Raw genomic sequence first — 112,465 nt, 5'->3', positions numbered from 1 at the left:
GTGATGTACCGGGCCATCCTCAGCTCCCCGTGACGGCCGCGACGACCTCGCCCCAGATGCGCAGCGCGTCGTCGACCTGCTCGGCGGTGACCACCAGCGGCGGGACCATCCGGACCACGTTCATGTACGGCCCGCACGTGAGCAGCAGCAGGCCGTTCTTGGCCGCGGTCTGCTGCGCCGCCGCGGCGGTCGCCGGGTCCGGCTCGCCGTCGGCCGTCGTGAACTCCGAGCCGACCAGCAGCCCGAGCCCGCGCACCTCGCCGATCGCCGGCGTCTTGTCCGCGATCAGCCGCGCGCCGTCGAGCAGCTGCTGCCCGCGCTCCGCGGCGTTCTCGACGAGGTTCTCCTGCTGGATCACCTCGAGCGTCGCGATCGCGGCGGCGCACGAAACGGCGTTGCCGCCGTACGTCCCGCCCTGCGAGCCCGGGAACGCCTTCGCCATCAGCTCCTGCGAAGCGGCGATGCCGGACAGCGGGAAGCCGCTGGCCAGGCCCTTCGCGATGAGGACGATGTCGGGGGAGACGTCGAAGTGGTCGTGCCCCCAGAACTTCCCGGTGCGGCCGAAGCCGGTCTGGATCTCGTCGACGACCAGCAGGATCCCGTGCCGGTCGGCGCGCTCGCGCAGCCCGGCCATGAACTCGGTGTTCGCCGGGACGTAGCCGCCTTCGCCGAGCACCGGCTCGACGAACATCGCGGCGGTTTCGTTCGGCGCGCTGACCGTCTGGAACAGGTAGTCCAGCTCGCGCAGCGCGAACTTCGTCGCGGTCTGCTCGTCCCAGCCGTAGTGGTAGGCGTACGGGAACGGCGCCACGTGCACGCCGGACATCAGCGGGCCGATGCCGGCGCTGAACCGCGTCCCGGACGTCGTCATCGACGCCGCCGCGACGGTCCGGCCGTGGAAGCCGCCCTGGAAGACGACGACGTTCGGGCGCTTAGTCGCCTGCCGCGCGAGCCGCAGTGCGGCCTCGACGGCCTCGCTCCCGGAGTTCGCGAAGAACAGCGAGTCGAGGCCGCTCGGCAGGACGTCGCCGAGGCGCTTCGTGAGCTCGAGCAGCGGCTGGTGCATCACCGTCGTGTACTGCCCGTGGACGAGCTTGCCGATCTGCTCCTGCGCCGCCCGCACGACGTGCGGGTGACAGTGCCCGGTGCTCGTGACGCCGATGCCGGCGGTGAAGTCGAGGTGGCGTTTGCCGTCGACGTCGTAGAGGTAAACCCCTTCACCGTGGTCGACCACGACGGGCGTTGCCTGCTTGAGCAGCGGAGATAGCTGGGCCATGGCAGCGTGCTCCTTGGTCGGTTGAGCGGGTTGTCGATTGTTGACAATATCCATAGCATGGCCCTCGGGACAACACGTGAGGAGCAGTCGGGATGAGCGCGAGCACCGAGTCCGGCGTCGTCGACGCGGTCGGCAAGGAACTGTTCATCGGTGGCAAGTGGGTCACCGCCGAGGCCGGGAAGACCTTCCCGGTCCTGGACCCGGCGACCGGCAAGGAGCTGTGCCAGGTCGCCGACGCCTCCCCGGCGGACGGCGTCGCCGCCCTGGACGCCGCCGTCGCCGCGCAGGCGGATTTCGCGAAGATGGCGCCCCGCGAACGCGGCGAGATCCTGCGCCGGGCGTACGAGCTGCTGATGGCGCGCCAGGACGAGCTCGCCCTGCTCATGACGCTCGAGATGGGCAAGCCGCTGGCGGAGTCGAAGGGTGAGATCGCCTACGCCGCCGAGTTCTTCCGCTGGTTCGCCGAGGAGGCCGTCCGGATCGAGGGCGGTTACGCGACCGCGCCCAACGGCTCGGGCCGCTTCCTCATCACCAAGCAGCCGGTCGGCCCGACGATCCTGATCACGCCGTGGAACTTCCCGATGGCGATGGGCACCCGCAAGATCGGCCCGGCGATCGCCGCGGGCTGCACCTCGGTGATCAAACCGGCCGCGCAGACGCCGTTGTCGATGCTCGCGCTGGCCGGCATCCTCGCCGAGGCCGGGCTGCCGGAAGGCGTGCTCAACGTCGTCACGACCAGCGACTCCGGCGGCGTGATGGAACCCCTGATCCGCGACGGCCGCGCCCGCAAGCTGTCCTTCACCGGCTCCACCGGCGTCGGCCGCAAGCTCCTCGAACAGTGCGCCGACAAGGTGCTGCGGACGTCGATGGAGCTGGGTGGCAACGCGCCGTTCCTGGTCTTCGAGGACGCTGACATGGACGCCGCCATCGAGGGCGCGATGCTCGCGAAGATGCGCAACATCGGCGAGGCGTGCACCGCGGCGAACCGGTTCTACGTGCAGCGCGGCGTGGTCGAGGAGTTCTCGCGGCGGCTGACCGAGCGGATGCAGGCCCTGCCGATGGGCCGCGGCACCGAGAAGGACGTCGTCGTCGGCCCGCTGATCGACGAGGCCGCCGTCACCAAGGTGACCGAGCTGGTCAAGGACGCCACCGACCGCGGCGCGAAGGTGCTCACCGGAGGTGCCGGCGTCGACGGCCCGGGCCACTTCTACCAGGCCACGGTGCTCACGGACGTCCCGCAGGAAGCACGCCTGACGCACGAGGAGATCTTCGGGCCGGTCGCGCCGATCACGGCGTTCGACACCGAGGAAGAAGCGGTGGCGAAGGCCAACGACACCGAGTTCGGCCTGGTCTCCTACGTCTACACCAGCGATCTCAAGCGGGCGCTGCGCGTCTCCGAAGCTCTCGAAGCCGGCATGATCGGCCTGAACCAGGGCATCGTGTCGAACCCGGCCGCGCCGTTCGGCGGGATCAAGGAGTCCGGGCTCGGCCGCGAGGGCGGCTCTTTCGGCATCGACGAGTTCCTCGAGACCAAGTACATCGCGGTGGCCCTGTGACCTCCTACCGCATCGCGAGCATCCCCGGCGACGGCATCGGCGTCGACGTCACGATCGAGGCCCGCAAGGTCCTCGACGCGGCGTCGGCGAAGTTCGGTTTCTCCCTGGAGTGGACCGAGTTCGACTGGAGCTGCGAGCGCTACGCCCAGCTCGGGTCGATGATGCCGGACGACGGCGTCGCGCAGCTCTCGGCGTTCGACGGGATTCTGCTCGGCGCGGTCGGCTTCCCCGGCGTCCCGGACCACGTTTCCCTGTGGGGCCTGCTGATCCCGCTGCGGCGCGCGTTCTCCCAGTACGTCAACCTGCGTCCGGTGCGGCTGCTGCCGGGCACGACGTCGGTGCTGTCCGGGCGCAAGGCCGAAGAGCTGGAGCTGGTGATCGTCCGGGAGAACTCCGAAGGGGAGTACTCCGCGATCGGCGGGCGGCACAACGCCGGAAGGCCGGACGAGTTCGTGCTGCAGGAGTCGGTGTTCACCCGCGTCGGCGTCGAACGGATCATTCGTTACGCCTTCGAACTCGCGCGAACGCGGTCTTCGCGCGTCTGCTCGGCGACGAAGTCGAACGGGCTCATCCACTCGATGCCGTTCTGGGACGAGATCTTCGCCGAGGTCGCGGCCGAGTACCCGGACGTCCACAGTGAACAGATGCACGTGGATGCCTTGGCGGCGCGCATGGTCCAGGCGCCGGACCGGCTCGACGTCATCGTCGGGTCGAACCTCTTCGGCGACATCCTGAGCGACCTCGCGGCCGCGATCACCGGCGGCCTCGGCATGGCACCGTCCGGCAACATCAACCCATCGGGTGAATCTCCGTCGATGTTCGAAGCGGTCCACGGGAGCGCTCCGGACATCGCCGGCCAGGGCATCGCCAACCCCGTGGCACAGATCCTGGCGGCCGCGATGTTGGTCGAACACCTGGGCGAAACCGTTGCCGCGCAAGCGATCCGCGCCGCGGTGGACCGGGTGCTCGACGAGGGCCGGGTGCGCACGCCGGACCTCGGTGGCAGCGATACCACAGAACGGCTCGGCACGGCAGTGGCCGAAGCGCTGGGCTGATTTTTTGTCGGTGCTCCCCGGCACGGTGGTCGCAAGTCCACCGAGGGGGAGGAGACACCGATGTGTCAGCAGTGCGAAGACCCGGACAGATCCGGGTACCTGGAACGGCTGCGCGAGGGCGTGGCCGACCGGGGCTGGCTCGTGCAGGGCGTGGAAGGCGCCGGGCCGTACCCGCCGTGGGCCTACACGGTCGGGCTCAGCGGGTACGGCCTGCCCGAGCTGGTCGCCACCGGGCTGTCCTTGCGGACGGCCGCGAACCTGCTCAATGACATGGCGAGCCATTCGCTGCACGCTTCACCACCCGAACCCGGCGAACGGATCCCGCTGCGCGGCGGCCCGCTGATCGAGGTCGTCCCGCTCGCGGAGCCGTCGGCGCACCTCGTGTTCGCGGTCGCGTTGTACGGCCCGGAAATCCGTGCGCTGCAACTGGTCCACGCGGACGACCAGGGCCGCTGGCCGTGGTCACCCGAGTTCCGCGACGGCCACGGTGGCCAGCCGGTCCTGGGGGTGCGCCATGTCCGCTGACTGCCGGTGCGCAGTGCCGGTCGGCTGCTTCCCGATACCCGTGCCGTCCGTCCAGGTGCGCGTGTCGTCGTTCCGGGCACCCGAGCCGCCCGTCCGGGAACGCGTGCCGACCCCGCAACCACGCGTGTCGGCTCGTCGATCACGGGTGCCGACTCTGCGGTCACGCGCGTCGGTGCTCCGATCACGGGCGTTGACGGCGCGGGCAAAGGGAAGCCGTGTGCTCGGCCGGGCGGCGTGCGTGCTCGGCCGGGCGTCAGGGCACCGGTGGCGCGTGTCCGTCCACGAGGCTGGTGCCCGGCGCGAGACGCTGCACCGCGTCCTCCATGTGGGCGTCCAAGAGGGCCAGCGCCGTCTCCTCGTCGCCCTCTCGGAGCGCGTGGATGAGCTTCGTGTGCTCGTCCACGCGTTCCTCGACCCGCTGGTAGGTGCCCTGCAGCGCGGTCAGGCACATCCGGGTCTCGATGAGCAGGGTCCGGGCCATGCGGACGAGCCGTTTGCTGCCGGAGGCGTTGATGAGGGCCTCGTGGAACTTCAGGTCCGCCGTCGAAAGCGCGCTCGGGTCGTCGTCGCTTGCGGCCGCCGCCATCTCGACGACGGTCCGCTCGAGCACCTCGGCGATCCGGTCGCGTTCCCCTCCCCGGATGGCGCGCAGCATCGCGGCGCGTTCGATCGCCGAGCGGGCTGCGTAGATGTCGTAGACGTCGCCGGGCTCGAGGTCGATCACGAACAGGCCGCGGTGCCGTTCGCTGCGCAGCAGTCCCTCGGACACCAGATGCTGCATGGCTTCCCGGAGCGGCCCCCGTGACACCTGGAACCGGGCGGCCAGCTCGGTCTCGCCGAGCTGGGTGCCCGGCGGCAGGGCGCCGGTCATGATCGCGTCACGCAGCTGGCGCGCGATGACCGCGGCCGTCGACTCGCGGCTGACCGGTTCGATCTCGGGCAGCATGCCCGGCGGCAGAGCCATGTCAGGCGCCCCCGTCCGGCAGGTGCCGGAACAACGCGCCGAGCGAGCGGACGAGGCGGTGCCGCCCGGTCAGGCGCAGGCCCTCCCAGACGGTGACCTGGTTGGCGGTCAGCACGGGCTTCTTCAGCGCGGCTTCGACGGCGTTGATTTCCTGGAGCGTCCGCATCGCGGTGTCCGGCACCAGCACGGCGTCGGCGTCCGGGTGGTCGTTGCCCACGGCGAGCCGGACGACGGCCTCCGAGGTCATCGCGCCGACCTCGGCCGCGGTGACGATGTCGGCGCTGGCCATCGAGACGACCTCGATGCCGCCGGCCTTGAGGAAGTCGGCGAACAGCCGGGCGATGTCGTCCGGGTAGCTCGCGGCGACGGCGACCCGCTTGACGTCGAGAGCGCGCGCGGCGTGCACGAACGCGAAGGAGGTACTCGAAGCCGGCACGCCGGCGACGGCTCTCAGCCGGTCGATCTGGTCCTGGGCGCCGTCCCAGCCGTAGACGAAGCTGCCGCTGGTGCAGGCCCAGATGACCGCGTCGGGCTCGTGCTTCTTGAGCAGGGAGGCGCCCTCGGCGAGGCGGCTCTCGCTGCCGAGGTCCAGCAGTTCGGCGACCGCGTGCTTGTCGGTGCCGTAGATGTGCTCGACCGCGAGGCGGATGTCGCCTTCGTCGGCGGCCATCCCGCCGAGCAGCTGCTCGGCGAGCGGGTAGTCGTCTTCCGCCGCGTGGTCGGGGTAGATGAAGCCGATGGTGGTCACGGAACCTCCGGAGGGGACGCAAATTGTCGACAATCCTAGAGGGATGGTCAAGGAAAACTTTCACGACACGTCACGAAGCCACTTCCCGGGTCCGACGATGGGCAGGTTCATGCGGCGAAGGCACGCCCACATGGTCAGCTGGTTGGCCGTGAGCACCGGTTTTCCGAGGGCGGTTTCCAGTGGCTCGATCAGGTCGTAGGTCGGGAGGTTGGTGCAGCTGACGAAGATCGCTTCGGCCTCACCGTGGTCGGCGGCGAGGATGCGCTCGGCGATGGTCCGGTAGCTGACCTTCCAGATCCCGCCACCCAGCCCGAGGTGGTCACTCGCGACGGTCTTGACGTTCAGCTCGCCGAGGAAGTCGTGCAACGCCCGGGTCAGGTCGGCGTCGTACGGCGTGAGCACCGAGACGCGGTGCAGGTCGAGCTGGTGCAGCACCTCGGCCAGCGCGCCCGAGGTGGTGACGGCGTCCGGCGCGCCGGCGTCGCAGATCGCCTTGGTCAGCGAGCGCTCGTAGTCGACGCCGTTGACGAAGCTGCCCGATGTGCAGAGGTAGGCGACGACCTCCGGCTCGACGTGCAGCACGTCGCGGGTGGCGCTGGCCAGGTGGTGGCTGTCGCTCACGAGGCGCGCCATCTCCATGCTGACCGGCACCGGCTCATACGGCGTGCGGGCGAGGTGCAGCGACACCTCCATCGGCACCCACCGCCAGAGCTCGCGTTCGAGGGCGAGGTCGAAGGGGGCGATCACCCCGATGCCGCGTTGCGCCAGCGGGCCTTCGAACGCCAGGAAGTCGAAATCCAAGGCTCAGCCTCCGGAATACGTCTGAACTTGATGACACGTCCGGTGCTCCGGGGGTCGTTCCTCGGATTGTTGACAATCATACGAGCCGCTTTTACCGTGTCAACGTGATCGCCTCGGAAAACCGGGAAACTCCCGTCCTGGCCGTGCTCTGCGGCGAGCACCGTCCACCGGACATGCGTGCTGTCGAGTCCGGGGCGGTCGTGCGTTACACGGATGCGGCGGGGTTGCCCGAAGCGCTGTCCGGAGCTGACGCGCTCTTCGTCTACGACTTCCTCTCCACCGCCGTGCCCGGCGCCTGGTACGCGGCCGACCGGCTGCGCTGGCTGCACATCGCCAGCGCCGGCGTCGACCCGGTGCTGTTCCCGGGGCTCGTGGAGAGCGACGTGGTCCTGACCAACTCGCGGGGAGTCTTCGACGACGCCATCGCGGAGTACGTGCTGGGCGTCGTGCTCGCGTTCGCCAAGGACTTCGCGCGCTCGCACGACCTGCAGCGCGAGGGTCGCTGGCAGCATCGCGAGAGCGAGCGGATCGCCGGGCGCACGGCGGTGGTCGTCGGTACCGGGCCGATCGGGCGGGCCATCGCCCGGCTGCTGCGCGCGGCCGGGATGCGCGTGAGCGGCGCCGGGCGCCGCGCCCGCACCGGCGACTCCGACTTCGGCGTCGTGCACGATTCCGCGCAGCTCGCCGAGTACCTGCCCGAGGCCGACTACGTCGTCGCCGTCGCGCCGCTGACCGAGAACACCAAGGGCATGTTCGACGCGCGCGCGTTCGCCGCGATGAAGCCGTCGGCCCGGTTCGTGAACGTCGGGCGGGGTGAGCTGGTGGTCACGTCCGACCTGGTCGCAGCTCTGGCCGACGGCGGCATAGCCGGAGCTGCACTCGACGTGTTCGACACCGAACCGCTGCCGCCCGAGAGCCCGCTGTGGAGCATGCCGGACGTGCTGGTCTCGCCGCACATGTCCGGGGACTTCATCGGCTGGCGGAACACGCTGGTCGAGGTGTTCACCGAGAACTTCCGCCGCTGGCGCGCTGGGGAGCCGCTGCGCAATGTCGTCGACAAGACGCTCGGCTACGTGCCGTCGGGGAACCAGGGAGCCGGATGAACGACAGGATGCTGACCGCCAGCGAGCTCGTCGCCGCCTACGCGACCGGTGAGCTCTCACCGATCGAGGCGACGCAGAACGCGCTGCAGGCCATCGAGGCGAGGGACGGCGAGTGCAACGCCTACACCCTCGTCGATGCCGACGGGGCGCTGGAACAGGCCAAGGCGTCCGAGATCCGCTGGCGGGACGGCAACCCGATCGGCCTGCTCGACGGGGTGCCGTCCTCGATCAAGGACATGTTCCTGACCCAGGGCTGGCCGACCGTCCGGGGTTCGAAGAGCATCGACCCGAACCAGCCGTGGGACGTCGACAGCCCGGTCGCGGCGCGGATGCGCGAGGCCGGTCTCGTCCTGCTGGGCAAGACGACCACGCCGGAGATCGCCTGGAAGGGCGTCACCGACAGCCCGCTGCAGGGCATCACGCGCAACCCGGTCGACCCGTCCAAGACGTCCGGTGGTTCGAGCGGCGGCAGCGCGGCGGCAGTGGCGGCGGGGATGGGCGAGCTGTCCGTCGGGACCGACGGTGGTGGCTCGGTGCGGATCCCGGCGTCGTTCTGCGGGATCGTCGGGCTCAAGCCGACCCATGGCCGCATCCCGCTGTACCCGGCGAGCCCGTTCGGGCCGCTGTCGCACGCCGGCCCGATGGCGCGGTCGGTGGACGACACCGCGCTGCTGATGGACGTCCTGTCGATCCCCGACCACCGCGATCCGGCCGCGCTGGCACCGCCGGTGGCGTCGTTCCGCGAGGCGGTCCGGCGGGACGTGCGCGGCCTCATCGCCGCGTTCTCCCCGACGCTCGGGTACGTCGACGTCGACCCGGAGGTGGCCGCGATCGTCGCAGCAGCGGTGCGCGCGCTCGGTGACGCGGGACTGCACATCGAAGAGACCGACCCCGGGTTCGCCGACCCGAAGTCGGCTTTCGACGTCCTGTGGTCGTCCGGTGCGGCGAAGCTGCTCGACAGCTTTCCGCCGGGTTCCGAGGACCGGACCGACCCGGGCCTGCGCAAGGTCTGGGAGCTGGGCAGGACGTGGTCGGCGAGCGACTACCTCGACGCGACCGCCGAGCGCGCCGCGCTGGGCATCCTGATGGGCGAGTTCCACACGCGCTACGACGTGCTGATCACGCCGACCGTCCCGATCCCCGCGTTCGAGGCGGGCCACAACGTGCCGCCGGGCAGCGGGCTGAGCGAGTGGCCGGAGTGGACGCCGTTCACCTACCCGTTCAACATGACCCAGCAGCCCGCGATCAGCGTGCCGGCCGGGAAGACGTCGGCGGGGCTGCCGGTCGGCCTGCAGATCGTCGGGCCGCGGCATTCGGACGATCTCGTGCTGGCCGTGGCGAAGCTGCTGGAGGAAGTGCGGCCCTGGGCTGCCGCCTGACCACTTAAGGGTGAAACCCCGGCCGCGGCCGGGAAAGCTGTGCCACTGTCGGCCGGGTGAACGCTCAAGGCTGGCGGTACGAACGAGCTATTCCGACCGTCGACGTCGCCGGAGAACCGACCCGGGTGGTGGTCGGGCTGATCGAGCAGGGTGACCGGCTGGCCGCGGCCTTGAGAGTCGACGACGGCCCGGCCGCGCTGGTCCCGTTGGAGACGGGCGGCGAGCTGCTGAAGGCCCTGCGCGAAACGCTCGAGAGCTGGTGGCGCCTGGAGGGGCACCGCGACCTGACCCCGGAGCCCCGCGCGGGGCGGTAGCGCCCCCGCACGTGCGGACCCGCCGTCAGCCGATGCCGAGTTCGGTGAACCTGCGACGTCCCGGTCCGGTGATCTGCAGCGCTCGGCCGCCCGGGCGGCGGCGTACCCAGCCGTCGTCGAGGAAGGCCGTGAACAGCGCGGCTCCCAGGGCTCCGGCGAGGTGGATGGTGCCGTGCGACCGTACGCCGGGCCGCGCGTCCGGCAGCGCGGAGATGCAGAGGGCGGTCAGCAGCGGATGGTCGAAGGTGCGGACCGTGCCGGATTCGCCCGGGGCGCCGAGCTGCCCGCCCACGTGGCCGTAGCAGGCCCGGGCCCGCAGCAACGGCCCGGACGGCGGGTCGGGCTGCAGCCGCTCCGGCAACCGCGGCGGAGCGAGGGCGGTTAGGGCTTCGACGAGCTGCGCGACCTCCGGACCTGCGAGCCGGTGCAGCCGTTGCCGGCCTGCTTCCGTGGCCTGCACGAGCCCGGCGTCGCGGAGCCGGCGCAGGTGCGATCCCGGCTATCGTCGCCAGGGCGCGGGGGTGCGCGTCGCCGTCCATCAGCTGCAGGAGCATCGCGGCCCGCGCCGGTTCGCCGGTCGCCTGGGCGACCGAGGCGATGTCGGGTTTGCCGGGCATGGTGCCGACCCTGGCCCGGGACCGTTCGCTCCGGATCGAGGTTGTCTTGTGGCACGCTGCGGCCATGACGACCGAGTTCGCCACGCCGATCGGTGACCGCTACTTCGCGGACTACGTTCCCGGCGCGACCTACGACTGCGGGAGTGTCGAGGTGACCGAGGCCGAGATCCTCGAGTTCGCCCGGCGGTACGACCCGCAGAGCTTCCACGTCGACCCGGCCGTCGCGGCCGCCGGCCCGTTCGGCGGGCTGATCGCGAGCGGCTGGCACACGGCGAGCCTGATGATGCAGCTCTACGCGGCGCACTACCTGTCCACTGTGGCCAGTCTGGGCAGCCCCGGGGTGGACGAGCTGCGCTGGCCGAGTCCCGTCCGGCCGGGTGCGGTGCTGCGGTTGCGCGCGACCGTGACCGAGGCCCGGATCTCGCGCTCGAAACCGGACCGGGGCGTGCTGCGCACCCACGTCGAATTCGTCGACGACGGCGACGCCGTGGTGTTCACGGCGAGCCTGGTGAACCTCCTCCTGGTGCGACCGGCGTCCGCCTGACCAAGCCGCGGATCTGCGGGCTGCACAACACGAGCGCGGTCGTGACGACGATCAGCACCGCGCCGCCGATCAGGGTCGGCTCACGGCCGACGTGCTCGGCCAGCGGGCCCGCGCTGATCTGGCCGAGCGGCAGGGCGAGGAACGAGCCGAGCATGTCGTAGGAGTAGACGCGGGCCAGCTTGTGCGGCGGGATGTTCTCCTGCAGCGACACGTCCCACGCGACGGAGAACTGCTCGATCGCGATGCCGCCGAGGAACATCGCCAGCAGCAGCGGCGCCAGGTACGGCGTCACGCCCAGCGCGATCATCGGGAGCGCGTCGACCATGACCAGCGCGACGCCGAGGACCAGCATCCGCCGGGGACGCCAGTGCGCCGCGATTACGCCGCCGAGCAGCGCGCCGGCGGTCTGGACCGCCAAGGCGAGACCCCAGCCGGTGCGGCCGAAGGTGTCGTCGGCGACCAGTGGGCCGATCACCACGATCGCGCCCGAGTTGACCGCGTTGACGAGCATGAACTGCAGTACCACCAGCCACACCCAGGACCGGGCGCGGAACTCGCGCCAGCCCTCGGCGAGCTCGGCTAGGGGGCGGCTGCCGGGGATGCGGTCCCCGCCCGGGAGCTGGATGCGGTGGTAGGACAGCGCGGCGGCGACGAACAGCAGCGCGTTGCCGGCGAGGGCTCAGCCGGAACCGGCGACGGCGACCAGGATCCCGGCGAGACTGGCGCCGGCGATCCGGCCGACGTTCGACAGCAGCCGGACCAGGGCGTTCGCCTGGGTGAGGAGCGTGGTGGGCACGGTCAACGGCGTGAGGGACGCGGCCGCGGGCAGCGAGATGGCCGAGACGGCGCCGTTGACCAGGCTGAGGCCGACCAGTAGCGGCACCGACGCGAATCCACAGAGGACACTCGCGGCGATGGTGGCCTGGGTCAGCGCGGCGGCGGTCTCGGTGCCCTGCAGGATCACCGACCGCGGCAGCCGGTCGGCGAGCATGCCGCCGAACAGCACCAGCAGGATGTTGGCGATCGAACGCGCCCCGACGACGATCCCGAGGTCGACGGCCGAGCCGGTCAGGTCGACCACGGCGAAGGCGAGCGCGAAGGGCGCGACAGCGTTGGCGAAGTCGGCGAAGGTCCGGCCGGTGACGAGGGCGCGGAACCGGTGCTCCCGCAGCGGAGCGAGCAACGGCAGGCTCATCGCGATTCCTTCGCCGGCGGTTCGGCCGGGGCTGGCGGTGGGCTCATCGTGACTTCTCTGCCAGGCAAGGCTTCTCCGCCGGTGGCCGGTTCGGGGCTGAAGTCAAGTTCGCCATCCACAGGCAGGGAGTTGTCCACAGATTCCCGCGTCACCCGATTTCCCAGGCAGGCGGCGGTAGGCTGGGTTCGGGGTCGCCCCCCGGGACGGGTGGGGGCTGCCGTTCGGGGTGGGGTGGGGACCGTGGTCACGGGGTTTCTCCCGGCTTCAGCTCGAACAGCGCCATGCTTACGCTGACCCGGACTGTGCCCGGGGTTCGCGGGGGCTGGGCTGCGGTGTGGAGTTCGTGGCTGAGTTCCTTTGCTCGGGCCAGGAGGTCGGACCACACCTCGGGGGTCACCCACAGTTCCGCGTCCGACAGGGATGCCGGGCGGCCCGTCGCGCGTGACTCCGCTCGGCGGAGCAGTTCGCTCGCTATCGCCCTTGTCAGCATCTGTTCCTCGACGGGGTCGCGGGACGTCAGGCGGCGGCCGGAGTCCGGGTCGTGGCGGTAGCGCTTGGCCCGGCCGCCGCGGATGCGGACCTCTTCCGCGACGTCCAGCAGGCCCGCGTCGTGCAGGCGGCGGAAGTGGTAGCTGATGTTCGCCTGGGTTTCGCCCAGCTCGCGGGCGGCCTCCGCCGCGCTCATCGCCGTGCCCGTCAGCAGCGAGAGGATCCGCATGCGCAACGGGTGGGCCAGCACCCGGAGGTCGTCTAAGGACATGGTCCGAGTCTCGGGGACAGCGCCGCGACTGTCAAAGAGTTATTTGGGGGTTTCGCTCGCCGGGAAGATCGGTGCAGTGGTCGGACGTCTGTGCTGTGCTGGATGCATGCGTACGACGATCTTGGGCCGCAGCGGTCTGGAGGTCTCGAAGATCGCCTTCGGGACCTGGCAGCTCGGCGGCGACTGGGGTGCCTTCGACGAGGACACTGCGATCGCGGCGATCCACCACGCCCGCGCGCTCGGCGTGACCTTCTTCGACACCGCGCAGGCGTACGGCCGCGGGCGGTCCGAGGTGCTGCTCGGGCGGGCGCTGCGGAATGAGCAAGACGTCGTCGTCGCCACCAAGGGCGGGATCAATCCGCGTGCCGAACGGCCGCGCGACTCCCGGCGCGCATGGCTGACCCGGGGACTCGACGAGAGCCTGCGCAACCTCGGCCGTGAGCACATCGACGTCTACCAGGTGCACTGGCCCGACCCGGACACCCCGGCGGCCGAGGTCGCCGGGCTGATGCAGGAGTTCGTCGACGCCGGCAAGGTCCGGCACGTCGGCGTGTCCAACTACAGCGCCGCGCAGCTCGCCGCGTTCGACGAGACGCGGCCGGTCGAGACGCTGCAGCCGCCGTACCACCTCTTTCGCCGCGGCATCGAGACCGACCCGCTGCCCTACGCCCGCGCGCACGACATCGGCGTGTTCGTCTACAGCCCGCTCGGCAGCGGCCTGCTCACCGGCGCGTTCACCCCGGACAGCACCTTCGAAAGCACGGACTGGCGGTCGAGGTCGAGCGCATTCCAGGGGGACAACCTGCGCCGCAACCTGAAGATCGTCGACGAGCTCCAGGCCTTCGCCGCGCAACGGGACATCAGCGTCAGCCAGCTCGCCATCGCCTGGACGCTCGCGCGGCCTGGCGTGCACGCCGCCATCGTCGGCGCACGCCGGCCGCAGCACATCGAGGCGAGTCTCGCCGCGGCCGACATCACGCTGACGTCGGACGACCTGGCCGAGATCGACCGCATCACCGCCGACGCCGTCCAGATCGCCGGGGCTGCACCGGAGGGCGTCGCCTAGTCCACTTCGGACGGACCTACTTGACGGCGGCTTCCAGCTCCACCAGCGCGGTGTCGAGGTGCGTCAGGATCCGCTGCAGGTGCGGGACGCTGCGGCGGCAGCCGGTGATGCCGAAGTCGAGGTTGTCGCCGTTGCTGGTGAGCGTGATGTTCACGGCCTGGCCGTCGAGCAGGACCGACGCGGGGTAGATGCCGTCGAGCTGCGCGCCGTTCCAGTACATCTGCTTGCGGGGGCCGGGCACGTTCGAGATCACCAGGTTGAACGGCGGCCGCGTGTTGTTCACGACGCCGGGTATGGGCGAAACGCCCAATTGTGCGACGTTGATCCCGGACAGCAGCAGCGTCTGCAACGGCGTCAGCTCCGAGAACAGCCGCTTGCCGTTGCGCATCGACTGGTGGATCGCGCCCAGCCGCTTGCCCGCGTCCGGCAGGTCGGTGGCCAGGTTGCACAGCAGCGCGCCGATGTTGTTGCCCGTCGCCTCGCCCGGATCGGTCTTGCGGCGCAGCGAAACCGGCACCATCGCGATCATCGGCGCGTCCGGCAGCGCGCGCTGCTCGATGAGGTAGTCCCGCAGCGCGCCCGAGCACATCGCGAGCACGACGTCGTTGCGCGACACCCCGGCCGCGTTGGCCACCTGCCGCACGCGGTCGAGCGACCACGACTGCGCCGCGAACCGGCGCGCGCCGCCGATCGGGACGTTGAACATCGTCCGCGGCGCCTGGCCCGGCAGGGTCACGGTGTGCTCGCTGAACGCCTCTCGCGCCACCTTCACCGCGGCCGGCGCGAGGCTCGCGATCTGGTTGACCGTCTTGCCGGCGCTGTCCAGGAACGACCGCGGGCTCTTCGCGCGGCCTTCGCCCGGTTTGCGCCGGGAGCCCCACCAGGGCGGGCAGTCCATGTCCGACGGGTCGTCGGACAGCGTGCCCTGCAGGTGGCGCAGCGCCGAGACGCCGTCCATCAGCGCGTGGTGGACCTTCGTGTAGACGGCGAACCGGCCATCGGCCAGGCCTTCGACGAGGTGGATCTCCCACAGCGGCCGGTGCCGGTCGAGCAGGGTGCCGTGCCAGCGGCCGGCGAGCTCCAGCAGTTCGCGGATGCGGCCCGGCTGCGGCAGCGCGGAGTGCCGGAAGTGGTAGTCGAGCTCGAGCTCGGCGTCGGTCGACCAGGCGACGTGCCCCAGCGTGTTCACCGGACGTGCCGGGCGGCGGCGGAAGATCGGCCGCATGTTGTCCGAATCGAGCAGGTTGCGGCGGAGGCCGCTCAGGTAGTCCGGGCCGGCGCCGTCCGGTTTCTTGAACAGCTGCAGGCCGCCGACGTGCATCGGGTGCTCGCGCGACTCCACCAGGAGGAACATCGAGTCGGTCACCGGCATCATCGGCATCGGGTACCACCTTCCGCGCGCGGAGCGTCGCTGCCCCGGTGGGCCGACTCTACGCGTTCGGGTGCCACCGGTGGATCACGTTCTACATTGGCGAGTATGACCGTCCGCAGCGCCGGGGAAACGTCCCTGCCACAGATGGCCGAAGTCGTGGTGATCGGCGGCGGGGTGATCGGGGTGAGCTGCGCGTTCCGGTTGGCCGAGGCCGGAGTCGACGTCCTGCTCCTGGAGCGCGACGGCCTGGGCGAGGGCTCGACGGCGAAGGCCGCGGGCGGCATCCGGTCGTCGTTCACCATGCCCGTGAACGTGGAGCTCGGGCTGCGCGGACTCGCGGAATACAGCGCTTTCCGGGAGCGGTTCGGCACCGAGATCGACTTCCGGCGCGACGGGTACCTCTACCTGATCACCAACCCGGCGGACGTGCCCGCAATCGGACATTGCGCGGAGCTGCAGCGCGCGCACGGCGTCCGGAGCTACCTGCTCGACCCCGCGGAGGTGCGGGACGTCCTCCCGCTGCTCGCGCTGGAGGGTGTCGTCGCGGCGCTGTGGTCGCCGGACGATGCGAAGGCCACGCCGGACGCGGTCGTGCAGGGGTATGCCAGAGCTGCACGCGCCCGCGGCGCGCAGCTCCGGACCGGGGTCGAGGTCACCGGGATCGAGCGGGACGGCGACGCTCTTACCGGCGTGCGCACGACGGCGGGGTTCGTCCGGACCGGCGCCGTCGTGTGCGCGGCAGGCGCCTGGTCGGGCCGGGTCGGGGAGCTGGCCGGGCTGGAGCTGCCGGTACGTCCCTTTCGGCGGCAGGTCGTGTTCACCGGCCCGGTGCCCGGGCTGCCGGAGTCGGTTCCGCTGACCATCGAGATGCCGTCGGCGTTCTACTTCCACCGCGAAGGTGCAGGTCTGGCGATGTCCTTTTGCGAGGACGACGGCTTCCCGGGCTTCGGCACGCACTACGAGGCGGGCGAGTGGCTGCCGCGGCTGGCCGAGCTGGCCGGGCGGCGGGTCCCGGCCGTGCTGGACGCCGGGATCCGCACGGCGTGGGCCGGGTTGTACGAGATGACGCCGGACCGCAACCAGATCGTCGGGGAAAGCGTCCTCCTGTCGCGGTTCTTCTACGCGACCGGCTTCTCCGGCCACGGCTTCCAGATGGGGCCGGCCACCGGGGAGCTGATCCGGGACCTCTACCTGGGGCGGCCGACGTCGGTGGACATCGCCGAGCTGGACGTCCGCCGGTTCGAGACGGCCGGTAGCGCACCGGCGGAGCACCACATCGTCTAGGGGTTGATTGCCAGATCGTTCAACGATCTGGCAGTATCCGGGTCGTGGCTGTGAGTGGTGCGCGGGAGCTGGCGGACGCGCTGAAGGCGCTGGGAACGGAGATCGCCTTCGGCCTGCCGGGGGTGCACAACCTGCCCTTGTGGGAGGCGTTCGCCGAGGTCGGCATCAAGCTCGTCGGGGTCCGCCACGAACAGACCGCCGGCTACGCCGCCGACGGGTACGCCCGCGCCACCGGGAAGCTCGGCGTCGCGCTGGTCACCACGGGGCCCGGCGCCGCCAACACGCTCGGCGCGGTCGGCGAGGCCATGGCGTCCGCCGCTCCGGTGCTGGTCATCGCCACCGACATCCCCTCGACGCTGCGGCGCCCCGGTGTCGTGCGCGGGGTGCTGCACGAGACGTCGGACCAGCAGGCGATGTTCGCGCCGATCACGAAGGGCGGCTTCACCGTCCGCGCGGCCGACCAGATCGGGACGACCGTGCACCGCGCGGCGCGGCTCGCGCTGCAGCCCCAGAGCGGCCCGGTGTACCTCGGCGTGCCGACCGACTACCTGCGCGAGTCCGTGCCGCACCGGCGGCCGCCGGCGCCGCACCGCAAGCCCGAGAGCGACGTCCCCGACCTCGCGCGCGCCGAGGCGCTCCTGTCCGACGCGCAACGTCCGCTGATCTGGGCCGGCGGCGGCGCGCTGCGCTCGGGCGCGGGCGAAGCGATCGGGGCGCTCGCCGAAAAGCTCGCCGCGCCGGTGATCACCACGTTCGCCGCCCGCGGCCTGCTGCCGCTCGACCACCCGTGCCTGGCGCCGAACCCGGTGCACACGCCGGAGGTCGGCGAGCTGTGGGACGAGGCCGACGTCGTGCTCGCCATCGGCACCGACTTCGACGGCCTGATGACGCAGAACTGGCTGATGCCCCAGCCGCCCCAGCTCATCGCGATCAACGTCGACGCCGACGACGCCGCCAAGAACTACCCGCCGGACCTGACGCTGGTCGGGGACGCGCGCGCGATCGTCGAGCGGCTGCTGCCGAAGCAGCGGGACGGCCTCGACGACATCACCCTGCGGCTGGCCGGCATCGGCCGCCGGGTCCGCCAGCGGATCCGCGAGGAGGAGCCGCAGGCCTTCGACCTGCTGTCCACTTTGGACGAAGTATTGCCGACGGACGCGGTGCTGGTGTCCGACATGTGCGTCGCCGGTTACTGGGTCGGCGGCTTCCATCGGGTGCGGGCGCCGCGCAAGCTCGCCTACCCGATGGGCTGGGGCACCCTCGGTTACGGCTTCCCGGCGTCGCTCGGCGCCGCCGCGGCCGGCACCGGCCGGGCCATCTGCATCACCGGGGACGGCGGTTTCCTCTACGCCTGCGGTGATCTCGCGACGCTCGCGCAGGAACAGCTGCCGGTCACGGTGGTCGTGGTCGACGACGGTGGTTACGGCATGCTGCGCTACGACCAGGAGCGCGAGGGCCTGCCGCGCCGCGGGGTCGACTGGGACAGCCCGGATTTCGTCGGCTTGGCCCGGTCGTTCGGGGTGCACGCCGACCGCGTGTCCGGGTTCGGGCGCGCGTTCCGGCGGCTGCTCGGCGAGTTCGTCGAGTCGGACGAGCCGAACGTGCTCGTCGTGAAGGCCAAGCTGAAGCCGCCGCTGAACACTTCGCCGCGGTGGTACCGCAAGTGAAGGTCGGTGTCGACATCGGTGGCACGTTCACCGACCTCTGCGCGGTGGACGGCACCGGGATCGTCGCCGTCGGCAAGGTGCTGACCACGCACGACGAACCGGCCCGCGCGGTCGAGGCGGGCCTGGCCGCGCTGTTCGCGGACGCCGGGATCGCTGCGCGCGACGTCGAGCAGGTCGTGCACGGGACGACCCTGGTGACCAACGCGCTGATCGAGCGCAAGGGCTCGCGCACCGCGCTGCTCGCGACCGCCGGGTTCCGCGACGTCCTCGAAATGCGCCGCGAGCACCGGTACGAGCTGTACGACCTGGCCATCGAGCTGCCCGAGCCGCTGGTGCCGCGGCACCTGCGCTTCGACGTCCCGGAACGGATCCTCGCCGACGGTTCCGTCCACATCGGACTCGACGAGGAGTACGTGGCGCGGCTCGGGCGCGAGCTGGCGGCCCGCGGGATCGGCGCGGTCGCGATCTGCTTCCTGCACGCGTTCACCAACCCGGCCCACGAACGGCGCGCGGCCGAGGTGCTCGCCGAGGTCGCGCCCGGCCTGCGGGTCGCGCTGTCCTCGGAGGTCGTGCCCGAGATCCGTGAGTTCGAGCGCGCGTCGACCACGGTCGCGAACGTCTACGTCCAGGACCTCACCGAGCGCTACCTGCGCGACCTCGAACACCGGTTGCGACGCCTCGGTGTCGGCGGCGCGCCACACATCATGCTGTCCAACGGCGGACTGGCCACTGTGGACACCGCGGCCCGGTACCCCATCCGCATCCTCGAATCCGGCCCGGCCGGCGGCGCGATCGCCGCCGCGTCGCTGGGGCCCGCGGACCTGCTGGCCTTCGACATGGGTGGCACCACGGCGAAACTCTGCCTGATCGCCGACGGCGCGCCGCTCGTGACGCACCAGTTCGAAGTGGACCGGAAGTACCGGCTGCTGCCCGGGTCCGGGCTGCCGGTGCAGGTTCCGGTCATCGACATGATCGAGATCGGCGTCGGCGGCGGGTCGATCGCCCGGATCGACGCGCTGGGGCTGCTGACCGTCGGCCCCGACTCGGCCGGGTCCGAACCCGGGCCCGCGTGTTACGGCCGCGGTGGCACCGAGCCCACGGTCACCGACGCCGACTTGGTGCTCGGCTACCTCGACCCGGCGTACTTTCTCGGCGGCGGCATGACGCTCGACGCCGCAGCGGCGCGTGCAGCGATAGGCCGCATCGCCGAAAAGCTGGGCGTCAGCGTCGAAGAAGCCGCGTGGGGCATCCACACGAGCGTCAACGAGGACATGGCGAACGCCGCGCGCGTGCACGCCGTCGAGCGTGGGCAGGATCCCGCGAAGCTGCCGATGTACACCTTCGGCGGCGCGGGCCCGGTGCACGGCGCCGGGGTCGCCCGCGCGCTCGGGGCGCCGTCGATCGTCGCACCGCCGGCCGCCGGGGTGCTCAGCGCGGCCGGGTTCCTCACCGCGCCGCTGGCGTTCGACTTCGTGCGCTCGGCCCGCGCGGCCGTGCGAGACCTGTCGTGGGAGCAAGTCGACGCGCTGTTCGCGGAGATGGAGGCCGAAGGCACGGCGCTGCTCGCGAAGTCCGGTGTGGACGACGTGACGCATCGGCGGATCGCCGAGATGCGCTATTCCGGGCAGGGGTACGAGATCCGCGTGCCGGTGCACGGCGGCAGCTGGCCGGACACCCTGATCGACGAGTTCACGGCGACCTACCGCGCGCTCTACCGGCGCTCCGGGCCCGAAGTCGGCGTCGAAGTGCTGAACTGGCGGGTCGTCTCCAGCGGCCCGGTTCCGGACGTCACTCTCCGGCTGGCCTCGACCGAGCCAGCGGGAAATGCCCGCAAGGGCAGCCGTAAGGCCTACTTCCCGACGGCGGATGGATTTGTCGACACGGATGTGTTCGACCGGTACCGGCTCGAGTCCGGTGACCGCGTCGACGGTCCGGCCATTGTGGAGGAACGCGAGTCCACAGTGGTCGTCCCGCCCGGTGCCTGCTGCGTCGTCCGAGGTGACGCGGGCCTGGAGGTGACGGTGTGACCATCGATCCCATCCTCGTCGGGCTGTTCGCCAACCGGTTGCACTCCATCCTCGCCGAGCAGCAGAACGCGCTCGTCAACACGGCCTTTTCCGCGGTGGTCCGCGAATCGCTCGACCTGGCGTGCGCGGTGTTCGACTCCCGCGGCGAGATGATCGGGCAGTCCGTCGGCGGCACCCCCGGCCACATCAACGCGATGGCGACCGGCATGCACCACTTCGTCGCCGCGTACCCGCCCGAGCAGCTAGAACCCGGCGATGTGCTGCTCACCAACGACCCGTGGCAGACCGCCGGGCAGATCAACGACATCACCGTGGCGACACCGGTTTTCCTGCGCGGCCGGCTGGTCGCGTGGTTCGCTTCGTGCTGCCACGCGCCGGACATCGGCGGCCGGCTCGTGTCCGCCGAGGCGCACGAAGTCTTCGAAGAAGGCCTGCGCCTGCCGATCCTCAAGTTCCTCCGCGCGGGTGAGGTCAACGCCGATCTGGAACGGCTGATCCGCGCCAACGTCCGCACGCCGGAAGAGACCGTCGGCGACCTATACGCGCAGGTCACCGGCAACGAGGTCGGCGCCGCGAGCCTGCTCCGGCTGCTCGACGAGTTCGGCCTGACCAGCCTCGACGACGTCGCCGCCGAGATCATGAACCGCTCCGAAATGGCCCTGCGGGACGCGCTGCGGGAACTGCCCGACGGGACGTACACCAACAAGATCGTCACCGACGGCTTCGACGACGAAGAGATCGTCCTGTGCGTGACGGCCACCGTGGCCGGAGACGAGATCCACCTCGACTTCGCGGGTTCGTCGCCGCAGAGCCGGCGCGGGATCAACGTCGTGCTCAACTACACGCGGGCGTACGCGTCGTTCGCCGTCAAGGCGGCGATCTCGCCGGAGGTGCCGCACAACGCCGGGTCGTTCCGGCCAGTGCACGTGTCCGCGCCCGAGGGGTCGGTGCTGAACTGCCTGCCGCCGGCGCCGGTCGCGTCGCGGCACCTGATCGGGCACTTCCTGCCGTCGCTGCTGATCGGCGCGCTGCCCGGCACCGCGATCGCGCCGAGCGCGGACGCACTGTGGATGACGATCTGGCGTGGCCCGGGGTTCATGCTCAACGTCTTCCAGACCGGTGGCATGGGCGCGCGGGCGGACAAGGACGGCTTGAACACCACGGGTTTCCCGAGTGGTCTCCGCTCGACGCCCACCGAGGTCATCGAGACGATGGCGCCGCTCGTGCAGCGTTCTCGTGAACTGCGCGTGGATTCCGGCGGCGCGGGACGGCGGCGCGGCGGCCTCGGACAGGTGACCACGACGGTGGCGCACGACGTGGATTCCTGGAGTGTCAACGGGAACGTCGACCGCGTGCGGGCGGCGGCGTCCGGTGTGGACGGTGGCGGCGCGGGCTCACCCGGACGGTTCGGTTTGCACGGCGGAGCCGACCTGGTGGCGAAGAGCCGCGTTACCCTCGCTGCGGAGTCCGTTGTGGACGTCATGCTTCCCGGCGGTGGCGGTTACGGGCCGCCGCGCGAACGGCCGGTGGCGGCGGTGCTCGCCGACGTCGTCGAGGGGTACGTCTCGGCGGAGGCGGCGCGCGAGGTTTACGGCGTCGAAGTGCGGTACCTCGGGGAACCGGACACACTCGTCCGGATGCCGGAGGACTACGCGGTGGACGAAGAGCAGACAGCACGACTGAGAGCGGGTAAGTGATGGGTCGGTTGGCCGGCAAGGTGGCGGTCGTCTTCGGTGGCGCGCGGGGGATCGGCCTCGCCACGGTGAAGGAGTTCCTCGCAGAGGGCGCGACGGTGTTCGCCTCCGACATCCGCGAGCCCGCCGAGAAGCTCGACGGCTACCGGCACGAGATCGTCGACGCCACCGACGAGAAGCAGGTCGGCGCCTTCGTCGACGGTGTCCTCGCCGAGGCCGGGCGGATCGATGTGCTGTTCAACAACGTCGGCATCCACCTCGGCAAGCCGCTGGCCGACACGACGCTGGCCGAGTTCGACCACATCTTCGCGCTCAACGTGCGGGCCGCGTTCCTCGGCACCCGCGCCGTGCTGCCGCACATGATCGAGCGCAAGGCGGGCAGCATCGTCACGACGTCGTCCAACGGCGGCGTGATGGGCCGCCCCGGAGACCCGGTGTACAACGCCACCAAGCACGCGCTGGTCGGGCTGACGAAGTCGATCGCCGTCGCCCACGCGCACCAGGGCATCCGCGCCAACACGGTGAACCCGGGCGCGATCGACACCGACATGCTGCGCAGCACGCTCAACTCGCCCGAGGAGTTCGAGACCAAGCAGCACCAGCTCGTCGCGAGCACCCCGGCCGCCCGCGTCGGCGAGGCGTGGGAGGTCGCGAAGGCCGTGGTGTTCCTGGCCAGTGACGAATCGAGGTTCGTCAACGGGGTCGTGCTGCCGATCGACGGCGCGAAGGCCGCGGGTGCGATGCCGGGCAACCGCTACAGCCTCGACTTCGAACTCGGCGTCAGGTAGCGGTGCCGGGATGTCCACTGTGGACGCCTCGGGGCTGGAGCGCGAGCGGCACCTGCTCGAGCGCAGCGGCACGGCCGAGCGGGTCGCGGCTATCCTGCGCCAGTACATCACCGACGGTGTTTTCGCCCCCGGTGAACGGCTTTCCGAGCCGGTGATCAGCTCGGCGCTGGGCGTTTCGCGCAACACGCTGCGCGAGTCGTTCCAGCTGCTGGCCCACGAACGGCTGGCCGTGCACGAGCTGAACCGTGGTGTGTTCGTGCGCGAACTGACCACCGAGGACATCGAGGACCTCTACGTCGTGCGCCGGGCCACCGAATGCGGGGCCCTGCGCCGCGCGGCCGAGTTGTCCACTGTGGACCTTTCGGCGGCCGAGGCGGCGCTGCGGGACGGCCGCGCGGCGGCGCAGACGTCCGACTGGCCGGCCGTCGGCACCGCGAGCATCCACTTCCACCAGGCGCTGGCCGACCTCGCCGGCAGCGAGCGGATCTCCGCCACGATGCGCCAGGTGCTCGCCGAGACCCGGTTGTTCTTCGTGCTCAACGAGAACACCCGGGAGTTCTACGAGCCGTTCCTGGAGTGCCACGAACAGATCCTGCGCGACCTGAGGCGCGGTCGGTTCGACGTCGCGGAGGCGGCGCTGGACCGCTATCTCCGCGACGCCGAAGCCCTGCTCATCGACCTCAGTGAGTGAGGCCTATCCGGCGAACGAAAAGCTGTCGTCGCCGGTCATCACCTTGGCGGTTCCGGACACCACCGCAAGGCGGCTGACGCCCTGGTTGCGGACCAGCTCCGGTGAGTTCGTGGCGGCGTCGACGACGGTGAACGACTGGCCGTCGACGAGCTTTCCCTGGGGGTTCGCGACGTAGAAGTTCTTGGTGCCGCTCCAGCGCTCGCCCTTGTTGTTCCGCGCGTAGAGGTAGAAGGTGCTGCTGCCGATGCGCGGTACCGGCACGCCGATCGTGCGGCTTTCGTACTTGGGCACCTTGTACCAGCCCCAGGACTCCGATCCCTTGTCGTGGACCCAGCACACCGCGAAGTAGAGTGCCTTCCGGTCCTTGTTGTGGACGGTCAGGCCGCACTCCACGCATTGCTGGAGCCATTTGTACAGTCGGTACCCGCCTCCGACGACGTGCGCGGCGGTGAATGGGTCGATCATCGTTTTCCTCTGCGGTAACTCATGGTGCTACCTGGCGCGGAAAGCGGCCCCGGGGTGTCCCGTGCCCCGTCCGGGAGTCGTTTGCCGACTTTGTCCCGTTACACGCGTGAGGAAACGTTCTCGAGCGGAAACGCCGTCCCCGGCCGGAGGGGCCGGGGACGGCGGGTGGTGCGTGAATTCCTTTTCTCAGCAGGTGATCGTGGCGTTCGCCCAGTCGGCGTGGTCGTTGGTGTTGCCGTCGCCGGCGTCGTTCACCGACAGTTCCAGCACCTGGACGCCGGACAGCTGCGCCGACAGGGGCTGGGCCTGGTCACCCGGGTGCATGACACCGGTGGCGGCCAGCTCCTTGCCGTCGCCGAGCAGGCGGAATCCCACGCTGCCACCGGAGTTCTCGTCGTCCAAGCCGACCAGTGCGCTGACCGACGTGCAGCCCGCGCCCACGTAGATCTGGACGCTCGACGGGGCGTGGGCCCCGATCCCGTCGTCGTACGCGGTGCCGGCGATGGTGATCCGGTGGCCGTCACCCGCGTCGGCCTCGCCGTTGCTCGTGCCGCGTTCGACCGGGCCCCAGCCGTTGTCCGACGACATCCACGGCGCCTTCGACAGCGCGGTCGTGCCCGACGGCGGCCGTGAGACCAGCGGCGACGTGCCTTCCGACGTCAGTTCGCGCTTGCCCCACAGCGTCAGGTAGCTCGCCTTCGCGGTGAGCGTGACGTGGTCGCCAGACGGGGAAACCGGCTTGAACGTGACCTGCTTCTGCCAGCTCTTGCCCGGCAGGACGACCGGCGCCGTGAACGAGCCGGGGCCGTCCAGCTTCCAGCCCGCGGGCGCCGTGACGGTGGTCCGGACGTCCGCGATCGGCGTGCTGCCGTCGTTGGTCACCTTGAGCGTCGTCGTCAGCGGGCGGTCGGCGGGCACGTAGTCCGGGCTCGGCAGGGCGAGCGTCGTCATCGGCGCGGCCGCCGGGTGCGTCGCCGGCCAGACGCGGAACACGGCCGAACCGTGGGACGGGACGGCTGCCCGGAGCGTTCCGGCGGTCTCGGTTTCGGTGCCGCTCCAGAGGTCGCGGACGCGGTAGTCGCGCCCCTTGAGGCCGAGGTCCTTCGCCGTCGTGCTCATCGCCGCGGTCGCCGAGCCGCGGTTGAACAGCACGACCGCGGCCGAGCCGTCGGACATCGGCTTGGTCCAGACCTCGGTGTCGCCGTCGTCGCGGATCTTGTGGCCCTGGGTGCCCGCCCAGTCCTGGTCGAGCGCGATGACGTCCTTGTTCTCCAGGATCTTCTTGTTCGCCGCGGACATCGCGGGCAGGTCGTTGCCGGCCAGCAGCGGCGCGTTCAGCAGCGCCCAGAGCGAGAAGTGCGAGCGGTACTCGGCGTCGGTCATGCCGCCGTTGCCGACCTCGAGCATGTCCGGGTCGTTCCAGCCGCCGGGACCGGAGTACTTCTCCAGGCCGACCTGCTGGTCGAGGATGCCGGTCATGCTGCCCCAGTTGTCGCTGATGTCGCCGGTGGTGCGCCAGAGCTGCGCGCCGGCGTCGCGGCCCCAGGTCCAGGGCTGGTTCTCGCCCCATTCGCAGAGCGCGTAGATCATCGGGCGGCCGGTCTTCTTGATCGCGTCGCCCATCTTCGTGTAGCGCTCGATCGCCGGGCGGCCCTGGTTGTTGCAGTTGTCGTACTTGAGGTAGTCGACGCCCCAGTCGGCGAACGACTGCGCGTCCGCCTCCTCGTGGTCGAGCGCGCCGGGCATGGTCTTCTGGCAGGTCTGCGTGCCCGCGCTGGTGTAGATGCCGAGCTTGAGGCCGAGCCCGTGGACGTAGTCGGCGAGCGCCTTGATGCCGTGCGGGAACTTCTCGTGGTTGGGCTCGAGCTTGCCGTCGGCCGTGCGGTTCTGTTCGGCCCAGCAGTCGTCGATGTTGACGTACTGGTAGCCCGCGTCCTTCATGCCGGAGGACACCAGCGCGTCTGCTGCGCCGCGGATCAGGTCTTCGTTGATGTCGCAGCCGAACTTGTTCCAGCTGTTCCAGCCCATCGGCGGACGGTCGCCGACCCGCTGGGCGGCGAAGTACTGGGGTTCCGCGGCCGCGGCCTGAGTGATCGTGACCATCGAGGTGCAGACGGCCAGCACGGCCGCCATCCCGACAAGACAACGCATCGTTCCCTCCCGGAGTGCGCAACTCTGCACAAACTCACTCAACAATCAACACGATGGGAGTGATCGCCGTCTACGTCCGTTAGTAGGAAATCCTTTCCCGGGGTTGCGCGAGGTAGAAAGGGAGCCGGACGCCGAGCCCGACGAGGAGCCGTTGATGCCCCCTGCCCCTGACGGATTCCGGCCGCTGGACGGGATCAAGGTCGTCGACCTCTCCCGCATCCTCGCCGGGCCTTACTGCACGCAGTACCTCGGCGAGATGGGCGCCGACGTGGTGAAGGTCGAGCCGCCGGGCCACGGTGACGACACCCGCGGCTGGGGGCCGCCGTTCGTCGGCGACGAGGCCGTCTACTACCTGGCGGCGAACCGGAACAAGCGCGGGATCGTGCTCGACCTGAAGAGCGAGCGGGGCCGTGACGCGCTGCGCCGGCTCGTCGCGGGCGCTGACGTGCTCGTCGAGAACTTCCGGCCGGGGACGCTGGAGAAGTGGGGGATCGACTACGCCGCGTTGTCGGCGCTGAACCCGCGGCTGATCCACGTGTCGATCACCGGGTTCGGGCAGACCGGGCCGTACCGCGACCGCGCGGGGTACGACCTGGTCGCGCAGGCCCTCGGCGGCGTCATGTCGCTGACCGGCGAGCCCGACGGCGCGCCGGCGAAGGTCGGGCTGCCGGTGGCCGACCTGAACGCCGGGACGTGGGCGATCATCGCGGTGCTGATGGCGCTGCAGGCCCGGCACGCCACCGGCCGCGGCCAGTACCTCGACGTGTCCCTTTTGGACAGTCAGCTGGCGTGGCACGTCTATGCGGCAGGTGCTGTGTTTTACGACGCGCCCCGCCCGCGCCGGATGGGGTCGGCGCACCCGAGCATCGTCCCGTACCAGGCGTACCCCGTGTCTGACGGCTGGCTGATCATCGCCGTGGGCAGCGAGAAGCTGTGGCACGCGTTCTGCGGGGTGCTCGGCTTGGACATCGCCACGGATCCGCGGTTCTCGTCGAACGCTTCGCGCGCGGCGAATCGGGATGCCTTGAACGCGCTGCTGGAGCCGATGCTGCTGACCCGCGCGGCGGCGGACTGGCTGAAGGCGTTCGACGAGGCGGGCATCCCGGCGGCCCCGATCAACGAGATCGACGACGTGTACGCCGACCCGTGGACGGCGGCGCGTGACCAGGTGGTGCGGTTGCCGCACCCGACGGTGGGGACGTACGTGGGCACCGGGTTCCCGGTGAAGGCGTCGGACACGCCGGCGCGGCCGACGTCCGCGCCGCCGACGCTGGGGCAGCACACGTCGGAGGTGCTGGCGGAGCTGGGTTATTCGGACGCGGAGATCGCGGAGTTCCTGGAGTGAGGCTCAGCCTGGTCCCGGCACCCAGCGAGGTAGTCGGCCACGGTCCGCCGCACGACGCCGATCGCCCACGCGGCGAGACCGGGCGCGAACGCCGGGTCGGACCACGGGTGGCGCTGCAGGAAGAACCACTACGCACGGTGCCCAGGGTCAGCAACGCGAGTGCGAGGGAAGGCGAGCACCGTCAGGCTGGTCTGCGCCTGCCGGAGCAACCGGCGGGCCGATCGGCTCGACGGCTCCCCGGCGCAGCCAACTCTCGTAGCCGATCCCGCCGGGGACGTGCGGGTCGAGTTCGGTCCGGATGTAGAGCGAGACCCGCTCGATGAGCTGGTGGCACCCACCCACTGGGAAGCCAGGATGTTGCCGCTGAACGGGATGATCAGCAGCAACGGCATCCGGCCGGCGGAGGTGAACGCGAAGCCGAACACGGCGCCGCTTGTGGTGATGAGGAAGGCGGTGGCCTTCCACTGCGGGGCCATCAGGCGGCTGATCTCGGCGCGCAGAGCCGTGTACTCCGCTAGGGGGCCGGGCACCGCCGTTACAGGTTGTCCTGCAGTTCCGGCCAGTCCGAGCGCTGGAACTGTGCACGATGGAGTGTTCGCGCTCGATGCTTCGCCCTGGTAAGGATGGGGGCGGGACCTGAGGAGGACCGATGTCAGCACAGCCGAAGCACGCCCTCTGGCACCCGTTCGCCGACATGGGGGCCGTCGACGGGGACCGGATGGTCATCACCCGTGGGGCGGGCTCCTACGTCTGGGACGACGGCGGCCGGCGGTACTTCGATGCCACCGCGTCGCTCTGGTACGCCAACTTCGGGCACGGGCGGCCGGAGATCACCGAGGCCGTCACCAAGCAGCTGCAGGCGCTCGACTCGTACAACCTGTTCGGCTACAACGCGAACGAGCCGGCGATCGAGCTCGCCGACCGCGTGGCCGAGCTGGCGCCCACCCCCGGCTCGAAGGTGTTCTTCGGCTCGGGTGGCGGGGACGTCATCGACACCGCCGTGAAGCTCGCGCGCGCCTACTTCGCGCAGACCGGACGGCCGGAGAAGGTGCACGTCATCGGCCGGACGCAGGGCTACCACGGCACGCACGGGTTCGGCACCGCCGTCGGCGGGATCCCCGCCAACGCCGCGGGGGTCGGGCCGCAGCCGCCGGAGTTCTCGCACGTTCCGTTCGACGACGCCGGCGCGCTCGAGGCCGAGATCCAGCGGGTGGGCGCGGACCAGGTCGCGGCGTTCTTCTGCGAACCCGTCATCGGCGCGGGCGGGGTGCTGCTGCCGCCGGACGGGTACATCGAGGCGGTCGCGGAGATCTGCCGGCGCCACGACGTGCTGTTCGTCGCGGACTGCGTCATCGCCGCCTGGGGCCGGCTCGGCACCTGGTTCGGCATCGACCGATGGCCGGTGCAGCCGGACATGATCACGACGGCGAAGGGCATCACCGGCGGGACCATCCCGCTCGGCGCGCTCGTCGTGGCCCCGCGCGTGGCCGAGCCGTTCTTCACCGGGACGCCGGGCGCCCCGATCTTCCGCCACGGCGCGACGTACGCCGGGCACCCGGTGGCCTGCGCGGCGGGCCTCGCCACGCTGGACATCTACGAGCGCGACGGCCTGATCCCGCGCGGCCGCGAACTCGAGAAACCGCTCGCCGACGCCGTTTCGGGCGTCAACGACCACCCGCTGGTCAAGGAGGTCCGCGCCGGGCTGGGCTTCCTCGCCGCGGTGGAGCTGACGGCCGAGGTCATGGACGCCGACCCGGGCGCTCCGGTGAAGCTGCAGCGCGCGTGCCGGGACGAAGGGGTGATCGTGCGCAACCTCGGACGCGGGATCGCCGTGTCACCGCCGCTGGTCGCGGCCGAACCGGAGCTGGATCTGCTGGCCACGGCGTTGCCGAAGGCCCTGGACCGCCTGCGCTGAACCGGTGAACGGCTCATTCCTGTCCTCCGACGGCAGGAATGAGCCGTTCACCCTGCGTGTCACGACACGCAGAACTCGTTGCCCTCCGGATCCGCGACCGTCACCCAGCTGTGCGGCCCCTGCTGCCCGCGGTGCAGGAACTTCGCGCCCCGCGTGGTCAGCTTCTCCACCGTCGCGTCGACGTTGGCCGCGCCGACCCAGACGTCGAGGTGGAGCCGGTTCTTCACGGTCTTGGGCTCCGGGACCAGCTGGAAGAGCACCCGTTTCGGTGGACCCTCCGGTGGAGAATCCGGGTGCCGGATGGCCGCACCCGTCTTCCACACCAGGGCCCCGTTGTACGTTCTCGTCTCCGCGTCGCTCGCGTAGCCCTTCGCGATCATCTCGCGGATGAAGTCCTCATCGGTCGGTTCCACGGTCCAGCCGAGCGTCTCGGCCCACCAGCCGGCGAGCACGTGCGGGTCGGCCGAGTCCACGGTCACCTGGAAGTCATACGCCATACCGGCACGTTAACCACCGAGTCCGACATTTTCCGGAGCGCGAGGTCCTCGGGCACCACCGTGAACCGCCACTTGTCGACGCCGCCGCCCATGATCTCGGCGTACCGGCGGGCGCCGTCCGCGTTCGCGAAACGCACTTGCTGGCCGTTCGTCAGGTGGGTGATCTTGACCGCCACGCTGCCTCCTCAGACTCCCCGAAAAGATTGGGCCGGCCCGCGGAGCTTCCCCCTCCGGGACCGGCCCGCACAGTAGAACACATGTTCGACTGGTCGCGCCAGTGGATCCCCCGGGTAGGGGAGAAAAGGGCATCTATGCAGGTCAGAGCGGGCGAATCATGGCGACACGCGGCCAGGCGTCCAGGCCGCGGGCGGCCTCGGAGCGACGGATGTCACGCAGCCCGTCACCGATTTCCGCGTCCTCGAGAACGCGGAACCGCAGCCGCTCGTAGTAGGGCGCGTTCCACGGCACCTCGGTGAACGTCGTGAGCGTGAGCGCCGGCAGGCCGCGCTCCGCGGCCCACTCGGCGAGCGTGTCGATGAGGGCGCGGCCGAGGCCGCGCAGCGCGTGGCCGGGCCGGACCGAGACCTGCTCGATGTGCGCGTGCCCGTCGACGACGTCGGCGACGAGGTAGGCGACCGGGCGGTCGTCGTCATCGGCGCTCACCCAGGCGCGGCCGTCGGCCTGGTAGACCGACAGCTCCGCCACCGAACCCGGGTCGTCGTCGGCGATCGCGGTCATGCCGACGTCGCGGAAGAGACTCCCCGCCTCGACTTCGATGTCGATCAGGGCGGGCAGGTCGTCGGGTCGCGCGAGCCGGATCACCGGCCCATTCCTACCCGCGCGCCGGCTCCGGCGCGCGCGATTTTCCTACAGCGAGTACGACGAAATCGTCCGCTCGATGCGGGTCGCGTACCCGCGCAGGGCGGTGATCGCCGTTTCCCGGGCGGCTTCGGAGATCCGCGCCGCGGGGCCGGCCATGGTCAGCACGGTCGGCCGCCTGCTCATCGCCGGCACCGGCACCGAACACGCCCAGACGCCTTCGTCGATTTCGCCGGAGCTGACCGAAAACCGGTTCTCCTGCGCGAGCTTGAGCTCGTCGTTCACCGCGGTGCCGTACTGGTCGATGATCGGCGGCAGGCGCCGGTCGCGCTCGATCTCCGGCAGCAGCGCGAGCAGCATCTTGCCGGACGCGCCGAGGCCCAGCGGCACCGAATGCCCCGGCTCGAAGGTGAAGCGCATGGCGCGGTCGCACTCGACGCGGTCCGCGCACACCGCGGCGTCACCGAACTGCTGGAAGAGCATCACGGTCTCGCCGAGTTCGCGGGCCGCTTCCTCCATGGCCGGCTTGGCCAGCCGGACGAGGTCGTTCGCCAGCTGCGCGGCGCGCGCCAGCGGCATCACCTGACTGGTCAGGTGGTAGTGGCCGGCGGTGCCCTCTTCGAGCAGCTGCAGCTCCTTGAGCAGGGCGACGTAGCGGTAGGTCGTCGCGACCGGGGTGCCGATCGTGGCGGCGAGCTCGGCGACGCTGGCCTCCCACCGGCGCTCGGAGAACGCGAGCAGCAGCTGCAGGACCTTCCGGGAACTGCTGGCCCCGGGGGTGCGGCGGGGGGAAGTGGTGGCGGAACCGTCGACGGTGTTGACGGCAGGCGTCATCATGACCTCTCGGTGAGACAAAAACGACCTTCGCTATCACACGGGGTGAATAAATTAGCACGGTCCGTGAAACAAAGGCCAGCATTCCGGTGACACCGTCGACGTGAGACAGGTTGCTCGCTGTCGTTGATCTCCTTGTAGCCGGTCCTGGCGCCGACGGCGGGTGGGCTCCGCGGGGTGTGTCGCCGACGTGGGTGCGTGACCGGGTTCGGAAAGGTTGATGCGCGATTTCCATTCTCCGGGACCCGATTTCGTGATGTCGATGAGTCATTCGTGAACTACCCTCGGCAAAGGAACTGGTAATGCTCCACGCGGGGAAGGGGACCTCAGTGGCCGACGAGGACGGGGAACTCGAGGCATATCCACCTCCCGGCATCGATGTGCAGCGCCCCAGCGTCGCCCGCGTCTACGACTATTACCTCGGGGGTGACGCGTCCTGGGCCGTCGACCGCACATTCGGTGACGCGGTTCTGGCCGAGTTCCCGATGCTCGGCAAGATCGCCAAGGCCAACCGCGTTTTCCTCCACCGCGTCGTGCGGCACCTCATCCGCCTCGGTGTCACCCAGTTCGTCGACATCGGCGCCGGACTGCCGACCATGCAGCACGCCCACCAGGTCGCCGACGACCTCGCGCCGGGGCGCACCCGGGTCGTCTACGCCGACCACGACCCGATCGCCGTGTCACATTCCCAAGGGCTGCTGGAAGAACACGGCGACCACCGTCGCCACGCGGCGATCCACGCCGACATGCGCGCCCCCGACCGGCTCTGGAAACAGGTCGGCGACACCGGCATTCTCGACCTCGGGAAACCCGTGGCGGTCCTGCTGCGGTCGCGCGCTACCGGGAAATAATGCCGCCCGGTTCCTTCCTCGCCATTTCCCACATCACCGACGAGGGCGTTCCACCGGATTACCGGGAACCGTTGGTGAAACTGAAGGAGATGTACGACCAGAAGAGCAGTCCCGTCATCTGGCGCGGCCACGACGAAATCCGCGGGCTCTTCGGCGATTTCGACCTGATTTCCCCCGGCCTCACCTGGACCACCGAGTGGCACCCCGAGGATCGCTCGCCGACCGAACCCGCCATCGAGTTCGCGGCCGCCAACGAATCGCTCATCATGGCCGGGGTCGGCCGGAAGGCGTAGCTCCCCGCGTCCGGGATCAACGTTCCAGGAAGGGCGCCAGCAGGCCCGGCGCCGCCCGGTCCGCCAGGTCCAGGCCGTCCACCTCGCCGACGTCCAGCACCTTGTAGTGGCCCTTGCCCGCGGCCACCGGGACGATCAGCGTGACCAGGCCCGCGCGACGCTGGAAGAACGAGCGCTCGACCACGATTCCCGTCAGGCCGTCGCACTGGACGACCGCCGTGCCGCGGTCGAGGGAACCCGAACGCGTCACCAGGTAGCGGCCCGTCAGCGCGTGGCCGAGGCCGCGGTAGCGGTCCCAGCCCACCAGCACCGCGAACGGCAGCAGAACCAGCGCCACCTGCCACGGCCAGTCCGGCAGCGCGCCCAGCCACGACAGGCCGTAGAGCGCGGCGGCCAGGACGAGCACGCCGATGACCGCCCGGGTCAGGCGGCGGTAGAGCGCGCGGCGCGGGTGGCGCGTCAGCGGCGTCGCCGCAGGGTCCTCGCCGAGCACCGACGCAACGACCTCGTGGACCCGGGCGACCGGGGCCGGGGGCAGCAGGAGGCCGCCGCCCTTGTCCGCGCCCTTGCCCTCGCGCAGGCCGCCCGCGATGGCGACGCAGCGGGCGCCGCCGGCCAGGCGCAGCGGCAGGGGCTCGCGGACCTCGACGCCGCGCAGGCGGTCCTCTTCGATCGACACCGAGCGCGTCGTGATCAGGCCGCGCCGGATGTGCAGCGTGCCGGCGGGCTCGCGGGTGAGGCGGAAGTTCCAGAACGACAGGATGTACCCGCCGACCGACAGCACCGACACGAGCACCAGCAGCCCGGCGGCGGCGAGTACCAGGCTGACCCACGTCGGCGTGTCGGCGAAGTGCCCGACGACCGTGCGGACCAGCGAGAACTGCACCGGGTCGAAGTGCAGCTCGTGCGCGAAGTGGTAGACGGTGCCGACCGCGGCGCCCACCACCGCCAGCCCGGACAGCGTGAACGGCGCGTACCGCAGCCAGCGCTTGTCGACGGCCGCGACGAGCTGCTCCGGCGGCGCGGCGGGCTCCTCCGCGGTCGCTTCCGAAGACGCCGAAGACGCCGGCACGGCCTTGCGGTGCAGCAGCAGCGTCCGCAGCCGCTGGGCTTCGGCGACCGTGACCGCGTCGAGCACCAGCTCGTCCTTGTTCGGCCCCTTGCCGTGGTTGTGCCGCCCGGTGCCGATCCGCGCCGCCGCCAGCGAGAACAGGCGGTGCTTCGGCTCGGAGGTGACGTCGACCGTGCGGATCCGGTCGCGCGGGATGGCGCGCTGCTTGCGCAGCAGCAGCCCGGTGTGCCACTCGACCTGCGACTCGGTGATCCGGTAGCGCGAGGTCAGCACGTGCGAGACGCCGGTGAACACGGCGATCGCGGTGAAGGCCAGGCCGATCCACTGCCACGGCTCGCCGTGCCCGAACAGCAGCGCGCCGAGCAGCACCGGCAGCGACTTCACCAGGTCCAGCACCGGCCGGATGAGCAGCATGCGCCGGTCCAGGTGGTGCCACGGCGCGTCCTGCGTGCCCTCGGCGGGCAGCGCCACCGCTGTCTCCACACTGCTCATGTCGCGTCCCCCCGGATCGCCTGCGTCGTCTTGGTCAGCTCGTCGGCCAGCTCCAGCGCGCGGTCGTGCCGCAGGCCCGCGATGCGCAGCGGGCCCGCCGCGGACGCCGTCGTCACCGTGATCTTCGCCAACCCGAAGAGCTGCTCGAACGGGTCACGCTCGATGTCGACGGTCTGGATCCGCGAGATCGGCGCGATCCGCCACTGCTGCTTCAGCCAGCCCGCCTGCGTGTAGACGGCTTCGCCGGTGACCTCCCAGCGGTGCACGCGGTAGCGCCACTGCGGCATCACGATGAGGTGCAGCGGGCCGAGCACGCAGGAGACCACGAGCGTCACGCTGAGGAACGCGGGCGCGTCGTCGCTGGTCAGGACGATGAGCGTCTGCACCCCGATCAGCACGATCCACAGGATCGCGGCGGTCGTCGTCCAGTAGCCGATGGCCCGGGGACTGACCCGGTGTGCCGGCGGCCGCAGCCGCAGGGCCGTACTCTCGGTGTGTTCGCTCACCGCTTCAGCGTGCCCGATCGGTGGCTTGCGCGCCCACGACAAGTGTCACGATGCCGATCCGGTCCGGGCTCGATCGCATGCCGTTACGATCGCCGGCACAGCCGGTGGAATGGAATCCCCGTCGGGGTGTGTTGTGCTTGAAGGATTCGCATACGTGTCGGAGAGCAGCAGGAGGATCCGGTGGGATTCGATCCCGACGACCTGTACGAGGTGGACTCGGACGTCCCCGACCTGACGGGGGCGGTGTTGCTGCACCACTTCGAAGGGTTCATGGACGCCGGCTCGGCGGGGCGCCTGCTGGCCGAGCACCTGCTGGGCGGTGAGCACCGGGTGGTCGCGCGGTTCGACGTCGACCGCCTCATCGACTACCGCTCGCGGCGCCCGACGATGACCTACGCAGTGGACCACTGGGAGGACTACGACGCCCCGGAACTGGTCGTCCACCTGCTGCACGACGCCGACGAGACGCCGTACCTGATGCTGTCCGGCCCGGAGCCGGACCACGACTGGGAGCGGTTCTGCGCCGCGGTCCGGAACCTGGTCGAACGCTGGGGCGTCCGGCTGACCGCCGGGTTCCACGGCATCCCGATGGGCGCGCCGCACACCCGCCCGCTCGGCGTCACCGCGCACGCCACCCGCCAGGACCTGGTCGGCGAGCACCAGCCGCTGCCCAACCGGATGCAGGTGCCGGGCAGCGCCGCGGCGCTGCTGGAGTACCGGCTCGGCGAGTGGGGACACGACGCGGTCGGGTTCGCCGCGCACGTGCCCCACTACCTCGCCCAGTCGACCTACCCGGCCGCGTCGCTCAACCTGCTCGACGCGCTGGGCCGCGCGACCGGCCTGAACCTGGCCGTCGGGGAGCTGCGCGAAGCGGCGGACCTGGCTTCCGCCGAGATCGAACGGCAGATCGCCGCGTCCGACGAGAACGCCGCCGACGTCGTCCGCGCGCTGGAGCGGCAGTACGACGCGTTCGTCGAGGCGACCGAGAAGGGCAGCCTGCTCGCGGAGTCCGTCGAGCACATGCCGACCGCCGAAGAGCTCGGGACGCAGTTCGAGCGGTTCCTCGCCGAGCAGAACGGCGGCGACAGCCCGGAGCGTTAGGCCACGGCCAGCAGCACTCGCGAGTGCTTCGGTGTTGTCGCCTCGTCGACCAGCGCGAGCGCGAAGTCCGCGTAGGTGAACGACTCCGCCGGGACGAGCGTGGTGACGGCGGTGCGGTAGGAGCCCGTGCCGTCGCCTTCGCCCAGCACCACCGGCGGCGGGGCGACGACCAGCCAGTCCAGGTCGCTCTCGCGCAGGACCGCCAGCTCGGCCGTGTGCCCCAGCGAGAACTCCCGGTGCTCGGCCGGGAAGTCCGGCGCGTCGTGCACCGCGACGCCGGGCGCCGTCTCCAGGGTGGTGCCGATCCCGGCGACGACCAGCCTGCTCACCCCGGCGCGGCCCAGCCCGCCGACGAGCGCTTTCGCGGCGGCTGGAAAGAAGTCGGCCGATGCCGTCCCGGCGGCGTACGCGACGCTGACGACCGCGTCGTGCCCGGCCACCGCCGCCGCGACGCTGTCCGCGTCGGTGACGTCGGCCCCTTCGCGGCGCCCCGCCGCGGTGACCTGGTGGCCCCTCGCCGTCGCTTCGGCGACGACGCGCCGTCCGGCCCGGCCGCCGGCGCCGAACACGATGATCCTGCTCATGGAATCCCCTTCCGTCACCGGGGAAACTAGGCTCGGGAGTGCCGGTTACCGCAACGAAATCGGCGTCGACCTGGGGGTGTGATGACGGCTTACGACCGGATCGGCGTCGGGTACGCGCGGGGCAGGCGGACCGACCCGCGCTGGCTCGCGCCGCTGCTCGACGCGCTCGGGGATGCGGCTTCGGTGCTCGACGTCGGTTCGGGCACCGGGTCCTACGAGCCGCCCGGGCGGCGGGTCGCGGCCGTGGAGCCGTCGGCGGAGATGATCCGGCAGCGCCCGCCCGGCGCCGCGCCGGTGGTGCGCGCGGTCGCGGAGGCGCTGCCGTTCGCGGCATGCACGTTCGACGCCGCGCTCGCGGTGCTGACCGTGCACCACTGGCCGGACTGGCGGCGCGGCCTCGCCGAGCTGCGCCGGGTGGCGCGGCGGCAGGTCGTGCTGGCCTACGACACCGCGCGCCACAAGGACTTCTGGCTGGTGCGCGAGTACGTGCCGGAGGTGGCTGAGCTGGAGCGTTCGCGCCCTTCGGCGTCGGACATCGCGGCTTCGCTGGGCGCGCGGAGCGTGGTCCCGCTGCCGGTGCCGTGGGACTTCACGGACGGCGTCTTCCCGGCGCACTGGCGGCGCCCGGAGGCCTACCTCGACCCGGCGGTGCGGCAGGCGTGCTCGGCCCTGGCGCAGACGGCACCCGGCGCCGTGGCGCGCGGGATGGCCCGGCTGCGCGCGGACCTGGCGTCCGGTCGCTGGCACGAGGAGCACCGGGACCTGCTGGAGCTGCCGGAGTGGGACGCGGGGTTCCGGCTGATCACGTCGTGAATCCGGCGTCGGGTACCGTCCCGGGATGAACCAGTCGGGAACCCGTTCTTCCGCAACGAAAACCCTGAGGCGCACGCTCGGCAGGCTGCTGTTCCGGGTGGCCTCGAAAGTGCACGACCCGTACACCGATCAGCTGAACCGGATGAGCGCGGAGCTGCGCGACGAGATCGTCCGCCAGGGTGACCGGCTGCTCGATCGGGTGGTGGAGTTCGAGATCCGCAGCCGCCGCGACATCGTCTACGCCGGCGACCAGGACGCCGCGCTGGAGAGCAACGTCTTCGCCCGCGAGAACCTGGTCGGCGCCCGGCACTTCGGCCGTCCGAAGGAGACGCTCGAGTACGCGCTTTCCCTGGCGCCACAAGGCGGGATGGCGCTGGAGTTCGGCGTCGCGTCCGGCAACACGCTGCGCACCATCACCCAAGCGCGCGACAGCGAGCAGGTCTACGGCTTTGATTCCTTCGACGGCCTGCCCGAGGCGTGGCTCAACGGCATGCCCGCCGGCGCGTTCGCCCGCGACGACCTGCCGGACGTCCCGGGCGCCGAGCTGGTCGTCGGCCTGTTCGCCGACAGCCTCCCCGGCTTCCTGGAGCAGCACCCGGGGCACGTCGACTTCCTGCACGTGGACGGCGATCTCTACAGCTCCGCCAAGACCGTCCTCGACCTCTGCGGGCCGCGGCTGCGCGCCGGCAGCATCGTGCACTTCGACGAGTTCTTCAACTTCCCCGGCTGGAAGCGGCACGAGTACCGCGCCTGGACGGAGTACGTCGAGCGCACCGGCGTCGAGTTCGAATACCTGGCCTACACGTACAACGACAACCAGGTCACGGTGAAGATCACGAAGGTGTGATCTCGCGCAGCTCGAGCGTGCCGGCCTCGGCCCACGGGTGCCGCGAAGCGACCTCGACGGCCGTCTCGCGGTCGGGGCACTCGAGGACGACGTACCCGCCGATCTGCTCCTTGGTCTCGGCGAACGGGCCGTCGGTGAGCAGGACGCCGCCGTCGCGCACCCGCAGCGTCTTCGCCTCGGACGGCGGCCGCAGGTCGGTGCCGGCCTGCGGGATCCCGCGCCGCGCCAGCTCGGCGCCCCAAGCGTGGCAGCGCCGGGCCATCTCCGGGCCGGCGGCCTCGTCGGCGGTGTCGTCGCCGCGGAGCAGGAGCAGGTAGCGCATGCGGTCAGCATGCCACGCTCAGCCGAAGCAGCCTTCAGGGTTGAGCGGGCCGAACGACGGCAGCAGGAGCCCGCACAGGTAACCGTCGACCCAGCGGCCGTTGCCGGTGAGGTTGACGGCGAGGCGGACCAGGGGCGCGAACCCGCGGATCCCGGCGGCGAGCGCGTCCTGGTTGCGCTGCAGCATCGACGTCAGCTGGTCGAGCTGGGTGAGCAGCGGCCCGAGCTGCGCGTCGTTGTCGGTGATCAGCCCGGACAGTTCGGTGGCCAGCTGCCGTGAGCCGTCGAGCAGGGACGTGATCGCGCCTTCGCGGCGGCTCACCTCTTCGAGCAGCTGGTTGCCGTCGTTCAGGATCCGCTGCACGGCGGCGTCGCGGTCGACGAGCGTCTGCGATACCACCCGGGTGTTGGCCAGCAGCGTCGAGAGCTGGCTGTCGCGGGAGGCGAGGGTGTCCGAAAGCCGGGACAGCCCGGTGAGCGCCGCCCGGACGCTCTCCGGGGTGTTCGCGAGCGTCGCGGACAGCGTGTCGAAGCTCTTCGCCAGCTGCGCGGTGTCGATCCGGTCCACTGTGGACGAAAGCGTGCCGAACGCGGTGAGGACGTCGTACGGGACGGTCGTGCGCGAGCGGGGGATCGGCGTGTCCGGGTCGAGCGTGCCTTCGCCCTGCGGGTCGAGCGCCAGAAACTTCTGGCCCAGCACGGTTTTCAGCCGGATCGCGGCGCTCGTCGTGTCGCCGAGCCACGCGCCCTTCGCCTTGAACGACACCAGGACGTGGTCGCCGCGCAGCCGGACGTCGGACACGCGGCCGACCTTCACCCCGGCGATCCGGACGTCGTTGCCCGCGAACAGCCCCGCGGCTTCGCCGAACTCGGCGGCGTAGGTGGTCCCGTCGCCGATCACCGGCAGGGACCGGGCGTTCATCGCGGTCACCACGCCCAGCCCCAGGACCGCCAGGCCGGCGAGCGCCGTCCTGACCGGGGCATCGCCGGCCCGGCGTATTGACATGGCGTCAAGAGTGACGCACCTCACGCCGGGCCGCCAGCCGGATCCCCCGAAGAGACGAAGATCGCCGCGTCACGCCGACGTGAGCACAGGGTATTCGCGGTACTCCAGCGCGTTGGCCGCCCGGTCGGTCATCCAGGTGAAGAAACCCCCGAACAGCCGAGTGCTCAGCATCTTGTAGGCCCGGTTGCGGCTGCGGATCTTCGCGGCCGTGCGCGGCGCAAGGAAGTTGCCGGAGCCCTTGCCGTTCTTCTGCCCGACCGTGGCCGGCTTGCGCAGCCGCTGCTCGTACCTCTCGAACGCCGTCACGTGGTCACCGCCGGCCGCGGCCAGCTCCCCGGCCAGCACCTGGGCGCCCATCATCGCCAGGCCCGTGCCGGACCCGCCCGGCCCGGCGCACCACGCGGCGTCGCCGAGCAGCACGACCCGGCCCTTCGACCAGCGCTCGAGGTGGATCTGGCTGATCGAGTCGACGTACAGGTCGGTGGCCGCGGGCAGCGCTTCGAGCAGCTTCGGCGTCTCCCAGCCGGTGTTCGCGAACAGTTGCGCGACCAGCGCCCGCTGCTCGTCGGTGGTGCGGCGGCGGAACTCGACGCCGTCGGCGGCGAAGACCAGCCCGACGTGCAGCCGGTCGGCGTGCCGGTGGCTGCCGACCATCAGGCCGCGGCCGGGCTCGTTGTAGAGCACGCTCGTGTGGTCCAGCCCGAGGTGGTTGGGCGCGGTGAACCCGGCGATGCCGAAGCCGAGGTCACGGCGGAAGCCCGCCTCCGGCCCGAACGCCGCGGCCCGCACCCCCGAGTGCACGCCGTCCGCGCCGACGACCAGGTCGAACCGCCGCGGCGCCCCGCGGGAGAAGGTGACGTCGACGCCGTCCGCGCGTTCGGTCAGGCTCGTGACGCGGTCGCCGAAGACGTACTCCGTGTGGTCCTTGGTGTGGTCGTACAGGATCCGCGCGAGGTCGCCGCGCAGGATCTCGACCTCCCCGCTCCAGGCCGCGCCGGGCACGGTCAGCTGCGGCTTCCCGTCGAGGTCGAGCACGGTCTGGTCGCCCATCGCCGTCTCGTACCGGCGGACGTCGCCGAGGATCCCCATCGCGGCCAGCAGCTTCACCTGCTCACCCCGGAAGTCGACGGCCTGGCCGCCGGGCCGCAGCTCCGGCGCGGTTTCGACGACGGTGACGCGGTAGCCGTGGCGGTGCAGCCAGAAGGCCGCGGACGGGCCGGCGATGCTGGCCCCGGACACGAGCACGGTCTTGGCGGTCATCGGAGGTTCCTCTCGGTCGGTGGTGATGACCGAAGACTGCCGGGGGCCGCTGACGGGTCCCGCACCGTTCACTGACGGTGGCGCCACTCGCTGGGCAGCACGCCGTAAGCCGCGCGGAAGCGGCGCGTGAAGTGGGTCGGGTCCTTGAACCCCCAGCGGCGGGCGACCGCGGCGATCGGCAGGCCGCGGTCCGCCAGGTCGGCGCGGGCGCCGGCCAGCCGGGCCGTGATGATCCACTGCTCGAGCCGGACGTCCGCGGCCGCGCACGCCCGGTAGAGCTGGCGCGGTGACACCGAGAGCGCGGCGGCGATCGACGCGGCGGACAGGGCGGGGTCGCCGAGGTGGTGCCGCACGTGCGTCCGCACCTGGGCGATCAGCGTCGGCTCCTCGCCCGCCGCGCTCACCAGCAGCGCCCGGACCAGGTCGACGCACACCCGGCCCAGCGCGTCCGCCGACGGCGTCGCGCTGAGGGTGTCGGCGTCGCGGGCCAGGTCCTGGACGTGGTGCGCGACCAGCCGGTGGAGCGGGCTCGCCGTCAGCCGCGGCCCGGCCCGGCGGACGGTCGCGGCGGGCAGGCCCAGCTCGTCCGGCGGGACGTGCAGCGTCCGCGAACCGCCGGGACCCAGCCAGACCAACGTGACCGGCCGCGGGGTCGTGATCAGGCTCAGCTCGCCGGGATCCGCCCCGCGCGGCAGGGGGACGCCGGCCGCTTCGACGCGGGAGAGCGTCAGCGGCCCGAACGACCACCACGCGAGCTGCGGGTGCCTCGTCTCGATAACCACGGCCATGCCGCCAGTCAACCCGACCGCGGGGCCCTTCGACAGCGCCCGGACCTCGCAATCGCGTGGCGCGGACGGCCGAGGGCCGGGCACCGAGAGCCGATCCGGCGCGCGCCGGGCGCTCTTAGGCTCGCCTTCTCGACGGAAAGAGCCCGGCAGGAAAGAGGTCGTGATGCCGTACGCCAGCACTTCCGATGGTGCCGAGATCTTCTACAAGGACTGGGGTTCCGGGTCGCCGGTGGTGTTCAGCCACGGCTGGCCGCTGAACGCCGACGCGTGGGACCCGCAGCTGAACCTGGTGGCGTCGCACGGTTTCCGCGCGATCGCGCACGACCGGCGCGGCCACGGCCGGTCGAGCCAGACGTGGACCGGCAACGACATGGACACCTACGCCGACGACCTCGCCGCGGTCGTCGAGTCGCTGGACCTGACCGGCATCGTGCTCGTCGGGCACTCCACCGGCGGTGGCGAGGTGACGCGCTACCTGGCCCGGCACGGCACCGACCGGGTCCGCAAGGCCGTGCTGCTGAGCGCGGTGCCGCCGCTGATGCTGCAGACCCCGGCCAACCCCGGTGGCCTGCCGAAGGACGCCTTCGACGACATCCGCGCCGGCGTCGCGGCCGACCGGTCGCAGTTCTACCAGGACCTGTCCGCGCCGTTCTACGGCGCCAACCGGCCGGGTTCGACGGTCTCGCAGGGCCTGCGCGACCAGTTCTGGCGCCTCAGCATGCAGGTCGGCTACAAGGCGGCCTACGACTGCATCGCGCAGTTCTCCGAGCAGGACTTCACCGACGACCTCGCCAAGATCGAGATCCCGGTGCTGGTGGTGCACGGCGACGACGATCAGATCGTGCCGATCGGCGCGGCGGGCCGCCGCAGCGCCGAGATCCTGCCGAACGCCACCCTCGTCGTGCACGAGGGCGCGCCGCACGGCCTGTGCGGCGACCACGAAATCCGGTTCAACGCCGAACTGCTCGAATTCATCCGGGAGTGAGCATGACCGTCCCCGCACCCACCGCCCAGGAACTGGCCGAGGTCGAGCGCGCCAACAGCTCCGGCAAGCAGCCGGTGGTCTTCGTCCACGGCCTCTGGCTGCTCGACACCAGCTGGGACCGCTGGGCCGAGTTCTTCGAGGCCGCGGGCTACGCCGCGGTCACGCCGGGCTGGCCCGACGACCCGGCCACCGTCGAGGAGGCCCGGGCCAACCCGGACGTCTTCGCCAACAAGGGCATCGGCGACGTCGCGGCGTACCAGCAGGCGATCGTCGAGAAGCTGGACCGCAAGCCGGCGATCATCGGGCACTCCTTCGGCGGGCTGCTCGTCCAGATGCTCGCCGGGCGCGGGTTGTCGGCCGCGACCGTCGCGATCGACCCGGCGCCCTCGCGCGGGGTGCTGCCGCTGCCGGCCAGCGCGCTCAAGGCGTCTTCGGCGGTGCTGACCAACCCGGCCAACCGGCACCGGGCGGTGGCGCTGACGTTCGAGCAGTTCAAGTACGGCTTCGCCAACGCCGTCAGCGACGAAGAGGCCCACGAGCTGTACGAGAAGTACCACGTCGCCGGCTCGGGCGTGCCGATCTTCCAGGCCGCTTTCGCCAACATCAACCCGCGCACCGAGGTCAAGGCCGACAACCTGCACCCCGACCGCGGGCCGATGCTCGTCATTTCCGGTGAGTACGACCACCAGGTGCCGCACGCGATCGCGCACGCCACCTACGAGCGGCAGCGGAAGAACCCGGGGGTCACGGAGTTCACCGAGCTCCCCGGCCGCGGTCACTCCCTGACGATCGACAGCGGCTGGCAGGAAGTGGCTGCCACGGCTCTCGACTTCGTCGGCCGGTTCGTCAAATAACCGCTGGTCAAGCAGATATGTCGCCGGTTGGCCGGTGATGTCCGGTTCCAATGGCTAGCATGGCGCGGTGGACCGTTCCGCCGCAGGCCGGATCCAGCAGGACGGCGACGACGCCGTCGAGGCACGCATTCTGGACGCCGCCGCGCACGTCATCGCCGAAGAAGGCTTCGGCCGGATGAAGCTCGGCGGCGTCTGCGCTCGGTCCGGTTACGCGAAGGCCGTGATCTACCAGCACTTCGGTGACAAGGACGGCCTCGGGCAGCGGCTCGTGGAGCACGCCGTCGAGGAGTTCACCGACGCCTACAGCGAAGCGGTGGCGGCCCGGACCGGGTCCGCCACCGCGACGCCGATGGACATGCTGCGGGCGCTGCTGGACATCATCTTCGAGCTGATCGAGACGATGCCGACGCTCAACCACGCGTTCCTGGCGCTCTGGGGCGACGCGTCCGCGGAGAGCTCGGCCATGCGCGCCGCCCTCACCGAGGCCGACCGCCGGTTCCGCTTCGCCATCGCCCAGACCGTCGCCAGCGGAGTCGCGGACGGCTCCATCACCGGCGTCCGCGACGCCGACGGGTACGCGTCCGCGATGCTCGCGCAGCTGCGGGGCATCTCCATGCAGGCCCTGATCGACCCGGACGGCATCGACCTGCGCGCGGTGCGCGCCGAGCTGGAGCGCGGGGTCGACCGGCTGTCCGCCAGCTTCCGCGGCACGCTACAGGCTGAAGGCGATTGACCGCAGCACCAGCACGGCGACGAACACCAGCGTGAAGGCGAGATCCAGGGAGATCCCGCCGAGCCGCACCGGCCGCACGACCCGCCGCACCGGCCCGATGACCGGTTCGGTCGCCGCGTAGGCCAGCCCGCGGGCCCGCCTCGTCCACGGCGGGCTGTCGGCCAGCATCCCGACCCAGTCCAGCACCATCCGCGCGATCAGCACGAGCATGTACAGCGTCAGCGCGAACCCCAGCAACGTTCCCAGCGCACCCATTCGGTCCTCCTCCTGCTACCTGAAGAACGCCCAGGCGCGCCGCAGAGTGCCGGGTGTGTCCGTTTCACAGCCTTTCGACAGGAAGTGCTCGTCAATCAAGTAGATGATTGACAGGGTGATGTGAACACTTGATTATGGAGGTGTCCCGCTCCAGCAGACGAAGGTGGTTCCCCCATGACCGGACCGCACGACCACGAGACCTCGGTGCTCGTCGCAGGCGGCGGCATCACGGGCTTGTCCGCGGCCTTTTTCCTTGCGCGGCAAGGAGTCGGGGTGACGCTCGTGGAGCGGCACCCGTCGACGGCGATCATGCCGCAGGCGCGGGCGTTCAACGCCCGGTCGCTCGAGATCTTCCGGACGTTCGGGCTCGAGGAGGAGATCCGCGAGCACCAGTCGATCCTGGCCGGCCTGCCGGAGATGATCGGCGCGGACACCCTGGCCGGCGACGAGCGCTTCCGCGTCGACATGCTCGCCCGGGTCCGTCCCGGCGGGATCAGCCCGGCCGATTGGGCGCTGATCGACCAGGACGAGCTGGAGCGCGTGGTGCGCGCCCACGCCGAGGACGCCGGGGCCGAGGTGCGCTTCGCCACCGAGCTGGTGTCGTTCGAGAACGACGGCGAGGGCGTCACCGCCACGGTCCGCGACCTCGGCACCGGGGCCGATTCCCGGATCCGCGCCGACTATCTGATCGCCGCGGACGGCAACCGCGCGGGTGTCCGGCACCGGCTCGGCGTCGAGGCGGACGGCCCCGGCGTCCTGGGCCACGCCGCGCACTTCCTCTTCGACGCCGATCTCGACGGCGTGCTGCGGGACCGCCGTTTCCTCCTCGCCTACTTCGACCGGCCGAGGACCGGCACGGTGCTCTGCCCGCTGGGCCGGCCCGGGCGGTGGATGCTCGGGGTGCCGTTCCGGGACGGCGAAAGCCTCGACGACTTCACCGAGGAACGCTGCGCCGAGCTGGCCCGTGCCGCGGTCGGCGTCCCGGATCTCGAGCTCACCCTGGTGCCGCCGGTGCCCGGGTGGAACCGGATGCCGATGGACGTCCGGATCGGCGCGATGGTGGCTCGGCGGTACCGGGTGGGCCGGGTGTTCTTCGCGGGCGACAGCGCGCACGTGGTGCCGCCGACCGGGTCGTTCGGCGCGAGCACCGGCATCGCGGACGCGCACAACCTGGCCTGGAAGCTCGCCGCCGTGCTCCACGGGCAGGCCGGGCCGGACCTGCTGGACACCTACGAGGCCGAGCGGCTCCCGGTCGCGCGGGCCACGATGGACACCGCGCTGCGGATCCTCGACGCCCGCCACGGCGGCGAAGGCGAAGACGCGACGCGGATCGACGAGGTGACCATGGCCCACGGCTACCGGTACCGGTCCGCGGCCGTCCGCACCGAACCGGGGACGCCGGACTCGCCGGTGGCGGACCCCCGGACCCCCACCGGACATCCCGGGTTGCGGGCGCCGCACATCTGGCTGGAACGGGACGGGCGCCGAGTGTCTACTTTGGACCTTTGCGCCGATTCCTTCACGCTGCTGGCCGGCGCCGAGGGTGCGTCCTGGGTCGCCGCGGCGGAGACCGTGGCGGTGGAGGCCGGCATCGACCTCCGCGCGTACCGCATCGACGGCGTCCAGGATCCGGGTAAGCGCTTCCCGGAGACCTACGGGATCAGCGCGTCCGGTGCGTCCCTCGTGCGGCCGGACGGGTTCGTCGCCTGGCGCGCCGTCGAAACCTCCGCGGAGCCGGAGCGGGAACTGAGCCGGGTGCTGCAGGCCGTCCTCGGCACGCGTGGCCGAGTCAATTCATCGGCCGCTTGATCCCGTTCAGGCCGCTGGTGACACCGTCAGCCGCGGGTATCATTGCGCCGTGCCTCAGCCCAAGCCGCGCCGCTCGCCCAAACCACAGGAACGCCAACGGGATCCGGAACGCACCCGGCGGCTCATCGTGGACGCGGCCGTCGCGGAGTTCGCCGAACACGGCTACGCGGGCGCCCGCACGAGCGCGATCGCGGCCCGGGCCGGGGTCAACCAGCAACTGATCTCGTACTACTTCGACGGCAAGAAAGGCCTGTACCAGGCGATCTCGGAACGCTGGCGGGAGCGGGAAGAGGAGCTGCTGCCCGAGAAGGGAACGCTGGCCGACGAGATCGGCCTCTACGCGCTCGAAGCGCTGAAGAACCCCGACGGGGTCCGGCTGATGGCCTGGGGCGGCCTGGAATACACCGGGCCGGAGACCGACCCCGACCACGCGTCCCGGGCGGAGCGGCTGCAGCACACGGTCGACCGGCTCCGCGGCCTCCAAGCCGCGGGCAAGCTGCCCCCCGAAGTGGACCCGGCCTGCCTGACGATCATGCTGATGGCCGCGGCGATGGCGACCACCACGCTCCCGCACGTCATCGAGGGCCTGTGCGAGGCCGACCCCCGCTCGCCGGCGTTCATCGAGCACTACGCCGAGCAGATGGTCGTTCTCGCCCGGCTTCTCGGGCTCGACGACGCCCCGGAGGGCTGACCCCCGATCCGTCCGATGTGGATGGTCGACGTCGGGGTTTTCCCGTTCCTGGAACGGATCCGGCTCAGCCGCGCAACAGCGCGTTGAGCCGTGCGGCCTGCCGGGTGAGGTGGTCGCGTTCCGGGACGCTGGCCGCCGCGCGGGCCGCCTCGGCGTAGAGGCGGGCCGCGAGCGCCGGGTCGCCGTCGCGTTCGTGCAGGTACGCCGCGACGGCGGTGTGGCGGGGCAGCGCGGGGTCGAGCTCGGCCAGTGCGGCCAGCCCGGCCCGCGGCCCGTCGGCCTCGCCGACCGCGACGGCCCGGTTGAGGCGGGCCACCGGGCTGCCGGTCAGCCGCACGAGCTCGTCGTACCACTCGACGATCTGCACCCAATCGGTCTCTTCGGCGGTCTGGGCGTCAGCGTGCAGCGCGGCGATGGCCGCCTGGGCCTGGAACTCGCCCAGGCGGTCACCGGCCAGCGCCGTCTGGAGGATGTCGACGCCCTCGGTGATCAGGCGGGTGTCCCACAAGCCGCGGTCCTGCTCGGCCAGCGGCACCAGGCTCCCGCCGGGACCGGTCCGCGCGGGACGCCGGGCGTGGTGCAGCAGCATGAGCGCGAGCAGGCCCGCGACCTCGGCGTCGTGGGTCCGGACCGCCAGCTGGCGGGTGAGCCGGATCGCCTCGGCCGCGAGGTCGACGTCGCCGCCGTAGCCCTCGTTGAAGACGAGGTAGAGCACGCGCAGCACGGTGGCGAAGTCACCGGGCTCGGCGAACCGGACCCCCGACACGGTCTTCTTGGCCCGGCTGATCCGCTGGGCCATCGTCGCCTCCGGGACGAGGTAGGCCTGCGCGATCTGCCGGGTGGTCAGGCCGCCGACCGCGCGCAGGGTGAGCGCGACGGCCGAGGCCGGCGTCAAGGACGGGTGCGCGCACAGGAAGTACAGCTGCAGCGTGTCGTCCACCGGCTCGCCCGGGCCGGGCGCGGGCTCGCTCTCGACGCGCACCTCGCGCCGCACCCGGGAGGTGTCGGCGCGGGCGGCGTCGAGGAACTTGCGCCAGGCCGTGGTGACCAGCCAGCCCTTGGGGTCCCGCGGCGGGGCGTCCGGCCACACGCGCAGGGCCTCGACCAGGGCGTCCTGCACGGCATCCTCCGCCGACGCGAAGTCGGCGCCCCGGCGCACGAGGGCGCCGATCACTTCGGGGGTAAGGGTCCGCAGCAGGGTCTCGTCCACCACGGGTCACTCCGTGATGGTCGGGGGCACGGTCATGATCGGGCGCACCTCGAGCCACTCCTGGACCGGCTTCCCGCCCGCGCCCGGAGCCGCGGACAGCTCGCCGGCCAGCTCGATCGCGCGCTCGTAGCTGTCGACGTCGATGATCGTCCAGCCGGCGATCAGGTCCTTCGTCTCCGCGAACGGGCCGTCGGTGACCGGCGGGCGCCCCTCGCCGTCCGACCGGACGAACGTGCCGCCGGGGGACAGCGGCCGGTGCTCGACGAACTCGCCGGTGGCCTCGAGCCGTTCGGCGAAGTCCTGCATGTACTTGATGTGGGCGGTGACCTCCTCCGGCGTCCACTGGTCCATCGGGACGTCGTTCACCGAGGCCGGCGCGCCGCGGTAGTGCTTGAGCAACAGGTACTTGGCCATCGTTTTCTCCTTCTCGGGGTTATTTTGGCGGATTCCGTGGACTCAGGCGCTCTGACGCGCGGCCCGCCGCGCGGCGAGCTCCTCGACGGCGCTGGGCAGGGTCGTCTCGAAGTCGATCAGCTTCGCCCAGGTCGGCGTCACGACGATCCGCACCATGCCGTCGTAGAGCGACCGCACCTCGGCCTCCCACTCGACCCGCTGCTCCGGCGTCATCTCGTAGCTGCCGTTCATCTGCAGGTACTCGTCGGGGATGCCGTCGACGACGTCCAGCTCGACGGTCCCGCGGATGAGCAGGATCTGGGGCGGGTGCACCTCGGTGTCGATGGTGAGCGCGACGGCCGGGTTCGCGCGCAGGGCGTGCAGCTTCGGCGCGTTCGTCGAGGTGCACAGGACGATCTCCGAGCCGTTCCAGGTGAAGGCGATCGGGATGGACCGCGGCGTCCCGTCCTTGGCGACGTAGGCCAGCCGGGTCAGGTCGCGCTCCAGCAGCTCCCGGCTGATCGGCCGGTTCAGGATTTCGGTGATGGTGTTCTGGTCCATGGTCATTTCTCCTGAAGTCGTTCGGCGAAAGCGACGATGATGCCCTCGGGGCCGCGGACGTAGCAGAGCTTGTGGCTGTCCTCGTACTGCACGAGTTCGCCCATGATCGGGACACCCCGAGCCCGCAGGCCGGCGACGAGCCCGTCGATGTCCGAGACGCCGAACAGGATGCGGCGCAGGCCCAGCGCATTAGCCGGGGTCGCGGGCCGCCCGCCGACCGCCACGGGGGAGCGGAACCGCATCAGCTCGAGCCGCCCGTGCCCGTCCGGCGTCCGCACCATGGCGACGTCGAGCTGGATCCCCTCGAGCCCGACGACCCGGTCCACCCGGGCCCCTTCGACCGGCCCGGTGCCCTCGAGCACCATGCCGAGCCCGACGAAGAACGCGACCGCGGCGTCCAGATCTTCGACGACGACGCCGACGTTCTCCAGCCGTTCGATCACGGCTCCTCCTCGGGGTCCGGCGGCCCATCGTGGCCGCTCACACCCCTGGGACGGAGCTGGTCCGGAGTTCTCGACATCCGGCGGGAGGAAAGTTTGGAGGAGTTGGTCCGAGTCCCGGACATGAATCGACCCCTACCGCGTATTCGCTGGTAGGGGCCGGTTTTGCAGTAGAACTGGGTGCCCTCGGCAGGACTGCCGAAGGATGGGAACGGGTCTTACCAGGGAATTCATGTCGGTAAGTTGGTCGTCGAGGCGAGCTTCGAGCTACCCCGCTCGGGCGGGAACCCGTCATGAGCGCCAGCTCGCAGGTAGTTGCGAGGTTTGTCACGATCATGATGGGGCTGGTCATCGGCCTATCGTTCCTGTTCGGCTTCGGGAACGTGTTGAACCTGGCGTTGAAGCTGCAGGTGCCGGTGCTCGTGGCGCCGCTGGTGGCGCCCGCTGTCGATTTGACGGTGCTGGGGTTGCTCGTCGGTACGCGGCATCTCGCCCTGACCGGGGCCGGCGAGGATGTGTTGCGGCCAACGCGCCGCCTGCTGTTGGCGGCGAGCGCCGTAACCCTGCTGTTGAACATCGCTGACCCGATATTCGCTGGTCAGTGGGGCAAAGCCGCCTTCGACTCGGTTGGCCCGCTCCTGCTGATCGGTTGGGCTGATACGGGTCCCGGCCTCTTTCGCGCGCTGCGCGCCGCGAATATCGATCTCGGATCGGTGCAGCCGCCCCTGGCTACGCCTGCGGACTTGGTGGATGACGATCTCGTTGAGGACCCGACAGGCTCGCAGTACGACAAGCAGTTGGGGGCAGCGTCCGGCGGGCCCGCTGAGCTTGACGACAGGGAACTCTTGGAACGCGCGCGTCAGGCGGATGCTGAACACTGGCAGTGCTACCGGCGTCCCATCTCTGCAGAGACTCTGCGGAAGCAGCTTCGGGTTGGCGCGAAGGCGTCACGGGAGCTGGTAGCGGTGGTTCGCTCAGAGAACGTTCAGCGAGGGTGTCTTAGCGAGGCCCAGTCGAGCTCGGCTGAGGTACCACGCAAGCTCCATTCCGCTGGTTGAGAGTCCCTGCCTGCCCACGTCGGATGGCGACGAGTGACGTCGGACAACGCCGTTTCTCGACATGTTGCGCAATGTTGGCGCCGTCGTCTGCCCGGTACTTTCTGGACGGCAAACTTGCGATGACGGTGAGGGCGAATTTTGGGTTACCGACGCAGTTGCTTGGCCTGTTCGAGGCTAGCCACCGCGTCTCGGAGGTGGGGATCCGCGGCGAGCTGGCGACGCAGGAAGCCGATGATCACGGGCCGCAGCATCTCCGGGATCGAGACGTCGTCGCGCAAGGCCAGCTGCGTCAGCACGACGTGCCAGTGCGCGTCGTTCAACGGCACGTTGACCTGGTAGCGCCCGTCGCGCCGACCTTCCGAACCCACGTCGCCCAGTGTGGACTATCAAGATCCTAGAAGCTAGGATCTAGCAAGAGGTGGTGACGATGGTCAACCCTGTTCTGCTGCGATCGAACGTGACGCAGTTGCCGTTAGCGCTGCCTAACCAGGACGCCGACCCACCGCCGGTCCTGACGATCGCCAGTCGGGCGCTGACGCCGACGCCGGTGTTCGACACGTACTGGCGTTTCGCTGCGGAGCGGCAAGCGGTGTACTCGGCCAGAGTGGCCGGCGCGCCGGGCCCGTGGACGCGTGACCCCGTGCTGCTTCGCCACCGCTTCACCAATTGCTTCCGGGCCGCCGACCGGGTCAGCCAGTTCCTGATCCGCCACGTTTCCTACCGTGGCCCGCAGACGGCGGAGGAGGTGGTATTCCGCACCCTGCTGTTCAAGATGTTCAACAAGGTGTCGACTTGGCTCCTGCTCGAGGAGGAGGTCGGTGATCTGTCATGGCGAAGTTTCGACGTGGACGCCTACGACGCGGTGCTGACTCGAGCGTTCACGGCTGGCCGTACCCTCTATTCGGCGGCGTACGTGGTGCCGCCACCCCGGCTGGGTGGTGCTCGCAAACACACCAACCACCTGCGGTTGCTCCGGCTGATGATGGACGACGGCGTAGCAGGCCGGGTGGCCGCGAGCGATTCGCTGGCGTCGGTCTTCCGCATCCTGAAGGCTTATCCGGCCATGGGGGACTTCCTCGCGTACCAGTTCGCGATCGACCTGAACTACTCCGAGGTCACCGAGCACGACGAAATGGAGTTCGTGGTGGCTGGCCCCGGGGCCAAGGACGGGATCCGGAAGTGTTTCGGACCCGCCTCTGACGGCATCGAGAGTCATGTCATCCGCTACATGGCAGACCACCAGCACGAACACTTCGCCCGGCTGGGGTTGGACTTCGCCGGTTTGTGGGGTAGGCCGCTGCAGCTGGTCGACTGCCAGAACCTGTTCTGCGAGGTGGACAAGTACGCCCGCGTGGTGCACCCGGCGATCGCCGGGCACAGCGGGCGCAGCCGGATCAAACAGCGGTTCGCTCCCGTTCCCGAACCGGTTCCGGCGTGGTTCCCGCCGAAGTGGGGCCTGCGTGTGCAGGTGTGAAACGGCGTGTGCGGCTACGCTGGGATAGGCGTGAACTGGAGGGTACGAGCGACCATGTCGGCATCGACGCGCCCGCGCCGATGCCGGCGAAGCTGGTTGAACACCCGGTAGCCAGTGAGGATTGCCTGGTCCCAGTCGGCCAAGCTCCGTGTGGCCACTTCGAGGTGCGCGGTCATCCTGGCACAGGTCTTCACCAGCTCGTGCGGTACTCGGTCCGCGGTCGCGAAGTAGGTGTGACGGCGGGCTTCGGCGAACACGGCCGCGGTGAGGCCCTCTTCGATGGCGATGGCGCGCCCGCCGTCCTCGATGCGGTCCGTTCGCGCGTCACCGCGACGTTTGCGCTTGGGGTGGAGAATGGTGCGGAGGACCGGCGACCAGCCCAGCACCGCCATGTGCGCAAGGTGAAAAACGTCGTGGTAGCGATAGTCGTCGTCGGTTTCCGAGTTGTCGTCGATCGGGTCGCCCACCGAGGTGTCCGGGTCGTTGGCGATACGCATGGTGACGGCCACGACAGTGTGGCCACCCCGGTCGACCGGGCTTTCGTCGAAAACCACGGCGAGCTGGCGCGGTAGCTGCTCTTCGCCCGGCCGGTCGGTGTCGTAGAGCTCGTGCGGGAGGAGTACGTCACGGAGGCCGTACGCTTCTCGCGTTTTCGTCAGGTTGAACCCGGCCACCTCCGACAAGGTCAGCCCGGCGCGGTTGGCCAGGACGGCCATGTACCACAGAGCGTCGCCGAGCTCTTCGCGTAGCTCGTCAGTGAAGGCCCGGTAGCCGGTGGTGTCACGGCGGCGCTTCTTCCATTCGGTGGCCAGCGCTCCCACCTCGCCCGCCAGGCCGAGCAGCGGGAGCACGAACCGGTCGTCGGTGCCGTCCCCGCGGGGCAACACGTCGGTGCGGAGCGCTTCCCGTTGGTACCCGTCCAAAGTGAACTCGTCGTCACGCGTCACCGGTTACCTCCAAGGTCGCGGCTTGCACCGCGAAGTTGATCAGGTAACCGACGGGGAGCAGGCAATGACCACCGGCGCCCCACCAGTCACCCCACGAGTTGCGGATCAGCAGCACCCGTTCACGGTCGCGGTCGGTCCAGGCGCCGACGGCCACGACGGCGTGGTAGCCCCCGCTCGGTACCCGGATGTCGGGAACCGCCACGAGGCCGTCCGGTCCCGGATCGAGGAAGCTGTCGGTCATCTCCAGGACGAGGACAACGGGGTGACCGCCGGCCAGCTTGTCTTCGAGGGCGTCTTCGATGCCGTCGTGGGCCAACTGCAGCAGGTTCAACCGTGCCCGGAGCCACGGCGGGTTCCCTGCGGCCGGTGGTGGCGGCTCAGTACCGGCACCCAGGGTGGTGTCGTAGGGCCAGCGATCCCGGTGACAGTGGCCGGTGCTGGTCAGCGCACTGGCCGCGTCGGTCAGTCGCACACCCTCCGGGCCGGTCAGCTCTTGGGTGTGCAAATGCCACCACACCGGTTCGATCGCCGCCTGGAATCCTTCGGGGCCATCGGCGTGCCGTTCCGCCTCGTGGGTCGATGCCAGGGAGACCGGGACACAGGTGGGGCGTGGCCCCTGGTCGGTCAGGGGGCTGCCGATCTGGTCGGTGAGGTCTACGGCCGGCCGCGCGAGGGCCGCGGCGCGGCGTTCGGCGTTCCGGAGGGCGCGGCGGCCGGGTCGCGGCCCGGTGCGGGTCATCGGAGCACCACCGAATAGGCGGCTTCGTCTTCGGGATCGCCGTCCCGCCGTTCGTCGAGGTGATCACCGGTGATGCGGCCGGCGCGGTAGGCGGCGGTCGGGTTCGGCTGCACTTCGACGGAGATCTGGTAGACGAGCGCGGGCTCGGCCGTGGGGTCGTAGGCGTGCGCGTAGTGCCATCGGAGCGTGGTCCTTCCCGGTTTGTCGCCGCGGAGCACCACACTGCGGCTGCCCGTACCTCCGATGGCGATGTCCGTTGGTGCTGGGGTAGTCACGCGCAGACGCCGTGCCGCGACCAACGCGCGCGACTGTGCCGGGACGGCCACGGGGAAGTAGGTGTCGTCGACCATTCGGGTGGACTCGGCGTCGGCGGGCTCGACCGATGAGGAAATGGGCGGTCGGTCGAGTGCGAGCACGGGTGTTTCGGTGCCGGTCGACGCCTGGGGTGGTACCGGCCGCGGCCGGCGCGTTCGCCCGGATCGGTTCCGCAGACCTTCGTCGTCCAGCCACCGCCAGCCTGAACTGCGGTTCTCGGGCAGCTCGACGAGGACCTCGTCGTGTTCGGAGATCTCGATCTGCTCGGGGTGCGGAGAATATCCCCGGTGCCACAGATCGGCGTTGCCGTCGACCGGACGCCGGCCGAACAGGCGTCGCAGCGCGTCGAGGCGGCTCACGGCGGTCAGATCCGCGAAGTCGGCATCGGAGATCACTTTGGCCGCGCGGAACCGGAACGCGGCGGCTTCGTAGCTCACGTGCATGTCGCGGCTGGCCAGGTAGAGGCACTCGGGGGTGATCCGGCGCCCCCTGAGCTCGTACCGGTTCAAGACGGCTTCGACGAGCGGCGGGGGCATCAGGAAGTACGCCGCGAACAGCTGCGCCTGAAGCTCCTGTTCGGTCGTGGTTCGCAGAATTTCGATCTCGGTGTCTATCGCGGGTTTCGCCCGGTGCAGCACCCAGTGACCGATCTCGTGAGCGGCGGTGTAGCGCTGCAGCCGGGAAGTGCGGTTCGACGTGACGAGTATTCCGCCGTCACGCGGCAGCATCGCACCCAGCAGGTTGTCGAGCGGAACGATCGCCAGTTCCAGCCCGAGCTGCGCGATCGCACCGAACACGTCGACCGGCTCGTCCCCAGCTAGCGCCAGGTCGTTCAGCAGGCGGTCGGCGGCTACCATGGCCGCCACGTTGCCCGGCCGCGTCATGGTTCGCTCGGCGGTGTCGGGCGCGATCGGGGGGCCACGCTGTTCTGTCCCGGCTTCGGCCGTTGAGCGGCCAAGAACTCGGCGAACCGGAGCACCTGTTCTTTGTCGCCGGGGCTCAGAGCCGACGTCGCCCGGTACAGGGCCTGGTCGGCGACGTCGGATTCGTCTTCCTCGCCTAGCAACCAGGCCACGCTGCGCTGGTAGAGCCGGGACAAACGCCGCAGCTCGAGTCCGCTCACCTTGCGCTTGGCGGCTTCCAGCTCCGCCACGCTGGACCGGGCGATCCCGAGCGCCTCGGCGGTGTCGGCCTGGGTGAGTCCCAGGGTGTCGCGCGCCTGTTTCAACCGGTCGGCCAGCACGCGGTGCTCCTCGGCCGGGCCGGACTGACGCCGCTGGTCCTGATCGTGGGTCATGGCTCCATGGTCCCGGTTGCGATGACGAACGCGACGGCCAGGTCGCGTTCGTGACTGATGCTCACCGACCACGTGGTGAGACCGAGCGTGCCCGCCGTGGCCGCGGCTGCTCCCCGCAACCGCAACAGCGGTGCCTTCCCCGTCTCGCCGAACACCTCGATGTCCAGGAAACTCACGTCCGGGAATCCGACACCCAGCGCTTTCATGGCCGCCTCCTTGGCCGCCCATCGCCCAGCGAGCTGTTCGGCGCGCTGACCGCAGTAGTCCTGCTCGGCGGTCGTCCACACGTTGTCTACGAAACCGGCTCCGCCGGCGGTGACCAGATCGGCGACCCGCAGAACGTCGACCAGGTCGACACCAGACCTCAGCAGCGCCGTCACGGTACACCGGAAACCGAGGGTTCGGGGTCCGCCGGCACCTCCGCCGAGGACAGCAATGCGGCCGCCTCGTCGGCCAGCCGGCGTACCCGGCCCATGCCGAACTGGCCGAACTGCGCCGCGACTACTGTCCCGTGCACCACCAGTTCGCCGACGTCGTAGCCAGTTTGCTGCGCGAGGAAGTACTGCAACCTGCTGAGCCCGATGAGGTTGCCGAGCGCCTTGGTGATCAGGTGCCAGTGCCGGTAGACCGCCAGCACGCTCAACTGGTTGTCCAGCACGCTGATGTCGATGTGCACCAGGCACGGGAACGCCCTGGTCCGCTCGTCGTGGCTGTGGTAGATCTGCAGGGTCCCGGGCGTCGCATCCTTTCCGTTCGCCACCTCCGTGGCCAGCTCGGCGGGTCCGTCGACCACGATGTCGGCGGCGTTCGTCACGGCGTTGCCCTTGCGCCGTTGAGCTCGGAGCTGGCGAATTCGCACTGCCAGCTGGTTGTAGCCGTCACCGTTCTTGCCGGGCCACGACACCAGCCGGCCGAAGTACGTCCCGTGGTGGTTGCCGTCGGCGCCCAGGAGCACCGGCAGCGCGGTGCAGTAAGTCTCGTACAAGTCTTCCGCGGCCAGGTCCAGCCGCTGCTGGTCCACCCGCGACATGTCAGGGTGCCAGTGCACGCCCGGATCCGCGTACAAGTTGGACGGGAACAGCGTGCTCGCGACCGTCGACACGCTGTGCTGCCGCCGATCATCGAGAAGATCATCGATCACCCGTACGAGTTCGGGCTCCGGCGGACCGGGGTGAGCGACGGAAACAACGGAATGCAGAGACCGGCCCCCGGGAGCGTGCACAGCTGCGCGCACCGCGGCGAGCCACGCTTCCGAGATCGTCGGTGCCGATAGCAAGGCCACCATCATGCCGCCTTTCGCGACCGGAGCCGGACCAGTAAGGACGACAGGGCCCGGGTGCTCACGAAGTCGGTGGGCCGGCTGTGCCTCGCCAACTTCGACAACACCCCGCCGCCCAGCACGCGATCGACCACGCCGCACACGAAGACCGCACTCATGCTGTCGATCGGCACACCGCCGTCGATCGCGACCGGACCTGCGGCGAACTCCTGCAGTGACCGCCGTTGTGCAGCGGCGAGGATCGCGTGAACCTGATCCTGAAGTTGTTCGACACCGCCGCTGAGCAGCACGTTTGCGTTGGCGGCCTGCATAGCCGCCGCCACGGCGCGCACGGGAAGTGTCGCCGATCCGGGCTGTGGGGCCAGTGGCCGTGGCGCGGGGGCCGCGGCGGACTTTCCCCAGGACCCGAACAGGCGGGCGAACGTGGCCGCCTGATCGCTTGTCGGAGAATCCATACATCAAGTGTCGGGTTTTCCGACGTCGAAGTCAAGGGTTTCTGGAGGGTCGCGACGACACCGGCCTGCCTGCCGCGGGCACCCAGGCCGGCCGTTGCAAACTGATGGCGATCGCCAAGGTCCACGCGTCCCGCATGGGCGGGCGGATGTGCTGCAGACTGAGCCGGGCCGGCTACCCGGTACGCGAGCACAGGATCGTGTCGCAGGCGTGATCTCGATCAGGGTCACGTTCTACCGCGGCAGCGGGCGCACCGGCACATTTGAAGACGGGACCATCGTCGGCATCGCGCGGGCGCACGGGAAGTCGCCGGCGCAGGTGTTGCTCCGCTGGGCCTGCAGGAGGCGCTTGGTCATCCCGAAGCCAACCCGTCCGGAGCGGACCGTGGAGAAGTTCGCGGTGTTCGATTTGGACTGGTGTCCAGTGGCCGACGCAGGACGACGATCCCGTGGGATTGAAGCAGTTCGACGATGCTCGGGGCGGGCCAGCCTCAAGTCCCCAGCCTGCCGGACTCGCTGAGCCAGCCCTTCGATGTCTTTCCCGGTCGCATCGAGGTCCGGCTTGGCAAATCGGGAATGGAAACGGGCGGTAGGACTCGCGTCGCGGCATCCTGTACGGCCAGGTCGTGAGCGATGGGAGCCAAGGCACAGGCGCGGCGGCGGTGCGCGACACGGGTGCGCCAGGTGTATCGGAAGACCCCGTCATGGATGTCGGTCATCGGCCGTGTGAAGAACTCAGGCGGGACGTCAAGCGCGCGTCCGAGCTCAATCACCTTCTCAGGTGACGGGCGGGTGGTGCCAGACTTGTGCTAGCCGATCGCTGCCGAGGTGACTGAGCCGCGCTTGTCAGCTCGACCTGGCTCCAACGTGCTCGACCCGGTCCTCGCCGCTGCGTACCCGCCTTCTGCCGAAGTCTGCCGTCTGAAGGAAAGGCTGCGAGCCACAGCTGAGCGTCTTACCGAATGGGTGTACCTGGACGGCACGGCCCAGCACGTCCTATCCACGGTTCCGGCTCACGGACTGGTCCTCGTGGCCCATCCGCCGACTGCTAGGACGCTGGCCAGTCGGACCGAACTTCGTCTCGACGTCACCGAGGTTGGTCCACCGCGTAGTGACGTTGAGTCTCGCAGATGTCTCCTAATCGGAGCGGCGAGTCGTCGTCAGCTCAAAGGGAACGTCCCTCAGCTTGAGATGGGCTGCCACCAGGTCCTGAGCATCCTCGGGCAACGCGATCGCGAGCAGGCGCTTTGCTCGCGTTGCCGCCACGTAAAGTACGCGCAGGTTCTCTGCGATGTTGGGTGGGTGATTGCCGGTCGTCCAGGCGTCGACAAGGCCGTCGATCCGGCTGTCGGAGGGGATGAGGAGGAGGACCGCATCCTCCTCCTCGCCCTTGACTTGATGGACGACACTCGCTCGCACCCCGCTTGCCGAACCTCGTGGAGGAACTCCGCTCGCGTTTCGTGGGGTCTTGTTCCTCAGCTTTCCCCTGGCGACCAAGGAGCCGCTGTTGTCCAGACGCTTCATGCCGGGAAACGGTGGTAGCAGCCCGAGCTGCCGGCCGGCTTCCTTGCACCAGTCGGTGAACGTCCCTTGATCGAGGTCGGGAAGCGCCCCGATCAACTGACCGGACAGTTGACGGATACGCCAAGTTTCTAGACCGACCAGCTCGCAGATCGCCTCCACGGAGCGGCCGGTTGTGTCGGCCTCAGCGAACCAGTAGCGGAGTAGTGCCCGCTGGAGGATGTCGTAGGCGACGTGCCGCAGAGTCGCGTTCTTGGGGTTCGATTTGGCTACTGCCGCGGCCCAGGCCACTCGTGCTGCGTGGTGAGCGGGAGGTTGAGAGCCGGATGCGCCCGTCGTTGTGGGCAGACTTGTTCCGGCATGTGCCAACACCACGCGATTCTCACTACGAATACCCAGTGCATCGGCTTGTTCGGTGAACACGGCGAGTGCTTCGTCGGGCTGCGACCCGACGGTGCCGATGAGAAGGATGCCCGCCGGCTCGGTTCGGTTCGGTCCGACAGGGGAGTCGGCCGGCCGTGCGGTGGCTGTGGGGCGAAGCGTCGCGGCCAGGCCGCAGATGGCGGGGCTACTGCGCCAGTTCCCCCGCAGGTCGACTCGACCTTCAAGCGACTTGCCGAACTCGCGGATCCGAGCGGGAAGGGCGCCGCGGAACTCGTAGATGGCTTGATCCGGATCGCACACGAAGACCAGTGGCATGCCAGCGTGGTGCAGCTGGCCGAGGATCGCCAGGTCGTGGGCGGAGCAGTCCTGCGCTTCATCGATGACGATCTCGCGGAATCGTCCGGACAGCATCGCGATGATTTGGTCTTGTCTGCGCTGGAGGTTGTGTAGAGCGAAGATCCGAATTTCGTGGCCGGTGACGTAGCCCTCGGCAACCAGAGCTCTTTGCTTGTCCACGGCTGCCTTTGCGGCGTCGTCAAGGAGACCAAGCTTGGAGAGGGCGTTGTAGCTCTTGATCGCCCTCTTTCTTGCCTGAAGCCGTGCAGTGCACCTCGCCGCGCCGGGTTCGCGGCTCCACTGGAAGTCGTTCAGGAAGACTTTGTGGCGGTTGGGGCCTGTGCCAACCTCGGTCGAGGCATCGATGCGATCCCACGAATCGATGCGACGCCAGAGCTTCCCGGATCCCAGAAACGGGCGGAGGAGGTAGCGCCAGAGGAACGTGTCGATGGTGCCTACAAAGTTCGGGAATTCGGCGAGCTCGGGTTTACCAGCCTCGTGGCAGCGCCGCGCGACCTCGGAGCAAGCGACGTTCGTGAACGACAAGACGGCCCGGCCGCGTCTGCCTTGTCCTTCGGCAAGGTGCCGGTCGACGATGACTCGGGTCTTTCCGGCGCCGGGGCAGGCCTGCACGTAAAGCGGCGCCGGGTGCCGGACCGCGTCCTGCTGTTGCTGGACAGCGGCTTCCGCGTACGGGTCTGGCTCTGTCACGGCTGCGGTTCCGCGATCCACGTGATGGCAGCACTCAGGTAGGCGGGCACGACGAAATCGTCGTGCTCCGTGCTGAGCTCAGCGACGTCCTGGGCGAAGTCTCCCTTGCGAAGGTTCTTTTCCTCGAAAGCCTTCTGAAAGAGCCGGATGCGCTCATCGGGGTCGGTGGAGGCGTTGATCTCGGTCCACACCTCGGGGCCGATCCGGCGCTTCTGCCGGTTGAACGCCTTTTCCGCGACAGTGAAGTTGGCAGCTCCCCCCGAACGCAGAAGTTCGGGCTCCAGGGTCGGGTCCGCGGCGAAGACCTTAAGCAGGTCCTCAGCGCCGAGCTCCCTGGCAAGGCTCAAGAGGTTTTCGCCCCGGTCGTAGCTTAGTGCGGGGTCCTTGTCGGTGATCACCGCCACTCGTTCGGCGATGCGTCCGCCGGCAGCTTCGGTCAGCAGGACCCGGATGTACGGGGCGAAGTCCACGCCGTCGATTGCCACGATCGTGGTACCGACGAACCGTGCCCAGCGCCCACGATCGAGGTCGGCCTGCTCGTCGGCTGTGGACGTGGCAGCTGTGCGGAACAGTGGTGACGCGGCGGGGCGGGGTAGGACCTTTCGCGCGAAAACCGGCAGAAGCAGAGATTCTGCGACACCTTCCACAAGGATGACGCGAGGACCGAACAGCATGGCGCTTCGCGTCGCGTCGAGGTAACGCTTGAGCTTCCCGCTGGCGTCCTTGAGGTCCAGGTCGGCCAAGGGGATCACCTTCGATTCGAAGCGACTGCGGCCGAGCGCCGGCCATTCATCCGCGATCATTCCGTCCAAAGGCTGGCCGACGCCGGTTCGAAGCGGATGGCGCTTGAGGACCACAAGGTCTTCGACCTCGGCCGAAGCGGCGATCAACGGTGAATGCGTCGTGACGATCACTTGGATTCGGCCGGCGTACTCCGCGGATGCGGGCGATGTCGCCGATGCCTCGGCGGCATCTCGCAAGTACTCGACGAGCAAGCTCTGCAGCTGGGGGTGCAGGTGCGCCTCTGGCTCCTCGACGAGGAAGACAGTCAAGTCATGATCCCGGGCGGTCCGTAATTCTGCGACCACAGTCGCGATGTAGAGCAGGTTGGCGTAGCCGAGCCCGGATCCCCGGATGTCGCGAGGATCGAGCCCTTGGTCGTTCATGCGGATTCGGAGCGATCGCGCGATGGACAACAGGTCGGGATCGGCGAACGAGATGTCCGCGACCTGCGGGCTGGCGCCGGCCGAGATGTCCGACAGCGGCGCGCGTACCGCACTTTCGACGCCGTCAAGGACCGCCCCTGTCTCCTTGCTCGTGCGGAGGGTGTCGAGGTTCCTCTTCACGGCCCCGACGAAGTTCTCCACCGGGACTTTGTGCTCGTTCAGCAGGTAGTTCAGGATCACCCGCAGACGGTTGCCCGAGCCGGAGTTCAGCTCGCGCTGCGCGTCGCGAAGCGGTGGGAGGTACACGTGCCGCAACCGTCCACGGGCTTCAGGCTCGGGATCGCGATCGCTCGACCTGCCTTCGCCGGCGACCCATGTGAGCTTTCCCCGGGTCTCGGACCCGACAGGCGCGGTGTAGGTGAGTCGGTATCGCACGGACTCCATGTCGTCGAGGGCACCTTGGCTGTAGATGCCGAGCTGGGTCGGGGAGGTCATCGCAAAGGTCGCGCCCAGATCGACGATGCCGGAGCCGGGCATGCGTGCGACGTCATCGGCGTCCCAGTAGCGGTCGCGGCGTCCGTCGAGCGGATCGGTCAGGAGACGGACCAGGTCCAGCAGGTTCGACTTGCCGCCGTTGTTTTCGCCGATCACGACCGTCAGGTGTTCGCGGACGGGCAACCGCACCTCCCTCAAGGAGCGGAAGTTCCGAGCCTCCAGCGACGTCAACCGCACAGATTTCTCCTTGCTCGGCACTCCGGGCGACCCACAAGGTGCCGTCCGGTGTGTCCTAAGTCGATCAATCGGGAGAAGGATCGTGAGTGGGCGGCGCGCTGTTACGGAAGGTGAGGATAGGTTCGCCCGAACGGATGGCGATGGTGCATCGTGTCCAGCAGGGACGAAAGGCGGACTCGGACGGGATGACGGCGCCCGTTGTCACATTTGGCGAGCTACTGGTGCGGTGTACGTATTCGGTCGGGCGATATTCGCTCGCCACGTTGGCTGCCCGCACCTGGCGTTGACGGGTGCGTGCACGTGGTGGCGTCTGTATGCTCACTGTGCGGACGCTCACCGGGGCCCCCGGACTTGTGCCGCTGCACCGAACGTAGTTGAGTCACGGCTGGCCGTGATGACCTGGTCGATCGCAGCTGTTGCGCATCCCCGCTGGATGAGTGACTCAGTGGTGCGACGCAGAGGCTGAAGTCTTTGGTGGCCTGCTCATTGAGAGCACGGGACTTGCGCGTTGCCGCCCAGGCAGTCACCTCAATGCCTAATCGCGGCCGCGTGTCGATAGACCCCCTCGACCCGCCGCTGAAGAGGCTTCTTCGGCCAACGTGTTGCACTTCGACGACGCGCCACGATTGGTAAGATATGACTGTTGGACGTGTCGCATTGATCATTACCTGCCTTGTAGTGGCGGGGCTGGGTGTGTGGTTGGCGGTCGCGCGGTGGGATGACGCCAACAAGGTCGCGACGGCAGTGTCAGCTCTCGGCGCTGTCGCCGCTGTTGGCGTCGCGGTTTGGGCCGTGCTCCGTGCTCCCAAAAGCCGACGATCGATCGCGGTGTCCGACACCGGTAGGGCGATTGCGTCCTTGGGTGGTACGGCAGTGTCCGGCTTCTCCGGCAAGGCTGATAGTGACATCGGTTCGGTGCGGGTCGAAAGTACCGGCGACGCGCGTGCGTCCGGAGGCGGAGATGCCGTCAGCGGTGTGCAACTGGACTAACTCGACCGGTCGAGGAGGCTAGTACCCAGCCGAATTGGAAGAGGATGACTGACCGCAGGGCAAGGATCACGGTGACCGACAGCGGCGCGGCAACCGCAGAAATGTATGCCAACACCGGCGTCCACATCGGTGACATCAACTTGCTGACCGGCACCCCAGTCAGAACCCGATACCGACAGCAGGTTCAGCGCATCGCGCCGCCTGTTCTGCTCGGTCGGGATGGAGAGCTGGCCGAACTGGCCGAGTTCTGCACATCGCCGGCGACGGCGGCCACCTACATGTATCTACGTGCGAAGGCATGGTCGGGCAAGTCGGCACTGATGTCCTGGTTCGTCCTGCATCCCCCGGCCGGAGTGCGGATCGTGTCGTTCTTCATTACCGCACGATTGGCCGCCCAGAACGACCGCGGCGCGTTCATCGACAACGTGATGGAGCAACTGCTAGCGCTGCTGGGCGATACTCTGCCACCATTCCTGACGGACTCGAACCGCGAAGCGCACCTGCTGGGACTACTTATCGAAGCAGCAGAGGAATGCGATCGCCGTGGCGAGCAGTTCATCCTGCTAGTGGACGGCATAGACGAAGATCGTGGAGTCCACGATGGGCCAGACTCACACAGTATCGCGGCCCTGTTGCCCGCTGAACCGCCCGCCGGGATGCGAGTCATCGTCACCGGCCGGCCGAACCCACCCATCCCGGCCGATGTGTCTGTCCATCACCCGCTGCGGGACAACACAACGACCCGATCGCTGACCCCATCGGCAGAGGCGCGATCGATCCAGGAGGAGACGCACCGTGAGCTGAAGCGGCTGCTGCGCGGCACCGTCGCCGAACAAGATCTGCTCGGCCTGGTGGCCGCCGCCGGCGGTGGGTTGTCCGCGCCAGACCTGGCGGAACTGACTGGCTGGTCGCAGTGGGAAATCCACGATCACTTGCGCACCGTGACCGGGCGCAGCTTCACGGCCCGCGACAGCCATTTCCGGGCCGACGGACCGGACGTCTTCCTCCTGGGGCACGAAGAGCTGCAGGTCACGGCTTTGACGATGCTCGGTGTCACTCGCGTCGCTGGCTATCGCGACCGCGTGCATACTTGGGCCGAGCAATACCGGACGCAATTTTGGCCAGCCGACACGCCGGAATATCTATTGCGCGGGTACTTCCGCATGCTGCAAGCTGCAAGCGACTGGCAGCGGATGACGGATCTCGCCGCCGATCCCGCCCGCCAAGACCGTCTACTCGACATTTCCGGCGGCGACGCCGCCGTCTTGGCCGAGATCACCACAACACACAACATCATCGCGGCACACGACCCACCGGACCTCGTCGCCGTGGTCCGCCTAGCTATCCACCGCGACCACCTCATCGCACGCAACAGCAACATTCCCGCCAATCTGCCAGCAGTATGGGCGACACTTGGCCAGCTCAACAGAGCCGAATCTTTGGCCAACTCCATCTCTCAACTCGATACGCGCGCGAACGCGGTAGCATCAATTTACCGGGTGTTGACAAGTCTCGGAAGCAATCTCCGAGCGAGTGATTTGCTTGAACAAGCCGAGGAGGTTGCCTGTTCCATCGCCGACCATGTCGATCAGTCACGGACACTGGCGTCGTTAGCCGGGACGGTAGCCGAGACCGGGGCGAGCGGCCACCGCCGCGCCGAGGAGATCGCCCGTTCCATCACCAATCCCAACTATGAGGCACGGGCGCTGGTGCGGGTAGCCGGAGCGGTGGCCAGAACCGGCGACCTTCAACGCGCCGAGGAGATCGCCCGCTCTATCACCGACCCCTTCCAGCAGTCGCGGGCGTTGGTGCCAGTGGCCGAGGCCGTGGCCAGGACCGGCGACCTCGAACGCGCCGAGGAGATCGTCCGCTCTATCACCGACCTCTTCCAACGGGCTGAGGCCCTAGTGTCGGTAGCCTCGGTAATCGCCGAGGCTCGCGAGCTCGAGCGTGCCCGCGATCTCCTTCGCTGCGCCGAGGAGATCGCCCGCGCCCTCACCAGCTCCTTCCAGCAGTCGCGGGTGTTGGTGTCAATGGCCGAGGCCGTGGCCAGGACCGGCGACCTCGAACGCGCCGAGGAGATCGTCCGCTCTATCACCGACCTCTTCCAACGGGCTGAGGCCCTAGTGTCGGTAGCCTCGGTAATCGCCGAGGCTCGCGAGCTCGAGCGTGCCCGCGATCTCCTTCGCCGCGCCGAGGAGATCGCTGGCTCCATCGCCGACCCCTTCCAGCAGTCGCGGGTGTTGGTGCCAGTGGCCCAGACGGTGGCCAGGACCGGCGACCTGGAACGCGCCGAGGAGATCGCCCGCTCCATCCCCAACCCTAAACGGCAGGCCCAAGCGCTAGCGTCGGTGGCCGAGGCGGGAGTCGAGGTCGGTGATCACGAGTATGCCTGGAAACTCCTTCACCACGCCGAGAAGATCGCCCGCTCCATCCAAAACCCCGACCGGGATGCGCGAGCGCTTCTGTCGGCCGCCGGGGCGGTAGTTGGCGCCGGTGATCCCAAACGCGTTCGCGATTCTCTGGATCACCTTGAGGCGATCGCCCGCTCGATCACCAGCTGCGCCGAGCAGGCTCGGGCGCTGGAATCGGTGGCCGAAGTCGTTGCCGTGACCGGCGACCACGAACACGCCGAGCAGATTGTGCGCTCCATCGCCGACCCTTACGCAAGATGCCGGGCCTTCATCTCGGTAGCCAAGGCGGTTGGCAAGATTAATGAGCCTGAGCACGCCCGAGGTTTCCTTGGTCACGCCGAGGAGGTTGCCCGCTCCATCGCCGACCCCGGGCAGCAGGCTCGGGCACTAGAATCAGTGGCCGAGGCTGTGGCCGGAACTGATGACATCGAATGCGCCGAACAGATCGCCCGCTCCATCACCGACCCTGAGCAGCAGGCACGGGTACTGGCGTACGTGGCCGTGGCTGTGGCCGGAACCGGTGACCACGAACGTGCCGAACAGATCGCCCGCTCCATCACCAACCTCAGCCAGCAGGCACGGGCACTAGAATCGGTCGCCAGGGCTGTGGCCGGAACTGATGACATCGAACGTGCCGAACAGATCGCCCGCTCCATCACCGGCCTCGATCAGCAGGCACAGGCACTGGCGTACGTGGCCGTGGCCGTGGCCGGAATCGGTGACCATGAACGTGCCGAACAGATCGCCCGCTCCATCACCGACCCCGAACAGCAGGCCCAAACACTGGAATCGGTGGCCGAGGCCGTGGCTAAGACAGACGAATATGAACATGCCGAACGGATCGCACGGTCCATCGCCGACCCTGAGCAGCAGGCACAGGCTCTGGCCTCGGTGGCTGGGGCCATGGCTAGGACCGGTGCCCACGAACATGCCGAACGGATCGCGCGCTCCATTGCCAAACCTGACCGGAGGGCGCAGGCGCTTGGCTCGGTGGCCGAGGCCGTAGTCGGAACCGGTGAGGTCGAACGCGCTGAGAAGATCGGCCTCTCCATCGTCAACTCGGGCCAGCGGGCACAGGCATTGGCATTGGTGGCTGGGGCTGTGGCCAGGACTGGTGACCTCGAACACGCCAAGCAAATCGCCCACTCCATCACCAGCCCCAAGCAACAGGTCCAGGCTGTAGCACAGGTCGCCGGGGCAGCAGCCGAGGTCCGTAATTTCGACGGCGCTCGCGATTTCCTTCACCACGCCGAGAACCTCGCCCGCTCCCTCACCAACCCCGACCAGCAGGCCCGAGCACTGATATCGGTGGCTCAGAAGAGTTCCCGCCAGCACCGCATTCGCGCCGTTGCAGATGCCTTAAGGCTCGCCAGTTGGCATCATTCGGTATCGGACTTGATTCGGCTCGATCCGAACGCAATCGCGCAGATCAGGGCAGAACTTGCGACTGTCTGGAGATTGGAGTCCTCCGACACAGCATCCCCCTGAGCCGGCTGAGGTGCTGACCGCCTACGACCCGCCTTCTGCGTTGGTCCCACGCTCATGATGACGGCCCCGAGCAGCCTGGCGACCATTTCGTTTTATTGGGTCGATCTGATCACTCTGCCAGTGTACCGCACATATTCGCTTCTGCGATATTCGTAAGAGGTCACGCAGGCTGCGCCTTCGCATGGTGGCCGGCGAATCTTGCCGCATTTGGCGGCCAATGTCGAGGGTCCGGTCGTTCTCGCAACCCAGCGATCCCACACCTGCGATAGGCATGTGCACGGACGCCGCGCTGGTCTCCTTTCCACTTACTGCTGGCGTGTCGGTTGAGCGGGGTCGGCCGGCGGGGTTGGCCGGAACGAGACGATGAGGCGAGCCAGGCCGAGTCCGCCGCCGAGGGGCGGCGATCCTCTCGTTCATCGGGGCGGTGTGCCGTCACCTCCGCAGCAGGCTGGCTTATCCGTTCGCCTTGCGAGCCTACCTTGCCAAAATTCGCAACAGCGCTCTCAATGCCATGGTCACCAAGCCAATACAAAATTCACGCATACAAACTCGTTGTGGTGGAAGTCTTGTCTGGCGCAATCCTATAATGCAACCTGTCGATAACTACAGAGCGTGCCCGAATTTCTCGAACTCTGCCGAATGGCCATACCGTCTCGCTAGACCAGTTAACACCCGACAGGTCATAGTCATCGATCTTGACCATACTTAAGTCCATACCACTAACATCATCTAGTGATTCGTACACGCGTTTCAGTACCAGAACTAACTTCTTTGCAAATAGATACTGTCGCGAGTTTGATAATGCAAATTTTGACAAAACAGCTGACAGTGGGACACGCAATTCTTCGAAGGCAAGGTCAAGTCGGGCGGCGTCCCGCAATGCGCAAGCTCCAAAAAGCTTCCGAAAGTCGGAGTCATCGTCATTCAACCACTTGCTATGAAGTCGATGAAGAGCGAAGGACGCATCTCTTTTGTGGCGACGAGTTATCTGGGCAAGGTCATCCAGGAGTTGCGCCCTGGAGTCGTGTGCACTCTCTTCGCTCTCGCGGTCTGCCCTATACTGATAGCGCAAAAGCCCAGCAGAAACGGTGCTTTCGAAATCTTTAGGGGCGTCACGTGGCTCAATACCGGGAAAAACTGAAAACTCCCCGGCGTAGTCAGAAGCAATTGCAAGAATACGATCGACGTCAAGGGGCGTTTGCGACACGGAAGAGCCAGCCCGCAGTTCCGCTGCAATCTCGACAAGCGCTATCACTCTTTCCGTGAACATAATCGCCACGGAAAGATTCTTGCGATCCATCCACGAACGTGACTGCAGTCGGACCTCGCCGATGGTCATGGCGGCAAGGAAATCGAGAAGGTCAGGATCCGTTTCAATTGGAAGATTCAGGTCTTGCTCAACGTCAACTAAAGGGTCGGAACCAATTTCCGATGATGCTGGATATTTCGCGCCAACCTTCCGAAACGTGTCACTTTTTAGGGTGCCATTGAAAGATGGAGAGGCGTCAGTCACCGCTTCAAGCAGACGCCCAAGGTGTCTGCTTGAAGCGGTGACGCGAGGTGTCGAGGTAAACGCTGCGCTCGAATCGGCCAACGCCTGCAGAAGTCGACGAGCATAATCCCTCATACCCGTTACTCCTTCACCTGCTGATCGTCGCTGCTTGACTGCGGATCGACGCGGGTCACCTCAAGTCCGCCCTCTGCAGCGTTTTCTTTCACCATACGCTCGGCGTAGCTCGCCAATTTCTTGACAACACTGGGAGCTGCGGCTCCTACCCCAAAGGCCAGCAAGACGTTGGTTATAAGACCTGCCGCTGCAGCAACTGACGAGGCAGCAGCAGCGACACCTACGTGGACTATGATCGAGGCAGCGTAGGGACCTCCTCCGGGCCCGTAGGGTCGTGGCCACGGCCAACCCTTGGCTCGCTGCAGGGCTTCCAGGAAGACAACGCCGCGATTTGCCACGGCGCCGACTAGGCCCCACAGGGCGAACTGCCACATGGGCATAATGATAGCGCCCAGACTACCCCCGCTTACAAGGGTACGACGCGGGCCGCGCTGCTCGACCGGTCTGTGACTCGGCGCCACAACCCCGCCTGTCAGGCATTTCGCTATTCTGTTATCCGGCAGTGGTGAATGTTGCGACTAATAATCAGGCTCCTTCACCGGCACCACTACCGAGTGCCAAGGTCGCTACATCGTCGACCTGGCCCTCGTTCACCAGCACTCGACCGGCGCAGCGCTACTTCAAGCTGGCGGCTCAGCTGGCCCACGTCGCCGGCGATGACGCTCTTACCTCGGTCGCTCTCGCCTCGCTGGCCAGGCAGTGCTTTGACCTCGACCGGCCGGCTGACGGTCTGGAGGTCGTGCAGCTGACGCAGTACGCCACGCGCCGGACGGCCATTCCGCGGCTGCGGGCTGTCCTGGCCACCCGCGAGGCGTGGGCGCACGCCCAGCTCGGTGACGCGCCCGCGTTCCGGCGGTCCGTCCGGCTCGCCGAGGACTACTTCAGCGAGGGACTCGTGACGGCGACGCGGCAACCCGCTCGGTCTGAAGCTTGGACGGAGCCGAGCTGATGGGCGTCATCGGCGCCCGCTACCGCGACCTGTCCCGGCACGATGCCCGGCACGCTGGCCAAGCTCAACACTACATCGGCCGCGCGCTCGCCCTGCGCGATCCCGATCGGGTCCGCAACCGCGTCTTCGACCTCGTCGGGTTCGCGCGCGCCCACCTGATCACCTGCCAGCCGGAACGCGCCGCCGAGCTGATCGGCATGGCGCTGCCCGACGCTGCGCCGTGGACGTCCAGGCGAGTCGGAGTCAAGCTCCGGGACTTCCATCGGGAAGCAGGGGCGTTCGCTACGGTTCCTGCCGTGCGCGACGCCCGCGAGGTCGTCGCAGCGAAGCTTGCCGTCTAGGAAGAGGACACCTTGATGCGCATCGGAATCACCGGCCACTCCAACCTGACCGCGGCCACCGCCGAACTCGTGGCCGGCGAGCTCCGCGAGATCCCGAAGGAACAGCGCGACGATCTCGTGGGTGTCACCTGCCTGGCCCGGGGCGCCGACCAGGTCTTCGCGCGAGTCGTTCTGGAGCTGGGTGGGACGCTTGAAGTCGTGCTGCCGGCGGCGGACTACCGCCAGCGCAAGGTCAAGCCGGACAACGTGGCCGAGTTCGACTGCCTCATCGCGAACGCGAGCGTCCACACGATGCCGTTCACCGAGTCGAACCGCGACGCCTACATGGCCGCCAGCGAGCACGTTCTGTCCGTCGTGGACAAGATGGTGGCGGTGTGGGACGGCGGTCCGTCCGGCGGCCACGGCGGAACCGCGGATGTCGTTGATGCCGCGAGGGAGCGGGGGCTGGGCGTCACGGTTGTCTGGCCAGAGCATGCTGCCCGACTCTGAAAGTCCTTCAGTGACGGCCGATCCGATCGTGCCGTGACGGAATTCCCTTCCGTTGCCGGAGGACATCATCACATGGCTCGCACTGCTGGTGGACGCGGTTGTTTCGACCCTCACCAGAAAGCTTGAACTCCGCCTCGCCGGATTCGCCGCAGAGCATGGTGACAGCTTCTCCCGGCTGCGGCACCGCAGTGAGGTCCATTCGATGCCACTTGCCGTTGAGGACCGGCTGGATCGTCTGCGGGTCGACGAAGATGACGGCGGCGACCATCACGACGCCCGAGCTTGAAGGGAATCGAGCCAGGCCTCGATCGTGACCGGCTGGGCGAAGGCGCGCCCCAGCAGTACCCTTGCGGTGTCGTGGTACTTGTGCAGCACTTCCTTGTCCGTGCCGTACGTCGTGCAGTGGCTGTGCTTGAGCGCGACGGCGATCGGCCGGGGGCCGTCCTCGAAGAGCGTGAAGGCGGCCGCGGAACCGGGACCGGAGTGGACGATGTGGATTGTGACGTCGAGGCGGCGCCCTGCTTCGCGGAGCTGCCTGATCCGCTCGGCGCCGTCGGGTTCCTCGCGGGCCATGCGCAGGGCCTCGTCGCCGATCAAGAAGACGTACCGGCGTCCGCCTTGCTCCATCGTCTGCCGACGACACTGGCGCTGAAACAGCTCCTGGTCGTGGCGTTCGGACTGCTCCGCGGTCTCGTCCCGAGCTGCAGTGGGCGGCGGTGGTGGCAGCAGGAGGTCCGGGATGCGGAATGGCGCCCACTCCACGATCCGGCTCGAAAGCTGCTCGTAAGTCCACAAAAGATCGATCAGTGGCGACGCGGTGTGGTCGACGAAGTTCGGGACGTCGAGCTGCTTGGCGATCTTCATGACCTGCTCGAATTCGGCGCGGCTCACTCGGAGGCACCCGAGGATCTGGGCGACCAGCGTGTCCTCGGGGACGTTGGTCCCCAGTTCCACGTTCGACAGCTTCTGCGCGCTGATTCCCAGCAGGCGAGCCAACTCGCGGAGCCCCATCTTCTGGCGCTCGCGCGCATCGCGCAGTCCGACGCTCACGGCGAGTACGGCAGGTTTGCGAGTTGCGTTCATCGTTCGGTCCTTGCTTTTACGTTGGTCAGCTGAAGAAAATTCAGGAAGGTGACGAAGCCCGTGAAGTACGCGGCTGAGCAACACGTACAGAGCCAGGTCTTCCTCGTTCGGCCATTCGGGACCGCACGCTGGCTCGTCTTCTGATTTCGGTTTCGAGGTCATGGTTTTCAGTTGCCGCCGGTCTTGGGTGGCACCCCTGGTGGCCGGGGCTCACATCGGAGGGGGAAGCGAGGTGGTCGACCAGCCACCGGGGTGCCGAAATCGACCTTCGCGGGTCGTCCAGCTGAATCACCAGGGCGTACATCCGGGGCGAATCTGTAGCAGATCTTGCGTGCAGCCTTCTGACCTGCGGTAATCTGATGACCTCAGGCGGTGATCTAGGGAGTGAATCATGGGAACGCGGCGCCACGGGCTCATCCGCGCTCGTAAGGCAGCTGGCTACACCCAGGAGACGCTTGCCATCGAACTGGGTCTCGACACAACTACCGTCGGGCAGTGGGAACGCGGTAAGTCGGAGCCGTTGCCTTACAAGCGGCCGAAACTCGCACGGGCGCTCGGCGTCACGTCGCGCGGCCTCGAAGAGCTGCTGGCCGAAGGCGCCGCCGTGGTGTCGCGTCCGAGCGCTGACTACGAAACCTGGGCCGACGACCTGGACCGGGTTGCCGTCTGCCTCGGCCGCCAGGAGTTCGACCTGGCGAAGCTCCTGCTGGATCGCTGGACCGGCCGGCTTGTCCCTAGCGGCGATGACCGCGGGCTCTACCTCTACGGCCGGTCGCTACGGCTTCTCGGTGATCTGCGGCAGGACCAAGGCGTCCTCACCGGACCGATGTCCGCCCGGCAGAGCTACGGACGCGCTATGGCGGTCTTCCGCGAGCTCGGTGCCGACCGGCGGGTCGCGCAGCTCGAACTCCAGCTAGCTGTCCTAGACGAGATGGGCGGAAACCACGAACCTGCCGCCGAGCAGTACCGGCAGCTGGCCACGGACACCCGCCTCGACGCCCGCGACCGCACCCGCGCCCAGCTCTGGGTCGGGACCGCGCTCAGCAAGGCGGGCCGGAACGCGGACGCCATCACCTTCATCAAGCCCGCCATCCGGCAGTTCGAGGCTCTCGAAGAGCCGCAGGACTGGTCGGTGGCGTTCCAGAAGCTGGCCCTAGCGCACCGTGGTGATGGCGACCTAAGCCAAGCCGGCGTCGCCTTCCAGGTGGCGCTCGACCACCGGCCCGGCGACGCACCCATGCAGCGCGTTCGCCTCGACACCGCGCACGGCCACCTCCTGCTGTCCGACCCCGCCACGGCTGATAGCGGGCTCAAGCTGCTGGAGGGCGCTGCCGCAACCTCGACGCAGTACGGGATGATGCATCAGCTACAGGCCATCTCGGGCATTCGCCGCGCGTACGAACGCCAGGCGTAAGCCCGCGCACGCGACCCGAGGGAGTACGAACGCGCCGTGACGCGGCAACTTACCGATGTGGAGTGGCACGACGCCGAGCTCGTGTGGGACTTCCACCAGGTCCACCACGAGATTTCTGCGTGCGACGTCGCCATCGCACTGGGATGCAACGACATCGGCGTCGCCGAGTATGCGGCCGAGCTGTACCACCGCGGCATGTTCCAGACGGTCGTCTTCACCGGTGCGACCAGCCGGGACACCGCCGCCATCTTCCCGCGCGGCGAAGCCGTCCACTTCCGCGAGCGCGCCTTGGAGCTGGGCGTGCCGGACACCGCCATCCTGGTCGAGCCTCAGGCCGCGAACACCGGCGCCAACATCACGCTCTCCCGCGACCTGCTCATCGGGGCCGGGCTGACACCGGACTCCGTGCTCCTCATCTCGATGCCGTACATGGAGCGGCGGGCGTTCGCGACCTGCCGGCGGCTGTGGCCTGAAGTCGCGGTGACGTGCACGTCGGCGCCGCTGACGCTGGAGGAGTACGTCAAGACGATCGGCGACGCCGCCGAGGTCGTCGACATGATGATCGGCGATCTGCAGCGGGTGATGATCTACCCCAAATGTGGCTTCGCCATCGAGCAGCCGGTGCCGCCCGCCGTGGCCGCCGCCTTCGATCGCCTGGTCGCGGCGGGATTCAACAGCCGCCTGCTCTGATCGGCAGAAGTCGATCAAGTCAGTAGCGGACCGTCACGGCCGTGCTGCGATTGGGTGATCTGTCGCTACTTGTGTCCACATGGACACGGAGCGGGCATACCGTGGTTCTTCCAGGTAGGGGGCCTGCCGGGCGAGTTTCGACGGCGGTGGGGAGGGCCGATGACCGAAACCGGGTCCCGCGGTTTTGCGGCGGCGCTGCGCGGTCGTGAGTTCCGCGCGCTGTGGCTCGCCGAAGCCTTGTCGGTCTTCGGCGATCAGGTAGCGCGGGTGGCGCTCGCGCTGCTGGTCTACGCGCGCACGGACTCCGCGGCGCTGACGGCGCTCACCTACGCCCTGACCTTCGTGCCGGCGATCCTGGGCGGCTTCTTGCTCTCCGGTCTGGCGGACCGCTATCCGCGCCGGACGGTGATCGTCGTGACCGACGTCGTGCGCGCCGTGCTGGCGGCGGCGATGGCCGTGCCGGGGATGCCGCTCTGGATCCTTTGGTCGTTGATCGGCTGCCTGACGATGGCTGCGGCGCCGTTCAAGGCCGCTCAGCTCGCGCTCCTGCCGGACGTGCTTCCGAACGGGCTGTATCAAGCCGGTCTCGGCCTCCGGCAGATCAGCACACAAACGGCCCAGGTGGCCGGCTTCGGGCTCGGCGGCCTGCTCGTCACGAGCTTGAGCGCGAGCGGCGCCCTGCTGGTGAACGCCGCGACGTTCCTCGTGAGCGCCGTAGCGGTCGCCGCGGTTGTCCAGGCTCGTCCCGTCAGCCGAGCCGAGACCAAGTCGACGCCGCGGTCATCGGCGGCAGCCAGCGACCCGCGCATGGTCGCTATCTACATGCTGGCCGCGATGGTCGGATTTCTTGTTGTACCCGAGGGTCTGGCAGCTCCGTACGCGAACGCGGTGGGTCTGACGTCGATCGGGGTTGGCGTCCTGATGGCTGCCGATCCCGTCGGCAGCGTGCTGGGCGGCTGGCTGGCCAGCCGGTTCCGGCCCGATACCGCGATCACGGCGAAGCTGGTCGTCGTGCCGGCGGCGGCGTCCGGCCTGCCCCTGATCGCTTGCCTCGCGCTACCAGGCGCTTGGTGGGCCGCAGGCCTCTGGGCCGTCTCGGGTGCGCTGTCCACCATCTACTTGATCCGGCTGCAAGCGGTTGTCGTCGAGCTCGTGCCGGACGCGCGCCGCGGCACCACGATGGGACGGCTGAGCACCTGCCTCTACACCTCGCAAGGCGTCGCGATCCTCGGCGCCGGCGTGGTCGCTGAGCGGCTCGATCCCGTCTTCGTCGTCGCCGGGGCGGGCGCGGTGGCATCACTCTCCGCGGTCGCGGCGGGGTTTGTCTGGTGGGCGGCTCGACCTCGGCAGGCGAGAACTGTCGAGGACGAGCCTGCACCGGTGGATTCAGCGCGCTCAGAAGTCCTTGTTACGCATAGTGACCCCCTCCCGGAGCGTCCGGCGGCGGGAGGTGCCGAGGTGCGGCAGCCGGAGCTCGAGGACCTCGGGTCCTCCCCTGGGAACGGAAGCGAGATCAGTATGCCGAACGAGGAGGTCGCTGAGCGCTCCGGTTGGTCACGATGGGCTATCTGGTTGCTACCGCGGCCCGCGGCGGTGTTTCTGCTGGTCATCGATGCCATCGCGGTAGCTGCCGTCATCGTCGACGCGGGCGCCCCGATGGCATGGCGAGACGTCGTGTCCTGCGGGTTGATCGTCGGGCTCGGCATCCTGGCCGCGGAGATGACCCGCCGAGTCGAGCGCCGGCGACGGCGGTTTTCGGACACCCCGCACGTCAACTTCTCGTCCGTGTGGACTCTGGCCGCCGCGCTGACCCTCCCGACCGCCTTGGCCGCCTTTGTCGCCGTGCTGCTGTACGGGCATCTCTGGCTGCGCAGCTGGCGAGGCGTCGCCGGGATCCACGCTCACCGCGTCATCTTCAGCACGGCGAACGTCATCCTGTCCTGCCAGATCGCCGGGTGGGCTGCCAAGCAGCTGCACGTCGTGCCGCCCGGCCAGGAAGTCGGCATCTGGACCGCGGTGGGCTTGGCATCGGTGATCGCGATCTACTTCACCGCGAACTCGACGATCGTCGGCGTGGCGATCGCCCTCGCCAGGCGGAGCCTTTCGTTCAAGCGGATGCTCGGCGCGCTCAACGAGAACATCCTCGAGCTGGCGACATTGTGCATGGGCGCGCTGACCGCGGTCCTTTTGACTCTGCGCCCGTGGCTCGTGATCGTGTTGTTCCTGCCGCTCTACGCGTTGCACCGGAGCGTCCTGATCCGCCAGTTCGAGCACGCCTCGACCACCGATTCGAAGACCGGACTGCTCAACGCGGCGAGCTGGCACGCCATCGCGGCGAAGGAGATCGACCGCGCTCGCCAGCACGGCTTCAGCGTCGGCGTCCTGATGATCGACATCGACCACTTCCGCGACGTGAACAACGTTCACGGACACCTGACCGGCGACAGGGCGCTCGTCATCGTCGGCAACGCCATCCGGAGCGAAGTCCGGAGCGACGACCTCTGCGGGCGGTTCGGTGGCGAGGAGTTCGTCGTCCTGCTGCCGGGCAGCTCGCCGGACGCGATTCACGCCATCGCGGACCGCATCCGCGAGCACGTCGAACGCACCGTCATCGAGCCGGATTCCGGACCCGGCTTCCACGTCAGCGTGTCGATCGGCGCAGCTGCGTTCCCCGCGGCGGGCAGTTCGCTGGAAGAGGTCCTGATCTCCGCTGACAACGCGCTGTTCGCGGCCAAGGACGCCGGGCGCAATCAGGTCCGAGTCGTCAAGTCGACCGCCTAGCGATGACCGCGGCTGTCGGCTCGTGTCTGGTCGCGACGCTGCTGCGACCACGTGGCCAAGGGACGCAACGCGCGCAGAAGCGCACGGCCGTCGGGTGACAGCTTGTACCAGACACTGGAGAAGGCGCTGCCTTCAGCGCGTCGTTCGACGAGCCCGTCCTGCTCGAGCCGCCGGAGGGTGTCGGTCAGCGTGCGAGCCGTCAGCGGCTTTGAGTGCGCTGTCCAGCCCGAGCGCTCCTCGGCCTCGTTCACCTCGTTCCGCAGCTTGGTGAACTCCAGCTCGCCGAGCGCGAGGGTCGCGAGGACGGCGACGGTCCAGTCGCCCCGCAGCAGGGCAAGTACCTCGTACACGCTCTGCCGGTACGGCACGTCCCAGTCATCCACCCCTGCAGACCTATCACGAAGTGCCACCCGGCTTGCCCCGGTCGAGCCCTTGACGTCCCGTCGGCCGGACACCTTCGTCCGAACGAGTGAAGATCCGTCGACTGAGTCCAGACTCACCCGTCGACTTACCTTGCACTCAGCCGAGGTCAGGCCGCTAAACCGGAAGTCACCCGGGCTCCGGCGCCTGGGACGGAAGAGGAATCGAAGGGGACGGTGGCCGGCCGTGTCTGGCGAGAAGGCTGGCCGGTCACCGAGATCTACAGGGGGAGGGAATCTGCGATGACGTCTTGCTCGCTTGAGCCGATCCATCGGCTACCCGTTCGCGAGGAGCATGGCGGCCAGCGTGCCGGCGATCAGGAACGGTCCCATCGGGATCGCGGTCCTACGCCGACCGAGACGCATGATCGCCGCCGTGATCGCGGCGGCCAGCCAGGGCAGCAGACTGCCGAGAGCGAGCGTTTGCCAGCCGAACCACGCAAGCGCCGCCGCGAGAGGAACGGCCAGCTTCACGTCGCCGCCGCCGAGCTGGCCGGGCGCCATGAAATACACGGCGAGGAAGAACGCGGTGGTCACGGCCGCACCGGCGAGTGCGCGAGCCAGCGAACCGGCGTCGTGGTCGACGACAGCGGTCGCGATGACGGCGGCGCCGACCGAACCGGCGAGTCCGAGAACAAGCTGGTTCGGCAGGCGACGGTGTCGCGCGTCGGCGAAGGCGAGTGGCACGCCGAACGCCGCCACGCTCGCGGAAATCGCGAACGGCGCCACGTCGGAAGCGCGCCAGGCGAGAGCGCCGACGAGTGCGGCCGCGGTCACCAGCTGCGCCGCTACCTGCCGGCGGGGAGAACGGACCACGAGCGCACCACCCATCACGACCGCGACGGCGGCCGCGATGCCGGTCAGGATGAACAGGGGTAGCGGAATGATGTCGACTCCGTCAGGTGCGATTCGTCCATCATGGACGAAGGTGTCAACCCACGCGATCTTGCTGAGCTTCGCCGCACTCACGCTCAGCGCGTGCTCCAGCGACGGTTCTGCAGCACCGTCAACGTCTGCGTCGCACCCGCCGGCGACCAGCTCTAGCTCGGTTCCGCAGCCGACTCCCGCGCCCCAGCTGGCAACGGATGCCTACACCAGCATGTGGCAGGCGATGGCGAAAGCCGGCGAGACAGCGGACTGGCAATCACCCGAAGTGGCGAAGTACGCGACCGGTGACGCGCTCGGCGTGATCAACCGCAGCCTCTACACCGACCACCTCAACGGCGTGGTGTCGAAGGGCGCGCCGGTGACGAGCCCGAAGGTCACCGAGGAGACGCCGCCGAGCAAGCCGACGACGATCATGATCTCCGACTGCGGGGACAGCACGAACTGGCTGAAGTACAAGAAGGATGGTTCACCCTTCACCGACTCGCCGGGCGGGCATCGCGCGATCACCGCGGAGGTCAAGAAGCAGGCGGACGGCTCGTGGAAGGTCACCAGGTTCGCGGTGGAGGGGGTGGGGACATGCTGAATCGAGCAGCGCCCGCGGCCGTGCTGGCGGCGGCCATCGTCGTGATCGGGGCCGCGCCCGCGCTCGCCGACGGCTACGGCTACACCGACTGCAGCCAGTACCCGAATCCCGGCTGCGAACTCGGAGCGGGCAAGGGCGGACAGCAGGGTGGCGACCACGGCAACCAGCCGAACAAGCCCGGAGGCCCAGGGCACCACAACTCCGGCGGCGGACCTTCGGATCCCGGCGGCGACACGATCATAGGCGGCGGCAACCTCGCCCAGTGCGGCTACGAGCGCAGCGGATACCAGGGACCGCCACCTGGAAGCGCTCAGCCGGCAGCGTTCCATGTCCCGCCGAGGACTGGACCGGCTATGGCGGTGCCTGCTGCCTATCGGCGACTGGCGGGTGCGCAGGCGCCGTCCGGCGCCTGGTACGTCTACAAATGCACCGGGGCCGGCTTTCGGGACGCGCTGTACCGGCCACCCGTCTGGATCGCGGACGGTGAACCAGGTCCGGCGCCGCTGCCATCGCCCGCTGAGCTCGCCGCGCAGGCGCGGAACCAGCTGCGTCTGCCCGCGCCAAAGATCAAAGCTAATCCGGCCGGGGACCAGTTGGTCACCCTGCCGACCTGGCTGTGGCTGGACCGGAGCGGCTGGGACGACGTCTCGGCCACCGCGTCGGTGCCGGGCGTCTCGGTGACCGCGGTCGCCAAGCCGACCTCCGTTACCTGGTCGATGGGCGAAGGTGGCTCGGTGACCTGCACCGGCCCCGGCTCGCCGTTTCTCGGAGGCGGTGACCCGAAGAGCGCGTCGCCGGACTGCGGCTACACGTACAAGACGTCCTCAGCTGGCCAGCGCTCGGACGCGTTCCCAGTGACCGCCACGGTGAACTGGACCGTGACGTGGTCGGGCGCCGGCACGGGAGGCACGTTCCCGAACATGACGACCTCCGCATCGGCGGCGTTCCGTGTGGCGGAGAGCCAGGGAATCGCGACCGGCTGAGGTCCGGCACGCACAACACAACCCTCGTTTGAGAAAAGGCACGTCGAACACCCGAGTCGACGCGTCGCGATGGCGTCATGCCTTGAGGAGGTCGGTGGTGACCACTACCGCAAGTTCAACCAGCCCGGACGCGAAACCCGCGTCGCTGAAGTCGTGGGCGAGCCGTGATGGCAAGACGCCCGCACGCCTGCGTGGCGGGGGCCGGCGCCGCAGCGTGCCCCACCTGCTGCTCGGCGTCCTGCTGGTCGCCGTTTGCTCGGCCGGAGGCGTATTCGCCGGGATGCAGCTCGGCGACCGCGAAAGCGTCGTCGCGCTTGCCCGTGCCGTTGCCGTGGGCCAGCTTCTCGAGGTTCAGGATCTCAAGCAGGTCAGCATGGCGGTGGACTCCGGAATGGACGTGCTGCCCGCGTCGGCAGCGTCCACTGTGGTCGGCCGGCCGGTGGCATTCAGCCTGCCCGTCGGCTCGTTGGTGACGCGCTCGGTCCTCGGCGTTCCTCAGATTCCTGCGCCCGGCAAGGGTGTCGCGGCGGTGGGGCTCAAGCCGGGACAGTTTCCGCCCGACCTGGCACCCGGAACTACGGTGGCGGTCCTCGCGACGCCGGGGCAAAGTCCAGCTGTCGGAACGCCGGTCGGCCAGACGTCGTCATGGACCGCGGTGGTGTCCGCCGTCGCTGCCCGGGAGACCGAGCAGGTCACCGTGGTCTCCTTGCAGCTGGCCGAATCGGACGCTCGCGCGTTGGCTTCGGCCCCGGCGGGCCAGCTCAGTCTCGTGGCGATTGCCGGGGGAGGACGCTGATGCTGATCGCCGTCTGCTCCCTCAAAGGCTCGCCCGGTGCGACCACCCTGGCGACCGCACTCGGGGCCTGCTGGCCGACCCAGCAGAGTCCGATCGTCGTCGAAGCCGACCCAGCCGGCGGCGACCTGATGGCCCGCTTCCGGCTGCCCGACACTCCGGGCTTGGTCAGCTTGGCCGCAGCGGCCCGAGGCCGTGGAGGTGCCGACCCGAACCTGCTCGTCCAGCACTCCCAGCCTCTGCCGGGCGGCTTGCGGGTCGTGCCTGGACCGGTCGGCGCTGAACAAGCTCGTGCAGCGCTCGCGGTGCTGGCCTCCGGAGGCTCGTCGCCGCTCCGTCGCGCGGCCGACCAGCCGGACACCGTGGTCATCGCCGACTGCGGCCGGGTCGATCCCGGTTCCCCCGCGCTGCCGATCGTCCGCGGTGCGGACGCGATGCTGCTGCTCTCCCGCCCGCACGACGACGAGCTCGCCCACGTCGCGCTCAAACTGCAGGCCGCCCAGCAGTGGTCACGCCGACCGTGCCTCGTCCTGGTGGGCGACGGCTACCCGACTGCGGAGGTTTCGCAGACGCTGCAGATCCCGGTGATGGGCCGGGTGCCCACCGACACCAAAGGCGCGGCGATGCTCAGCGGCCAGGGCACGAGCCGGCACGGGGCGGACAAGTCCGCGCTTGGCCGGGCCGCGGCAATGATCGCGCTCAACCTCCACGCGCACGGGCACCAGCCGACCACCACCGACGGAAGCCGGCCACCGCACCTGCGGCTGGCGGTAGTCGGCGAGTCGGTCCCAGGCGTACCCCCGCAGCGGGTCGGTCCGCACATCCGGAACGGGGCGACGCCATGACGCGCCCCGACCGGGCCGTGCCGGTCAACGGCCGCCCGCACGTGCCTGGACCGACAGACCTTCCACACCGGCCCGCTGGTGAGACCGCGGCGGTGGAACGGCTGCGGCAGCACCTGCGCGACGAGCTGTCCAGCCAGCTCAGCGACCGCGTCCGGGCCGACGAGTCCGCCGGCCGGCCGCCGATGGACGCACCGGCACGCCGTCGCCTGGCCGAGGCCATCCTGACCGACGCGGCCGAAGCGCACGCGCAGGCCGAGCTGCGCAACTCCGCGGCTGGCGGGATGCTCGTGGCCCCCGAGGTCGAGCAGCGCGTGATCCGCCAGGTCCTCGACGAGGTCTTCGGCCTGGCCGGCCTGGAACCGCTGCTCGCTGACACCGACATCGAGAACATCAACATCAACGGCGCCCGCGTCTTCGTCAAGCGCGCCGACGGCGGTCGCAAGCGTTTGCCTCCGGTGGTCGGTTCCGACACCGAGCTGATCGAGCTCATCCGGGACCTGGCGACCCGTTCCGGCGTGGAGGAGCGAAGGTTCGACCGCGGCAGCCCGATCGTGAACTTTCAGCTGCCCGGCGGCGAGCGTGTCTCGGCGGTCATGGCGGTGACCGCGCGGCCGTCGGTGTCGATCCGGCGGCACCGGTTCACCAAAGTCACCCTCGCCGACCTGCGCAAGAACGGGACGATCGACCTCGCCCTGGAGAGCTTCCTGAAAGCCCTCGTGAAGGCGAAGCGCAACATCCTCGTCACAGGCGGCACGGCGATCGGCAAGACCACCATGCTGCGCGGCCTGGCCTCGGCCATCCCGCCGTGGGAGCGCCTGGTGACCATCGAGGACGTCTTCGAGCTCGGCCTCGGCGAGGAGACCGACGTCCACCCGGACGTGGTCGCACTGCAGGCTCGCGAGGCGAACATCGAGGGCCAAGGCGAGATCTCGCTGTCGGACCTGGTGTGGCAGTCCCTGCGGATGAGCCCGGACCGGGTCATCGTCGGCGAGGTCCGCGGCCCAGAGGTCATCCCGCTGACCAACGCGATGTCCATGGGCAACGACGGCAGCATGGGCACCCTGCACTCCTCCAGCAGCCAGGGCGCGTTCACCAAGCTCGCCGCCAACGCGGTGCAAGGTTCGGAGCGGTTGCCGATGGAGGCGACCAACCTCCTGGTCGCCGCCGCGCTGCACTTTGTTGTGCACCTGGAAAAGCCCCGAGACGATCCCAGCAAGCGTGTCGTCTCCTCGATCCGCGAAGTCGTCGGTGCCGACGGCGCCCAGATCATCAGCAACGAGGTCTGGCGACCCGGCCCGGATCTGCGCGCGGTGCCAGGCGCGCCGCTGCGCACCGACACCGTCGACTTGCTCGTCGAAGCGGGCTACGACCCGGACCTGTTCGAGCGGCGCGAAGGCTGGTGGACGCTATGACCATCGTCTTGCTGGGCGTGCTCGGAGGCGGTGTCGCCGTCGGAGGTCTGCTCATCGTCGCCGGTCTGCGCGGTCGGCCTCCGCGTGCGGTGACGTCGTCGCGGCTGAGCACCTGGCTGGCCGCACGACACGACCGCAAGCAGGTCGGCCTGCTCGTCATGGCCATGCTCGTTGGCCTGGCGGTGGGCATGGTTACCGGCTGGGCGGTCGGCGGCATCCTGGCCGTGGTTGCGGTGGTCGGTCTGCCGCGGATCCTCGGCTCGAACGTCGACCACCAGCGCCAGCTCGAACGCATCGAGGCGATCGCCGGGTGGACGGAGATGCTGCGCGACACCCTCGTCGCCGCGGCCGGTCTGGAACAGGCCATCCTCGCCACTTCCGCTGCCTGCCCGGAGGCAATCCGCGAGGAGATCACCGAACTGGCCGTCCGACTGGAACGCGGCGAACGCCTCGCACCCTCCCTGCGCCACCTCGCCGACCAGCTCCGCGACCCGACCGCCGACCTGGTGATCTCCGCACTCGTGCTGGCCGCCGAGCACCAAGCCCGGCAACTGGCCGACCTGCTCGGCGAACTCGCCGCAGAAGCCCGTGAACAGGCGTCGATGCGCATGCGGGTCGAAGCCGGGCGCGCCCGGACCCGGACCAGCGTGCGGGTCGTCGTGATCACCACGCTCGTCTTCGCGGTCGGGCTGGTGCTGCTCAACCGCGGCTATCTCGCCCCCTACGACTCGGCGTTCGGGCAGATCATGCTGCTGCTCGTCGGCCTGCTGTTCACGGTCGCCTTCACCTGGCTCGGGCGGATCGTGCGCCAGCGTGATCCCGAGAGGTTCCTTACCGAGCTGAGCGCTATCCGCCAGCACGACGCCGACGTCGATGACCTGCTCACCGGGAAGGGAGCGTCATCATGATCGAGGCGTTGCTGTGGGGAGCCGGGCTCGGCATCGGCTTGTGGGCGCTCGTGGTTTACGTGTTCCCGCCGCGGCCGCCGCTGCGGGCCCTGGTCGACCGGCTGCACGCGGCGCCAGCGCCGCCGCCGATCCTCACCCCGGAATCCGACGGTTGGGCGCTGCGGGTGTGCCGCCCGTTCGTCAAACCGCTGGCTGCTCTCGGGTTGCCCAACAGCAAGCTACGCAAGGACCTCGCGGTCACCGGTAAAGGCATCGAGCACCACCTGGCCGAGAAGGCGGCGCTGGCGCTGGCCGGGTTGCTGCTGCCGACCGTGATGCAGGTGCTGCTCGTCGTGGCCGACGTTGGCCTCGCCTGGGAGGTTCCCACGGTCGCCGGTCTCCTCGTCGGGCTCGGCGGATTCCTGCTCCCGGACATCCGGGTTCGAAAGGAAGCCGAACGGCGCCGCTCCACCTTCCGGCACGCGTTGTCGGCCTACCTGAACCTCATCCGGGTCCTGCTGGCCGGCGGCGCCGGTGTCGACGGCGCGCTGTCCGATGCGGTCGGGATTGGCAAGGGCTGGGCGTTCCAACAACTTCGTCGCGCCCTGGTTACAGCCAAGCTGACCCGCACCACACCGTGGGCCACCCTCGGTCAGCTTGGTGGCGAACTCGACGTGCATCAGCTCTCCGAACTCGCAGCGTCGGTCAGCCTCTCGGGTACCGAAGGCGCCCGCGTCCGCGCGAGCCTCGCGGCCAAGGCCGCAGCTCTACGTACTCGCGAACTCACCGATGCCGAAGGCGATGCCCAAGCAGCCACCGAACGGATGAGCCTGCCCGTGGTGATGCTGTTCATCGGCTTCCTCGTCTTCATCGGATATCCCGCCCTTGCCAGCGTGCTGGCCGGCTTATGAGTCCATTTCAGACTGTCATACCCTCAAGGAGAAGCTGATGTTGAACGAAGTTCAGATTCTGATCGCCCGCGTCCGTGCCGAGCTGGAACGGCTCCGTCATGACGAAGGCGGCTACTCAACCGAAGCCGTCGTGGTGACCGCTGCCTTGGTCCTCCTGGCGATTGCCGTGGTCGCAATCATCGTCGCCAAGGTGACCGACAAGGCCAACGGCATCACCCTCTAGGCCGGTGACCACGATGCCTCGAAACGTACTGCGCCGACTTCGCACGGATGAGCGCGGCGCCGGCACGGCCGAGCTCGTCATCGCCACCCCGCTGTTGTTGCTGCTAGTTCTGCTCATCGCTCAATTCGCGCTGTACATGCACGCCGTCCACATTGCTCAAGCCGCTGCGTCCCAGGCACTGTCCGCGGCACGAATCTCCGGCGGCAGCTCAGCCACGGGTGACACCGAGGGACAACGAGTCCTCACGCAACTGGGCAACGGACCGTTGCGGGAAACCTCGGTGAACGTCCAGCGTGGAGCTGCCCAAGTATCCGTGACGGTCACCGGAACTGTGACCAGCCTGATCCCGTTCACAACCCTCGCGGTCCACGCAGAAGCCGTTGGGCCAGTGGAGAAATTCATCCCGCCGAGCGGAGCCAGGGCGGTTACACCATGACCGCGGCCCGCAGCATCCTTGCGCTACGGCGGGACGACCGGGGATCCGCCGCGGCCGAGCTCACTCTCCTGACCCCGGTGCTGATCCTGCTCTTGCTGTTCGTCGTCTTCTGCGGTCGGCTGGCCGATACCAAGTTGCGGGTCAACGACGTCGCCCACCAGGCCGCCCGCGCCGCCACTCTGGCCCGCAGTCCATCGCAAGCCACCGCAAACGCTCAGGCCACTGCCAGCGCGGCCCTGCGCTCGGCCGGGATCGCCTGCCAGTCGCTGTCGGTTTCCGCCGACACTCAGGGGCTCAAGCCTGGGTCGACGGTGACCGTGACTGTGTCGTGCAGCGTCGGCCTCGGAGACCTGACCGCGCTCGGCGTGCCAGGCAGCCGGACGTTCGAGTCCACCTTCTCCTCACCGGTCGACGTCTGGCGCGGCACCTCGGGAGGTGCGGCATGAGGTCGATCGCAGTGCTACGTCGGCTGCGCGACGATGATGAAGGCCGGGTGACCGCCTTCGTCGTCACCATCGCGCTCGCGGCCCTCCTCTTCGCCGGTCTCGTGCTCGATGGCGGGCTGGCGCTGGCCGCCAAGGTCCGCGCGATCGGCGAGGCGCAGGAGGCCGCGCGGGCCGGCGCGCAGGAGATCGATCTGGCTGCGTACCGCGCCGACGGCTCGCTGCGCCTGGTCCCGCAGCGGGCTGGCGCCGCGGCCCGGAGTTACCTCGTTGCCGCGGGGCACACCGGCAGCGTGTCGGTCACCGGCAACAAGGTCGCCGTAACCGTCACCATCGACCAGCCCACCCAGCTGCTCGGGCTCGTCAGCATCGCCTCGATCACCGTAACCGGGGCCGGACAAGCTGAACCACAGCGCGGAATCTCCGGCGTACTTCCATGAGAGGACAGGAAAATGGTGACTACCGAAGAGATCGAACGCCGCATCGAGGAGGCGGACGCAGCCCGGAGCGTGAAGAGGACTGAGGCCGCGCGGCGCGTCGGCGAGCTCGTTCAGCAGCGGACTGAACTGGCCGAGAAGCTCAGCGAGATCGACCGGAAGCTCGGGGACGTCCTCGTCGGAGCGAGCGACGTCATCGGCATCGACGAGCTGGCCAAGTTCACCGATGTCCCGGCTGCCGACCTCGCCCAGTGGCGCGACGGCCGCAAGTCGACCCGGGCCAGGCGCAAGCGGCAGACCGCGAGCACGCCTGCTCCGAAGATCAGTCCGAGCGCGCCGCCGACGCTCGCCGGACCGCGGACGTCGGCCGCCGATGCGTCCACCCGGGCTCCCGTACCGGTGCCGTGACCGTGCCGGCCCTCTTTCGCCGGACGCGGGTGTTCGTCGCAGCACTCCGGTGCGCCCGCGGACTGCTCGCGTCCGGCGCCCTGCTCGGCCTCGTGGCTGGCCTGCCCTGGGCTCTGGTGCACTTCGTGGGCTGGCCGCTGCCCGACCAGCTGCCGACCTGGGCCGAGATCCAGGCGACTCTGCTCAACCCGATGAGCGTCCGCTTGCTGCTGAACACCTTGGCGGTGGTCTGCTGGATCGTCTGGTTCTTCTTCGTTCTGGATGTCCTTCGCTGCTCCGTCGACGCGGCACGCGGAATGACGTGGCCGAGTCGCCGTCCCGGCCCACTGCGCGGGGTCGCCGCGGTCCTCGTCGGGACCATTGTGCTCACCCTGCTCGGCAGCCGAAGCTCGTACTCGGCGCCGCTTGCGGGCACCGCGGCGCCCACAGTCGGTCTCCGGCCGGTTGCCGTCGTCGCATCGCTGCCTCCAGGTCCAGCACCACAGGCGACCGGCGCGGTGATCGAGACCGCCGCGCCGGCTCCGGCCGGCATGGTCCAGGTCACCGAGGAAGTCCGGCTCCCACGCGACGGGGTCTACGACAGCATGTGGCGCGTCGCCGAGCGCCTCTACGGTCCTGGCGGCGGCAGCCGTTGGCCCGAGCTCTTCCAGCTGAATCGCGGCGTGGAGCAGCCCGACGGACGAGCGCTGACGAACCCCAATCTCGTGCGGCCCGGCTGGAAGATCACCGCGTACATCCCGGCGCCCAACCATGAGCACCCGTCAGTGCCGCCCCGACAACCATCACCTCCCACGACCACGGCGCCCACCCAGCCCGCTCCGGAACCAACCGCGGCCGGGGAGCACCGTGAAGACCGTCCCGAGCCTGCCGTGGACCTGGTGACGGGCGTGTTCGTCAGCCTCGGCCTCGCCGGAGCGATTGCTGCGGCCGTGGTGTCGACCAGGATGTGGCGTCGGCGGCGCTATCGGATCGGAAGCGGCGACCGTGCTGACCTCGAGCGCCCGATCGCCCCCGTGGTCCGCGCCCTCTGCGCCGCGCACGACGACGGCGACCTGCAGCCTGTTGAAGTTGCCGAGCTCGTCGACCTGGCCTCACCGGGGGAGTCGGAATTCAGCGGCGAGCTGGCCCAGGTGCCCGCGAAGATCGGCGTTCGAGAACGTCGCGAATTGGCCCTGAGCCTCGCCCGCACCTGCGGGCTAGGTCTCGCCGGCGCCGGAGCGACCGCGGCCGCTCGCGCGCTTCTCCTGCACCTGCTTGCCGAGCAGCAGCTTGGCAACGGTGTCGGCGTGATCGTGCCCGTTGACGACTTGTGTCTGGTTTTCGACGGCATCGCCGGCGAGGATCTGCCGAGGAGCGTTCACGTAGTCGCGACGCTCGATGCCGCGCTCGACGAGATGGAGGCGGCCCTGCTGACTCGTACTCGCCGCGCGATCGAGGAGATCGGAGCTCGGCCTGCTTTACCTTCGCTTGTATTGCTCGCCAGGCCTGCATCCCACGCTGATCGTCGCCTGCAAGCCGTCCTCGACAACGGCTCGACGCTCGGCATGGCCGGCGTGCTCCTCGGCCAGTGGCGTCCCGGGGCGACTCTGCTCGTACGCCAGGACGGCACCGTCAGCGCGACCAGTCCAGGGATCGATGACGTCCTCACCGGTACGCGCCTGTTCAACGTTCCGGCTGCCGACGCCACCTCTCTCCTCGAAGTGCTCCGAGCTGCAGAGAGCGCCGCCGAACGGGCACGGGAACCGGTTCCCGAGCGGCGATCAACGGAGGTCGAGGCAAGCAGCTCGCTCGAGCAGGAGGAGCAGCACGCCGAGGACAACCAGCCGGCGGCCCGCGGGGAACCGCCGGTCGGTACCGAGCAGCCCCGGCTGTTCCTGCGTGTGCTGGGCCGAGTCCAACTCGCCGTACGGGATGAAGCAGGCGATCGCGAGCTGGGCGGTGCGTTCACGCCGAAACAGCGCGAAGTCCTCGTCTTCCTCGCGCTGCATCCCCAGGGAGTCCGGCGCGAGGTCCTCAACGAGGCCGTCTGGCCCGACAGCCGCCCGCCGCGGCCGTACAACTCATTCCACAACACTCTCTCGACGTTGCGCCGCGCCCTCGCCGACGCCACCGACGGTCAGACGGGCAACCTCGTCCTCAACGAGGACGGTCGCTACCGGCTCAGCGACGAACTCCTCGACGTCGACTTCTGGCAACTGCAGCGCGTTCTGCAGGCGTCGCGGCCGCCCGACGAGCACGGCAATGTCAGCCTCCGCGACGCGGTCGAGCTGTACCGCAGCGACCTCGCCGAGGATTTGCTCGCCCAATGGATCGAACCCTTCCGGGAGTCCGTCCGCCGAGATGTCTTGGACGCGCTCGGCGCGCTGATCCGCGTAGACGGCGACATTTCCCCGGAGACCGCGCTGATTCTGCTCGAACGAGCTCGCAAGTTCGACCAGTACAACGAAGGCGTCTACCGCGATATCATTCGTATGCAGGCACGGTTGGGCCAGTACGCGGCTATTCCGCGGACCGTCGCGCTTCTGAGCACGATGCTCGCCGAGATCGACCAGCAGGTGAGCACCGAGACCCTCAATCTCGCGGATTTCCTCCAGCGTCGAGGCGGCGCGCGGCGGAAGGATGCCGCGGGCAGTGCGGCAGCCAGTTGATCGGCAGAGGGGGCTACCTCCGCAAGGTCCTGGCGACGGTCTCCTTGCGGTGCCTGCTAGAGCGGTAGCCCTCGCCAGCGTATGAAGCGCCAGGTCGGCAAGCTTAATGTGCCTACCGATGTGGTGCCCGACTCGGATGCCGGCAGGCATGTGAACAGTCGGTAGAGCGCGCTGCCGGCAGCTTCTTTGACGTCACCGAATTCATTCGAAAAAAACCCTTTCACTTGTCATCTCATCTTTACCTCTCGCACTCAATTTGTCTAGCTTTTTGTTCATTCCTGCATTTACTCGTCTATGTTTCGGCGGCACGCTGACCTGTGTGTTGCTTCCATTTATTGATCTCTCGGTCTGGTCCGACGGACTGCGGGGAGTGCATAATTGTCGGCAAATAACCCGTTGGAGGTCTTGATTTCCTGTGGCTCGGACCTAAAATGGATTGTAGGAGAGAACGGGACGGCAACCCCAAGATCTCCGGTTCACTAACCAACACCGCTCACCTGATTGAAGGCTCAGTGATGACCATGCTTGAGGCGTGCGTGTCCCAATTTTCCCTTACCGTCGACGCGGCGGACACCATTCAAGCCCTGGTGGGCAGCTCCGACCACCCTTGGGGGCGACGGCTCCACGACGCGCTGAAATTCGCCACGTACGCGGAGTGCGTGTACGCCGTTGAGCCGTACGCGCGTATCGAAGTTGCGGACTTCCGCCCGGACGCGCCCAAGTATCCCGACGTCGCCGACCGGTCCGTGTCCGGCGTGCTGGGTGAGCTGCAGGCGGCCGGGTACGTCGACACACGCGACGTGCTGCAGGAAGACACAGGCCAGACCTACCTGTCCGAGGGACGCACAGTGACGGCCGTGCACGTCGTCCGGCCCTTCGCGCTGGTCGGCGTCGACTACCGCTTTTCCCGGGAAGCCAACAGCCGAGCGATCCGATACGGGCACGCGTACGCCGACCGGTGGGAGATCACCGAACGCGCCTACACCGTCCCGGCCGGGTGGTACCTGGTCGGCGAGACGGGCGACTTCACGGGAGCCCTGGTCGGCGTCGCCGGCATATCAGGGGACAGCGACGACTTGCTGTGCTCGCTGTTCGAAATCGAAGGGTTCGGCGCGTCAACCTGTCTTGCCGGGTGCGGATCGTGCGGGATGCGCTGGTCGGCGGAGTCGGGATCGTGGCACTTCCGGCCCGACGACTGCGACGCCGACGCCTGGGACTTCGACGACGCCGCCGAGGTCGACGACGAATCCGGCACCGTCGCGTGCCCGGCATGCGCTACCGGTCGCGTCGGCTTCTCCATCTTCTGATCTTTCGCCGTTGCGCGGGCGGTCCCGCGTCTTCGTGAGCTGTGCGCTCACCTCTACTTCCTTGTGAGGCTGCAATGTTTGCTGCACTCTCCGTGGACGGAACCCCGATGGGGCTGTCCGACGACATCGCCGAATCGATCACTCTGCACTTCGACACGGACTCGGCTCCGACGCATCGGTGCCGAGCGTGCGGGGAGGAACTGGCCGAGACTCCGGAAGGTTACGAATCGACGTCCGGCGACACCGCGTGTTCCGACTTCGAGCCGACGGCCGACGCCGACCCGGACTACGGCGAAGGTCCGCACGATCCTGAGCGGATCCCGCTGTCCTGGTGCAACAGCGCGGCCGTGCACACCGACGAATCCGAGGACTCGGTCACGGTGTCCATTTCGGTCGGTGACCCGCGCGGCGCCTTCACCTTCACCATCCGGCGCGTGCCGGACGACGCCGACGGCGACCTTGCCGGACAGCTGATCATGCACACCCCGTACGCCGGAGAACCGATGCCGCACGCCGCCTTGACGGTGCTGCACGAAGGAACCTACGTCGTCGGCACCTACGCGCCGACTCGGCGTCTGCACTCGGTTCCTCCCGCCGCCTGAACGCCTACGGAGGTTCACGAATGAACACCGCACCAGCAGGCGATCGCGCCCAGCCGGGCGAGGTCTACGTGACCGTGGCCGACTCCGGCGTCGTCTTCTCGGCCGTGATCGAGGACAAGCGTTGGAACGGGTTCGCTCGGCCGCACTTCAGCCGCGCGGCGGCTGAAGCCGTGGTGGTCTGGCTGACCGACTGCCACGGTGCCAGCGCCGCTGCATTCGACGGCGAGGCAGTCGCCATCACCGAAACCGCGGCTGGTCACGCGGAACGCATCGAAGCGGGCGCCGATGGCCGCTACCCGATCGGCGCCGGTGCGTGGGAATGGGAACTGACCACGCCAGCCGCCGACGTCGTCGCCGAGCAAGCGTTGCTCGCCGGTGCTCACCGGCTCGAACCCGAGGCGGGCGAAGTCCTGGTCAAGGTCAACGCCACCGGCAGCGATCCCGGCTTCCCGGCCCAGGTGGACCCCGTGTCCGGCTGGAGCCGGTCCGGGACCCCGCGCTTCCGCCCCGACGTCGCGGTCGTCGTAGTCGCCTGGCTCAACGCCTGCGGGCGGCAGTACCCGGGCGCCACGGTGGCGTACTGGGAGGACAGCACGATCATGCTCCTTGACCCGCTCGCTGCGATCCAGGACGGATACGTGCCGACGCAAGTCGTCCGGGAGGCGGACGGCCGGTACGCGATCGGCGCCGATTTCGAGTGGGAACGCGCCAAGAGCTAACAGCTCGCGAACTACGAGAACCACGCACAGCCGTGGTGTTCCGGGACGGCAACCCCGGCGCACCACCGAACCACCAACACCGCACCAAACCCATCCGAAGGGATCCGTCATGACGCGCACACCCCGTCGACCGTCCAGGGCCTCAACGAAGGCCCGGCGCACGGTTTCGCCCGAAGAACGCGCCGAGCGCCTCGAAGCTGCCCGCGAGCAGCTGCTGGAGGGCGTGGACAAGCTGATGACTGCCGACGGCTGGCAGCGGCTGATCACCTCCCGGGCGTGGCTGCGCCGCTACAGCCTCAACAACTTGATCATGATCCTGCAGCAGTGTCCGGAAGCCACCGACGTTCGGCCGCTCTCGGAGTGGAAGCGCGAAGGCTACGGCTTCATGCGCAAGGGCACGCACAAGATCAAGATTTGGAAGCCGTGCTTCCGCAGGACGACCGACGACGAGAACACCAAACCCGCCGAGGGCGCCGAGACGGATCCGGACAAGGCGCCCGCGTTGTCGGGGTTCATGCTCGTGCCGGTCGTCGACGTCTCCCAGCTGCAGGGGGACCCGCGGGCCGCGCAGCCGTCCCCGCCGGAACCGATCGCGCTGCGCGGTGACGCGCCACGCGGCCTGTGGGACGGGGTCGCCGCCCAGATCGGCGCATGCGGCTTCACGGTCAAGCGTGGAGACTGCGGCGGCGCCTTCGGCCGAACCGTCTTCTCCGAGCGACGCGTGACCGTGCGCGACGACGTCGAACCCGCGCAGGCCGCGAAGACGCTGACGCACGAGCTGGCGCACATCCTGTGCGACCACGAAACCCGGTTGGCCACCACGCCACGGCATGTGCTGGAGGTCGAGGCTGAGTCGGTGGCGTGCGTCGTCGCCGCGGTCTGCGGCATGGACACGCTGGCGTACTCCGTGCCCTACGTCGCCGGTTGGGCGGCCGATCGCGAGACGGCACGCACTTCGGCGGAGTGCGTGCTTCGCGTCGCAGATCGGATCCTGGACTGGCCTGGCCACGCGGCAGCTTCACCCATGGCGACTCTCGAGGATCTGGCTGCTGCGCACGGCGTTGCCGCGGTCGCGTGAATCGGCCGGGGCGCGCAATGACTCCTTCAATCCTGGGCTGCGCCGAGCTCTACGGCCGTCTTCGCTACGTCACCAACCACGCCGGGGCGCAACGGCGAACCCATCCGCCCGCCGGCACGTCAACCGCATCCGCCTTCGACGACCACGACCCGCTCGGCTTGCACGGCCACGTCCTGCAGGACCTCGGGGCTACTCCCGAATACCTCGACGGCTTCACCGGGGCCTCGGCCGGCTATCCGGCGTTCGGATTCCGGCTCACCGAGAAAGCAGCTCGCCTGGCGCGGCTCTCGGAGGAGTTCGAAGCGTCCTGGACGTGGGGTGACGCCATCCGAGCCGCAGCCAGCCTGGCGCACCAGATCGACGACGCCGAGGACGACCAGGTGCTCGGCGACATGGCCTTGCTGGCCGTGGCCCGCCACGTCGGGCGTCAGCACCCACCCGAGATGACGCCGTTGCCCGGCTGGACACCGCCCGACACACCGCTGTTCCTCGACGGATACCCGGCGACGCTGTTCGGCCACGTGGCCGCAGATCTGCGCGTGGACGCCGTCACCGCGACCTGCACGCGGGAAACCCAGGCGGTCACGCTGTTCCGGTCGCTCGGCTGGCGACTCACTCCGCGGGCCGAAGCATTGGCCGACGCGGTGCAGCATTACGAAGCAAACGGGCTTCGCTGGCCTGACGCTATCGCTGCGGCGGCAAAGACCGACGTGACGCATCTCGAGCGGCACAACTGGGACCGTTGAACTCCGATTCCAGTTTTGTTAATAGCGCCCGGCGGGTGAACACCTCCGGAGAGGCGCGGCAACCACCCGCCGGGCTCCAACACCGCACATCCCAGAAGGGTGCGCGAGCCAACAGTCTAGCGCACGGCTCGTACCTGCGGCGTGACGCTGTGCCGTGCCTCTGATAGCTGGAGGGAACTCCCGTGTCTTCATCCCGTCGTGCAATTTCCACTTCTGTCGACGCTGGGCAATTTGCACATAAGATCGCCACGGCAGTCGAGTCCGCGTGGCATCGAACCTATGGAACCGGCCGGCTTGATATCCCGGTTTCAGTTGTTGCCACACTTACCGCCTTGCCGGAGAAAGATTCGTGCGGACACAACGTCAGCGAATCGGTGCTCAACTGGGACGCTGACACCTTCCACGACTTCGCGCGGCACACGTGGTCGTCGGTCATCCGGCACCGAACCGAAATCACGCACCTCCTCTATCCGATGATCGCGTGGATCTTCGATGATCCTGACCGCGACGTGCGTGGCCACGCACTGGCCGTCGCGCAGGCCGCGCTGCGAGCGGGGCAACCGCACCTCACCGGCACGGAACGGCGGTTCGACGTCGACCTGCTCGGCACCGTGCTGACCGTTCTCCGGCCGAAGTCGGCGCTCAAGGCACGTGGTCAGTTCTATACACCCGGGTCTGTCGCGAAGCTCCTCGCCGGCATGTCCGACATCCAGGAGCGCAGCAACGTCACCGACCCGATGATGGGGACGGGCGGCATGTTTCGCGCGGCCGCGGAAGTCATGCGCGAGCAGGGCCGAGACCCGCGCACGATCCGCTGGATCGGGTGCGACGTCGACTCGCTCGCCGTGGCCTGCGCCACCGTGAACAGCATGATCTGGAACCTCGGAACCGACATCGTCTTCCACGCGGGCGACACGCTGGAGCCTGGTTGGCGAGAGGTCGCACTGGCCCAGCGTGAGGAACTCCGTCGGATCGCCGCAGACTTGCGGCGCGATCACGCGTTGATTGCTTTGGTGAAGTCACTTTCACGACGATGAAGAGGCGTTTCGAGGTAAGCCTCTTACGTGGTGCGCGCTACGGTCGACGCATGAGTGACGTGCCCGACGAGGGTGAGCGAGTCCCTGACGAGGAGACGGCAAATTGGGCAGCCGCGGCCCATACTGCTCGCCTCGCTGGGTATGTGCTCGATCAGGTGGTTGACCCGGTGCCTGGAAGCATGCTTGCCGCAGACGATGCCGCGTACCGATGGGAGAAATGTTCAGCTTGGATGCGGTCATCTTTGGTCGCCGCGCTTGATCACTTGACCCTTTGGGCGAATATCGTCGCTCCTCAGAAGATTTTCGAAGGGATGATCGTCCGAAACCCTCCGCGACCGTACTTCACGCTTGCCCGCGCCGGGCTGGAGTCCGCTGCGCAAGCCGTGTGGGTCCTCAAGGAGGACGATTCGACGGAGAGGGTGCATCGTCACCTGCGGCTGTTGTATCACGACCTGCGCCAGATGGCTTTGGCGTTCGAGAAGCAAGGTGATGACCGTGCGCCGTCCGTGCGGGATCGTATGAACGCTCTGTGGACTCGCGTCGGCGATATGTACCCTTTCGAGTCCATCGTTAAGGGTGAGCCGAAGTACTCGTCGATGGTCCACGAGTGCGCGGCCGTCATTGATATGCAGCCTAACGCTCTTGAAGTGCTCTGGCGCGGCGCGAGCGCGGCGGCGCACGGCAAGAACTGGTTCCAGTACGTCGCCTACAGTACAGAAGTCGGTAGTGAGTACGAGCCTGGTTACTTTCGCACAACTCTGCGCGCAGATCCGAAAACGATCACGGAATCGATTACTGCTGCGGCGAATATGGTACTCCGTGGAGTTCTTTTGTTTGTGGCCAGGTCTGGTCGCCATCCGCAGCCGCTCTATGCTGCGGCATTCGCCAAGCTAGTCAGCGAGACGCCATTGAAAGATGTCCGGAATGAGTGATTGATCGTCCGCAAGTTATTTTGCGGGGCGCGAAGCCGTGAGGTAGTCGTCCCCGTTCCAGCGGTACGAACCGACTTGGACAGGCTCTCCGAAGGTGGGGGCGTGAATCATCTTCCCCGCCCCGATGTACAGGCCGACGTGGTGGACATTGCCGCGCGTGCCGTAGAAGACCAGGTCGCCGGGAAGCAACGGCTGGCCACCCTGCACCAGCGGGCCGGCGGCGTACTGAGTCCGAGCCGTGCGCGGCAGGGTGACGCCGGCAGCCGCGTAAGCCGCCTTGGTCAGACCCGAACAGTCGAAGCCGCTGTCGCCGTTCAACGGGCCGTTCCCGCCCCAGAGGTACGGCAGTCCGAGCTGGCCGCAGGCGAAGTTGATCGCCGTTGCGGTGGCGGCGTTCGGTGCCTGGATGTCGTCGCAGCGGCCGGTGCCGACCGCGGCCTTGCTGTACCTCTCTGCTTGGTCGAGGACGTCGTTGACGTACCAGTCCGCGTGGTTGTAGGCGAACAGCGCCTTGCGGATGTCGCCGGGCGCGCCGGACTCGCACAGGTAGTACGCCGCCGCGTAAATCGCATCGTGCTTGTCCCATGGCGACGGCGGGGTCTTGCCGCCCGGCGGTAGCGGATGCCGGGCGACAACGCCGTCGAACGTGGACTGGAGGAATTGCATCGGCCCGCGGGCGCCGAACGAGTTCTCGGTTCCTTCCGCGATGCCGATCAGCTTGCTGCGGCCGTGGTCGCTCTCGACCTTGCCGATCGCCGCGAGGATCGACCAGTCCAACCCGGGACACGCGGCAGCTGCCGCTCGGTAGACGGCGAGGTAGTCGCCGGGGATGTCGGCGATGGCCTCCTGGCTGGGCTCGGTGCCGCTGCTGCCGAACACGGCCTTCACGACGCCTTGCCCGATGCCGCCGATGAGGATGATGACGACGACGACCGCGGTGTAGGCGAACTTCATGGGCGCCTCCGGAAGCGGCTGGCCGGCGAGGCGGGCGGGAACGGATCCGGAGCGGTCAGGGCCGCTGGACCCTGCTGGGCAGGGACCGAGCTTGACGCCGGCACGTCGCCGGGCAGATCAGGTTGGGGCCAGAGCTGGGTGAGTTCGACGAGCCGCAACCGGCCGGGGTGACGCGTTGCCGGCCCGGTGATCGGCAGCCATCGGGCAGCGGCGGGGTCGCCGGCTGCGTCCGCGGCGGTGGTGGCTAGCGGCACGAGCCTGGGCCGGTCGAGCTGGGACAGGCAGTCGGCGAGCGCTCGGCGGGCGGACGTCTCGCGCCGCTGGGTGGGCAGCCGGATGAGGACCGGGGTGGTGATGCCGGTCGCGGCGGCGAGCCTCTCGTAGCCGTAGAGCTTGTGGCTGAGCTTGCCGAGGTCTTCGGTGCCGAAGTCGAACTCGAGGAAGAACTCGAGCTGAAGGTCGTCTTCGCGCCACCGGCCGTAGGCGTCGGGGCGCACCATGTCGCCGAACAGGCGTCCGCACCGGAGCTCGGACCACCATGCGGTCAGCGACCTTCGAGCACCGGGACGTCGGCTCAGCGCGACCATGGCGGTGAAGAAGCCGTTGACGCCGACCGTGTGGGCCAGGCGCAGGGAGTGCGCGATCCCGATTGCGTCTTCGTGCCGGTAGCCGATCGACTTCGGGTCGACCCCGTCTTCGTAGGCGAGGGCGACCGCGCCGGCGATGTCGAGCACGTAGTGCATCGGGGCGGTGCCGGTCGTGACGAACGGCTGGAACCGGTCGACGACTCGCCACTTGAACAGGTCGAGCAGTCGGTGGTTGGCCGCGCGCATGCTCGGGTAGCAGAGCTCGACGATCTGCTGGGTTGTGAAGACCTTGTGCTCGTAGAGCATTCGGGCCAGCCACCGGTCGCGGTGGGTCAGCCGCCCGGCGAGTTGGGCGTGGTGCTCGCCGGTGGTGGCCGCTCGTGGAGTGGGACGCTGCGGCATGTGTCCGCGCAACGCCCGCTGAGGGGTGGGGTTCGAAATCATCGGGAGTACCTCCGGTTTTAGGCGGCGCGGCGGGGATCGGCGGTGGGCGCTGCGGCTCCGGGCGTCATGGGCTCGCTCTTGGTGACTGGTGGCCGGGTGTTGATCCGGGCGGCTTTGCGGATCGCCCTGGCGCGGCCGGGGACCGCGGGCGGCAGCTTTTCGGTCACTGCGGTGAACGGCGGTGCTTCCTCGCCGCCGAGGACCAGGCGGGCGGCGACGTGGAAGGCGCCCAAGTTGGACAGATCGTGCTCACTCAGCCGCGGCATGGTGTGGCGTGCCAGCCGCTTCGCGTCCTCGGGGGAGGCGTTGAAGAAGATCTTCGACCGGGCGTTCGTGCTGATGCCCTCTTCGAGTTCCTTCGGGAGCTGGCCGAGGTACTGGTGGGCCAAGGTCATCGACAGGCGATATCCGCGAGCCTCGGCGAGCATGTCTTCCAGCGGGTACGCCAGGTTCAGGAAGTTGTGGCATTCGTCGACGTAGAGCCCGCAGTCGCGCCGCTGACGTTGGGGGACGCGGGCCCGGCGGGTGGCGGCTTGCCAGGTGCGGGCGACGACGATCGAGCCGACCAGCCGGGCCGTTTCCATGCCAAGGGCGTCGCGGGCGATGCGAACCAGGCAGATGCCGCCGGTGTTGAGTACCTCGTCCATGTCCACCGTGGACTTCCCGCCGGCGATCGCGGCTCGGACGAACGGACGCAGCAGGAAGCCGCGGACCTTGTTCATCAACGGCGCGATGACCTGCGCCCGGCTCGCTTCGGACAGACCGTCGTACCAGGACCAGAACCCGCGCAGTACGTCATCGTCGATCTGGTCGCAGGCCCGTTGCCGGAACGCCGGGACCGTGAGGAGCTTCGGCAGGTCGACCAGCGTCGGCGTGCCGGGCATCGCGGTCAGGGTGAGCAGGCTGGCGCGCAGGATGTCATCGGTGCGCGGGCCCCATGAGGAGGCGTAGATCCGGGAGAAGATGCTGACGAGGTTGTCGACCGCGCGGGCCTTGTCCACGCCCTCCAGCGGGTTGAGCACCGGCGGTCGGGCGCGGGAGTCGGCATCGAAAAGGACGACCTTCTCGCCGAGCTCCTCGGGCAGCCGCATCAGCAGGTCCGACACGAGGTCGCCCTTCGGGTCGACGACGACCACACCGCGGCCAGCCTCGGCGTCGTCGAGGATCAAGCGGGCCATCAGCTCCGACTTGCCGGAGCCGGTCGCGCCGAGGATGTGCAGGTGATGGCGCGCGTCGGCGACGTGCAGGCCGACCGGCCGGGAGTGCCCCGAGTCCGACAAGCCGAGCGGCTTGATCAAGTCGCCAGCCGTGGCGATACCGGGCGGCGGCGGTACGGCCTTCGCGCCGGCGCGCTGGAGGCCGGGCGTGGCTTCGTCGATCGGCAGGTGCGCGAGCGCGGCCAGCTCCGGGATCGAGAGCAGGTCGCCCCTGCCGAAACGGCGTTCGGCCAGCACCTGGACTGGGACCCGCCGGAACCGGATCCGGCGGAAGTAGTTGTGCTCGGAGAAGGCGGCGAACGCCGAGGCGATCGCGTGGCCGCGTCCCCGCAGCACCTCCCGGACCGCCTGGACCTCGGCGGTCGTCGCGTGCTCGGGGACCGTGGTGGCGACCGCGTACCGGATGCGGGTCTCGAACTGGTTCTGCCGCAGCTTCTCCACGACGACGCGGTCCTGCGCGGCGAACTCCAGGCTGGTTTGCCGATCCAGCCCCGGCGTCCGCGCACTGGACGATGGCTTCGCGGTCTTGCCTGGCGTCACGACGTCCAGCAGCCGGCCGACCAGACTGACCGAGCTGCCCGCGTGCACCCGCTTCGCCGCGCGCCGCGCCTTGGTCACGCGGTGCCCGGCGACGGGACGGGCGAGGATCTGCACGCAGGCCCGCTCGTGGGGGCCGAGCCCGACCGGGGCGCCGAGCAGGGCCCGGATCGGGTCGGCGGGGTGCTCGGTGCGGATCGGAAGTGCTTCCGAGCGAGCCAGCCGCAGCTCGCCGCCGACCGCTTCGATTCGCCGGCCCGCTGCGGAGGCAGTGGGGATCGGGGGCTTGGCCGGCGTCGTGCGGGTGTGCGCGCCGGGCCAGGCCGCCTCGATGGCGCGCTCGACCATCCCCGGGGGCACCAGGCCAGGCACCCACAAGCGGATCTGCACGCCGCCGTCGGTGAACGTCAACTCGAAAGCCAGGTGAGGTTGCCCGCCGAAGCGCCGCCGCCAGCCTGGTCGCAGCAGGCCGACCAGGTTGGACCACACGGTGATCGCGCCGGACGGGTCGACGGTCGGCGGCGCCAGCACGGTGACCAACCGGGCGTCGCTGACCAGGCTCTCGTGGTAGCGGCGGCGCCAGCGGCGTCGAGCGATCACCGCGGCGGTCGTCGCGACCGCCAGCGCCGGCCCGGCGATCGGCCCCCAGGTGAAGACGAGATCGCAAAGGTAGGCCAGCACGGTCTGGAACGCACCGAGCGGGTCGCGCAGGTAGTCGCCGGCAGGTGAGGCGAGAGAGGTGGATAGAGCGAACGGCCAAGACATTAAGACCTCCGAACGTAAGTTGGAGCGCTGGATCAGGCAGCTCGCGGCTCGCCGCCTTGCTCGGGCCGCGCCTCGGAACGGGTGTTGTCGACGACCAGCCGCAGGCGCGTGCGGCGAGCGGAACGTGCGGCGTCGACTTCGGCCTGCCATTCGGAGAACCGGCGTCCAGCCAGGCGCTTGAGGTAGCTCGGAATCCGGTTTGCCGGCACACCGACCAGCTGCGGGCCGAGGACCGCGAGGAGGTCGCTGGCTTCCTGCGACGCCCACCCCGCCTCGACGATCGCCGCTTCGTCCGGGAACACGTCGGCGACGCGGTCCACGGCCGGGTTCAGCGCGGCGTCCTGCTTGCCGCCGTACGAGTAGACCCACAGGAAGTTCGGCGGCGGATCAGGCTCGACCAGGGACCGGAACCGGGAAACCTCCTTGGTGTACGCGTAGAAGTTCGTGTCCGGGCGAGTCCTGCAGATGTCGAGCCAGGCCAGCAGGTAGTCGTCGGAGAAGAAGTCGCCGCTGTCGTGGATCCTGATCCAGCTACCGCGAAACTTGGCCGCGCCAAGTTCGTCGACCATCGCGGTTCGCCAGCCGGCCAGGTCGTCGAAGACGTACATCAGGTTTGCCTGGTGCTTGGCACGGACGACGGGCCAGGTGTACGTGCCGTGCCGGGCGTAGCACGCTTGCGCACAGATCCCGGCGCTCGGGCACGTGTTGTAGGTGCGGCCGTCGGCCAGCCGCCCGGCCCAGGCCGGTAGTGACCAGTTCCAGACCCCTATCTGGCGCATCTCGCTGTTCTGCGTCAGTAGCCGAGCAGGACGGCGGGCAGCTGAAGTAGACATGGATATCCCCTTGGCGCAGTTCGAAATGTCAGGCGGCGTCGAGGTCGACGAAGGAGGTCTCGATCTCCGGGGAGATGTCGGAGTACTCGGCCAGCTCAGCGGGGTTCGACGTGACGAGCTGGTGCTCGACCGGCGACCCGATGGACTGGAACGCCACTCGTTGCGTGCCGGTGCTGAGCAGTCCTTGGCCGCGGTCGGCGGTGAGGAGGAACTGCCGTTCGCCCTGCGAGAGGTCGAAGATCCGGCAGATTTCGTCGATTGCCTGCGGTGCCTGGCGCAGCAGGATTTGCGTCGCCGCGTTCGCGATAATCGCCTTGCCCAGGTCGGTGCTCGTCACATCGGGGGCGTCCTGGGTCGCCACCGTGACGCCGCCCCACCACTTGCGAGAGCCCTTGGACATCCGGAGGAGGAACTCGCCGCCGGCCGGATCCTTCATCAGCAACCAGGCTTCGTCGACGACGACCTGCCGGGGTCTGCGGATGGCGGGATTGGACACTTGGCGCCACACCGCATCGAGCGCGAGAAGTGTGCCGATTGCCTTGAGCTCGCCGGGGAGGTCGCGCAGCGAGAACACGACGAGGTGACCCTCGGGCCGTGTCGTAGTCGGACCCGAGAACAGCCCGGAGAACGCGCCCGTGGTGAACGGCTGTAGCCGCGCCGCGAGGTCCGCCCCGCCTGCCTCAGCCAAGACCTCCGCGAGGTCGGCCAGCAGAGGCGCCGGCCGGGTCCAGGTTCGCGGATCCGACGTGATGCCGGCGCGCTGGTAGGTCGCGGTGATCGCCCGGTCGAGCGCGGCCCGGTCGGTCGCGGCGATCTCGCTGCCCAGCAGCACCGAGATGACGGTGTGCAAGAACAGGCTGCGCCGGATGAGCGCGTCGCGGGGAGCTGTCCGGCGTCCGTCCGGCCGGGTGTGGATGGGCAAGTCCATGGGGTTGAGCCGGACCTGCTCGGCGCCGAGGTGGACGTAGGTGCCGCCGACCGCGGCGGCCAGCCGGGCGTACTCGTCCTCTGGGTCGATGACGTGGATCTCGATGCCGCGGTACAGGCTGCGAAGGAGTTCGAGCTTCACCAGGTACGACTTGCCGGCGCCGGACCGGCCGAGGATCACGCTGTTGTGGTTGTCGAGGGCGAACCGGTCGTGGTGAACGAGTCCTTGGCTGCCGACGTTGAAGCCGTAGAGCACGCCGCTCGGGGCGCCGACCGAGGTCGGGTCCGGCGGTGGCAGGTCCGGTGATGTGAATGGGAACGCCGCGGACAGCGCGCTGGTGTCGAAGGTGCGGCGCATCCCGACCAGGTCCAGGCCCATCGGGAGGCTGGTGATCCAGCCCTGCAGGCTCCGGTAGGTGGTGGGTTTGCAGTCCAGCAGGAGCGACGCCGCCAGCGACCGGATCGCGGCGACCTCGTCGCCGAGCGCCTCCTCGGTCGCGGCGTGCACGGTGAGGTAGAGCCCGAGCCGGTAGAGCTTGCCCTCGCCGCGGGCGACCCGCGCGGACAGGTCGTAGGCGTCCTCGGTGGCTGCTTCGACCTGAGGGTCGATCAGCCTTCCCTTGTCGCTGGTGTGCCGGCGGCCGGACTCCAGCTTCGACAACTGCTTCTTCAGCCGGTTGGCCGCGGTGACGGGGTCGATCGGCTCGATGTGCAGCGAGACGTCGACCCGTCCGGGATAAGTCAGCAGGGGCTGCAGCCAGCCCGGGTGAACTTCACGCGGGTAGCCGGTGACGGCGAACGATGAGACCCATTCGCCTCCGACTTCGAGCGCTCGGGGGCGCACCGAGATGGCGTCCGGTGTGAACGCGCCGGCCTGCCCGACGGGTACCTGCCTGCTTGCGGCGTCGCGGTACCTGGTCCTCTTCATCGGCGGTCCCTCCTCGCGGCGTCGTCGTAGTCGTCGGGCTCTTCGTCGTCCTCCCACGCGGGCTCGCCGAATGCGTCTTCGGTGGCGAGCGAGGTGCGGCCGAACGCGGTGTCGTTCCAGCTCTCGTCCGGGGCGGTGGTGATGACCTCGTCGGAGCCGGCGAGGTCGGAGTTCGGCGGGATCAAGCTGTCGGGGTTGCACGCCGCGGCGAGGACCGTGGTGGCCTGACCGGCATCCAGCGGGGTGACCACGATCCCGGACGGCGAGAGCAGTTCCACCGCCTCGCCCAGCCGACGCACCAAGCGCGCTTCGGCGGCGCGTCGGGCGGCGTCGTCGATCGACGCAGCCTGCCTCGCAGCCCTGCGCTGCGCCGACAACGCGGCCAGCGGCGAGGCACCGCCCAGTCCGTCGGTCGGGCCGCTGGTTCGCAGCGGCTCTCGCAGGATCAGCAGGACCTGCCGCCGTAGCAGGTCGGTCGCGCGGCCGAGCTGGTCGAGGTACTCGGCGTGCTCGCGTGCCGCCCGTTCCAGCGCGGGGTGCGGCAGCCCGCCTGCCTGTTCGCGAAGTTCCGCGATCTGCCCCGACAAGTCCAGCCGTTCCGCCCGGACGAGCACTTGGACCGGCGCGGTCAGCGAGTGCAAGTACCGGCCGAAGGAGGTGACGAGCGCCTCCTGCTCGGCAGGCGTGCGCAGCCCGAAGTTGATCGTGGAGCAGACCGCGACCACGGCGGCGCCGTCCTTGCCGAGATCGATGACGCCGGTGTCGGTGATGCCTTCGGCGGGCAGCCGCAGCGCGGCCGGTGAGACTGCCGACGCCGAAGATCTGGTTGTGCTCGCGGCCTGCCCGATCCACTCGGGTGTGGGCCGGACGCCTTCCGGCGCGGCAACCCGGTGCTGCGGGCTCATCCGCTGGCGCAGCGCCGCCAGCATGAGACGGTCTAGGGTGATGCCGTCGCGCTGACCCAGCGCGAGGAACACTGCGGTCACGCCGATCGGGATGGCAATGACCAGGTACGCCGCCAGCGGGACGAACGCGCGGGTGATCGTGTACGTCCCGTACAGCACGATTCCGGTGACGGTCAGGATGAGCAGCTGTCGCGCGGTGAGCGGACCGATCACCCGGTCTTCGCGGTCGACGTCGGCGGGAATCCGGACGGGCTGGCTCATTTCCCTTCACCTCCTGGGGTTGGCTTCGGCGCGCGGAACGTCGGCGGTGGAACGGACTGGGTACGGCGGGAGGCATCGCCGAGGCGGGGCTCCGGCGTCGCCTGCCGGAATGCCGGCGCGGCAGGTGCGGAGGTCGGTTTGGCTCGGAGCGTTTGTGGTGCGGGCGGCGTCGCCGGTCGGAACTGCAGTTGCGGCGGCACCGATGCTGTGCGGATCGGGCGAGCCGATGGCGATGTGGCGCCGCGTCGACGCGGGCCGCCGGCGGCTTGAAAATGCGGAGTTGCCGACTGTGGCCTTCGTTGTGGCGTGTGCGAGACAGGCGTCGGCGCGGAACTGAATTCGGGCATGGTCGGTCCCTGGTTCGCCGCGATCACGGCGGGGTCGTGGGTGCTGTCTTGGGGCGAGGGCTGCAGGAACTGCGGCGCCTGCGAGGGCAACGTCGGCCGCTGGGCCGCGCGGGCACGCTCGGCGTCGTGGGCCGCCTTGAGCCGCCGGTTGACCACGTCGGGGTTGGGCGCAAAACGCGGCTGTGCCGGCCACGGTGGATCAGCCGCCGCGCCGCCGCCGCGACCGGCGTTCTTCGTCGCACCGCCGGCGCCAGCCTTGCCGAACGCACCGGTCTTACCGGCGACCATGCCGAAGGTTTTCGCCGCGATGTACGCGCGAGCCAACCCGCCGAGGAAGGAACGGCCGGAGCCGACCTTGACGGCCTTCAGCATCCAGAACGGGATCTTGAACAGGACGAAGAACAAGGCGATCGCGGCGATCAGCGTGCCGAGCGCGGATAGCGTCGAGCCGAACAGGTGCACGCCGCCGGACAGGAACGTGCGTACCGCGGTGATCAGCACCAGCGCCTGGGCGAACTGAACGCCTGTCGTCACGGTGATGGCCTTCCACCACCAGCGCGCCAGCGGCTCGGTGTGGGGCAGCCCGTGGCACATCAGGAAGAACGGCGCGCTGATGATCAGGACGAGGGTGATGACGATCCGGACGACGTAGACGACCAGGAGACCGAGGCCGAGCACCACCAGCACGAGCGCGACCAGGATGATGAACAGTCCGCCGGTTTGGATGCCTTGGACGGCCTCTTGCAAGGTGTTGCCCAGCGAGGGCGCGTTGACTCCGTCTCCGAGCACACCCAGGGTCAGGCCGTTGGCCAGCCGGATGAGCTTGTCGGCGAAGAAGAGCGAGAGCGCCGAGGCGATGAACGCGATCGGGATGCGCGGTCCGATCTCCTTGATCGAGTAGCGCGTCTGGACGGTCTCGTGGCCCATCAGCAGGATGCCGCCGAGCAGGACGAGCAGTCCGTAGGCGGCGACCACGATCTCCCAGGAGCTGTTCCAGAGCTCGCCGATGCCGGGCAGGTCGCTGATCGTCGGCGTGGACAGCGCGGTGTGGCCGATCAGCTCGAGGATCGGATCCAGCGCGTCGTCGACGACACTGCGGAACGCCGAGTTGATGGCCTCGGTGATGCACGCGCCGACGTCGGTGATGCCGCAGTCCGAGTCGCCGTCGCCGCTGCCGGTGCCCGGCTGCCGCGGGTTCGTGCTCGGCGCCGGCGGAGTCGGCTGCGGGATGCAGTCCTCGCCCGTGCACGGCTTGCTCGGCGTTGTGGTCGGCGTCGGCGAGGTGCAGCCGAGCTGGCCGGGGAAGCTGCACGGCGTGGGCGTGGGCAGCGCGGTCGGAGGAGGCAGCGGCGGGTCCGCAGGCGGCTGCCGTGGCGCGGTCGGCGAGGCCCACGCGTTGACGGCGAGGATGCCGGCTAGGAGCACGACGGTCAGCACCAGTAGCCAGCCCGCTCGCCGGCGCCGCCGTCGGATGGAGACCTGCTGGCCGGCGTCGCTGACGGGGGCGAGCATCGGTCGATCCGCCGCGGCAGCGGTCTCGGACGGGTTGCCGGACCGGCGGTACGGGCGAACCGTGGGCAGGGTGCTGACGGCCATCGGTCAGGCCCCCACGATCCCTTTAAGGATCTCCACGACCAGCGGCGCGAGCGCCGCCAAGCCGTAGCCCCACCCCGCGGACTTGAAAGCCGTCTTGGCCTTCTCGACCTCGCCGGGGTCGCCGCCGCCCATCACGTAGCGGACGCCACCGATGGACAGGAACACCGTGGCCAAGCCGGCCAGGATGCCCATGATCCAGTTGCGGACGTTGTTCAGGACGTCGGTGACCGAGCCGGCGAGGGCGACGACCATCGTGTCGGCGTGTCCGGCCGACGCCGAGGCCAGCAACGCGATGGCCGACAACTCGACCACCAGCACCACGTGCGACCACCGTCGGCGGCGTCCTGGCCTAATGGTCGGAGTATTCGAGAGCGTCGAACTCGTTTCCATGGTCCGGTCCGGCGGCTGGAGGCCGCCGTCGAGACGAGCGCTACATGGCCCGCTCTCGGCATCGATCACGCGCATTGGGGCACCTCCGAAGTTCGGGCTGAGCGCGGGTTCGTCCCGCAGCCCTGAACTCCGGAATCCGCGTCCGTTTTGGACACGCGGCGCCGAACTTTCCGCTCCGATTCGCCGTTGGTGTCGGACACGGACGGTGACGACCGTGGTGCCTCCTGGGCGGGTGTGACGGGGCGTGCCAGGGCCACCGCGGCGGCCACCTGGTCGATCAGCTGATCGGCCGTGGTGGCGCCCTCGCGCAGGTATTCGGCAAGCCGCCGTTCGGCACGCTTGCGCGTCTTGTACGCGGCCCACTCGCCGGTCTGGTGCTGCGCGGCCCAATCCGTCACCGGCATGTTTTCCAGCCGGGTCGCGCCGATGAGCGCGGCCTCGGTCCGGGTCAGGACTCCGTCCGCGACGGCACGGGCGAGGACGAGATCCGGGTGACCCCACGGCGCGTGCGGCGGAGTCGATCGGAAGCCCGGCGCGACCGGAGTCGGACCGGCCAACGCCTCGGCGAGCGCGTCGTAGCCGGCCCGGTAGGCGGCCCACCGCAGCCGCAGCATGATCCGCGGCGGCCGGAGGTCGATCGTCGACAACGCAGTCAGGAAGCCGCGCAGCACCTCGGCGTGAACGTCGGCCGGATCGCCGGCGAACCGATGGGACAAGGTGGCCGCCGCCGACGTCAGCGCGGGCAGCGCCACACCCACCGCGGCGACCGTCCAGGTCGCTCCTTCGGTTCGCGAGCGCAACACCAGATGCGCCCACACCGCGTCGCGCGTCGCTTGCGGGCACCTGCGCGCCAGCAGGCGGTCGCGGACCTCGTCGAGCGGGACGTGCCGGTCCGGGAGACCGGCGAAGAGCCGGCCGTTCAGCGACACCGGATGCGGTCCCGTCACCAGCCAGGTGAACGTGTTCCGTGCGATGTCCAGAGAGTTCGGGCTTGCCTCGTTGTGACGGCGACGAAAAGCGGATTGAGTTGCCATGTCGTGACTCCCGCGGCGTCGATGTGAACAACAACGGCGCCATGAATCCACGACCGGTACCACGGAAATACCGTGCTATTGCTTGATGTCGACTAGTGGCTGTCCTTGCCCTGCTAGAGGCCTACTATTCGGCTCGGCGGTCGTCCGAACTGAAGATCGACTAGTTGAAGTTGAAAATGTTGACTGAACTGTGTTCGTAGTATTCCTCTAGTAGGCGGCGCGGTGTCCTCGTTGAGGTGTCCGGCGATTTCTCGAAGGTGTGTCCAAAATCGGACCTCCAGCCGGAGTTAAGGGGTGTCAGAACACGCAGCACCCTTCCGTCGGAGGAGATCCACGATGACCCCGGCATACGACAACGAATGTCCAGAGGATGGTTCGCCGCAGCACGATCCCGCCGACCCGCCGACCGTCCCGATCCTGCTTCCGCAGCGTCGGCGAGCGCGGCATCTGCGCACCGTGCGCCGTTCGCGAACGGTCCGGCCGAGCACCGTCTGGACGTGCGCGCAAGACGAGCTCCTCGGAGGCACCGGGCTGCTCGCGAGCTGGTTGCTGACTGCGGTCGTGAAGATCGTCACCGCCTACACGCAGCCGGGCCAGCGGGTGCTCCTGCTCGCGCCTGCGCCCTACCTCGGGCCCTCCCCTTCGTCCTCGCCAATCGGCGATCGACACCGGTCCCGGCCCGGTCCGTACGGCGGACTGCACGAAGCCAGCTGGACGGTGGTCCGACTCGGCCGTCGCGTCCAAACCCAGACCGCCGTCGCGCCTCAGGACCCGATCGGTGAACACCACGGCGAGGCGTTGGCTGTGTCCGAGTCCGGACTCGGACCCGGCTCGGACGGTCCGACCGGCGTCGGGGTCGGTGTGCCGCCTGCGCGCGGTCGGTCCGGGCCGGACGCGGCCGCGACCGTCGTCGGTCCGGACCGCTACGACCTCATCATCACCGCGTCCGGACCGCGGCCCGGCGACTGGTTCCGACCGGCCGATTGGGCCGATGCGCTCAACCCGACCGGCATACTCGCCGTGATCACGCATGGTGATCGTGTGGAGGGTCGGCTCATCGACCCCGCAGGCTCGTTCGTGCGCGCCGCGCAGGGCGCCGGCGTGTGCTATCTCGATCGCATCGCCTTGCTGCGCGCGCCGGTTCGTAACGGGGCGCTCGCTGCTGCGGCACCGCCCGCTGTGCCGCCTGCGCGGCACGCGCGCGTGCACGACGACCTCTTGGTCTTCGTCCGCAAGCCGGTCTCCAAGGCCGCCGTTGCAGGGGAGAACCTCCGATGAATGAGCAGCTGAAAATACTTGGGTCGTCGGTCGACGGGCTGCCTCTTTCGGTCTGGCCAACCGGACAGCGGAGCCAGTTTGAGCAACTGCGCGACGCCGGGTGTGTGCCCGGTACCGAGATCGACGACGAGCGGATTCCTCCTGCCGTCGCCGCGCACGCGATCGCAGTCTACAGCCGACCCGGCGACCTCGTTCTCGATCCTGATTGCGGTGCGGGGACCGTACTGACCGCGGCGCTGAGCGCCGGCCGGGACGCGTTCGGCTTGACCGGCCGCACCCGGTGGTGGTCCCTTGCCAGCGCCAACGCCACCGCCGCCAAGACTGCGGGCGCGTGGCGCGACGGCTCGGTCCTCGATGCCCGTCCGAAGGTCCTCGCGACCGCCCGGGCCGCTGGCTTGGTCGGGCGAGTCGGGCTCGTGCTGACCGCCCTGCGAATGGAGCCGGAGCCTGCGAACGGTCCAGACCGCGACCCGGTCGAGTCCGCGCTCGCTGACATCGCCGCGACGATGTTCTACGGCGAATCGCTGCTGCGTTCAGGCGGCCACTTCGTCATCGTCGCAAGGCCGCGCCGGCGTCCGGACAGCACGTTGGCGGACCTGGCTACCCCGCTCATCGCCGCCGCGACCGCTGCCGGGCTGGCGCCGGTCGAGCGGTGTGTTGCCCTGACCGCCGGACTGCGCGGCGGCCAGCTGGTCACCCGCGCCTCGCTCCCTGCCCGTCGGGCTGCTGCCCGAGCCCGTGCCGCCGGCGCGCCGACCGCGCTCCCGGTGCACCACGAGTTGCTCGTCTTCGGGCTTGCCCGCGACGTCGAGCTTGCCGCCGCGGCGGCAAGCGGCGTTCCCCGGCCGACCCGGCCCGAAGTCAACGACGCCGTCCATGCGGGATGGAGGCGAGCGGCATGACAATCCGCTTCTCCTGCTGCGAGCACCCCGGCACGCCGGTGGCCGAGACCCGTCCACAGCGGTGGTCCCGGCTGTGGGTAAACCTGTGGACAAAACGACCTTGCGTCGCCGAGGAGGGGCGGGACGCGCTCGCTCGGCACCACGCCGAAACAACCCGCCGCGCCCGCGAGGCGATGATCGAAATCGTCCGCGCCGGCTACCAGATCGGGCCTCCGCCCTACGGCTACCGTGCGCTGCGCATCCGCGTCACCGATACCAGCGGACGCAGCAAGCTGCGGGCGGTCCTGGTCCCTGACTGGCAGACCGCCGCGGTCGTGAAGCAGATCTTCGTGTGGCGAGCGAACGACGGCTTGACGTTCGCCGCCATAGCGGCACGCCTGAACGCCGACCTTCGCCAGTACCCAGCTCCGAGCGAGCGGTGGAGGGCGAAAGCTGTCCAGCGGATCGTCACCAACGTCAAGTACACGGGGTGCCAGGTCTGGGCTCGCACAGCGGCCGGTCGTCCCGCTCCCGTCGAGCACTGGGTGACCTCGGCGCCGATGGTCCACGAGCCGCTGGTCGACGAGCGCGTGTTCCGGCGCGCTCAGCACGGGGCGGGGGAGGATCTGCGGTGCGCTTGACGATCGTTCCCCTGACCTTCCGGCAGGCATGCGAATTCATCGACGCCCACCACCGGCACCACCGTCCGCCCCGTGGGATGAAGTTCGCGATCGGCGTCGCGCGCGGCGGTGAACTGGTCGGCGTGGCGACCGCCGGCCGTCCGGTCGCCAGGTGTCTCGACGACGGCATCACGCTGGAGGTGACACGAAGCTGCACCGTCGGCGAGCCGAACGCGAACTCGAAGCTCTACGGCGCGGTCTGGCGCGCGGCGCGAGCCATGGGCTACTTGCGTCTCATCACCTACACGCAGGCGGGCGAGAGCGGTGCGAGCCTGCGCGCCGCCGGATTGGTTCCCGTGGCAGACCTCCGGCCACGGTCGGGATGGACGACGACGTCCCGCCCACGCCAGCCCCGCGGGGTCGACGGCGTCCGCCGAACTCGCTGGGAGATCAGCTCGGGCGCGACCTTGCCCGAAGGTTCACCTTGTCGCGCAGCTGCTTCAGCTGGTACAGCTGGCCGAGATCGTCAAAGTCGGCAGTGAACGGCCGCCGGGACGATGTCACCGGACGGCTGGCTCCTGACGAGCCACCGGAGCTGGTGGTTGAAATCAAGACGGCAGAAGGAAACGCGGCTCAGCGGCTGGTCGCCGAGCAGGCACGGGTGCTCTGGGAGGTGACGCAGTGGCAGGCCCGGAACAAGTCCGTGCGTGGGCCGGACAGCGCAGCGTAGGACGCCCTCGAAGCGCCTACAGCGAAGCGGCGGGCGGCGCTTCGGCCGGTGTCGCTGCGCGGCCGTCGTACCTTCGCTTCGCATGGCTCGGACGCGTGTCCACGAAGGACATGCAGGACCCAACGCTGTCTTTGCCGCGTCAGCTGGGGAACTCGCAGCGCGCCTTGCCCGAGGACGGCTTGATCGTCGCGCACTTTTACGACGTCGAGTCCGGGCGCATGGACCTCGACGCCCGCGGGAGCGGCCGCGCCCACGAACAATTCGAGATCCCCGTCCCGCGTGACGGCGGAATCCAGGACCTTCTCGCCGAAGCTCAGCGGCCGGATCGGCGCTTCGACTACGTCATCTGCGAGTCGATCGAGCGCACTGCCCGGCACATGTACTACGGCACCACCATCGAGCACCGCTTGGAACAGGCCGGAGTGCGCCTGCTGGCCTCCGACGAACCGTTCCAGCTCGGGCTGGTGGACGGACGCAAACCCAAGCGGGCCACTCAACTGCTCACGCGGCGGGTGAAGCAGACCCTGTCCGAGTTCTATGTCGTCGACATGCTGGAGAAGTCGTGGGACGGCTACGCCGTCCACACCGAGGCCGGCTACAACATCGGCAAGCCCTGCTACGGCTACCGCGCCCGGCACGTCCCGCACCCGGTCCCTGCCAAGCGGGCCAAGGGCGCCAAGAAGACGTTCCTCGAAGTCGACTCCGCACAGGCGCCCGCGGTGCGGAAGGCGTACCACTGGCGGATCACTGAACGCCTCGGCTACCAGGCGATCGCGGACCGGCTCAACCGCGACCCCGCCACCTATCCGCCGCCGGTTCCGGTCGACCCGAAGCGCGCCGTCGGCCACTGGACTTCCTCGAACGTGCGCGACGTCCTCACCAATCCGAAGTACACCGGGCACATGGTGTGGAACGTGCGCGGCCGCAAGTCCCGCGGCAACCAGTTCAATCCCGTCGAGGAGTGGATCTGGTCCGCGCAGCCAGTGCACGAAACTCTCGTCACGTTGGGGGATTGGCTGCAGGCCCAGGAAATCAGCAGACACCGGTTCGGGTCCCGCAGCACCAGCAACACCAACGTCAAGCATCCCCAGACCAAACGCAGCTACCTATTGCGCACCTACCTCTTCTGCGGCGGCTGCGGCCGACGCATGAACGGCAAAACCCGCCGTGGGCACGCCTACTACGTGTGCGCCCCGAAGAAGGGTTACGTCCCGGAGGGACATCCGGCCGCGGGCAGCTTCTGGATCCGCGAAGACGCGATCGTCGCCAAGCTCAACGAGTTCCTGTCGGCTCACATCTTCGGTGCCTACCGCCGCAGCCTGTTGGGCGACACCGCCCGAGAACTCGGCGCCGCCGCGAAGCGGGAACGGCAGCAGCGCATCGACGCCTTGCGCCGCGAGATCGACGACACCACGCGCATGATCAAGAACCTCGTCCGCAGCTTGGCTCTGTTCGACAGGCCGACCAAGGACCTTGTCGACGAAGTCAACGACGAACGCGACACTCTTCACAAACGCAAAGTTCAGCTCGAAGCCCAGCTCGCCGAAGTCGAAGAGCAGAATCAGCAGACGGCCAACCCCGACCTGCTTGACGCCTTGCCAATGGGCGAGGTCCAGGTGGAGGAGCTACCGGAGGATGTCGCCCGGCGGCTGTTCGAAGCGCTCCGGCTCGAACTCCGCTACTGCAGGAGCACCAACCGGGTGAAGTGCACGGTCACCTTGCTCGGGCCGACCGTCGCGGCGGCACGCCAGGCTGCTCACGAAGCGTCCATCTTGCCGTTCGCCCGAGACAGGCGGCTCGAACGGCGCAACCCTGAAAACAAGAAAGGGGAGGATGTCATGTCCGACATCTCTCCCGTTCCCATCCTTGCGGTGCCCTCGGCAGGATTCGAACCTGCGACACCTGCCTCCGGAGGGCAGTGCTCTATCCCCTGAGCTACGAGGGCCCATCGCTGGGCGACTCCGAAAGCTTAGCGCATCCCCCGCGGCCTGCGCGGGCAGGGCGGGGCAAACCGTATCCGCTGGTCAGTGTCGGAAAGTTGATCGATTCCCCCGGCAGTCGTTAGCGTGGAGGGCCCACCTGAAGGAGCTGTCGTGGTTGAGCCGTTCCGGGTCCCGCTCGATGAGGCCGACATCGCGGATCTGCGGGAGCGGCTGCGGCTGACCCGCTGGCCGGAGGCCGAGACCGTCGGTGACTGGTCGCAGGGCGCTCCGCTGTCCTACGTGCAGGACCTGTGCCGGTTCTGGGGTGAGGAGTACGACTTCGGGTTCGCCGCGCGGGTGAACGCCTTCCCGCAGTTCCGGGCCACCGTGGACGGTGTCGGCGCGCACTTCCTGCACGTCCGCTCGCCCGAACCGGACGCGCTGCCGCTCGTGCTGACGCACGGCTGGCCCGGGTCCGTGCTCGAGTTCCTCGACGTCCTCGGGCCGCTGACCGACCCCCGCAAGCACGGCGGGGATCCGGCCGACGCCTTCCACGTCGTCGCGCCGTCGCTGCCCGG

Annotated in this window: 110 protein-coding genes, 1 tRNA gene and 4 pseudogenes (2 of these 115 cut by a window edge); 60 read left to right on the top strand and 55 right to left on the bottom strand. The window is 69.1% G+C overall.

All coding sequences use genetic code 11. The features are described 5' to 3' along the window. Window positions 1–17: the 5' portion of a DUF3830 family protein gene (locus VA596_RS02270; protein ID WP_323323074.1), read on the bottom strand. 481 nt of this gene lie to the left of the window's left edge; only the first 17 of its 498 coding nucleotides appear in the window; the start codon lies at window positions 15–17; its stop codon lies beyond the left edge, outside the window. Window positions 18–19: 2 nt separating this feature from the next. Then, the gene (locus VA596_RS02265) at window positions 20–1,276 is read right to left on the bottom strand and encodes an aspartate aminotransferase family protein (RefSeq protein WP_323323072.1); all 1,257 of its coding nucleotides are present in this window, start codon (window positions 1,274–1,276) and stop codon (window positions 20–22) included. Window positions 1,277–1,368: 92 nt separating this feature from the next. Between VA596_RS02265 and VA596_RS02260 the strand changes: the two genes are divergently transcribed. From VA596_RS02260 to VA596_RS02250, 3 genes are read left to right on the top strand one after another with little or no spacing between them, the layout of a single operon-like run. Continuing rightward, window positions 1,369–2,832 (top strand): NAD-dependent succinate-semialdehyde dehydrogenase, encoded by a 1,464-nt coding sequence (locus VA596_RS02260; RefSeq protein ID WP_323323070.1) that lies wholly within the window; start codon window positions 1,369–1,371, stop codon window positions 2,830–2,832. After that, window positions 2,829–3,887 (top strand): tartrate dehydrogenase, encoded by a 1,059-nt coding sequence (locus VA596_RS02255; protein WP_323323068.1) that lies wholly within the window; start codon window positions 2,829–2,831, stop codon window positions 3,885–3,887. The genes VA596_RS02260 and VA596_RS02255 overlap by 4 nt, the downstream gene beginning before the upstream one ends. Window positions 3,888–3,947: 60 nt before the next feature. Continuing rightward, entirely contained in the window at window positions 3,948–4,412 is a 465-nt protein-coding gene (locus VA596_RS02250) for a DUF4262 domain-containing protein (protein WP_323323066.1), read from the top strand. A 253-nt stretch (window positions 4,413–4,665) separates the two neighbouring features. Here VA596_RS02250 and VA596_RS02245 read toward each other — a convergent pair whose 3' ends face one another. The 3 genes from VA596_RS02245 to VA596_RS02235 are packed head-to-tail and all read right to left on the bottom strand — an operon-like array spanning window position 4,666 to window position 6,925. Then, entirely contained in the window at window positions 4,666–5,376 is a 711-nt protein-coding gene (locus VA596_RS02245; RefSeq protein ID WP_323323064.1) for a GntR family transcriptional regulator, read from the bottom strand. A 1-nt stretch (window position 5,377) separates the two neighbouring features. Beyond that, entirely contained in the window at window positions 5,378–6,124 is a 747-nt protein-coding gene (locus tag VA596_RS02240) for a maleate cis-trans isomerase family protein (protein ID WP_323323062.1), read from the bottom strand. Window positions 6,125–6,184: 60 nt separating this feature from the next. After that, window positions 6,185–6,925: a maleate cis-trans isomerase family protein gene (locus tag VA596_RS02235; protein WP_323323060.1), complete on the bottom strand. Its 741-nt coding sequence runs from the start codon at window positions 6,923–6,925 to the stop codon at window positions 6,185–6,187. A gap of 104 nt (window positions 6,926–7,029) precedes the next feature. Here VA596_RS02235 and VA596_RS02230 point away from each other — a divergent pair, with 104 nt between their 5' ends. From VA596_RS02230 to VA596_RS02220, 3 genes are read left to right on the top strand one after another with little or no spacing between them, the layout of a single operon-like run. After that, window positions 7,030–8,028: a D-2-hydroxyacid dehydrogenase gene (locus VA596_RS02230; protein WP_323323059.1), complete on the top strand. Its 999-nt coding sequence runs from the start codon at window positions 7,030–7,032 to the stop codon at window positions 8,026–8,028. Next, on the top strand, window positions 8,025–9,407 hold the full coding sequence (locus tag VA596_RS02225; RefSeq protein WP_323323057.1) for an amidase: 1,383 nt from the start codon (window positions 8,025–8,027) through the stop codon (window positions 9,405–9,407). The genes VA596_RS02230 and VA596_RS02225 overlap by 4 nt, the downstream gene beginning before the upstream one ends. Before the next feature lie 56 nt (window positions 9,408–9,463). Then, on the top strand, window positions 9,464–9,721 hold the full coding sequence (locus VA596_RS02220) for a hypothetical protein (RefSeq protein WP_323323055.1): 258 nt from the start codon (window positions 9,464–9,466) through the stop codon (window positions 9,719–9,721). A gap of 25 nt (window positions 9,722–9,746) precedes the next feature. On the opposite strand, the gene VA596_RS02215 is transcribed toward VA596_RS02220, so the two are convergent. Then, a complete protein-coding gene (locus VA596_RS02215; protein WP_323323053.1) occupies window positions 9,747–10,181 on the bottom strand; it encodes a hypothetical protein in 435 nt (144 codons plus the stop codon). A 221-nt stretch (window positions 10,182–10,402) separates the two neighbouring features. On the opposite strand from VA596_RS02215, the gene VA596_RS02210 reads away from it, so the two are divergent. Then, on the top strand, window positions 10,403–10,882 hold the full coding sequence (locus VA596_RS02210) for a MaoC family dehydratase (RefSeq protein WP_323323051.1): 480 nt from the start codon (window positions 10,403–10,405) through the stop codon (window positions 10,880–10,882). On the opposite strand, the pseudogene VA596_RS02205 reads toward VA596_RS02210, so the two are convergent. Together VA596_RS02205 and VA596_RS02200 are read right to left on the bottom strand one after the other, a co-directional pair. Then, a pseudogene (locus tag VA596_RS02205) lies at window positions 10,833–12,077 on the bottom strand (MFS transporter). The gene VA596_RS02210 and the pseudogene VA596_RS02205 overlap by 50 nt on opposite strands. 244 nt (window positions 12,078–12,321) lie before the next feature. Beyond that, window positions 12,322–12,837: an ArsR/SmtB family transcription factor gene (locus tag VA596_RS02200; protein ID WP_323323049.1), complete on the bottom strand. Its 516-nt coding sequence runs from the start codon at window positions 12,835–12,837 to the stop codon at window positions 12,322–12,324. A 106-nt stretch (window positions 12,838–12,943) separates the two neighbouring features. Between VA596_RS02200 and VA596_RS02195 the strand changes: the two genes are divergently transcribed. After that, window positions 12,944–13,903, top strand: a complete 960-nt coding sequence (locus VA596_RS02195) for an aldo/keto reductase (RefSeq protein ID WP_323323047.1) — start codon at window positions 12,944–12,946, stop codon at window positions 13,901–13,903. Window positions 13,904–13,919: 16 nt separating this feature from the next. On the opposite strand, the gene VA596_RS02190 is transcribed toward VA596_RS02195, so the two are convergent. Next, on the bottom strand, window positions 13,920–15,284 hold the full coding sequence (locus VA596_RS02190) for a WS/DGAT/MGAT family O-acyltransferase (protein ID WP_323323045.1): 1,365 nt from the start codon (window positions 15,282–15,284) through the stop codon (window positions 13,920–13,922). A gap of 96 nt (window positions 15,285–15,380) precedes the next feature. Here VA596_RS02190 and VA596_RS02185 point away from each other — a divergent pair, with 96 nt between their 5' ends. The 6 genes from VA596_RS02185 to VA596_RS02160 are packed head-to-tail and all read left to right on the top strand — an operon-like array spanning window position 15,381 to window position 23,426. After that, window positions 15,381–16,559: an NAD(P)/FAD-dependent oxidoreductase gene (locus VA596_RS02185; protein ID WP_323323043.1), complete on the top strand. Its 1,179-nt coding sequence runs from the start codon at window positions 15,381–15,383 to the stop codon at window positions 16,557–16,559. 44 nt (window positions 16,560–16,603) lie between these two features. Beyond that, entirely contained in the window at window positions 16,604–18,226 is a 1,623-nt protein-coding gene (locus VA596_RS02180; RefSeq protein WP_323323041.1) for a thiamine pyrophosphate-binding protein, read from the top strand. Beyond that, window positions 18,223–20,253 carry a hydantoinase/oxoprolinase family protein gene (locus VA596_RS02175; protein WP_323323039.1) on the top strand — a complete coding sequence of 677 codons (2,031 nt, stop codon included), beginning with the start codon at window positions 18,223–18,225 and terminating at the stop codon, window positions 20,251–20,253. The genes VA596_RS02180 and VA596_RS02175 overlap by 4 nt, the downstream gene beginning before the upstream one ends. Next, the gene (locus VA596_RS02170) at window positions 20,250–21,950 is read left to right on the top strand and encodes a hydantoinase B/oxoprolinase family protein (protein WP_323323037.1); all 1,701 of its coding nucleotides are present in this window, start codon (window positions 20,250–20,252) and stop codon (window positions 21,948–21,950) included. Before VA596_RS02175 ends, VA596_RS02170 begins: the two co-directional genes overlap by 4 nt. Then, entirely contained in the window at window positions 21,950–22,735 is a 786-nt protein-coding gene (locus VA596_RS02165) for an SDR family NAD(P)-dependent oxidoreductase (RefSeq protein ID WP_323323035.1), read from the top strand. Before VA596_RS02170 ends, VA596_RS02165 begins: the two co-directional genes overlap by 1 nt. A gap of 10 nt (window positions 22,736–22,745) precedes the next feature. Further along, window positions 22,746–23,426 carry a GntR family transcriptional regulator gene (locus VA596_RS02160; protein WP_323323033.1) on the top strand — a complete coding sequence of 227 codons (681 nt, stop codon included), beginning with the start codon at window positions 22,746–22,748 and terminating at the stop codon, window positions 23,424–23,426. Window positions 23,427–23,429: 3 nt separating this feature from the next. On the opposite strand, the gene VA596_RS02155 is transcribed toward VA596_RS02160, so the two are convergent. Together VA596_RS02155 and VA596_RS02150 are read right to left on the bottom strand one after the other, a co-directional pair. After that, window positions 23,430–23,891: a DUF1036 domain-containing protein gene (locus tag VA596_RS02155; RefSeq protein WP_323323031.1), complete on the bottom strand. Its 462-nt coding sequence runs from the start codon at window positions 23,889–23,891 to the stop codon at window positions 23,430–23,432. A 186-nt stretch (window positions 23,892–24,077) separates the two neighbouring features. Beyond that, entirely contained in the window at window positions 24,078–26,024 is a 1,947-nt protein-coding gene (locus tag VA596_RS02150; RefSeq protein ID WP_323325598.1) for an NPCBM/NEW2 domain-containing protein, read from the bottom strand. A 172-nt stretch (window positions 26,025–26,196) separates the two neighbouring features. On the opposite strand from VA596_RS02150, the gene VA596_RS02145 reads away from it, so the two are divergent. Next, entirely contained in the window at window positions 26,197–27,387 is a 1,191-nt protein-coding gene (locus tag VA596_RS02145; protein ID WP_323323029.1) for a CaiB/BaiF CoA transferase family protein, read from the top strand. A 649-nt stretch (window positions 27,388–28,036) separates the two neighbouring features. Further along, window positions 28,037–29,302, top strand: coding sequence for an aminotransferase family protein (locus VA596_RS02140; protein WP_323323027.1), 1,266 nt, complete (start codon window positions 28,037–28,039; stop codon window positions 29,300–29,302). Window positions 29,303–29,361: 59 nt separating this feature from the next. On the opposite strand, the gene VA596_RS02135 is transcribed toward VA596_RS02140, so the two are convergent. From VA596_RS02135 to VA596_RS02120, 4 genes and pseudogenes are all read right to left on the bottom strand, one after another. Continuing rightward, the gene (locus tag VA596_RS02135) at window positions 29,362–29,799 is read right to left on the bottom strand and encodes a VOC family protein (protein WP_323323025.1); all 438 of its coding nucleotides are present in this window, start codon (window positions 29,797–29,799) and stop codon (window positions 29,362–29,364) included. After that, the gene (locus tag VA596_RS02130; RefSeq protein WP_323323023.1) at window positions 29,778–29,975 is read right to left on the bottom strand and encodes a hypothetical protein; all 198 of its coding nucleotides are present in this window, start codon (window positions 29,973–29,975) and stop codon (window positions 29,778–29,780) included. Before VA596_RS02130 ends, VA596_RS02135 begins: the two co-directional genes overlap by 22 nt. A gap of 142 nt (window positions 29,976–30,117) precedes the next feature. After that, window positions 30,118–30,645: pseudogene (locus VA596_RS02125) on the bottom strand (GNAT family N-acetyltransferase); the annotation flags it as partial. 21 nt (window positions 30,646–30,666) lie between these two features. Continuing rightward, window positions 30,667–31,452: an IclR family transcriptional regulator gene (locus tag VA596_RS02120; protein ID WP_323325596.1), complete on the bottom strand. Its 786-nt coding sequence runs from the start codon at window positions 31,450–31,452 to the stop codon at window positions 30,667–30,669. Between the two features lie 302 nt (window positions 31,453–31,754). Here VA596_RS02120 and VA596_RS02115 point away from each other — a divergent pair. Continuing rightward, window positions 31,755–32,596 (top strand): annotated as a pseudogene (locus tag VA596_RS02115) (SAM-dependent methyltransferase). A gap of 16 nt (window positions 32,597–32,612) precedes the next feature. On the opposite strand, the gene VA596_RS02110 reads toward VA596_RS02115, so the two are convergent. Both VA596_RS02110 and VA596_RS02105 read right to left on the bottom strand, forming a co-directional pair. Continuing rightward, window positions 32,613–34,160: a PH domain-containing protein gene (locus tag VA596_RS02110; RefSeq protein WP_323323021.1), complete on the bottom strand. Its 1,548-nt coding sequence runs from the start codon at window positions 34,158–34,160 to the stop codon at window positions 32,613–32,615. After that, window positions 34,157–34,708: a PH domain-containing protein gene (locus VA596_RS02105; RefSeq protein ID WP_410171831.1), complete on the bottom strand. Its 552-nt coding sequence runs from the start codon at window positions 34,706–34,708 to the stop codon at window positions 34,157–34,159. The genes VA596_RS02110 and VA596_RS02105 overlap by 4 nt, the downstream gene beginning before the upstream one ends. A gap of 138 nt (window positions 34,709–34,846) precedes the next feature. Here VA596_RS02105 and VA596_RS02100 point away from each other — a divergent pair, with 138 nt between their 5' ends. Beyond that, the gene (locus tag VA596_RS02100; protein WP_323323017.1) at window positions 34,847–35,767 is read left to right on the top strand and encodes a proteasome assembly chaperone family protein; all 921 of its coding nucleotides are present in this window, start codon (window positions 34,847–34,849) and stop codon (window positions 35,765–35,767) included. Here the strand turns inward: VA596_RS02100 and VA596_RS02095 are convergent. Continuing rightward, the gene (locus tag VA596_RS02095; protein WP_323323015.1) at window positions 35,764–36,351 is read right to left on the bottom strand and encodes an NAD(P)-dependent oxidoreductase; all 588 of its coding nucleotides are present in this window, start codon (window positions 36,349–36,351) and stop codon (window positions 35,764–35,766) included. The two genes, VA596_RS02100 and VA596_RS02095, sit on opposite strands and share 4 nt — an antisense overlap. Before the next feature lie 81 nt (window positions 36,352–36,432). Here VA596_RS02095 and VA596_RS02090 point away from each other — a divergent pair, with 81 nt between their 5' ends. Then, window positions 36,433–37,164, top strand: a complete 732-nt coding sequence (locus VA596_RS02090) for a class I SAM-dependent methyltransferase (protein WP_323323013.1) — start codon at window positions 36,433–36,435, stop codon at window positions 37,162–37,164. 25 nt (window positions 37,165–37,189) lie between these two features. Further along, window positions 37,190–38,011: a class I SAM-dependent methyltransferase gene (locus VA596_RS02085; RefSeq protein ID WP_323323011.1), complete on the top strand. Its 822-nt coding sequence runs from the start codon at window positions 37,190–37,192 to the stop codon at window positions 38,009–38,011. On the opposite strand, the gene VA596_RS02080 is transcribed toward VA596_RS02085, so the two are convergent. The 4 genes from VA596_RS02080 to VA596_RS02065 all read right to left on the bottom strand — a co-directional run bounded on the left by VA596_RS02080 (window position 37,998) and on the right by VA596_RS02065 (window position 41,386). Beyond that, window positions 37,998–38,333 (bottom strand): YciI family protein, encoded by a 336-nt coding sequence (locus VA596_RS02080; protein ID WP_323323009.1) that lies wholly within the window; start codon window positions 38,331–38,333, stop codon window positions 37,998–38,000. The genes VA596_RS02085 and VA596_RS02080 overlap by 14 nt on opposite strands. An 18-nt stretch (window positions 38,334–38,351) precedes the next feature. After that, a complete protein-coding gene (locus tag VA596_RS02075) occupies window positions 38,352–39,338 on the bottom strand; it encodes an MCE family protein (protein ID WP_323323007.1) in 987 nt (328 codons plus the stop codon). 69 nt (window positions 39,339–39,407) lie between these two features. Further along, complete coding sequence (locus tag VA596_RS02070) at window positions 39,408–40,598, bottom strand: FAD-dependent monooxygenase (protein ID WP_323323005.1); 1,191 nt, start codon at window positions 40,596–40,598, stop codon at window positions 39,408–39,410. 68 nt (window positions 40,599–40,666) lie between these two features. Next, on the bottom strand, window positions 40,667–41,386 hold the full coding sequence (locus VA596_RS02065; RefSeq protein ID WP_323323003.1) for an AraC family transcriptional regulator: 720 nt from the start codon (window positions 41,384–41,386) through the stop codon (window positions 40,667–40,669). A 163-nt stretch (window positions 41,387–41,549) separates the two neighbouring features. On the opposite strand from VA596_RS02065, the gene VA596_RS02060 reads away from it, so the two are divergent. The 3 genes from VA596_RS02060 to VA596_RS02050 all read left to right on the top strand — a co-directional run bounded on the left by VA596_RS02060 (window position 41,550) and on the right by VA596_RS02050 (window position 43,958). Next, window positions 41,550–42,371: an alpha/beta fold hydrolase gene (locus VA596_RS02060; RefSeq protein ID WP_323323001.1), complete on the top strand. Its 822-nt coding sequence runs from the start codon at window positions 41,550–41,552 to the stop codon at window positions 42,369–42,371. Window positions 42,372–42,373: 2 nt separating this feature from the next. Continuing rightward, window positions 42,374–43,225 (top strand): alpha/beta hydrolase, encoded by an 852-nt coding sequence (locus VA596_RS02055; RefSeq protein WP_323322999.1) that lies wholly within the window; start codon window positions 42,374–42,376, stop codon window positions 43,223–43,225. Between the two features lie 67 nt (window positions 43,226–43,292). Then, window positions 43,293–43,958, top strand: coding sequence for a TetR/AcrR family transcriptional regulator (locus tag VA596_RS02050; RefSeq protein WP_323322997.1), 666 nt, complete (start codon window positions 43,293–43,295; stop codon window positions 43,956–43,958). Here the strand turns inward: VA596_RS02050 and VA596_RS02045 are convergent. After that, the gene (locus VA596_RS02045) at window positions 43,938–44,213 is read right to left on the bottom strand and encodes a YggT family protein (protein WP_323322995.1); all 276 of its coding nucleotides are present in this window, start codon (window positions 44,211–44,213) and stop codon (window positions 43,938–43,940) included. The genes VA596_RS02050 and VA596_RS02045 overlap by 21 nt on opposite strands. 174 nt (window positions 44,214–44,387) lie before the next feature. Here VA596_RS02045 and VA596_RS02040 point away from each other — a divergent pair, with 174 nt between their 5' ends. Then, on the top strand, window positions 44,388–46,022 hold the full coding sequence (locus VA596_RS02040) for an FAD-dependent oxidoreductase (protein WP_323322993.1): 1,635 nt from the start codon (window positions 44,388–44,390) through the stop codon (window positions 46,020–46,022). Between the two features lie 49 nt (window positions 46,023–46,071). Continuing rightward, a complete protein-coding gene (locus tag VA596_RS02035; RefSeq protein ID WP_323322991.1) occupies window positions 46,072–46,713 on the top strand; it encodes a TetR/AcrR family transcriptional regulator in 642 nt (213 codons plus the stop codon). Window positions 46,714–46,777: 64 nt separating this feature from the next. Here VA596_RS02035 and VA596_RS02030 read toward each other — a convergent pair whose 3' ends face one another. Genes VA596_RS02030 through VA596_RS02015 form a run of 4 tightly spaced genes read right to left on the bottom strand, consistent with a single transcriptional unit; the run spans window position 46,778 to window position 49,320 of the window. After that, complete coding sequence (locus VA596_RS02030) at window positions 46,778–47,923, bottom strand: RNA polymerase sigma factor (protein ID WP_323325594.1); 1,146 nt, start codon at window positions 47,921–47,923, stop codon at window positions 46,778–46,780. A gap of 6 nt (window positions 47,924–47,929) precedes the next feature. Further along, a complete protein-coding gene (locus VA596_RS02025) occupies window positions 47,930–48,337 on the bottom strand; it encodes a YciI family protein (protein WP_323322989.1) in 408 nt (135 codons plus the stop codon). Window positions 48,338–48,379: 42 nt separating this feature from the next. Continuing rightward, entirely contained in the window at window positions 48,380–48,877 is a 498-nt protein-coding gene (locus tag VA596_RS02020; RefSeq protein ID WP_323322987.1) for a pyridoxamine 5'-phosphate oxidase family protein, read from the bottom strand. Window positions 48,878–48,879: 2 nt separating this feature from the next. After that, a complete protein-coding gene (locus tag VA596_RS02015; RefSeq protein ID WP_323322985.1) occupies window positions 48,880–49,320 on the bottom strand; it encodes a VOC family protein in 441 nt (146 codons plus the stop codon). A 290-nt stretch (window positions 49,321–49,610) separates the two neighbouring features. Here VA596_RS02015 and VA596_RS02010 point away from each other — a divergent pair, with 290 nt between their 5' ends. Further along, window positions 49,611–50,375 (top strand): hypothetical protein, encoded by a 765-nt coding sequence (locus VA596_RS02010; RefSeq protein ID WP_323322983.1) that lies wholly within the window; start codon window positions 49,611–49,613, stop codon window positions 50,373–50,375. Window positions 50,376–50,518: 143 nt separating this feature from the next. Here VA596_RS02010 and VA596_RS02005 read toward each other — a convergent pair whose 3' ends face one another. Beyond that, window positions 50,519–50,743, bottom strand: a complete 225-nt coding sequence (locus tag VA596_RS02005) for a hypothetical protein (RefSeq protein WP_323322981.1) — start codon at window positions 50,741–50,743, stop codon at window positions 50,519–50,521. A gap of 59 nt (window positions 50,744–50,802) precedes the next feature. On the opposite strand from VA596_RS02005, the gene VA596_RS02000 reads away from it, so the two are divergent. Beyond that, entirely contained in the window at window positions 50,803–51,849 is a 1,047-nt protein-coding gene (locus tag VA596_RS02000) for a nucleotide kinase domain-containing protein (RefSeq protein WP_323325592.1), read from the top strand. A gap of 14 nt (window positions 51,850–51,863) precedes the next feature. Here the strand turns inward: VA596_RS02000 and VA596_RS01995 are convergent, their stop codons facing one another. The 10 genes from VA596_RS01995 to VA596_RS01950 all read right to left on the bottom strand — a co-directional run bounded on the left by VA596_RS01995 (window position 51,864) and on the right by VA596_RS01950 (window position 61,728). After that, entirely contained in the window at window positions 51,864–52,796 is a 933-nt protein-coding gene (locus tag VA596_RS01995) for a nucleoside triphosphate pyrophosphohydrolase family protein (RefSeq protein WP_323322980.1), read from the bottom strand. Next, complete coding sequence (locus VA596_RS01990) at window positions 52,786–53,535, bottom strand: C1 family peptidase (protein ID WP_323322978.1); 750 nt, start codon at window positions 53,533–53,535, stop codon at window positions 52,786–52,788. Before VA596_RS01990 ends, VA596_RS01995 begins: the two co-directional genes overlap by 11 nt. Then, the gene (locus VA596_RS01985; RefSeq protein WP_323322976.1) at window positions 53,532–54,707 is read right to left on the bottom strand and encodes an ImmA/IrrE family metallo-endopeptidase; all 1,176 of its coding nucleotides are present in this window, start codon (window positions 54,705–54,707) and stop codon (window positions 53,532–53,534) included. The genes VA596_RS01990 and VA596_RS01985 overlap by 4 nt, the downstream gene beginning before the upstream one ends. A 23-nt stretch (window positions 54,708–54,730) precedes the next feature. After that, window positions 54,731–55,147, bottom strand: a complete 417-nt coding sequence (locus VA596_RS01980; protein ID WP_323322974.1) for a helix-turn-helix domain-containing protein — start codon at window positions 55,145–55,147, stop codon at window positions 54,731–54,733. Continuing rightward, entirely contained in the window at window positions 55,144–55,527 is a 384-nt protein-coding gene (gene acpS / locus VA596_RS01975) for a holo-ACP synthase (protein ID WP_323322972.1), read from the bottom strand. Before acpS ends, VA596_RS01980 begins: the two co-directional genes overlap by 4 nt. Continuing rightward, window positions 55,524–56,435: a thymidylate synthase family protein gene (locus tag VA596_RS01970; RefSeq protein WP_323322970.1), complete on the bottom strand. Its 912-nt coding sequence runs from the start codon at window positions 56,433–56,435 to the stop codon at window positions 55,524–55,526. Before VA596_RS01970 ends, acpS begins: the two co-directional genes overlap by 4 nt. Next, window positions 56,432–56,758, bottom strand: coding sequence for a hypothetical protein (locus VA596_RS01965; protein ID WP_323322969.1), 327 nt, complete (start codon window positions 56,756–56,758; stop codon window positions 56,432–56,434). Before VA596_RS01965 ends, VA596_RS01970 begins: the two co-directional genes overlap by 4 nt. 354 nt (window positions 56,759–57,112) lie before the next feature. Further along, window positions 57,113–57,235, bottom strand: a complete 123-nt coding sequence (locus VA596_RS01960; RefSeq protein WP_323322967.1) for a hypothetical protein — start codon at window positions 57,233–57,235, stop codon at window positions 57,113–57,115. 780 nt (window positions 57,236–58,015) lie between these two features. Next, window positions 58,016–59,830, bottom strand: coding sequence for a UvrD-helicase domain-containing protein (locus VA596_RS01955; RefSeq protein ID WP_323322965.1), 1,815 nt, complete (start codon window positions 59,828–59,830; stop codon window positions 58,016–58,018). Further along, entirely contained in the window at window positions 59,827–61,728 is a 1,902-nt protein-coding gene (locus VA596_RS01950) for an ATP-dependent nuclease (RefSeq protein ID WP_323322963.1), read from the bottom strand. Before VA596_RS01950 ends, VA596_RS01955 begins: the two co-directional genes overlap by 4 nt. 1,061 nt (window positions 61,729–62,789) lie before the next feature. Here VA596_RS01950 and VA596_RS01945 point away from each other — a divergent pair. Beyond that, entirely contained in the window at window positions 62,790–66,620 is a 3,831-nt protein-coding gene (locus VA596_RS01945; RefSeq protein ID WP_323322961.1) for a hypothetical protein, read from the top strand. Window positions 66,621–67,155: 535 nt separating this feature from the next. Here the strand turns inward: VA596_RS01945 and VA596_RS01940 are convergent. After that, window positions 67,156–68,247 carry a hypothetical protein gene (locus tag VA596_RS01940; RefSeq protein ID WP_323322959.1) on the bottom strand — a complete coding sequence of 364 codons (1,092 nt, stop codon included), beginning with the start codon at window positions 68,245–68,247 and terminating at the stop codon, window positions 67,156–67,158. Window positions 68,248–68,252: 5 nt separating this feature from the next. Beyond that, the gene (locus VA596_RS01935) at window positions 68,253–68,621 is read right to left on the bottom strand and encodes a hypothetical protein (protein ID WP_323322957.1); all 369 of its coding nucleotides are present in this window, start codon (window positions 68,619–68,621) and stop codon (window positions 68,253–68,255) included. 365 nt (window positions 68,622–68,986) lie between these two features. On the opposite strand from VA596_RS01935, the gene VA596_RS01930 reads away from it, so the two are divergent. Genes VA596_RS01930 through VA596_RS01920 form a run of 3 tightly spaced genes read left to right on the top strand, consistent with a single transcriptional unit; the run spans window position 68,987 to window position 70,026 of the window. Next, complete coding sequence (locus VA596_RS01930; RefSeq protein WP_323322955.1) at window positions 68,987–69,196, top strand: hypothetical protein; 210 nt, start codon at window positions 68,987–68,989, stop codon at window positions 69,194–69,196. Beyond that, a complete protein-coding gene (locus tag VA596_RS01925; RefSeq protein WP_323322953.1) occupies window positions 69,196–69,537 on the top strand; it encodes a hypothetical protein in 342 nt (113 codons plus the stop codon). The genes VA596_RS01930 and VA596_RS01925 overlap by 1 nt, the downstream gene beginning before the upstream one ends. Window positions 69,538–69,549: 12 nt before the next feature. After that, window positions 69,550–70,026, top strand: a complete 477-nt coding sequence (locus VA596_RS01920) for a hypothetical protein (protein WP_323322951.1) — start codon at window positions 69,550–69,552, stop codon at window positions 70,024–70,026. A gap of 7 nt (window positions 70,027–70,033) precedes the next feature. Here VA596_RS01920 and VA596_RS01915 read toward each other — a convergent pair whose 3' ends face one another. Both VA596_RS01915 and VA596_RS01910 read right to left on the bottom strand, forming a co-directional pair. Then, window positions 70,034–70,297, bottom strand: coding sequence for a hypothetical protein (locus VA596_RS01915; RefSeq protein ID WP_323322949.1), 264 nt, complete (start codon window positions 70,295–70,297; stop codon window positions 70,034–70,036). Continuing rightward, the gene (locus tag VA596_RS01910) at window positions 70,294–71,076 is read right to left on the bottom strand and encodes a Scr1 family TA system antitoxin-like transcriptional regulator (RefSeq protein WP_323322947.1); all 783 of its coding nucleotides are present in this window, start codon (window positions 71,074–71,076) and stop codon (window positions 70,294–70,296) included. The genes VA596_RS01915 and VA596_RS01910 overlap by 4 nt, the downstream gene beginning before the upstream one ends. A 424-nt stretch (window positions 71,077–71,500) precedes the next feature. Here VA596_RS01910 and VA596_RS01905 point away from each other — a divergent pair, with 424 nt between their 5' ends. The 3 genes from VA596_RS01905 to VA596_RS01895 all read left to right on the top strand — a co-directional run bounded on the left by VA596_RS01905 (window position 71,501) and on the right by VA596_RS01895 (window position 75,994). Next, window positions 71,501–72,523, top strand: coding sequence for a helix-turn-helix transcriptional regulator (locus VA596_RS01905; protein ID WP_323322945.1), 1,023 nt, complete (start codon window positions 71,501–71,503; stop codon window positions 72,521–72,523). Between the two features lie 36 nt (window positions 72,524–72,559). Continuing rightward, window positions 72,560–73,213 (top strand): YdcF family protein, encoded by a 654-nt coding sequence (locus VA596_RS01900; RefSeq protein ID WP_323322943.1) that lies wholly within the window; start codon window positions 72,560–72,562, stop codon window positions 73,211–73,213. Window positions 73,214–73,372: 159 nt separating this feature from the next. Continuing rightward, complete coding sequence (locus VA596_RS01895; protein ID WP_323322941.1) at window positions 73,373–75,994, top strand: MFS transporter; 2,622 nt, start codon at window positions 73,373–73,375, stop codon at window positions 75,992–75,994. Here the strand turns inward: VA596_RS01895 and VA596_RS01890 are convergent. After that, window positions 75,991–76,377 (bottom strand): winged helix-turn-helix transcriptional regulator, encoded by a 387-nt coding sequence (locus VA596_RS01890; protein WP_323322939.1) that lies wholly within the window; start codon window positions 76,375–76,377, stop codon window positions 75,991–75,993. The two genes, VA596_RS01895 and VA596_RS01890, sit on opposite strands and share 4 nt — an antisense overlap. Before the next feature lie 312 nt (window positions 76,378–76,689). After that, entirely contained in the window at window positions 76,690–77,382 is a 693-nt protein-coding gene (locus tag VA596_RS01885; RefSeq protein ID WP_323322937.1) for an A24 family peptidase, read from the bottom strand. A 184-nt stretch (window positions 77,383–77,566) separates the two neighbouring features. On the opposite strand from VA596_RS01885, the gene VA596_RS01880 reads away from it, so the two are divergent. From VA596_RS01880 to VA596_RS01785, 20 genes are all read left to right on the top strand, one after another. Then, entirely contained in the window at window positions 77,567–77,884 is a 318-nt protein-coding gene (locus VA596_RS01880; protein ID WP_323322935.1) for a hypothetical protein, read from the top strand. Between the two features lie 20 nt (window positions 77,885–77,904). Continuing rightward, complete coding sequence (locus tag VA596_RS01875; protein ID WP_323322933.1) at window positions 77,905–78,867, top strand: hypothetical protein; 963 nt, start codon at window positions 77,905–77,907, stop codon at window positions 78,865–78,867. Window positions 78,868–78,964: 97 nt separating this feature from the next. Next, on the top strand, window positions 78,965–79,663 hold the full coding sequence (locus tag VA596_RS01870) for a hypothetical protein (protein WP_323322931.1): 699 nt from the start codon (window positions 78,965–78,967) through the stop codon (window positions 79,661–79,663). Continuing rightward, on the top strand, window positions 79,663–80,505 hold the full coding sequence (locus tag VA596_RS01865) for a chromosome partitioning protein (protein ID WP_323322929.1): 843 nt from the start codon (window positions 79,663–79,665) through the stop codon (window positions 80,503–80,505). Before VA596_RS01870 ends, VA596_RS01865 begins: the two co-directional genes overlap by 1 nt. Before the next feature lie 92 nt (window positions 80,506–80,597). Next, window positions 80,598–81,917, top strand: a complete 1,320-nt coding sequence (locus tag VA596_RS01860) for a CpaF family protein (RefSeq protein WP_323322927.1) — start codon at window positions 80,598–80,600, stop codon at window positions 81,915–81,917. Then, window positions 81,914–82,825, top strand: coding sequence for a type II secretion system F family protein (locus VA596_RS01855; RefSeq protein WP_323322925.1), 912 nt, complete (start codon window positions 81,914–81,916; stop codon window positions 82,823–82,825). The genes VA596_RS01860 and VA596_RS01855 overlap by 4 nt, the downstream gene beginning before the upstream one ends. Then, the gene (locus VA596_RS01850; RefSeq protein WP_323322923.1) at window positions 82,822–83,715 is read left to right on the top strand and encodes a type II secretion system F family protein; all 894 of its coding nucleotides are present in this window, start codon (window positions 82,822–82,824) and stop codon (window positions 83,713–83,715) included. Before VA596_RS01855 ends, VA596_RS01850 begins: the two co-directional genes overlap by 4 nt. Window positions 83,716–83,752: 37 nt before the next feature. After that, a complete protein-coding gene (locus VA596_RS01845) occupies window positions 83,753–83,938 on the top strand; it encodes a hypothetical protein (protein WP_323322921.1) in 186 nt (61 codons plus the stop codon). Between the two features lie 13 nt (window positions 83,939–83,951). Continuing rightward, window positions 83,952–84,374, top strand: coding sequence for a TadE/TadG family type IV pilus assembly protein (locus tag VA596_RS01840; protein ID WP_323325590.1), 423 nt, complete (start codon window positions 83,952–83,954; stop codon window positions 84,372–84,374). After that, a complete protein-coding gene (locus VA596_RS01835; protein WP_323322919.1) occupies window positions 84,371–84,820 on the top strand; it encodes a TadE/TadG family type IV pilus assembly protein in 450 nt (149 codons plus the stop codon). The genes VA596_RS01840 and VA596_RS01835 overlap by 4 nt, the downstream gene beginning before the upstream one ends. Beyond that, window positions 84,817–85,257, top strand: coding sequence for a pilus assembly protein TadG-related protein (locus VA596_RS01830; protein ID WP_323322917.1), 441 nt, complete (start codon window positions 84,817–84,819; stop codon window positions 85,255–85,257). The genes VA596_RS01835 and VA596_RS01830 overlap by 4 nt, the downstream gene beginning before the upstream one ends. A 12-nt stretch (window positions 85,258–85,269) precedes the next feature. After that, a complete protein-coding gene (locus tag VA596_RS01825) occupies window positions 85,270–85,662 on the top strand; it encodes a hypothetical protein (RefSeq protein ID WP_323322915.1) in 393 nt (130 codons plus the stop codon). Next, window positions 85,659–88,310, top strand: coding sequence for a hypothetical protein (locus VA596_RS01820; RefSeq protein WP_323322913.1), 2,652 nt, complete (start codon window positions 85,659–85,661; stop codon window positions 88,308–88,310). Before VA596_RS01825 ends, VA596_RS01820 begins: the two co-directional genes overlap by 4 nt. A 515-nt stretch (window positions 88,311–88,825) precedes the next feature. Then, window positions 88,826–89,617, top strand: coding sequence for a hypothetical protein (locus VA596_RS01815; RefSeq protein WP_323322911.1), 792 nt, complete (start codon window positions 88,826–88,828; stop codon window positions 89,615–89,617). A gap of 107 nt (window positions 89,618–89,724) precedes the next feature. Continuing rightward, a complete protein-coding gene (locus VA596_RS01810) occupies window positions 89,725–90,219 on the top strand; it encodes a hypothetical protein (protein ID WP_323322909.1) in 495 nt (164 codons plus the stop codon). 20 nt (window positions 90,220–90,239) lie between these two features. Beyond that, window positions 90,240–90,938, top strand: a complete 699-nt coding sequence (locus tag VA596_RS01805; protein ID WP_323322907.1) for a hypothetical protein — start codon at window positions 90,240–90,242, stop codon at window positions 90,936–90,938. A 109-nt stretch (window positions 90,939–91,047) separates the two neighbouring features. Next, a complete protein-coding gene (locus VA596_RS01800; protein WP_323322905.1) occupies window positions 91,048–92,016 on the top strand; it encodes a hypothetical protein in 969 nt (322 codons plus the stop codon). A gap of 17 nt (window positions 92,017–92,033) precedes the next feature. Then, the gene (locus tag VA596_RS01795; RefSeq protein ID WP_323322903.1) at window positions 92,034–92,762 is read left to right on the top strand and encodes a hypothetical protein; all 729 of its coding nucleotides are present in this window, start codon (window positions 92,034–92,036) and stop codon (window positions 92,760–92,762) included. A gap of 332 nt (window positions 92,763–93,094) precedes the next feature. Further along, on the top strand, window positions 93,095–93,799 hold the full coding sequence (locus VA596_RS01790) for an N-6 DNA methylase (RefSeq protein ID WP_323322901.1): 705 nt from the start codon (window positions 93,095–93,097) through the stop codon (window positions 93,797–93,799). A 50-nt stretch (window positions 93,800–93,849) separates the two neighbouring features. Beyond that, a complete protein-coding gene (locus VA596_RS01785; RefSeq protein WP_323322899.1) occupies window positions 93,850–94,731 on the top strand; it encodes a hypothetical protein in 882 nt (293 codons plus the stop codon). Between the two features lie 15 nt (window positions 94,732–94,746). On the opposite strand, the gene VA596_RS01780 is transcribed toward VA596_RS01785, so the two are convergent. From VA596_RS01780 to VA596_RS01740, 9 genes are all read right to left on the bottom strand, one after another. Beyond that, a complete protein-coding gene (locus tag VA596_RS01780) occupies window positions 94,747–95,685 on the bottom strand; it encodes a C40 family peptidase (protein ID WP_323322897.1) in 939 nt (312 codons plus the stop codon). After that, on the bottom strand, window positions 95,682–96,716 hold the full coding sequence (locus VA596_RS01775) for a replication-relaxation family protein (RefSeq protein ID WP_323322895.1): 1,035 nt from the start codon (window positions 96,714–96,716) through the stop codon (window positions 95,682–95,684). Before VA596_RS01775 ends, VA596_RS01780 begins: the two co-directional genes overlap by 4 nt. A 17-nt stretch (window positions 96,717–96,733) precedes the next feature. After that, window positions 96,734–99,235, bottom strand: a complete 2,502-nt coding sequence (locus VA596_RS01770; RefSeq protein ID WP_323322893.1) for a helicase HerA domain-containing protein — start codon at window positions 99,233–99,235, stop codon at window positions 96,734–96,736. 32 nt (window positions 99,236–99,267) lie between these two features. Then, entirely contained in the window at window positions 99,268–100,068 is an 801-nt protein-coding gene (locus tag VA596_RS01765) for a GP88 family protein (RefSeq protein ID WP_323322891.1), read from the bottom strand. Window positions 100,069–100,096: 28 nt separating this feature from the next. Then, window positions 100,097–101,923, bottom strand: a complete 1,827-nt coding sequence (locus tag VA596_RS01760; RefSeq protein WP_323322889.1) for a VirB4 family type IV secretion system protein — start codon at window positions 101,921–101,923, stop codon at window positions 100,097–100,099. Continuing rightward, the gene (locus VA596_RS01755) at window positions 101,920–103,089 is read right to left on the bottom strand and encodes a PrgI family protein (protein ID WP_323322887.1); all 1,170 of its coding nucleotides are present in this window, start codon (window positions 103,087–103,089) and stop codon (window positions 101,920–101,922) included. Before VA596_RS01755 ends, VA596_RS01760 begins: the two co-directional genes overlap by 4 nt. Next, window positions 103,086–105,032 carry a hypothetical protein gene (locus VA596_RS01750; RefSeq protein ID WP_323322885.1) on the bottom strand — a complete coding sequence of 649 codons (1,947 nt, stop codon included), beginning with the start codon at window positions 105,030–105,032 and terminating at the stop codon, window positions 103,086–103,088. Before VA596_RS01750 ends, VA596_RS01755 begins: the two co-directional genes overlap by 4 nt. 3 nt (window positions 105,033–105,035) lie before the next feature. Further along, on the bottom strand, window positions 105,036–105,353 hold the full coding sequence (locus tag VA596_RS01745; protein ID WP_233224036.1) for a pilin: 318 nt from the start codon (window positions 105,351–105,353) through the stop codon (window positions 105,036–105,038). 134 nt (window positions 105,354–105,487) lie between these two features. Continuing rightward, on the bottom strand, window positions 105,488–106,519 hold the full coding sequence (locus VA596_RS01740; protein ID WP_323322883.1) for a hypothetical protein: 1,032 nt from the start codon (window positions 106,517–106,519) through the stop codon (window positions 105,488–105,490). Window positions 106,520–106,792: 273 nt separating this feature from the next. On the opposite strand from VA596_RS01740, the gene VA596_RS01735 reads away from it, so the two are divergent. From VA596_RS01735 to VA596_RS50590, 5 genes and pseudogenes are all read left to right on the top strand, one after another. Next, window positions 106,793–107,734: a hypothetical protein gene (locus VA596_RS01735; protein ID WP_323322881.1), complete on the top strand. Its 942-nt coding sequence runs from the start codon at window positions 106,793–106,795 to the stop codon at window positions 107,732–107,734. After that, complete coding sequence (locus VA596_RS01730; protein WP_323322879.1) at window positions 107,731–108,636, top strand: DNA methyltransferase; 906 nt, start codon at window positions 107,731–107,733, stop codon at window positions 108,634–108,636. The genes VA596_RS01735 and VA596_RS01730 overlap by 4 nt, the downstream gene beginning before the upstream one ends. Continuing rightward, window positions 108,633–109,256, top strand: a complete 624-nt coding sequence (locus VA596_RS01725) for a recombinase family protein (protein WP_323322877.1) — start codon at window positions 108,633–108,635, stop codon at window positions 109,254–109,256. The genes VA596_RS01730 and VA596_RS01725 overlap by 4 nt, the downstream gene beginning before the upstream one ends. Beyond that, window positions 109,247–109,777, top strand: a complete 531-nt coding sequence (locus VA596_RS01720; protein WP_323322875.1) for an XF1762 family protein — start codon at window positions 109,247–109,249, stop codon at window positions 109,775–109,777. Before VA596_RS01725 ends, VA596_RS01720 begins: the two co-directional genes overlap by 10 nt. 298 nt (window positions 109,778–110,075) lie before the next feature. Then, a pseudogene (locus VA596_RS50590) lies at window positions 110,076–111,125 on the top strand (recombinase family protein); the annotation flags it as partial. On the opposite strand, the gene VA596_RS01710 reads toward VA596_RS50590, so the two are convergent. Together VA596_RS01710 and VA596_RS01705 are read right to left on the bottom strand one after the other, a co-directional pair. Next, on the bottom strand, window positions 111,072–111,476 hold the full coding sequence (locus VA596_RS01710) for a hypothetical protein (protein ID WP_323322871.1): 405 nt from the start codon (window positions 111,474–111,476) through the stop codon (window positions 111,072–111,074). The pseudogene VA596_RS50590 and the gene VA596_RS01710 overlap by 54 nt on opposite strands. Window positions 111,477–111,837: 361 nt before the next feature. Beyond that, window positions 111,838–111,910, bottom strand: a tRNA-Arg gene (locus VA596_RS01705). 148 nt (window positions 111,911–112,058) lie between these two features. Between VA596_RS01705 and VA596_RS01700 the strand changes: the two genes are divergently transcribed. Then, on the top strand, window positions 112,059–112,465 hold the 5' portion of the coding sequence (locus VA596_RS01700; protein WP_323322869.1) for an epoxide hydrolase family protein. 700 nt of this gene lie beyond the right edge of the window; only the first 407 of its 1,107 coding nucleotides appear in the window; it begins with the start codon at window positions 112,059–112,061; the stop codon falls past the right edge of the window.

The sequence above is a fragment of the Amycolatopsis heterodermiae genome (genome assembly GCF_034929455.1).
Classification (GTDB): Bacteria; Actinomycetota; Actinomycetes; order Mycobacteriales; family Pseudonocardiaceae; genus Amycolatopsis; species Amycolatopsis heterodermiae.
The sequence above is the reverse complement of the archived record's forward strand: the minus strand, read 5'-3'. Positions and strand labels throughout refer to the sequence as shown.

What these genes read in the sequence shown, in the direction of transcription:
- VA596_RS02225 (WP_323323057.1), top strand. Translation starts at nt 8,025, where the DNA reads ATGAACGACAGGATGCTGACCGCCAGCGAGCTCGTCGCCGCCTACGCG.
- VA596_RS01980 (WP_323322974.1), bottom strand. Translation starts at nt 55,147, where the DNA reads ATGACCCACGATCAGGACCAGCGGCGTCAGTCCGGCCCGGCCGAGGAG.
- VA596_RS01805 (WP_323322907.1), top strand. Translation starts at nt 90,240, where the DNA reads ATGAACACCGCACCAGCAGGCGATCGCGCCCAGCCGGGCGAGGTCTAC.
- VA596_RS02210 (WP_323323051.1), top strand. Translation starts at nt 10,403, where the DNA reads ATGACGACCGAGTTCGCCACGCCGATCGGTGACCGCTACTTCGCGGAC.
- VA596_RS01865 (WP_323322929.1), top strand. Translation starts at nt 79,663, where the DNA reads ATGCTGATCGCCGTCTGCTCCCTCAAAGGCTCGCCCGGTGCGACCACC.
- VA596_RS01760 (WP_323322889.1), bottom strand. Translation starts at nt 101,923, where the DNA reads ATGAAGAGGACCAGGTACCGCGACGCCGCAAGCAGGCAGGTACCCGTC.
- VA596_RS02095 (WP_323323015.1), bottom strand. Translation starts at nt 36,351, where the DNA reads ATGAGCAGGATCATCGTGTTCGGCGCCGGCGGCCGGGCCGGACGGCGC.
- VA596_RS01935 (WP_323322957.1), bottom strand. Translation starts at nt 68,621, where the DNA reads ATGTGGCAGTTCGCCCTGTGGGGCCTAGTCGGCGCCGTGGCAAATCGC.
- VA596_RS01825 (WP_323322915.1), top strand. Translation starts at nt 85,270, where the DNA reads ATGGTGACTACCGAAGAGATCGAACGCCGCATCGAGGAGGCGGACGCA.
- VA596_RS02090 (WP_323323013.1), top strand. Translation starts at nt 36,433, where the DNA reads ATGACGGCTTACGACCGGATCGGCGTCGGGTACGCGCGGGGCAGGCGG.
- VA596_RS02085 (WP_323323011.1), top strand. Translation starts at nt 37,190, where the DNA reads ATGAACCAGTCGGGAACCCGTTCTTCCGCAACGAAAACCCTGAGGCGC.
- VA596_RS02010 (WP_323322983.1), top strand. Translation starts at nt 49,611, where the DNA reads ATGAGCGCCAGCTCGCAGGTAGTTGCGAGGTTTGTCACGATCATGATG.
- VA596_RS02075 (WP_323323007.1), bottom strand. Translation starts at nt 39,338, where the DNA reads ATGTCAATACGCCGGGCCGGCGATGCCCCGGTCAGGACGGCGCTCGCC.
- VA596_RS01845 (WP_323322921.1), top strand. Translation starts at nt 83,753, where the DNA reads ATGTTGAACGAAGTTCAGATTCTGATCGCCCGCGTCCGTGCCGAGCTG.
- VA596_RS02250 (WP_323323066.1), top strand. Translation starts at nt 3,948, where the DNA reads ATGTGTCAGCAGTGCGAAGACCCGGACAGATCCGGGTACCTGGAACGG.
- VA596_RS01780 (WP_323322897.1), bottom strand. Translation starts at nt 95,685, where the DNA reads ATGAAGTTCGCCTACACCGCGGTCGTCGTCGTCATCATCCTCATCGGC.
- VA596_RS02200 (WP_323323049.1), bottom strand. Translation starts at nt 12,837, where the DNA reads ATGTCCTTAGACGACCTCCGGGTGCTGGCCCACCCGTTGCGCATGCGG.
- VA596_RS02145 (WP_323323029.1), top strand. Translation starts at nt 26,197, where the DNA reads ATGCCCCCTGCCCCTGACGGATTCCGGCCGCTGGACGGGATCAAGGTC.
- VA596_RS02160 (WP_323323033.1), top strand. Translation starts at nt 22,746, where the DNA reads ATGTCCACTGTGGACGCCTCGGGGCTGGAGCGCGAGCGGCACCTGCTC.
- VA596_RS01725 (WP_323322877.1), top strand. Translation starts at nt 108,633, where the DNA reads ATGACAATCCGCTTCTCCTGCTGCGAGCACCCCGGCACGCCGGTGGCC.
- VA596_RS02080 (WP_323323009.1), bottom strand. Translation starts at nt 38,333, where the DNA reads ATGCGCTACCTGCTCCTGCTCCGCGGCGACGACACCGCCGACGAGGCC.
- VA596_RS02020 (WP_323322987.1), bottom strand. Translation starts at nt 48,877, where the DNA reads ATGGACCAGAACACCATCACCGAAATCCTGAACCGGCCGATCAGCCGG.
- VA596_RS02055 (WP_323322999.1), top strand. Translation starts at nt 42,374, where the DNA reads ATGACCGTCCCCGCACCCACCGCCCAGGAACTGGCCGAGGTCGAGCGC.
- VA596_RS01735 (WP_323322881.1), top strand. Translation starts at nt 106,793, where the DNA reads ATGACCCCGGCATACGACAACGAATGTCCAGAGGATGGTTCGCCGCAG.
- VA596_RS02120 (WP_323325596.1), bottom strand. Translation starts at nt 31,452, where the DNA reads ATGACGCCTGCCGTCAACACCGTCGACGGTTCCGCCACCACTTCCCCC.
- VA596_RS02150 (WP_323325598.1), bottom strand. Translation starts at nt 26,024, where the DNA reads ATGGCGGCCGTGCTGGCCGTCTGCACCTCGATGGTCACGATCACTCAG.
- VA596_RS01775 (WP_323322895.1), bottom strand. Translation starts at nt 96,716, where the DNA reads ATGATTTCGAACCCCACCCCTCAGCGGGCGTTGCGCGGACACATGCCG.
- VA596_RS01970 (WP_323322970.1), bottom strand. Translation starts at nt 56,435, where the DNA reads ATGATGGTGGCCTTGCTATCGGCACCGACGATCTCGGAAGCGTGGCTC.
- VA596_RS01855 (WP_323322925.1), top strand. Translation starts at nt 81,914, where the DNA reads ATGACCATCGTCTTGCTGGGCGTGCTCGGAGGCGGTGTCGCCGTCGGA.
- VA596_RS01795 (WP_323322903.1), top strand. Translation starts at nt 92,034, where the DNA reads ATGACTCCTTCAATCCTGGGCTGCGCCGAGCTCTACGGCCGTCTTCGC.
- VA596_RS01940 (WP_323322959.1), bottom strand. Translation starts at nt 68,247, where the DNA reads ATGAGGGATTATGCTCGTCGACTTCTGCAGGCGTTGGCCGATTCGAGC.
- VA596_RS02190 (WP_323323045.1), bottom strand. Translation starts at nt 15,284, where the DNA reads ATGCCGATGATGCCGGTGACCGACTCGATGTTCCTCCTGGTGGAGTCG.
- VA596_RS02140 (WP_323323027.1), top strand. Translation starts at nt 28,037, where the DNA reads ATGTCAGCACAGCCGAAGCACGCCCTCTGGCACCCGTTCGCCGACATG.
- VA596_RS02185 (WP_323323043.1), top strand. Translation starts at nt 15,381, where the DNA reads ATGACCGTCCGCAGCGCCGGGGAAACGTCCCTGCCACAGATGGCCGAA.
- VA596_RS01785 (WP_323322899.1), top strand. Translation starts at nt 93,850, where the DNA reads ATGAGTGACGTGCCCGACGAGGGTGAGCGAGTCCCTGACGAGGAGACG.
- VA596_RS01840 (WP_323325590.1), top strand. Translation starts at nt 83,952, where the DNA reads ATGCCTCGAAACGTACTGCGCCGACTTCGCACGGATGAGCGCGGCGCC.
- VA596_RS02195 (WP_323323047.1), top strand. Translation starts at nt 12,944, where the DNA reads ATGCGTACGACGATCTTGGGCCGCAGCGGTCTGGAGGTCTCGAAGATC.
- VA596_RS01960 (WP_323322967.1), bottom strand. Translation starts at nt 57,235, where the DNA reads ATGACCAAGCGCCTCCTGCAGGCCCAGCGGAGCAACACCTGCGCCGGC.
- VA596_RS02165 (WP_323323035.1), top strand. Translation starts at nt 21,950, where the DNA reads ATGGGTCGGTTGGCCGGCAAGGTGGCGGTCGTCTTCGGTGGCGCGCGG.
- VA596_RS01755 (WP_323322887.1), bottom strand. Translation starts at nt 103,089, where the DNA reads ATGAGCCAGCCCGTCCGGATTCCCGCCGACGTCGACCGCGAAGACCGG.
- VA596_RS02000 (WP_323325592.1), top strand. Translation starts at nt 50,803, where the DNA reads ATGGTCAACCCTGTTCTGCTGCGATCGAACGTGACGCAGTTGCCGTTA.
- VA596_RS01750 (WP_323322885.1), bottom strand. Translation starts at nt 105,032, where the DNA reads ATGGCCGTCAGCACCCTGCCCACGGTTCGCCCGTACCGCCGGTCCGGC.
- VA596_RS02040 (WP_323322993.1), top strand. Translation starts at nt 44,388, where the DNA reads ATGACCGGACCGCACGACCACGAGACCTCGGTGCTCGTCGCAGGCGGC.
- VA596_RS02260 (WP_323323070.1), top strand. Translation starts at nt 1,369, where the DNA reads ATGAGCGCGAGCACCGAGTCCGGCGTCGTCGACGCGGTCGGCAAGGAA.
- VA596_RS01905 (WP_323322945.1), top strand. Translation starts at nt 71,501, where the DNA reads ATGGGAACGCGGCGCCACGGGCTCATCCGCGCTCGTAAGGCAGCTGGC.
- VA596_RS02110 (WP_323323021.1), bottom strand. Translation starts at nt 34,160, where the DNA reads ATGAGCAGTGTGGAGACAGCGGTGGCGCTGCCCGCCGAGGGCACGCAG.
- VA596_RS02155 (WP_323323031.1), bottom strand. Translation starts at nt 23,891, where the DNA reads ATGATCGACCCATTCACCGCCGCGCACGTCGTCGGAGGCGGGTACCGA.
- VA596_RS01990 (WP_323322978.1), bottom strand. Translation starts at nt 53,535, where the DNA reads ATGACCCGCACCGGGCCGCGACCCGGCCGCCGCGCCCTCCGGAACGCC.
- VA596_RS02245 (WP_323323064.1), bottom strand. Translation starts at nt 5,376, where the DNA reads ATGGCTCTGCCGCCGGGCATGCTGCCCGAGATCGAACCGGTCAGCCGC.
- VA596_RS01810 (WP_323322909.1), top strand. Translation starts at nt 89,725, where the DNA reads ATGGGGCTGTCCGACGACATCGCCGAATCGATCACTCTGCACTTCGAC.
- VA596_RS01850 (WP_323322923.1), top strand. Translation starts at nt 82,822, where the DNA reads ATGATCGAGGCGTTGCTGTGGGGAGCCGGGCTCGGCATCGGCTTGTGG.
- VA596_RS01800 (WP_323322905.1), top strand. Translation starts at nt 91,048, where the DNA reads ATGACGCGCACACCCCGTCGACCGTCCAGGGCCTCAACGAAGGCCCGG.
- VA596_RS02070 (WP_323323005.1), bottom strand. Translation starts at nt 40,598, where the DNA reads ATGACCGCCAAGACCGTGCTCGTGTCCGGGGCCAGCATCGCCGGCCCG.
- VA596_RS02045 (WP_323322995.1), bottom strand. Translation starts at nt 44,213, where the DNA reads ATGGGTGCGCTGGGAACGTTGCTGGGGTTCGCGCTGACGCTGTACATG.
- VA596_RS02065 (WP_323323003.1), bottom strand. Translation starts at nt 41,386, where the DNA reads ATGGCCGTGGTTATCGAGACGAGGCACCCGCAGCTCGCGTGGTGGTCG.
- VA596_RS02135 (WP_323323025.1), bottom strand. Translation starts at nt 29,799, where the DNA reads ATGGCGTATGACTTCCAGGTGACCGTGGACTCGGCCGACCCGCACGTG.
- VA596_RS02060 (WP_323323001.1), top strand. Translation starts at nt 41,550, where the DNA reads ATGCCGTACGCCAGCACTTCCGATGGTGCCGAGATCTTCTACAAGGAC.
- VA596_RS02025 (WP_323322989.1), bottom strand. Translation starts at nt 48,337, where the DNA reads ATGGCCAAGTACCTGTTGCTCAAGCACTACCGCGGCGCGCCGGCCTCG.
- VA596_RS01835 (WP_323322919.1), top strand. Translation starts at nt 84,371, where the DNA reads ATGACCGCGGCCCGCAGCATCCTTGCGCTACGGCGGGACGACCGGGGA.
- VA596_RS01830 (WP_323322917.1), top strand. Translation starts at nt 84,817, where the DNA reads ATGAGGTCGATCGCAGTGCTACGTCGGCTGCGCGACGATGATGAAGGC.
- VA596_RS02265 (WP_323323072.1), bottom strand. Translation starts at nt 1,276, where the DNA reads ATGGCCCAGCTATCTCCGCTGCTCAAGCAGGCAACGCCCGTCGTGGTC.
- VA596_RS01925 (WP_323322953.1), top strand. Translation starts at nt 69,196, where the DNA reads ATGGGCGTCATCGGCGCCCGCTACCGCGACCTGTCCCGGCACGATGCC.
- VA596_RS01770 (WP_323322893.1), bottom strand. Translation starts at nt 99,235, where the DNA reads ATGTCTTGGCCGTTCGCTCTATCCACCTCTCTCGCCTCACCTGCCGGC.
- VA596_RS01730 (WP_323322879.1), top strand. Translation starts at nt 107,731, where the DNA reads ATGAATGAGCAGCTGAAAATACTTGGGTCGTCGGTCGACGGGCTGCCT.
- VA596_RS01895 (WP_323322941.1), top strand. Translation starts at nt 73,373, where the DNA reads ATGACCGAAACCGGGTCCCGCGGTTTTGCGGCGGCGCTGCGCGGTCGT.
- VA596_RS01985 (WP_323322976.1), bottom strand. Translation starts at nt 54,707, where the DNA reads ATGGTAGCCGCCGACCGCCTGCTGAACGACCTGGCGCTAGCTGGGGAC.
- VA596_RS01815 (WP_323322911.1), top strand. Translation starts at nt 88,826, where the DNA reads ATGACCATGCTTGAGGCGTGCGTGTCCCAATTTTCCCTTACCGTCGAC.
- VA596_RS01765 (WP_323322891.1), bottom strand. Translation starts at nt 100,068, where the DNA reads ATGTCTACTTCAGCTGCCCGCCGTCCTGCTCGGCTACTGACGCAGAAC.